The organism is Actinomadura kijaniata (assembly GCF_014138665.1).
In the GTDB taxonomy this organism is placed as follows: Bacteria; Actinomycetota; Actinomycetes; order Streptosporangiales; family Streptosporangiaceae; genus Spirillospora; species Spirillospora kijaniata.
Map to the genome: position 1 here is coordinate 1 of NZ_JACJIA010000012.1, position 113248 is coordinate 113248.

The window sequence follows — 113248 nt, forward strand, 5'->3', positions numbered from 1 at the left end:
CGGCGCCTCCATGGGCTCGCAGCTGTCCTCGATCATCGCCGGCGCCCTGGCCCCCATCATCGCCGTCGAACTCCTCAAGGACTACGACTCCGCCACCCCCGTCTCCCTCTACCTGTGCGTGGCCGCGATCGTCACCACGATCACGGTGGCGGTCGCGCGGGAGACGCGGGGCCGCGACCTGTCGGCGGTGCTGGCCGAACGGCCGCGCACCGCCAAGGCGCCGAGCCCGGAGATCGCCTGACCCGCCCGCGAGCCGCGGCGCGCCACCCGTCGCGAACGGGTCGCGCGCCGCGGCTCACCGCCTCCGGGATGCCAGCATGAGCAGCGTGGACGTGTCAGACAACCCCGCCGTGAACGCCCTGCGCGGGCTGCTGGACCTGCTCGCGGGCGACGCGCCCGCCGAGGACTTCGGCGGGCCCGCCGCCCGTGCCCGCGACGCCGGGGCCGACCCCGCCGTGCAGGCCGTCATCGCCGAGGCCACCCAGACCGCCCTGGACATCCGCCGCATCCTCCGGCAGAGCCGCCGCCGCGAGAAGGAGCTGGCCGCCCTCTTCGACACCGCCGGGGACCTGGCCGCCCTCCGCAACCTCGACGCCGTGCTGCGCGCCATCGTCCACCGCGCCCGCACCCTGCTGGGCACCGACGTCGCCTACCTGACCATGAACGACCCCGAGGCCGGCGACACGTTCATGCGGGTCACCGACGGGTCGGCGTCGGCGGCGTTCCAGCAGCTCCGGCTGGGCATGGGGGAGGGCCTCGGCGGGCTGGTCGCGCAGACCGCCCGCCCCTACGCCACCCGCGACTACCGGACCGACACCCGCTTCAAGCACACCCCGACCATCGACCACGGCGTGGGCGAGGAGGGCCTGCGCGGCATCCTCGGCGTCCCGCTGCGCCTCGGCCCCCGCGTGATCGGCGTGCTGTACGCCGCCGACCGGGCGCCCCGCGACTTCGGCCCCGACGCCGTCGCGCTGCTGTCGTCGCTGGCCGACCACGCCGCCGTCGCCATCGACAACGCCCGGCTGCTGGAGGAGACCCGCGCGACCCTCGTCGAGCTGAACGCCGCCACCGAGACCGCCCGCGCCCACAGCGAGGCCATGCGCCGCGCCGCCGAGGTCCACGACCGCCTCACCGAGCTGGTGCTGCGCGGCGGCGACGTCACCGAGGTCGCCACCGAGATCGCCGCGCTGCTGGACGGCGGCCTGGTCGTGCACGACGCCGACGGGCTGGAGCTGGCGCGGGTCGGCACCGACCCGGTCGCCCCGCCCGCGCAGGGCGTCGCCGCCTCCCGTGCCAGCGGCCAGGCCGTCCCGGTCGACGGGACGTGGATCTACGCCGTCCTCGCCGGTCCCGAGCTCCTCGGCAGCATGGCCCTCACCGGCCGCGCCGGCCTCGCCGACAGCGACCGCCGCCTGTTCGAGCGCGCGGGCCTGGTCACCGCGCTGCTGTTGCTGCTGCGCCGCAGCGTCGCCGAGGCCGAGGACCGGGTGCGCGGCGAGCTCCTCGGCGACCTGCTGACCGGCGGCAGCACCGACAGCCTCACGCTGCGCGCCCGCAGGCTCGGCATCAACCTCACCCGCCCGCACGCGGTGCTGGTGCTGTCCTGCGACGCCTCCCGCCGCCCCCGGCTGGTCGCCGAGGCGACCCGCCGCGCCCGCGCCCTCGGCGGCCTGGCCGGACCCCACCAGGGCAACGCCGTCCTGCTCGCCCCCACCGACACCCCCGGCGAGCTGGCCCGCGTCCTGTCGGCCGAGCTCGGCGCGGCCCTCGGCGCGCCCGTCACCACCGGCGCCGCCGGACCCACCACCGACCTCCCGGCCGCCTACGACGAGGCGGCGCGCTGCGTGCGGGCGCTGCGCACCCTCGGCCGCGCCGGGGAGGGCGCGGACCTGCCCGCGCTGGGGTTCCTGGGGGTGCTGCTGGGCGACCGTGCCGACATCCGCGGCTACGTGGAACGCGTCCTCGGCCCCGTCCTCGACTACGACCGCCGCCGGGGCACCGAACTGGTCCGCACGCTGGACGCCTACTACGCGCACGGCGCGAGCCTCGCCAAGGCCAAGGACGCCCTGCACGTCCACGTCAACACCGTCGTGCAGCGCCTGGACCGCGTTCAGCAACTGCTCGGCGACGACTGGAACACCCCCGCCCGAGCCCTGGAGAACCAGCTCGCGCTACGCCTGCACAAACTCCTCGGGGACTGAGAAGGATCCGCGACGCTGCGGGCGATCAGGAGTGTGCCCGCTCTCGCGCCGACCCCCCGAGGAGTTCCGATGACGACCGAACCCGCCCCGGCCCGGAACCGACCGACGCCGAGATCATCGCGGCGTCCCGGCACCCGCTGGGCCTACGAGACCGTCCGCAGCGCGGAGTGGACCAGGACGCCCGCCCAGCGGTTGCTGCCGACGATGGCGACGCCGCCCCCGGAACTGACGCCAACCAGATCGTTAACGGTTCGTGCTCGGCTCTGGCCTGCGGAGACGATAGGTGTTGGCCAGGCATTAACCTCCTCGAAAGGTGTCATTCATGGAACGTCGTCACTTCCTGGCCGGTGGAGCGACCCTGGCCGCCGGAGCCGCCCTGGGCTTGGGCGGACCGTTCCAGGGCGTGGCGGCGCACGCCGAGACCCGTCGCCGCCACCGCGGCTACGGCGGCCTGCGCCCGGTCCGGGACCTGCGCGACGGAAAGGTCCGCCTGCACCTGCCCGAGGGTTTCCGCTACCGCTCGTTCAACCCGGCGGGCTCCCCGCTCGGCGACGGCTCGACGACCCCCGGCAAGCACGACGGCATGGCCGCGTTCCGGGGGCCGCGCGGCTCGGTGGTCCTGGTCCGCAACCATGAGGTCAACGGGCCGGTGGGCGCGTTCGGCGACCGGTCCGCCGCCTACGACCCGATGGCGGGCGGCGGCACCTGCACGCTGCGCGTCACCCCGTGGGGCGAGGTGCTGGACGCCCGCGTGAGCCTCAACGGCACCCAGATGAACTGCTCCGGTGGCCCGATGCCGTGGGGAAGCTGGGTGACCTGCGAGGAGACCGTCAACGGCCCCGACGTCGGCAACGACTTCAGCGGCGCCGACAACACCAAGCTCACTCAGAAGCACGGCTACCTGTTCGAGGTTCCGGTCCACGGGAAGGGGGAGTCCGCGCCGATCCGGTCGGCGGGCCGCTTCGCCCACGAGTCGGCCGTCTGCGACCCCCGCACCGGCGCGATCTACCTGACCGAGGACTGCTTCGACGCCCCCTCGGGCTTCTACCGCTACCTGCCGCCGAAGAACCCGATGCGCACCGGCCGCCTGCTGGACGGCGGCCGCCTCCAGATGCTCGCGGTCAAGGGACGGCCGAACGCCGACCTGTCCCAGGGCCAGCCGAAGGGCGTCGTCTACGAGACGACCTGGGTGGACATCGACGACCCGGACCCGACCTGGACCGTCAAGCCCACCAACGCCGAGGCCCTCACCCACGTCAGTTCCCAGGGCCGCGCGCGGGGGGCGGCGCTGTTCTCCCGCCTCGAAGGCGCGGTCTTCGACCGCGGCGTCGTCCACTTCGTCTCCACGCAGGGCGGCGCGCCCGTGACCCAGCCCGTCCCCGCCGGTTTCGGCGACGGGCGCGGGCAGATCTGGGCGTACGACACGCGTTCGGGCCGCCTGCGCCTGGTCGTCGAGTCCCCGTCGGCCGACCTGCTGGACCTGCCGGACAACATCACGCACAGCCGCCGGGGCGCGCTGGTGCTGTGCGAGGACGGCGACGAGGCGAACTACCTGCGCGGCCTGACGACGCGGGGCTCGCTGTTCGACTTCGCCCGGATGGAGCCGGTCGCGGAGGACCCGGGCGCGGAGTTCGCGGGCTCGACGTTCTCCCCCGACGGCGGGACCCTCTTCGTCAACATCCAGTCGAAGGTGGGCATGACACTCGCGATCTGGGGCCCCTGGCACCGCGGCCCGTTCTAGGCCGTGTTTCGAAGCCCTGGCCTACGGCGCTCGCCCCGGGGGCTCGCACCTCACCAGGGCTTGGCGAGCGCGACATCGCTTCGCGATCTGGCCTGCGATCCCTCGCCTCCGGCGTCGGGCCCGCAGGCCAGGTAACGCGCTCGCGTGCGCGGCTGAGGCCCACTTTGGAACAGGCTCTAGGCGGCGTCCAGCTCCAGTGCGAACAGGTCCCCCAGCGCCTCCCGGCCCTGGGGGGTGAGCCGCAGGGCGCGGGGTGTCTCCCGGGGGGTCAGCCACTCCCGTTCGACGAAGCTCCGCAGCAGCGCCTGACCGGCGACGCCCGCCAGGTGCGGGCGTCGCTCGGTCCAGTCGAGGCAGGACCGGGACACCGGCCGGCGGCCGCGCGTCACCAGCTCCTCGCCGAGGAACCCGGCGAACCAGACCCGTCCCGCGTCGCTGACGGTCAACCCGTCCTCGTCGAGAACGCCCCGTTCCACGAGGCGGTCGGTGACCGCGACCCCGAGCGTTCCCGCCAGGTGGTCGTAGCACGTCCGGGCGAACGCCAGGGCCTTGGCCGTCCGGTGGGCGCGCAGGGAGTTCACCTTCGCCTCCGGCCGGGGGCCGAAGGCGGTGAGGATCTCCAGCAGCTCGGCGGCCCGGGGACCGGCCAGCCGGAGGTAACGGTGCCTGCCCTGCCGCGCCTCGACGAGAAGCCCGCCCTCGACCAGCCGCGACAGGTGCTCGGTGGCGGTCGACGGCGCCACGCCGACATGGCGGGCCAGTTCCCCGGCGGTGCGCGCCCGGCCGTCCATGAGCGCCAGGCACATCGCCGCGCGCGTGTCGTCCGCCAGGAGCTTCGCCACCGTGATCGTCATGTCCCCATCATCCGCCCGGAACGGTTCGGCGCGCACCGAAACCTCGCGCCCCTAGCGTTCCGGTCATGGTCGATCGATGCGCTCAGTTCAGGTCCCTCCACCACGCGGACACCCCGCTCCTGCTCCCGAACGCCTGGGACCACGCCTCCGCCTCGCTCCTGCTCGCAGCCGGTTTCGAGGCGGTGGGGACGACGAGCCTCGGCGTGGCGGCCGCGGCGGGCAAACCGGACGCGGAGTCCGCGACCCTGACCGAAACCCTGGCCCTGGCCGGAACCCTGGCGGCGCTCCCGTGCCCGGTCACGGTCGACATCGAGGGGGGTTTCGGACGCGTCGCCGACGTGGTCGGCAGGCTCGCCGCCCTGGGCGTCGCGGGCGTCAACATCGAGGACGGCCGCCCCGGCGGCACCCTCGCCGACCCCGCCGAGCTCCGCGACTCGATCCGCGTGATCAAGGAGACCGCGCCGGACCTGTTCGTCAACGCGCGCACCGACGCGTTCTGGCTGTACACGCCGGATCCCCTGGCCACCGCCCTGGGCCGCGCCGCGATCTACCGGGACGCCGGAGCGGACGGCGTCTTCGTCCCGGGCGTCGCCGAGGCGGCCGACATCGCGGAGCTCACCGCCCTCGGCGCCCCGGTGAACGTGCTCTTCCTGCCGGGCCGCCACACGGTGGCCGAGCTGGGCGACCTGGGAGTCAGGCGCGTCAGCATGGGTTCCCTGCTCTACCGGGCGGCCCTCGCCGCGGGCGTCGCGACGGCGAAGGCGGTCCGCGACAACGGGGAGATCCCCACCGGCATCCCGAGTTACGAGGATCTTCGGATCTGACGAAGCCCGGCGGAATGTCAGACCTTGATCATAAGCTCCGGTGAATGGACGTAGCGGCTCTTGAACAGAGACTGCGGGACCATCCCGGCGACCTGGACTCATGGAGTGCCTATGGCGACCGGCTCACCGAGAGGGGCGACGAGCGGGGAACGCTGATCCGCCTCGAACGACGGCGTGCGCGCGCCGGTGCCGCCGAACGCGCCGCCCTGGAACGCGAGTGCGCCGCGCTCGTGGAGGAGCACCGGCAGGGTTGGGACACGACGCTGCCGCCGGAGACGACCGTCCTCGAACGCCGGTACGGGTTCCCCACGAAGGTCGCCGTCGAGTGGTCCGACGACGCGCCCGTGCGGATCGAGCAGGCCCTGCGGGCCCCGTTCGTGACCGCGCTGCGGATCGCGCCGCCCCCTCAGAACGCGGAGGAGCTGGAGTGGGACTGGGAGGACGAGGTCGAGATCGAGAGCACCGACCCGTCCCCGGACATCGACACCGGCGCCCTCGCGACGCTCGATCTCGGTCGGCTCACCGAGCTCGACCTGTCGTACCTGCGCATCGGCGCGCTCGGCGCCGGCGCCCTCGCCGTCTCGACGTACCTGCGCCTTGAGGCGTCCGACGTCAGGAGTGCCGCTCCGGGGCGGATCGAGACGCTCGACCTGCGGTACACCCGCGTCGGCGACGACGGCCTGGCGGCCCTCGCGGAGTCCCCGAGCTTCGGCGGCGTGCGCCGTCTGCGCCTCCAGCGGAACGCGCTCACCGCGAAGGGCGTGTCCGCGCTCCACCGTTTCGGAAGGCTGACCGAGCTCGACCTGCGTTACAACAAGATCGGCGCGGAGGGGGTGCGGGCCCTGCTGGAGGCGCCGTTCGTCGGCTCGCTCACCCGACTGCACCTGTACCGCGCGGACGTCGAAGACGACGGCGCGGCGCTGCTCGCGCGCGCCCCCCAGCTCCCACCCGCGATGCGCAGCTACTGGAGAAGCGTATGAGCACCGAACTACGCGACCGTTTCTTCGCCCTCTCGACAGGCCCGGCCCCCGACGACGAGGTCGCCCGCTACCGCGCGCGGGTCGACGCGACCGACGCCGAACCGGCCGCGACGATCGACGGGCTCGCGGTCTCCTGGCACCCGACGGCGCGGTTCAAGGCGGTGCGCTTCGTCGACGCCGAACGCCTCGACGCCGGCGTGCGCGACCTGTTCGCCCGGCCCGTCGAGACCGCGCCGTACCTCGCCGCCGTCTTCGCCGACCCGCGCGAGATGTCGTTCCGGACGTTCGAGAACATCCTCCCGCTCGACCGGCTGTTCGAGGACGTGCCCCTGGAGTTCGAGCTGGCCGGGGGCGAGGAGTTCGCGAAGGACGCCCACACGTTCTCGCTGCGGCTCCCGGACGCCGCCCGCGCCCGCCTCGCGGACCTCGACGCGATGGGCCTCTACGTCCCGCCGCTCAACGCCTCCTCGCGGGGCGGCGAACGCTTCGTCTTCCACTCGGCGCTGCTCGCCGAAGCCCTCACCGCGGCGGTGACCAAGGCGCTGCCGGAGCCGCTGCTCGACGGCTTCTCGCACGTGAACCCCGTGTTCCGCTGCAACCGCTTCGAGCCCGACGACGCCAACTTCCACCGCCACCTCGACACGCCCTACTACGACTCCGCGCGCCGTCACGTCTCCCGCCACACCGTCCTGCTCTACCTCACCGGCGGCGAGGGCGAGCCCGTCCTCGACCTCGCCGGGGAGGCCGCGCTCACGACGATCGAGCCCTTCACCTGCGTCATCTTCGACCAGCGCTACGAGCACGAGGGCGCGCCCTACCGCGACGGCCGCAAGGTCTTCCTGCGCACCGAACTCGTCTTCACCGAGCCCGAGCTCGCCCACGACCCCGAGATCGGCGCGCTGTTCGGCAAGGCGTGCTACTGGACGGGGGAGAGCGTCTTCGCCCCCGAACTGGCCCGTCACGCCGACGCCTACTACAACCAGGTCGCCGCCGCGCACTGGAACGGCCTCGCCCCCGGCACCGACCACGAGCCCTTCGTCCACAAGCGGTTCCGCGGCGTGCACTACGTCGCGAACGGCTACGACTTCTGGTTCGCCAAGGGCGACGGCCTCTCCCCGGCCGAGTGCGCGGCGATCACGCTGCTGGACTACTTCAACTGCAAGATCGGCGACGCGCCGTTCCGGACCCTCTGCCACTCGGAGGTGATCGAGGCCGACGACACCGCGTGGATCCCCGGCTTCCTCAGGGACAGGGGCGGCGAGTCGGCCGTCGCGCCGTTCGACAAGTCCATGCTCTTCCCCGAGCCGGAGCAACCCGACGGCAGGGAGCTGCCCTGCTGCGCGTTCCATGGCTTGGACGGTTTCGAGACCACGCGCCAGGCCGACGTCATCGAGTGCTACACACACGCCCAGGACGAGGCGAAGGCGGAGATCACGCCCGCGCCGATCCTGATGCTCGGTGAGGACGTGCTCCTCGACCCGGACAGGTTCGTGGTCCAGGGCAACCTCATCCACGTCCTCGGCAGGGAGTCGCTCACGCCCGTGAACTTCGCCGCCTGCCAGGGGCCCGACATCTCTCCCGAACGCTTCGTCGAGACCGCGGCCACCGTCGAGGCGGCGCACTTCCTCGTTCCGCCGATCCTCTTCACCGAGCTCGCCGACTGCTACCACCTGCGGTTCGACTTCTTCCGCAACTCCTGGACGGTGAACCACGAGCAGGCCACGGTGTCCGTCCCCATGATCCGCCGGTACGACGAGAGCGACCTGGACTACGACGAGTACGAGGAGGACGAGGACTAGGACCGCGCCGCCTCCCGGTACCGGCCGAGGGCGGTCAGCCCCCGGCCGCGGCCAGCTCGGCCATCCGGGCCAGGGCGGTCACCCAGAAGCGCTGCCGTTCCGGGGTCTGCCCGACCAGGTAGGTGGCCCGCAGCTTCGGCGGCAGGTACGGCAGCAGCCGGGCCACGACGTCGAGGTGTCTCTCCAGCTGGGACACCTCGGCGTTGGAGAACACCTGGTGGACCAGGTCGGTGTCGTCGGTGCCCTCCGTGCTCGTCTCGGCGGCGGCCGCCAGCCGGGCCTCCCAGGCCGCGAGGTCCCGGGCGATCTCGACCAGGCCGACGCGTCGCTGTCCGGCCAGCCGCGCCTCCAGCCCGGACAGCGGCACCGGGGCGTACTCGCCGTCGCCGAGGTAGATCAGGGCCGGGCGCAGCGGCATGCCCGCCCCGTGCAGTTTGATCAGCCGTTCCAGGGTGCGTTTGGTGATCCAGTCCCGGCCCTCGTCGTCGATGTCGTTGTGCCACCACTCCAGGACCGTCACGGCCGTCTCGCCGTACGTCGAGATCAGCCACTCGTTGGCCGGGATGTCCTCCGGGCGCACCTCGTAGCTGACGGTGAACCGGCTGGCCTGGGCCACGTTGTTGGCGGAGACCAGCAGCTTGCGGCCCAGGTGGTACGGCGGGTTCTGCAACGCCACCTGGGCCCGCAGACCCGGGATCGGGCGCCCGGCGAGCGTCCACTCCTGGGTGATCTCCATCAGCTTGGCGAAGGCCGCCTTGTCCTTCGGCCGGTTGTACTCGTCCCAGACCAGCACCTTGGGCTCCGGGTCGAGCAGCGACCGGGTGAGCATGGCGTCCAGCGTCCCGTCCGGGGTGGGCACCGGCACGCACAGGTCCTCGACGTTGGTCACCGGCAGCGAGAAGTAGACCGGGTCGCGGCCGGTCTCCTCCCGGGCGATCTGCTTGGTGATCTCCGTCTTGCCGCACCCCGGCGGCCCCTGGAGCAGGACCGCCCAGCGGTGGGTCATCGCGGCCCGGAGGATGCGGCGGACCGGGTCGGCCACGGTGGCCGGGTTGTTCACCCCGACCGCCGCGGCGATGCCGTCGAGCACCTCCGCCGTACGGTCCCGGCCCGGCCCGCCGTCCCTTCCCGGCTCGACCAGCGCCAGCCGCCGACCGTTCAGCAGGGGCAGCCCCCAGGCCAGCGGGAAGCCCGCGCGGGCGCAGTCGAGCACGTGTTGCAGGGTGCGCGGGGAGAACAGGTGGCGCAGCTCCGGGCCGAGGGAGGCCCACTGCCGGAACACCTCGCGCAGGTTCCAGTCCGGGTAGCGCTCGGCCAGCGCCGACCGCCACGCGGTGTCGTTCGCGGTGAGCCGGATGGTGACCATCCGGTCCAGGACCGCCAGGTCGGACCGGGGCGCGCTGGTCTCGGCCAGCGACTCGTTGTCGGTGAGGAACACCCCGACGCAGCCCAGCGCGCGCAGGTCGTGCTCGCCCAGCGTCCAGTCGCAGGCGATCTGCATGAGCTGCGACTGCACCGTGCTGCCCGCCTGCAACGAGTCGTCGATGAGCAGGACGAACGGGGTGCCGGGGACGAGCTGCCGCATGACGAGCTGGCGGAGCGCCAGCTCCCCGCTGCGGTCGTCGCGCACCGGGGCGTTGACCAGCAGGTCGTCCGGGGTGAGGTTGGCCGCGGGGACGACCACCAGGGTGGTGCCGGGGTACCGCTTCGGGATGTACGACACGAACGTGGAGGTCTTGCCGATGCCGTGCTCGCCGAAGATCTGCCCGGTCTGGCCGGTGGCGATCATCGCGTCGACGAACTCCTCCAGCCTCGTGGCCGGGCCGTCCCCGGGCGGTTCCGGATAGGTGGCGGTGGCCGTCCACCGCCGCTGCCCGGGGAACTGCTTCGAAGCGGTCACTGCTGGGCTCTCCTCGGTCATCGTCCGGACGTGACCCGGTGACAGGCCATCGGGAGGTGGTGCCGGTCCGGCCAGTCGTCACCGCCGTCGGTGATCAGCCAGATCCACCGGTCGGGGTCGGCGGGCGTGACGGGCGGCGCGTACCCGTCGGTCACCATGATGATCGCGTCGGGTTCCGCCTCGAAGCGCCTGCCGTCCACTTCGAGCCTGCCCTCGGCGTAGTCGACGACGTTCTGGAAGTCGGTGCCGCCGCCGCCCAGCACCCGTTCCCCGGGGACGAACGGCCGCACGACGCCGTCGAAGCCGAGCCAGTGGCTCTCCACCCCGTCGGTCTGCCCGACCAGGGTGGTCAGCCAGTCGACCACGGAGTCGGGCATCGACCCCGACGTGTCGAACGCGACCAGCACGACCTTCCTCCGCTCCGGTCCGCGCCGGGTCAGCATCGGGTCGTGGCCCAGCGCCAGCAGGATCGCGCCGTGCTTCTTCGGATAGACCAGCCGGTCGCCCTCGGCCAGCTTCGAGGTGAGCACGTCGATCAGCCACCGCTGCCACCAGTCGACGCGGCGGGTCTTCGGGGTGACCCCGCGCAACTTGTCCAGACCCAGGCGGGCCCACAGCAGGTCCAGCCGCTCCCCGCCACCGGCCGCGCGGTCGGCCAGGGCGAGCAGCTCGTCGCGCGCCGCCGGGTTCCCGCGCAGCGCGGCCCGCATCACCTCGTCCAGCACCTCGTCGCCCAGCCGCTCCAGGGTCTCGGGGTCCAGCGGGACGCCACCGCCGTCGCCGGGGGAGCCGTGCAGATGGACGCAGTACCTCGACACGGGCTCGTCGAGCGCCTTCATCCGGCGCAGCTCGCCGTAGACCGTCAGGTCGGTGTCGACGAACTCGTCGTACGGCAGCGGGGACAGCCCCTGCCGCCGCAGGTCCTCCCGGTACGCCTCGTAGACCGCCCCGGGGTCGACGCCGACCGGCTCCCGCCGCCCGTCGCCGTCCGGGACCGTGGGCAGGCCGGGCCGTCGCAACCGGCGCAGGGCGACGTGGTTGATGGACACCTCGGCGGCCAGGGCGAACACCGGGTCGGTGCGCAGCTCCTCGTCCACGTACAGGTGCCGGTGCATCAGATGCCGGGCCTCGTGGAACAGCACGAACTTGACCCCGTCGAGGTCCAGCTCCACGAAGAAGTACGGGTTGTAGAGCAGGGCGCAGCCGCCGTCGCCGGTGACCACCACCGCGGCGGTGGGGACCGAGACCGTCGGGATGTGATGGTGGCACTTGGTGTACAGCCAGGACGCCACCACGCTCTGCCCGACCCCGAAGTCCAGCAGCGCGGACTCCTTGCGCCGCCGGGCCCGCTCCACGATCTCCGGATCGGCCGGCTCCTCCGCCAGCAGGCGGCGCAGGTCGGGCGGTCGGGACCCGGCGCCGATCGCATGGTGGTCAGCTTCCGGCACGCGGCCCCCGTCGTCGCTCGTCCCCTACCGCAGGGGACGATAGCGGGCGGATCCGACAGAACGCGCCGCGATCACCCATGATCATCGGTAGCGTGCCGGGATGAGCGATGCGATGCCCCGCCATGTCCTGTGCGTGCTCGGCTCCGGACTGGACCTCGCGGAGATGGAACGGACCGCCGCCGGGTTCGGCGGGTTCGTGCTCGACCGCGAGTACTCCGAGACCGGGCCCGACCCCCGGATGCCGGACGCGTTCGAGGCCGGCATGGCCGCGGCGTCGTTCGAGGAGGCCGACCGGGACGCGGTGGAGTCCCACGACACCGTCGGCTACCTGCTGTCCGCGCCGATGATGCGGGAGCTGTCGGTGGACACCTCGCGGCGGCTGCTGGCGGCGACGGCCGCCCTGCTGCGGTCCGGCGCCACCGCGGTGAAGAACGAGAGCAGCGGCATCGCGCACGGCCGGGACCGCTGGCTCGCGCTGGCCGCCGAGGCGGCCGGCGCCGAGGCCGAGGACCTGGCCGCCGCGCTCGTCGCCGCCTGGGTGAAGCGGCCGATCTACGACGGCCGGGTGCTCTACAGCTGCGGCATGCACCTGCTCGGCGCGCCCGAGGTGGAGATCGAGGCCGACGAGGGGCGGCTCGCCGGGGACGGCCTGTCCGACCTGGTCGTCCATCTGGACGCGCTGGCGATCTACCTGCTGACCGACCCGCGCGCGGAGGAGATCGAGGACGGCGCCGGCTTCCGGCTGACCGAGGACGCCCCGCGCCGGCTGCTGCGCACCGGCCCCTGCGACCGCTACGACGAGGACGACCTGTTCTTCAACCCGTACGGGTACGTCCGCCTCACCGGTCCTGAACAATGACCGGATGAACGAGAGCGCGCGTCCGGTCGTCCTCGGCGTCGACGACCTGCGTCCCCTGCCCCGGGCCACGCGGGTGGCCCGCACCAGCCGCGACGGCGTCCTGCTGCTCCGGGAGCACCGGGACCGCGTCATCGACGAACTCTGGCTCGACCACGACCTGGGCGGCGAGGACAGCATCATGCCCGTCGTGACCCTGCTGGAGGAGGCGGCCTTCGACGGCCGCCCGTTCCGGATCGGCATGATCTACGTCCACAGCGCCAACCCCGCCGGGGCCGAGACGGTCGTCCGCGCCCTCCGGCGCTGGCACTACCCGGTCCGGCGGGCCACCGCCTGAGACCCGGCCGCCGGTCAGGGCGTGGCGCGGTCGTTCGGCGCGCGCCCGGAGTGGAGGAAGACGGTGTAGGACGTGACGGACCGGGGGCGGACGTTGAGCTTCCCGGCGGTGCCGGTCAGGACCTCCTCGTACCCCAGCAGCCGTCCGGTGTCGGCGGCGAAGATGACCGTGTGGCGGGTGGGGAGCCCGGAGTAGGCGGAGTCGATGGAGAACGCGATCCCCTTCCGCCCGGCTCGGTCGGTCACGCCGCCCCGGTAGACGAGCGTCGGGGTGCCGGCGAGCACCTTGAGCACCGCCGACTGCAACGCCGGCGGGATCGGCTGCTCCCTGGCGAGGTCCGTGACGGCGACCAGGCGCTCGACGGGCCCGATGCCGGGCGGATGGCCCTTCTCCAGCTGCCGGGCGAGCCGGACGGGATCGGTGGACAGGCTGCCGGGCCGCCACATGGCGGAATCGGCCCGCCCGTCGGCGACGTGCGGGCCGCGCGGCACGTCGTCCTCCCACGCCTCGCGGCTCGCGGCGTCGGGGAAGACCGGCGGCAGGGTGGTGGTGCGGACGCGTCCGGTGCCGTCGGCGGCGATCCAGCGTTCGGACTGCTGGGGAAGGACGGCGGAGGTGACCGTGTCGTCACCCACCCGGCTGCCCAGGTACCAGCCCTGGGTGCGGACGTACCCGTAGGGTCCGCCGCCGGGCAGGGGAGGGGCGGTGCGGGCCCTGGCGGCCAGGCGCAGCAGCAGGGCGCGGGCCGGGGGAGCGGCGGGTTCGGGCTGGTAGGCCAGCTCGGGCGGGGTCGCCGCGTAGACGGGCGCGGGCGGCCGGAGCGTGTCGACGGCCACGGTGCCGCCGACGGCCAGCGCGGCGGCGACACCGGCGGCCGGCACCCAGCGGCGGGCGGGCATCCGGCGGCGGGCGGGGGCGTCGCGCGGGACGGCGAGGATCGCGGCCAGATCACCGCGGGCGCGCTCGTCCAGCCCCTCCGTCGCGGGGGCGGGGACGGGGTTGTGCGCGGCCAGCGTCCGGCGGACGTCACGGGCGGCGGTTTCCGAACGACGCATCAGGACACCTTCGAGCTCTCGGGGAACGTGGACGGGCGGGAGCCGGCGCGCTGGTCCAGCAGCGCGCGCAGCCGCCGGCGGGCCCGGTGCAGGCGCACCGCCAGCGTGGCCGGACGGCAGCCGAGGACCTTCGCCGCCTGGGCGGTGCTGAGGTCCTCCCAGGCCAGGAGCCGCAGCAGCTCGCGGTCGGCCTCCGGCAACGCGGTGAGGACGTCGTCGATGCCCCCGGTGACGCGGTCGGCGGTGTCGGGGCCGTGCTGGACGGGCTGGCGGGCGACCTTCCCGGCGAGCCGGTCGGCGCGGGCGGCCCGGCGGGTCTCGTTCGCCAGCACCCGGCGCGCCACGCCGTACAGCCACGGCAGCGGATCGTCGGGGACCTCCTCCATCCGGCGCCAGGCGACCAGGAAGGTCTCCGCGGTCACGTCCCGCGCGGTGTGCTCCTGCACGCGCCGCCGCGCGTAGGCCAGGACATGCCCGTACCACTGGGCATAGAGCCGCGTGAACCTGGCCGAGTCGTCGTCTTGGGTGCCCACACGCCAGCCTTCCTTCGCCGTTCGCTCTCTCCGTCACCCGGCTTGTGTCCAGCTGAAGGCGAAGTCTTACACCAAAGGGCCGCACGCCCGGCCAACGTGACCATCGGCGGGAACGGAACTCTCCGGAGCGACGACCGGGCGGGCGCGGCCGAATCGCCTTTGGAAAGGGGAGCGGACGCCGTTCCCCATCGCCCGGCGCCGCCCCCATCGCGGCGCGTTCGGGCTGTCTCGGCATTGGCGCGGGTCGGTGCCCGTTTCGGTGTAAACCGCATGTCATAGGGTGTGCGCGACGGCACCGAGAAGTTCACCTGACAGTCTGACAACACCGTTTCTCTTGTGAAGCGATGAGCGACCTGTGACGTTTGGATCGTCTTCGAGATCGCTCCCCGTTCGCAATCAGGAGAAACAATGAAATTGCCCGCATACGCCGCTGCTCTCGCGTCGTTCACCCTGCTCGTGTCCCTCACCGAGGCGCCCGGGATGACGGCGGCGCTGGCGGCCGATGCCAGGGCTCTTCCGAACGTGAACATGGAAGCCGTCGTCAAGGCGGCCCAGATCGACCCGCGCCGGACCGACCAGAAGCTGACCCCGGGAGCCAAGGCCGGCGTGCTCCTCGTCGAGCAGGCGTTGCGCGACCGGCGCCTGCTCGACAGGAAGTGGGTGGACGGGTACTTCGGCACCACGACGGTCGCCGCCTACGCGAGGTACCAGAGATCGCTCGGCTACACCGGCATCCAGGCCAACGGCCTGCCGGGCAGGACGTCGCTCGTCAGGCTCGGATCCGGGCGCTTCAAGGTCACCCGCGCCATCGAGCCGGGCGCCCGGGTGTCCACCGGCGGCTTCGTCGTCAACACCCGCACGCGGAACATGCTGGCCGAGGCGAAGCGGCTGCTCGGCCGGGGCCTGGTGCTGGAACAGGGGTCGTACAACCCCGGCGGCGACCCCACGTCCGCGGGCACCCACGACGGCGGCGGCGTCGTCGACATCGCGGTGAAGGGCATGAACGCCGCCACCCGCGAGGCGGCCGTCCGCGCGCTGCGCCGCGTCGGCTTCGCGGCCTGGGTGCGAAGCCCCCGGCAGGGCGACTGGCCATGGCACATCCACGCCACCGCCATCAACGACACCGACCTGTCCAGCCAGGCCCAGCACCAGGTCGGCGACTACTACCTCGGCCGGAACGGGCTCGCCGACCGCGGCCCCGACGACGGCCCGAAGGTCACCATCCGCACCTGGGAGGAGTACCAGGCGCGCTGACCCCTTCCGAACCCCACGCTCCCAGAGAGAAGGAGAACGGCATGAAAACGCTCAACAAGGTCCTCACCGCGGCGGCCGCCGCGATGGCGCTCGGCGGAACGGCGCTGGCGATGGCGTCGCCGGTTTCGGCGGCGGGTCGTAACGGTGTGTGTGAGAGCGGCGAGTTCTGTTACTACTTCAACAGCGACAACAAGGGTTCGGTCTCGGACTTCACCGGTTCGGTCGCCGACTATGGCGCCAAGCAGCCTTCGTGTTTCGACTTCAAGGGTGCGGGCGCGGGGAAGGGTGACTGCGTCAAGAACGCGGCCGCCTCGGTGTGGAACCGCAGCGGTAAGACCGTGCGGGTGTACTTCAACAGTGGTTACGGCGGCAGGTATCAGGACTTCAAGGCCGGTGCCAAGGGCAACCTGAACTCCGGCCTGAAGAACCAGAACGCCTCGCACCAGTTCTCGCCGTCCGCGCGCACGAACATGTCGCGCGGGCTGTACACGGCCAGCGGCGGCCGCATCACCTGCGGCTTCGACGGCTACACCACCACCCCCGGACGGCACGAGGGCATCGACATCGCCCGCGGCGTCGGCTCCGACGTCCGCGCCCTGACGAGCGGGAAGCTCGTCTCCGTCGTCCGCGGGCACACCGGGAGGTCCGGGCTCTCCACGATCGCCGTCTACAACGCCTCGCTGAACAAGACGGTGATCTACCTGCACGCCGCTCCGCGGTCCTCCCTGCGCGTGGGCCAGACGATCAGCCGCGGCCAGGTCATCGCCGACGAGTCGTGGCACGGGGTGTCGTCCAGCTCGTCCGCGCACACCCACGTCGAGATGCGCCTCGGCCGGCAGACGCGCGCCGCCAAGAGCGTCGGCGACCCGCACCTGGACAACCCGAACCCGACCCAGTTCTGGATCTCCCAGGGCTACAACGTCCGCTAGCGCGCCACGGCCCCTGAACGCAGCGGAGGACGACTGTGCCAACGCGAACTGCACGGCTCACCGCGGCGGCCGCCGCGACGGCGCTCGCCGGGACGGCGCTGGCGATGGCGTCGCCGGTTTCGGCGGCGGGTCGTAACGGTGTGTGTGAGAGCGGCGAGTTCTGTTACTACTTCAACAGCGACAACAAGGGTTCGGTCTCGGACTTCACCGGTTCGGTCGCCGACTATGGCGCCAAGCAGCCTTCGTGTTTCGACTTCAAGGGTGCGGGCGCGGGGAAGGGTGACTGCGTCAAGAACGCGGCCGCCTCGGTGTGGAACCGCAGCGGTAAGACCGTGCGGGTGTACTTCAACAGTGGTTACGGCGGCAGGTATCAGGACTTCAAGGCCGGTGCCAAGGGCAACCTGAACTCCGGCCTGAAGAACCAGAACGCCTCGCACCAGCTCCTGGGCTCCACCCCGCCGACCGGATGCAAGACCGACGGAACCCACAGCCGGCTTCCCACCACGATCCTCGTGTACCGGGTGTCCCTCAAGCGCGTGGACCGGGTGGCGTTCAAGACCTACGTCAAGAACGTCCTGCCCAACGAATGGGTGCCGAGCTGGCCGAGGGAGTCCCTCCGGGCCGGGGCGGTGGCCGTCAAGAACTACGGCTGGTACTGGGCGCTGCACTCGACGCGCAGGACGTCGTGGGGCGAGTGCTTCGACGTCTACGACACCACGTCGAGCCAGGTGTACCGGCCCGGCTCGGCGAAGGCGTCGACGAACGCCGCGGTGGACGCGACGTGGAGCACCCGGATGACCCGCGGCGGGAAGATCCTCCAGGCCCAGTACTGCGCCACCACGACGGCGTGCGGCGCGTGGGTCGACGGTGACTGGATGTCGCAGTACGGCTCCCGCGACAAGGCCAACGCGGGCTGGACCCACTCCAGGATCCTCACGGCCTACTACCGGGGGATCGTCCTCGGCTCCTGATCTCCGACGACCGTCCGGCCCCCGCCGTGTTCCGCACGGCGGGGGCCGGGGTCAGTTGACGATGATCTGGAAGTTGACCGGCCGGCTCCCGGGGAACGCGACCCTTCCCGCGTCGTTCATCAGCTTGAACCGCACGTAGCACAGGCCCGGATTCCGCGGCGTGGTGACGTCGATCCGGATGTCGACCGTCCCGCCCGGCCGCGTGTCGTCGATCGGGACCTGGGGTTCGGTCCGGCAGTGGTCGGCCCGCTGCGGCAGATCGAGGCGGAGCAGCGAGTACCCCTTCCACGGCACGGTCCCGGTGTTCCTGATCCGCCACACCTTGGTGACGGTCCTGCCGCCGCCGACACGCGTGCAGTCGGGCAGCGTGACGTCCGCGACGAACCTGGCCGCGTCGCCCGCGCGCGCCGGCGGGGCCGGCTCCGGCTGCTGGAGGGCCACCGGGCAGGCGGTCGGGGCCCCCGCGACCTTCGGCGAGGGGCCGGACGCGTTCGAACCGCGCCCGGAGTCGCGGTCGAGGAGGACCACACTGATGATCACCGCTCCCGCGGCGACCGTCGCGAGCGTCGCCCCGATCGGAAGGGTCAGCCGGAAACGCCCGCCGCCCTCCGGCGCGGGGACGTCGTCCGCGGTCCCGTCGGCCGGCCGCGGCTCCTGCGGCCCGATGACGACAGGGCTGAGCTCGGTGGCGGAGACCGCGAGCTCCCCGGACGACCGCGCCTCCGGGGCGCCCGCGAGGATCACCTGCTCCCCGGTGCCCGTCGCCCTGACCGCCAGGTTCGCCTGCTCCCAGCGTTCGCGGTACGCGTCCGGATCCGCGCCGCACGCCCTGACGAACTCGACGGTGGTCCCCCAGCTCGGAAGCCGGTTGCCCTTCGTGGCCTCGTGGAGCGTCGTGTGGGAGATCGCGCCGGACTTACCGGACATCTCCCGGAAAGAAGGATTGCCGACTGAGTTGCGGAGTTCCCGCAGAGCCGCCGCGAAGTCCGCGATGGCCTCCGTCCGTGCACGCCTATCGTCGTCCACCGGGCGAAGCTAACAGCGCCCACAGCCTTCACTCAAGACCCACGGCCTTCACCCCAAAACCGAACCGGTATCGGCGGTCGAATCAAGGGCATTCCAAAAATTCTTCCGCTAACTGTCCAGAAAACAGGGTTTATCCACCCGGATGGCCGGCCGCGACCGCCCGCCGCTCACGTTCCGTGCACGAGTGACTCATGACCCGCAGCTCTCAAGGTGCTCGTCGACCCAGCCCCGGAGTTCTTCCTCGGTGATGCCGTGGCCGCGCGCCACGAAGGACAGCGGCGTGCCGTTCTGAAGCACCTCGCGCACCGCCTGCGCCTTCCGCTTCGCATACCAGTCGCGCAGAATGTGCTCTATGCGATCCCGGAACCACGGATAGCGATCGGCGGCCCCCAGCATCTCGGCCTCCCATTCGCTCCTGCTCGCGAAGTGGACGCCGCCGTTGACCGCAAGGGCGGCCGACACCTCCACGGCCGTTCCCCGCCGCAGCCAGTCCTCGCAGACGCGCATCAACTCGGAGCCGTTGTCCTCGGTCCTCCAGACGAGCAGATCACACACCTCGAAGAGGTCGTCATCGTCCAGTCGTTCGCGCAGACCCCGCAGAATCGTCTCGAAGGACACCTGATAGGCCATGGGGTGCAGATCTTTCGACGGATCCGGGTTTCGACCTCATCGTAGATCTTCCCGGCTCCAACCCCGAAGGATTAACCAACCAACCCCAGACAAACCGGCCCCACCAACCACCCTAAGCCGGCCTGGCGCGTGACCCCTGGCCCCACCTCGGCCCGTTCGAACGACCACGCCGGCACGGACCACCGGGCGAACGTGAGCCAGCCACGTTCGCCCGGCCCAAGCATGGCGGATCCTGTGGGACGCGAACCGACCCACGGATCGAAAGTCAACAGCCACCGCCCGGCAAGATGTCGATCTTCACCCCGCCGGTGGACAGGACGAGATCGCTCTCGCCGTCGTTGAACCCTTGCAGGTGCCCGGTGGTCAGGCCGCCGGTGACGGTGATGGACCCGAAGGTGGGGTCACGCACCTGGACGATGGTGGTGAGCAGGTGCTTTCGTCCGGTGGCGGGTTTCCGGTCGCCCGGGATGGTGACCCCCACCTCCTTGCCGTCGGGCAGGCCGATCGCGTAGATCAGGCCGTCGGACGGCCACGGGGGTGAGGTGCCCCGAACACGGCACTGGGCGAACGCGGCATATTCGCGTTCGCCCAGTTCAAGCGTAGTGGGTCGTGTGGGACTCGAACCCACAACCTACGGATTAAAAGTCCGGAGCTCTGCCAATTGAGCTAACGACCCGGACCAAGACTACCGAGAGCCGGGCGGGGTTCGCGACGGAGATCTGGGTGGAGTGGGGAGAAGGTCGGCGAGGGGGGGTGGTCGGTGTCAGCGGGGCTTGGCCGGGGTGGGGGCGGGGAGGGTTGGGGCGTGGGTCAGGATCGCGTGTTCCAGGTGCTGGAGGGCGGGGCTCGGGTCGAGGCCCAGTTCGTCGGCGAGGCGCCGCCTTCCCTCGCGTCCGACCTCCAGGGCCTCGACGGTCCGTCCCATGGCGTGCAGTGCCCGCATGAGCTGGGCGCGCGGGCGTTCGCGGAACGGGTGGTCCGCCACGATCCCGTACAGCTCGCGGGCCACGTCGGCGTGCTGCCGCCGGGCGAGTTCGGCCTCGGCCCACTCCTCGGCCGCGGAGAGCCGGAGCTCGGTCAGCCGGAACGCCTCCGCCCCCGCCGGTTCGAGGTGGTCCTGCCCGTCGTAGGGGACTCCCCGCCACAGGGTGAGCGCCTCACGGATCAGCAGCGCGCCCCGCTCGGTCTCGCCGGCGGCGATGGCCTGGCGGCCCGACTGGATCCGTCCGGTGAAGCAGTCGGCGTCGAGTTCGCCAGACCGCGTGACGAGCGCGTACCCGGGCGGGTGGAACGTCAGCCGGTCGGGTCCCAGCGCCCTGCGCAGATGGTGGACGTAGCCCTGCAGCGTCTTGGCCGCCGTACGCGGCGGGACGCGGGGCCACAGCGCGTCGATCAGCCGGTCGGCCGAGACGGTCCGGCCGGAGTGGCACAGCAGGACCGCCAGCAGGTCCCTCAGTTTCGGTGACAGGGAAACGGGGGCGTCTCCCCTGCGGATCTCCAACGGTCCCAGTACGCGGAGCTTCACGGCCTGCCCTCATGTCTCGGTGTGCGTGTTGTGCCGGAGCGACCGGCTCCCTAAGGTCTAGGGCGTCTCGGAAATGTCCAAAATGGGTTCTCGACCTGCTCCGGACAACCGCCGGCAGGCGCTGGACAACGGGGGTGCGCAGTTGGGGCGGCCTGAACAACCGGTGGATCCGCTCGCCGGTCCGGTCGAGAGACTCGCCTGGGAGCTGCGCCGGCTCCGGGACCGGGCCGGGCGGCCGAGCTACCGGGAACTCGCCCAGCGCGCCCACTTCTCCCGGAGCACCCTGGCCGAGGCCGCCAACGGGATGCGGCTGCCGTCGCTGGAGGCGACCCTGGCGTACGCCGTCGCCTGCGGCGGTGACCGCGCCGAATGGGAACGGCGATGGCGCCAGGCCGCGGACGAACTCGAACGATCACAACGTCGCTGCCCCTACCCGGGCCCGCGGCCGTTCGGCGCGGACGAGGCGGATCTGTTCTTCGGCCGGGACCCGCTCGTCGAGGACCTGCGGAAGGCCGTTCAACGGTCACCGCTGACGGTGGTCCTCGGCGGCTCCGGCAGCGGCAAGTCGTCACTCCTCGGGGCGGGACTGCTCTCCGGGCTGACCGCCGACGCCCCGGACGCCGTTCTGATCACTCCGGGCGCGCATCCGGCCGGGAGGCTGCGTGATGCGCAGGTTCCTACGCCCGGCGTGATGGTCATCGATCAGTTCGAGGAGGTGTTCACGCTCTGCTCTGACGAGGACGAGCGCGCCGGGTTCCTCGACACCCTGGCCGGTCTGGTCACCGGCGCGCAGACCTCGCTGGTGATCGGGGTGCGCACCGACTTCCATGGGCGTTGCGCGGAGCATCCCGGCCTGGCCCCGCTGCTGCGCGACGCCGTTCGGCTGACGGTCGGGCCCGTCTCGGAGGCGGAGCTGGGCGCCATCGTCGGCGAGCCCGCGGCCAGGGTCGGGCTGGGGGTGGAAACCGACCTGGTGGCGGCCGTGGTGGCGGAGGCCGCCCAGCAGGTGGGAGCGCTCCCGTTCGTCGCGCACGCGCTGCGGGAGACCTGGAGCCGCCAGCGGGACGGCACCCTGCGGCTGGCCGACTACCAGGCGGCCGGGGGCGTGACCGGGATGGTCATGCGGACCGCCGACGAGCTGTACGACGAGATGGACGACGCTCAGCGGGACCTCCTGCGCGCCGTGCTGACGCGCCTCACCGCGCTCGGTGGCGGCGCGGAGCACACCCGCCGCAGGATCGAACGCGACGAACTGGCGGGCATCGGACCCGCCGGTGACGTGGACGCCGTACTCGACCGGCTCGTCGCGGCCCGGCTCGTCGTCGTGGACCACGACACGGTGGAGGTGGCGCACGAGGCGCTCATCCGCGACTGGCCCAGGTCGCGGGAGTGGCTGGACGACGACCGCGAGGCGCTCCTCCGGCGCCGGCGGCTCGCCGCCGACGCCGAGGAATGGGACCGGAACGGGCGCGGCGCGGAGTTCCTGTACCAGGGCGCCCGCCTGGCGGCCTGGGACGGGGACGAGAGCCCCTGGCTGAACGGGCGGGAGCGGTCCTTCCTGGCGGCCTCCCGCTCGGACGCGGCCGTCGAGCGGGCCCGGGCGCGTCGCAGGGCCCGTCTCGGCCTGGGCGGGCTCGGGGTCACGGCGGCGGTGGTCGCCGTGCTGGCCGTGCTCGCCCTCGTCCAGGCGGTCGACGCCGCCGCCGAACGCGACCGCGCCGCGTCGCGGCGGCTGGCGGTGGAGGCCCGCCGCCAGCTCTCGGCGGATCCGGAGCTGGCGCTGCTGCTGGCGACGGAGGCGTACGAGACCGAACCGACCCGGGAGGCCGATCTGGTGCTCCGGCAGGCCGTCCTCGGCTCCCGGCTGCGCGGCTCCCACCCCACCGCGCTGCGCCGTGCCGAGGGGATGGCGGCCACCGCGGACGGGCGGAGGTTCGCGGTCTGGGGGCCGGGCGCGGTCGCGGCGGAGCTGGAGGTCTGGAGCCTGGACGACGCCGGCAGCCCGCGCCGTGACCACCGGCTCCGGGCGGGCGCCCACCGGATCGTGAGCGCGGCGTTCGGTCCGGACGGGCGCGTGCTCGTCACCGGCGACGCGGCCGGGAAGGTGGAGGTGTGGGACCTCGCCGCCGCCGGTTCGCGCCGGGTCCTGGGAGAGGTCGACGGCGGCGTCGTCTCGGGAGTGAGCGTCGACGGGGACGGCCGGGTCGCGAGCGCGCACGCCGACGGGGTCCGGCTCTGGGATCCGGCGGGACGGAGGCCGCCGGCCGAGCTCAAGGTCCCCGGCGGCGCGGTCCGGGACGTCGCGTTCAGCCCGAGCGGTGACCTGCTCGCCACCGGAGGGGCCCGCTCTCCGCTGCGGATCTGGAACGTCACCGGGGACCGGCCCCGCCTGGAGCGGGAGGCGCGGGACGGCGGGCCCGAGCAGGTGGCGATCAGCCCTCGTGGACCGTGGGCCGCCGCCACCGACGGGGACGTCCCGCAGATCTGGGACATCTGGGAGGCGCCCGCCGGTGAGTGGCGGCCGCAGGTCGAACTCGCCCCCCACGCGCCGAAGCTGAACGGCCTGGCGTTCAGCCCGGCCGGGGAACGGGTGGCGACCTACGGGACGGACGGCGCGATCCGCGTCTGGACGACGGGCAGCACCTTCGACCCGCTGGTACTGCGCACCCACCGGGGGAACCCGCAGGGCGCGGCGTTCGGTCCCGACGGCAGGTCCCTGATCACCGTGGACGCCGACGGGTCCCTGCGGCGATGGGACGTCACGGCCGGGACCCCCGCGCTGGGCGGCTTTCCCGCCGACGGAGTGCCCAGGGCGCTGAGCGCCGACGGCGGCACCGTGGCGTCCGTCCCGGGGCGCGCGGCCTCGCTCCTGAAAGCGCAGGACATCCCCATCCGGGTGTGGGACGTCACCCGCGGCCGGGCGCTGCTCGACATCAGGGGACCGCACGACACCGCCTATCTCCTCGCGCTGAGCCCGGACGGGCGAAGGATGGCGGGCATCGGCGGCGCGGGCACGCTGACCCTGTGGGATCTGGGCAGGGGCGGAGCGGCGGTCACCGTGTCCGCCGCCTTCCGCGGTCGCCCGGTCAGCGTGGTCTTCAGCCCCGACGGCAAGCGGCTGGCGGTCGGCGGGTACGGCACGGAGACGCGGGTGTGGCAGCTCTCCCCGGCGGGCGGCCTGACGCGGCTCCAGGGCTGGGAGCGCGAGCCCACCGGCCGCCCCGAGGGACGGGTGGCCTTCAGCCCGGACGGTACCCGCCTGGCCGACGCGCGCTCCGACCACACCGTCGTCGTCTGGGATCTGACCGGCAGGGCGAAGCCCGAGATCCTGCGCGGCCATCGGGAGCAGATCACGGCGTTGGCCTACAGCCCTGACGGGCGGAGGCTGGCCGCCGCGGCGGTGGACGGCAGCATCCGGCTCTGGGAGGGCGGGGGCTCGGGCGCGCCGACGGCCATGTTGCGGGGCGCCGCGAACCGGGTCCGGAAGGTGGCGTTCAGCCCCGACGGCGCCTGGCTGGCCACGGACGAGCCCGAAGGAGGGCTGCGGCTGTGGCCGGCCACGGGCGCCGGCGAGCCGTTGGAGCTGGGCGGATGGGGCGCGAGCGGGAACCTCGTGGCGTTCGCCCCCGACGGGAGGCGGCTGGTCCGGGTGCTCAGCCGTCCGGTGTTCCTGGGCCGGCGGCTGGGCACCGGGCTCGGGTCGGACGTGGTCAGGACCTGGACCTGCGAGGTGTGCGATCGCGACAGGCGGCCGCTCGACCTGGCCAGGGCGAGCCGCACCCGCGAACTGACCCCGGAGGAACGCCGCGTCTTCCTCCGCCCGGACGACTGACCCCGCCGTGCGCCCGGACGGAGAGGGCGGCCCCGGGGACCGGGCGGGCCTCCGCCGATACCGCTCAGGCGATGAGGTCGCGTCCCCGGGGTTCCCCGTTGGTCAGTAGTAGAGGTAGAACGCGACCGCGCCGGCCCTGGACTTGGCCCACTGGAGCTTGAAGGGCACGCCGTCCCGCACGTTCCTGGTGAGCGCGACGGTCCTTCCGGGCCGGGCGTTGCGAGAGGGGACCGTGACCCAGGGGCCCATCGCCCTGCCACCGGGCGTGATCGCGCGCACCTTGACCAGCCGCTCGCGCTGACGCTTGACGATCTTGATGTAGATCTTGCTGTGGTGCCTGGTCGTCCGCAGCGCGGCCCCCCGGGGGTAGAGGACCGGGCGGACGGGCGCCAGCCGGACCGTGCGCACCGGGGGCCTCTTGGCCTCGGCGGCAGCGGCGCCGGCGGCCGCGGTGGTGGCCGAGGCGGCCGAGGCGGTGCCGGTGGCGGCGACGGCGGTGCCGGTGGCCAGGGTCGCCGCGGTCCCCAAGGCCACCACGACGCCGCCGGCTGAGGTCATCCGGCGCGCGAGCCGGGAACGTGCACTGCTCATCTGCTTCCCTCCTGGGACGTCTGGACTGACGATGCCGGCGACCGGAGCTGGGAACTTCCGGCCGCCGACGTGATCGATGTTCCGGGACGCCGGTTGGAGGACGGTTGGAGACCGGTTGTGGCGCGGCTCACCGGCACGTCCGGCGCCCGTTCGTCAGGCGCGCACGCCCCGCGTGGAAGGAGGACGGAGGGCGGTCAGTCGAGCATCCGGTCGATCAGCGCGTGCATGTGCTTGCGGAAGTCCCGTACGGCGGTCGGGTCGTCGACCCGGCGCAGGCCCCGCTCGGGAGCCAGCACGCCCGATCCCAGGAAACCGTGGATGCACCAGAGCATCGTGCTGAGCAGGTAGTGGACGTCCATGTCGGGCGGGATCCGATCGCCGAGGTTCCGGGCGACCAGCCGCAGCAGCGGACGGATGTACTCGTCCTCCAGACCGCTGATGTCGACCGCGTCCATCACCCACCGGTGCATCCAGAGGGCCCGGATGTGCGGGTGGTCGATCTGGAAGTCGAGGTAGACGTCGGCGACGTGGTGGAGGCATGCCTCCGGAGGGCAGCCGGCCAGCGCCTCCTGGAGCATCGCCCGCTGCTCCTCGAAGGCGTGCCGTGTCACGGCCAGGTACAGCTCGCGCTTGTCGCCGCCGACCGCCCGCACGTCCTGGACGCCGGTTCCCAGCGCGTCGGCGATGAGCTGCAGCGAGGTGCTGTCATAGCCGAGTTCGGCGAACAGCCGGGTGGCCACGCTCATCACCGCTGATCGCTCCATACCGCCACGCTAGGAGATGGCGTTTGAACTCCGTGCATCCGCGGCGCCATGGCGGATCAAAGCCGCGGGCGGCGGGGCCGGAGGGGTCAGGCCAGGGGGATCGGCCAGGTCTCCCGGCGGTGGGCGGCGTCCCAGAACATCCACTCGTAGCGGGCCGCGGTGGCGTAGTGGTGGAGCATCGCCGCGCGTTCGGCCGGGCCCAGGCCCTCCGCGTGGCGGTCGGTGACGGTCAGGACGTCGTCGACGATCTTCTGGAACCCGTCGCCGCCGTAGGTCGCGATCCAGCGGGCGTACAGGGGGTCGGGGGAGGAGCGGTCGACCAGGTCCGCGCCGACGCGGGCGTAGATCCAGTAGCAGGGCAGGACCGCCGCCAGGCCCTCGGCGAACGAGCCGGTGTGCGCGGTGGCCAGCAGGAAGTTCGTGTAGGCCACCGTGGTGGGGGAGGCGGGCTGGTCGACGCCGCCGAGTTCGTCGAGGAAGCCCGCGTGCAGGGCGCGTTCGACGGCGTTGGCGTTGGTGGCGTGCTCGCCGAACAGCGCCGTGCCCTCGGGGGTGGGGGCCTTGGCGGCGACGACGTTCAGGGCGCGGGCGTACTCGCGCAGGTAGTGGCTGTCCTGGGCGATGTAGTGGCGGAACGCCGCCCGGTCGAGATCGCCCGAGGTCAGGCCCTGGACGAACGGGTGGACGCGGATCCGCTCGTAGGTCGCGGCACCCGACTCCCACAGCTCGGACGTGAAGCCCATCGTTCCCCCTCCGGTCGCGTTGATCCTAGTCGAGGCGGATCGGGAGGTGTTTGAGGCCGTTCTGGAAGTTGGAGGCCATGCGGACCGGTTCGCCGGTGAGGGTGATGCCGCGGGGGAGCAGCTCGGTGAAGATCGCGCGCATCTGCGTGCGGGCCAGGTGCGCGCCGAGGCAGAAGTGCGGGCCGTGGCCGAACGAGACGTGGTCGTTGGGGGCGCGGGCCACGTCGAAGCGGTCGGGGTCGGGGAAGACGGCCGGGTCGCGGTTGGCGGAGGCGTGGTAGACGACGACCTTGTCGCCCGCGGAGATCTTCTGGTCGGCGAGGACGAGGTCGCGGGTGGCGGTGCGGCGGAAGTCCATCACCGGCGGCCAGTACCGCAGCATCTCCTCGACGGCGGTGGGGAGCAGGGACGGGTCGGCGCGCAGGCGGGCCAGCTCGGCGGGGTGTTCCAGGAGGGTGAGGAGGCCGCCGGGGACGCCGTTGCGGAGGGTCTCGTTCCCGGCCACGGCGAACAGGAAGAACATGTTCTCGAACTCGGCCGTCGTCAGCCCGCCCGACAGCATCCGGGACATGATGTCCTCGCCCGGGGCCCTCCTCTTCTCGGCGGCCAGGGCGTGCGCGTAGGCGAACATGTCGCGCAGGGCCGCGCGGGAACGCGGGTTCATCGGGCGGCCGTCGGGGCGGGTGAGCGACTTCGGCCGCCGGGCCACGGCCTCGCGGCCCATGGGCGTCAACGTCCCGGTGTCGGCGGTGGACAGGTCCGCGTAGTCGGCGTCCTGGTAGCCGATGATGCGGGAGGCCCAGTCGAACAGCAGGCGGCGGTCGGCGTCGGGCACGCCCATGATGTGCGCGAGCGTCCACACGGGCAGGTCGGCGGCCAGCTCGACGAAGTCCACCTCGCCGTGGGCGGCGGAGACCAGCGCGCGGGCGCGCGCCCGGATCGTCTCCTCCAGGGCGCGGACCGCGCGGGGGGTGAACGCCGCCGCCACGATCCGCCGCGGCCGGGAGTGGGAGGGCGGGTCCTGGTTGAGCATCATCGCCCGGACGAACTCCAGGTCCTCGGGGGTGTCGGGGTCCCGGATCTGCGTCGCCCCGAGGTGGGAGGAGAAGTCGGCGGGCGTGCGGAGGACGTGCCTGACGTCGGCGTGCCGGAGGACCGCCCAGTAGCCGGTGCCCGCGGGCCAGGGGCCGACCGGCGGCTCCGGGATCCACGCCACGGGAGTTTCCTCGCGAAGGCGGCGGAACATGGCGTACGGCACCCCGGCGGCGTAGGTCGCGGGCAGGAAGATCTCCTCACGCATGCCCCCAGCGTGCATGATGGCGGGGTGACGGTGAAGCCCGAAGACACGGTGAGGCCCGAAGACGGCGACAGGATCCTCCGGGACAACTTCGCGCCCTGGGTGCTCGACCTCGGCCTGACGGTCGAGGAGGTCGGGAACGGCACCGCGACGCTGCGGCTGCCCTGGTCGGACCGGCTGGCCCGGGAGGGCGGGGGCCTGTCCGGGCAGGCGATGATGGCGGCGGCCGACACCGCGACGGTGATCGCGGTGTGCGGGGCCCGGGGCGGGTTCGTGCCGATGACGACGGTGCAGCTCAACACCACGTTCCAGCGCCCGGTGAAGGACGCCGACGTGCTGGTTCACGTGGAGATCACCAAGCTGGGGCGGACGCTGGCGTTCGCCGAGGTGACGCTGACCGCCGAGGGAGGTTCCGCGCCCGTCGCGCGCGCCTCGACGGTTTACGCGATCCTGGGCTGATGCGCACCGAGCGAGTGGCCGTCACGGACGGCGAGTTCGACCTGCACGTGTGGACGCCCGAGGGCGGGCGGGGCCCCGGCCTGCTGCTGATCCAGGAGATCTTCGGGGTCGGGGCCTACATCCAGGACGTCGCCGAGGGGCTGGCCCGCGACGGGTTCGTCGTCGCGGCCCCGGACGTGTTCTGGCGGCTGGCGCCCGGCTGGGCCGTCGTCCACACGCCGGAGAAGGTCCAGCGGTCGCTGGAGCTGGCCGCGCGCTTCGACGAGGACAAGGGGCTGGCCGACCTGCGGGCGGCGCTGGCGCACCTGCGCCGGCTCCCCGAGGTGGACGGGCGCGCGGGGACGCTGGGCTTCTGCTTCGGCGGGACGATGGCCTACCGGCTCGCCGCCGCCGAACGGATGGACGCGGCGGTGTCGTTCTACGGGTCGGGCGTCCCCGCCATGCTGGACCTGCTGGACCGGATCGAGGCGCCGCTCCAGCTCCACTTCGGCGGGTCGGACCCCTACATCGCGCGGGACCGGGTCGCGGCGGTGGAGCGGGCCGTCGCGGGGCGTTCCCACGTGGAGATCCACGTTCAGGAGGACGGCGGGCACGCGTTCCACAACCACCGGGCGCCCATGTTCCACCAGCCCGGACCCGCCGCCCGCGCCTGGGAGCAGGCCGAACGCTTCCTCAGCCGGCACCTGCCCAGGTAGGCAGCGGCTCGCAGGCGGCGAGCCACGCGGCGGGCGGCTCGCCGACGATGCCGCCGACGATCGCGCAGACGGTGTCGACGTCACCGCCCGCCGCGGCCGCCGTCCAGAACGCCCTCACGTAGTCGTCCCGGTGGCGGGCGACGACCCACAGCGCGAACGGCACCGTGTCGTGCGCCGCGACCTGCCTGCCGTTGCCCAGCACCGAGGCGGCCACCGAGGGGTCGGCGATGGTGAGCAGCCGCCGGGCCTCCGCGATCCCGTCGCGGACCGTCCCGGCGGGCACGCGCTCCAGCACCGCGTCCAGGAACGGCCCCGGCGGCGACGGCGGCAGCGCGGCGGCCACGGCCACGGCGACCGCCCCCGCCACGGCCTCCGGGTGCGCGTGGGTGACCTCGGCGGACAGCGCCGCCTGCGCCACGAGCGTGTCGAGGTCGTCGGCGAACCAGGCCCCGAGCGGCGCGACCCGCATCGCGGCCCCGTTCCCCCACGAGCCGCGCCCGTCGAACGCCTCCCGCGCCAGCTCCCGCCAGTCCCCGCCCTCCCGGACGAGCCGCAGCATCCGGTTGGTGGACGGCCCGTAGCCCCGGTCGAAGTCGTGGTGCTCGGCGAACAGCGCGGCCAGCAGGTCCTGCTCGACCCGCCCGTACCGGTCCAGCACCGCGAACACCGAGCACGCCATCTCGGTGTCGTCGGTCCACTCCCAGGACCCCGGCGGCGTCTCCCGCCTCTCGAACGCGCCCCGGTTCTCCGGCACGAAGAACTGCGACCCGAGCGCGTCCCCCACCGCGAGCCCCCGCAGGGAGGCGAGCGCCCGGTCACGCCGTTCGGTGTCGGTCACCGGCTCCAGCTCCGTTTCGTCGATCAGGACCAGGCTGTCCTGGCCGACCGGAAAGACACCGTAGCGCCACGACCGCTCCCGTCCGTACGGGTCGGCGTCCCCGTACACGACGCCGCGCAGCCCGGCCACCTCCCACTCGCGGTTCCGCGGGGTGTCCGCGATGCGCACCGGGTCGCCGTCCCGGTAACGCGGCGTCCCGACCGGGTCGGCCTCGACGCCCGTCAGCCCGGCCCACTCGACGTCCGGGTGCAGGAACACCTCGCCGGGGTTGGCGTCACCGCGCGTCTAGACGGAGTCCCACCTTTCGAGGGTGTCGTCCCACCCGCCGGGCGCGAGGGCCCGCAACGCGTCCAGCACCGGCCCGACCCGCCCGCTCGGCGCGAGGCGGACCGTGAACTCCAGGTGCTCCGGGATCTTCCAGTACGGGCCGTGCTCGCGGACCGCCACCGCGCCGTACCGGCCCAGCGCCCCGCGCAGGACCGTCGCGACCTCCGCGCTCTCCGAGGCCGGGGCGTCGGGGAACCGCCGGACGGTGAAGACCCGCAGGTGCACGCTGCGGTAGGACGGCAGGCTCATCCGGCGGGCTCCGGCACCAGCTGCGACAGCTCCCTGCGCGACGAGATCCCCAGCTTCGGGTACGCCTTGTACAGGTGGTACTCCACCGTGCGCGGGCTCAGGAACAGCTGCGCGGCGATCTCCCGGCTGCTGATGCCCTCGGCCGCGAGCACCACGACCTGCCGCTCCTGGGGCGTCAGGCGGTCCAGCAGGTCGGCGGCCGTCGCGCGCTCGGCCGCCGGGGCGCCGCCCTGCTCCCCGGTCGCGCGCAGCTCGGTGCGCGCCCGCTCGGCCCACGGCGCGGCCCGCAGCCGCTCGAAGATCTCCAACGCGGACCGCAGCGGCCCCCGCGCGTCCGACCGCCGCCGGTGCCGCCGCAGCCACTCCCCGTACAGCAGCTCGGTCCGGGCCCGCTCGAACGGCCGGGTCGCCCGCTCGTGCCGCCGCACCGCCTCCGCGAACGGCTCCTCCGCGTCGGCCAGCAGCCCCTCGCACCGCGCCAGCACGCCCAGCGCCCACGCCTGCTCGCCCGCCCGCGCCCACGCGGCGAAGCGGTCCAGCGCGGGCCGGGCCCGGTCGGGCCGCCCGGCCCGCACGGCCGCCTCGACCAGGTCGGCCAGCGCCACCATCGCGATCATGGTGTGCCGCCGCGGCCCCTGCGCGATCTCCTCCAGCCGCCGCAGCGCCGCCTCGTGGCGGCCCCGCCCCAGCTCCAGCAGGGCGTGCGCGGCGTCGGCGTGCCCGCCGCCCGGCGCGGGCGCGTGCGCCGTCAGCTCCGCCAGCCGGTCCTCGTCGCCCTCGATGGCGGCGAGCCGGGCCAGCACCGCGTCCAGCCGCCGCGCCCGCCGCCCGAACCCGGTGTCGCGGGCCAGCGCGGCGGCCTCGGCGGCGGCGGCCCGGGCGTCGGCGTGCCGCCCGAACGCGATCAGCACCTGCGCCTGCGCCTGGAGCGCCATCGGCAGCGCGCCCACCTGCCCCTCGCGGCGCAGCCGCGCGACCTGCGCGGCGGCCAGGTCCCGGGCCGTCTCGTCCGCGCCGAGGATCACCGCGGCGTGCAGCGCGTGCGTGCGGTCCGCGTCCGCCACGGCCTTGGCCAGCAGCGGCATCCCGCCGCCGGGGTCGTCGTCGACCAGCAGCGCCAGGCCGCGCAGGAACCCGTCGTCCAGCAGCGCGGCGGCCTGCCGGACCGCGCCGGCCTCGCCGCCGGTCCAGGCGTACACGGCGGCGGTCCGCAGCATCGCCTGGGTGTCGCCGTCGGGGGCGTGGTCGATGAGCATGCGGGCGGCGGCACGCGGCTCGCCGCGCTCGTGCTCGACGGCGGCGCGGACCTCGGCGAGCCGGGCCCGCGCGGCGGGGTCGTCGGTGAGGCGTTCGGCGGCGGCGGCCATCTCCTCGGCGGCGGCGGCGTCGCCGGCCGTCAGCATCGCCTCGGCGGCCAGCAGCAGCCGGCGCCCGCGCGGCCCCCTGCCGGGCGTGAGCGCGGCGGCCTGCCGGTACAGGTACGCGGCGGTGGCGTACCCGGACTGGCGGCGCGCCAGGTCGCCGGCGCCCGCCAGCTCGGCGGCGACGTCCTCGTCCGGGGACGTCGTGGACGCCGCGCGGTGCCGCGCCCGGCAGGAGGGGTCGTCGGCGCTGTGGTAGAGGGCCTCGTGCACGGCGATCCGGCGGGCCACCGGAGCCGCCTGGTAGGCCGCGGACCGGATCAGCGGGTGCCGGAACGCGACCTCGGTGCCGGTCACCTCGACGAGCCGCGCCTGCTCGGCCGCCTCCAGGTCGGCCAGCCCCACCCCGAACCGCTCGGCCGCGCCCAGCACCGCGGGCATGTACCCGCGTCCCTCGGCCGCCAGGAGCAGCAGCATCAGCCGGGTCCGCTCGGGCAGCGCGGCGATCTGCCGCCGGAACGCCGCCAGCACCCGTTCGGTGACCGGCAGCGGCGCGTGGCCGCCGGCCGCCCGGGGCCCGGCCGCGCCGAACTCCTGGAGGGCGAGCGGGTTGCCCCTGGACTCGATGATCACGCGGCGGCGGGACGAGGGGGACAGGTCCAGGCCGGCCAGCAGCCGTTCGGCGTCGGCGCGTCCGAGCCGCTCCAGGTGCTCCTCGGGCAGCCCGGCCTCGGTGAACCCCTCCTCGCGGGTGGCGAACAGCACCACCACGCCCTCGGCCGACAGTCGCCGCGCCGCGAACAGCAGCGCCTCGGCCGAGGGCCGGTCGAGCCACTGCGCGTCGTCGACCAGGCACAGCACCGGCCCGTTCTCGGCCAGGTCCGCCAGCAGCGTCAGCACCGCCAGCCCGCTGGTGAACGGGTCACCGGGCTCGGCGCGGGTGCCGGGCACGCCGAGCGCGCCGCACAGCGCGTCCGCCTGCGGGCCGGGCAGCTCGGGCAGCCGGTCCCGGATCGGCCACAGCAACTGGGTGAGGCCGGCGAACGCGATCGCGGTCTCGGCCTCGAACCCGGTGGCCCGCAGCATCTCGCCCGCCCCGCCGAAGTACTCGGCGGCCCAGTCCAGCAGCGCGGATTTGCCGATCCCCGCCTCGCCGCGCAGCACCAGCGCACCACTGCGACTCCGGTCCCGCGCGTCGTCGATCAACGCCGCGATCCGGGTGCGTTGCGTATCCCGCCCGTAGAGCACGCTACAAACCTACGGTGCCAGGTCCCGAATACTTACGGATTCGGCCCGTAGCTGACCCTTCGTAGCTTCGTCACCAGTTGAGAACGAAGGGACAGAGAGCGATGAGCGAGCTTTTCGAGCCGGTGACCGTGGGCGCCCTGGAGCTGCCGAACCGCCTGGTGATGGCCCCGATGACCCGCAGCCGCGCGATGCGCGCGGGCGAGGTCGACGAGCTGACCGCCGAGTACTACGCGCAGCGCGCCTCCGCCGGGTTGATCGTCACCGAGGGGACCCAGCCGAACCAGGTGGGACAGGGGTACATCTGGACGCCGGGCCTGCACACCGAGGGCCAGGTGGCCGCGTGGCGCAAGGTGACCGACGCGGTGCACGCCGCCGGGGGACGTGTCTTCGTCCAGTTGCTGCACACCGGCCGGGTCGGGCACCCGTCGCTGCACGGCGAGACACCGCTGGCCCCGTCGCCGCTGCCGTCCGGGGAGCAGCTGTTCACCCCCGAGGGGATGCTGGACCACCCCGAGCCGCGGGAGATGACCCTTGACGACATCACGCGGACCATCGAGGACTTCACCACCGCCGCGCGCAACGCGATCGAGGCCGGTTTCGACGGCGTCGAGCTGCACGGCGCAAACGGCTACCTGATCCACCAGTTCCTCGCCGACGGCAGCAACCGGCGCACCGACGCCTACGGCGGTCCCGTCGAGAACCGCATCCGCTTCGCCGTGGAGCTGACCCGCTCGGTCGCCGACGCCATCGGCCCCGAGCGCGTCGGCCTGCGGATCTCGCCCGGGAACCCGTTCAACGGCATGAGCGAGAGCGACACCGACGAGCTCTACGTGGCGCTGGCGCGCGAGCTCGCCCCGCTGGGCCTGGCGTACGTGCACATCATGGAGAACGTCAACCGCGACACCACCCGCAAGATCCGCGCCGAGTGGCCCGGCACGCTGATCCTCAACCCGCACCCCACCCCCGAGTCCTACCCGGCCCACCCCGAGCACGGCGAGGAGGCGCTGCGCGAGGGCGTCGCGGACGCGATCGCGTTCGGCGAGCTGTGGCTGGCCAACCCGGACCTGCCGGAGCGGATCAGGGCGGGCGGCCCGTACAACGAGGCCGACCGGGCGACGTTCTACGGCGGCGGCGCCAAGGGGTACACCGACTACCCGGCCCTGGGCTGAGACGGACGAAGGCCCGGCCTCCCGCGGTGCGGGGGCCGGGCCTTCCGTGGGTCCGTGGATCAGAGACCGGGGCGGACGGCGCCGTTGTAGACGCGCTTGTAGTAGCTGTTCAGCTTGACCTTCTTGATCCGCTTGCCCGAGGACGGGGCGTGGATCATGTAGCCCTTGCCGACGTAGATGCCCATGTGGCTGCGGCCGGAGTAGAAGAAGACCAGGTCGCCGGGCTTGAGGCGCTTGCGCGAGACCTTGTGCCTCACGGCGCGGTAGATCTGGGTGGTGGTGCGCGGCAGCTTCACGCCCGCCTTGCGCCAGGAACCGCCCGCCAGTCCGGAGCAGTCCCACGAGCGCGGGCCGGTGCCGCCGTAACGGTACGGGTCGCCGATCTGCTTGTAGGCGTAGCGAACGGCGTAGTTCGCGCGCTTCTTCTGCCTGGCCGCCCGCTCCTTGGAGACGCGCGCCTGCGCGGCCGCCATGGGGGCGGCGGCCACGGTCGCCTGGGCCGGGGCGGCGGCCTGGGCCGGCGCCGCGGCGAGCAGGGAGGCTCCGAACACGGCCGCCGAGGCGAACGCGACGCCTCCGGCGATCGTCTTACGGGACAGGACGGACTTCGGGGGGGTGAGGGGGGTATACAGGACGACTCCTGGACTCGCTGGCGATGCCTACCGGGCAGGCCCGCGCGGGGGTTGCACCGCGGACGGGGGGATGCGCGCGGCCGGGGTTCCGGCGCATGGGAGGGCACCGGGGCGGCCGCTTCCGGCTCCGTGCTTCCTGACCGCACGGACGCGGCGTTCGACGGCGGGCTGTGGGCAGCGGGGGGCAAGGGGGCCACGCGCCGCTCGTCGTTCGAACTGTTCTGTTATCTCGGACGAACGCTGGGATGCGTCGCGCGGATCGGCAGGAACGTAGCCAGAGTCCGGGATATCTGGCAAATCTCGGGGACGTTATCGGGGCTCCCGGCGGCCGGCCGAGACCGTTCATTCCCCGTTCTGCCTGCGCCGATCCCCGAGGTTTCCGAGAGTTGTGATCTGGCTCACAGTTTGCCGGATTGGCGAGGAACGCGGGATCCGGTGGGGCGGCGAGGGCGGGCGGAAACCCCTTTAACGGCCCGCCCGCCATCACCGTCAGTAGCCGCTGGATCAGCGACCGGGGCGCACCGCACCGTTGAAGTTGCGCTTGTAGTAGCCGGAGAGCTTGACCTTCTTCACCCGCTTGCCCGAGGAGGGCGCGTGGATGAACCGGCCCTTGCCGACATAGATGCCCATGTGGCTGCGCCCCGAGTAGAAGAACACCAGGTCACCGGGGCGAAGGTTCTTGCGGGAGACCTTGGTCCGCACCTTGCGGTAGATCTGGGTGGTGGTGCGCGGCAGCTTCACGCCCGCCTTGCGCCAGGCGCCGGTGGCCAGGCCCGAGCAGTCCCAGGCGTTGGGGCCGTTGCCGCCCCACCGGTAGCGGTCGCCGATCTGCCGGTGCGCGAACCGCACCGCGACCGCCGCGCGACGCTTCTGCCTGCTGCTTCGCGACTCGGCGGCGGCCTTGGCGGGAGCCGCCGCGACGGTCGCCGCGGCGGGTGCCGCGCCGGGCGTCGCGGAGGCCGCCGCGGCGGGCGCGGCGGGCAGGGCCAGCGCCGTGGCGCCGGTCGCCAGGCCGATCGCCAGAAGGCGGGGGCTACGGGGGGACGGGGAGATACGGAGGCCGTTCAGGATTGCTCCTCACATCGCCGTTCATGCCTACCGGGGCAGCCGGGGAGCGGGGGAGTGGAAAGGCTCCGGCTGAGGAATCCGGACGCCTCGCGGGACCGGGGTCCCGGTGGCGTCCCGGCCCGGCTCCACGCCTCTGGTCTGCGTGGACTCGGCGGGACGGCCGCGTGCGCGCCGCCTTACCGGCGCGCGGCGCCCACCCGGGAAACCAGGGTCCCGGGGGTGGCCGTCCCTGTTCGGTCGTGGCCGCGGCTCCGATGCCGCTGGACGGCGACGAACGTAACCCGGTCAACTCGGAACGGCAACGGACGAACGGCATTCTTCCGGCATTTCGAAGATCAATCGGTGATTACCCTGTGTGATATTCGCTGGCGAAAGCCAATGGCGATTTATCCGTTTGTGATGCCAGCCACAATCGTCCTTCCGGGTCGTCCTATCGACCTCCGTGCGCCGGATGTCCGAATCGCTGAATCGCCTTCGGGGCCGGGGATCCGGCGAGAATCCGGTGTCCCCGGGGCAACGGAAAAGCGCCCGCCGGAGAGCGGGCGCGGGCGGTTTTCCGGTCCGGTCGTCGGCCCCTGTCGGCGCGTCCGATGGCCGGGGCCGGTCAGATCACGATTGTGTTATTCGAACGTCGCTCTTCGTGGTTCCCGTCAGCTCCACCGCCGACAGCGGGATCGCGGACGACAGAACGACTGGAGGTGGAAGGCGGTCGTCCCCTTGAGCTGGAGCAGTGCGTTCATGCGCCCACCGTGAGGCGCGTCACGCGCGTGCCTGAGTAGGAGAGCGGGGGAGCTACTCGGATCGCGCGGAGTACCCGGACGCCCGGCCGCGTGCCCGGAAGCGGCCATGCCGCGCGTGTCGACGGCCACCCCTCCCGCACCTGCCACCCCATACGTGTCCATGCTCGGAGGGAGCTTCCGTGTTCGGCCGGTTCCGTGTTCCGCGAACGTCCGCCCTCGCCCTGGCGGCCCTGCTGTCCGCCACCCTGTCGACCGTGGCCGCGCCACCCGCGGCGGCGGATCCCGGGCCTCCGGCGACGGTCCGGTTCCCCGCCGGGTTCCACTGGGGCGTGTCCATGTCCGACTTCCAGTCCGGCGGCTCGTTCCCCGACAGCAACTGGACGCGCTACGCGAAGCGCCGGGCGTTCGGGGTCAGGGACCCCTACGGGAACTCGGTCGACTTCCGGCACCGCTACCCCTCCGACCTGCGCCTGGCGAAGGAGCTGGGCGTCAACACGTTCCGGACCTCGATCGAGTGGGCGCGCGTCGAGCCGCGGCGCGGCGTCCGCGATCCGGAGGCCCTCGCCTACTACGACGACCTGGTCCGCCGCGTCCGGGCCGCCGGAATGCGCCCGATGCTCACCCTCGACCACTGGGTCTATCCCGGCTGGGTCGCCGACCAGGGGGCCTGGGACAACCCCGCGACCGCCCGCGCGTGGCTGGAGAACGCCCGCTTCGTCGTCCGGCGCTACCGGGGCCAGGGCGTCATCTGGATCACCTTCAACGAGGCCAGCCAGTACCTCTACCAGGAGCTGACGGCCCGCCCGATGAACCCCGTGCAGCTGGCCACCATGCGCGCGGCCCTGGTGCGGACGCACCGCGCCGCCTACGACATGATCCACGAGCTGGACCCCGGCGCGCCCGTCTCCAGCAACGTCGCCTACGGCGCGGCCCTCAACCCGGTCCTCGACGCCGCGCTGTTCAACGACGTCACCGACAAGATCGACTTCATCGGCCTCGACTACTACCACGGCGCCGGCCTCCAGAACGCCCTGGCCGGGAACGCCCTCGCCGGCGAGGTCTGGAAGGCCGCCCCCGAGCCCGAGGGCCTCTACCACGCCCTGCGGAGCTACCAGCGCCGCCTGCCGCACCTGCCGGTCTACATCGTCGAGAACGGCATGCCCACCGACGACGGCCGCCCCCGCCCCGACGGCTACACCCGCGCCGACCACCTGCGCGACCACCTGTACTGGGTGCAGCGCGCCATGGCCGAGGGCGTGAAGGTCATGGGCTACAACCACTGGAGCCTGACCGACAACTACGAGTGGGGCAGCTACCGGCCCCGCTTCGGGCTCTACACGGTGGACGTGCGGACCGACCCGACGCTGACCCGGCGCCCCACCGACGCGGTCCCCGCCTACCGCGCGGTCATCGCCGGGCGGGGCGTGCCGCGCGGGTACGTGCCCAGGCGCAGGCCGGGCTGGTGCTCGCTGGAGGACCCGGTCGCGACCTGCCTCGGCCGGACGCCGACCCCGCCCGCCGACCGGCGGCGCCCGGACGGCGGCTACTCGGCTCCCAGGCAGTAGACCGCGTACGCCTGCTGGATCACCGGCAGGGCGACGTTGCGGACCCGGACCCCGCCGGGGGTCACGCCCTTCTCGCTGCCCTTGTGCGCGTGGCCGTGGACCGCCAGGTCGCAGCCGGACGCGTCGATCGCCTCGGCGATCAGGTAGCTGCCCAGGAACGGGTAGATCTCCGGCGGCTCCCCGCTCAGCGTCTCCTCGACGGGGGAGTAGTGCGTCAGGCAGATCCGCGTGTCGCAGTCCAGCCCCAGCAGCGCCGTGCCGAGCCGTTCGGCGAACGCCTTGGTGTGCCCGACGAACGCCTTCATCTCCGGCTCGCCGAAGTCGCTGGCGCACCTGCCGGCGAACCCGCCGCCGAAGCCCTTGCCCCCGGCGATCCCGACGCACGTGCCGCCGCACTCGACGGTCGTGCCCTCGCCCTCCAGCACGGTGATCCCGGCGTCCTCCAGCACGCGCGTGATGTCGTCCTGCTGGTCGGAGTGGTAGTCGTGGTTGCCCAGCACGGTGATCACCGGGACGCCGAGGTCGTGCAGCTCCTCGGCGGCGACCTTGCCCTCCTCCACGGTGCCGTGCCGGGTCAGGTCCCCGGCGACCAGCAGCAGGTCGGCGTGGTCGGGCAGGCCGGTCAGCCGCTCCCGGTAGGCGCCGGCGACCTCCGGCCCCACGTGCAGGTCCCCCACGGCGGCGACGCGGATCATGAAAGCCTCTCCTCCCCGCCCGGCTCGCGCACCGGGACGACCGACACCTCGTTGCACACGCGCCGCCCCTCGGCGGCCACCCGCGCGGCCTCCTCGATCTGCTGGCACTGCTCGGCGCTGGCGACCTGCCCGTGCAGGTAGACCACGTCGTCGCGCACCTCCACCTTGATCCCCAGCTCGTGGGCCCGGGCGGCGAGCCGCTCCTGGATGTGGGCGGCCAGGTACTCGCTCACAGGAAGTCCCCCTCGATGACGCCGAGCCGGTGCAGCAGGGTCAGGAACGCGTAGGCGTACGGCGAGTCGGCGGTCTGCGCCGCCACGCGCGGCCAGTCCACCTGCTCCCGCAGCGACCGGCACACGTGCAGGAAGCCGGAGAAGTCGCAGGTCGTCTCGGTGAACGCCAGCAGCCGCATGATCACCAGGTCGTCGGCGCGCAGCACCGGCATCCGCACGGCCGCGACCGTCAGGACCTCGGCGCGCTTCAGCAGCTCGTCGTCGACCGTCCGGCCCGCCGGAGAGAAGATCAGGTCGATGAGCTGCTCGCCGTCATAGATCTTGGTCAGCCAGTTCTCCGGGCACTCCCGGTGCTCCATCCCGGCGGCCGTGAGCACCCGCACGGCCTCGGGAACGTCACTCTCGCGCAGCACGAAGTCCACATCATGGGTGGACTGCGCCGCGCCGCGCGCGTAGGCGGCGCATCCACCCGCCAGGGCGAAGTCCACGTCCGCCTCCTGCAGCACCGACGCGGCCCTCTTCAGGCTCAGCAACAGTCCCTCGGCGGCGGTCTGCGAGGGCGTCGCCGCCGCGGTGCCCGATTCACCCACCCGGTCCCCCTCACGTCTCACGGTCGCATGCCGGTCGTCTCGTTCTCCCGTCCCGGGATGCGGGCTGAGGTACCCGGGAACGCGCCAGTCATGCAGACCGGAGGCATGTGGGCCGGTTTGGGCGGGACTCTCCGATGATCAATGCTGGAACGATAATCGTTTTCATGTGAAGCTGGGGGCGTCACTTCCCCGTGAGAGGAGATCGGATGTCCCTGACCGTCGACGACCGCCTGCTGGAGCAGGCCCGCCGGGGCGAGGTGGACGACGCGGCGTTCGTCGCGTGCGTCCGCGAGTCGCTGCCCTACGCCTGGCAGGTCGTCAGCGAGGTGGTCGCCCGGATGCGGGCCACCGACACCGGATTCGCCGACAACCAGACCCCGCCGCCGGACGAGGCCGCGCGCGGCCAGTTGCTGCGCGCGCTGGCCTCCGACGCCATGCGGGGCGCGCTGGAACGCCACTTCGGCGTGCGGCTGGCGTTCCAGAACTGTCACCGCCTGGCGGCGTTCGAGCCGGGCGCGGCGGGCAGTGCCGAGCGGTACGCCACGTTCACCTCACCGAGGGCGCAGCTGCTGAACCAGTCGCCGGAGCTGGTGGACTGCTGACCCCTCACCCGGAGCGGAGGAGGCCGAGCACGGCCTCCTCCGCCGGGCCCTGGGTGGCCAGCTCGCCGGCCGCCACGTCCACGCCGAGCTCGGTCAGGGCCGGGGCGATCGTGCGGCCCTTCTCGTACAGCTCGATGACGCGCGGGTCGATGTAGGAGGCGCGGGCCACCGCCGGGGTGTTGCCGAGGTAGTCGGCGACCTCCTGGACGACGCGGGCCACCGCGCGCTTCCGCTTGGCCTCGGTGTCGGCGGCCCGGACCGAGACCGCGAGGCCGACGGCCGCCAGCACCGTGGCGTGCCAGGTGCGGAAGTCCTTGGCGGTGAAGTCGCCCTCGGTGATCTCGCGGATGTAGTCGTTGATGTCGGTGGTGGTGACGTCGTGCCAGCCGTCCGGGGTGCGGTACGCCAGCAGCTCGGGGCCGTCGTCCCGGCGGCGCTTGAGGCCGGTGACGACCTTGCAGACGTCCTCCTCGGCGATCGACTGGTGGCGCTCCTTGTTGCCCTTGGCCAGGTACTCGAACGCGATCCGGCCCCTGCTGCACGTCACGTGCTCGCGCAGCACCGTCGCCAGGCCGTAGGTGCCGTTCGCCTCGGCGTACTCCTCGCCGCCGATCCGGAAGAAGCCCAGGTCGATGAGGCGGACGGCGGCGGCGAGGACGCGTTCGCGGGTGTAGCCGCGTCCGGTCAGGTGCGCGGTGACCCGCTCGCGCACCCGGGGGAGCCGTTCGGCCAGGTCCAGCACGCGGTCGTGCTTCTCCCGGTCGCGCTGCTCGCGCCAGACCGGGTGGTAGAGGTACTGCCGGCGGCCCGCCGTGTCGGTGCCCACGGCCTGGATGTGGCCGTCGGGGGAGGGGCAGATCCACACGTCGGTCCAGGCGGGCGGGATGACCAGAGCCTTGACGCGTCCGATCTCGTCGGGGTCGCGCAGCGGCTGCCCGTCGGGCCCGAGGTAGCGGAAACCCCTCCCGCAGCGGCGCCGGCCGTAGCCGGGCTCGGCCGGGTCGCTGCGGGTGAGTTCCACGTCCACGCTCATCCGGGATGGATCTCCCCTCCGGCCGGGACCAGGTTCTGGCCGGTGTAGTAGGACGACAGCCGGTCCGCGGCGAAGAACACGTACGACGGCGCGATCTCGTCGGGCTGCGCGGCGCGGCCCATCGGGGCCTGCTTGCCGAAGTCCTCCACCTTCTCCTCGTCGAAGGTCGCCGGGATCAGCGGCGTCCACACCGGGCCCGGCGAGACGCAGTTCACCCGGATGCCCTTCTCCATGAGGTTCTGCGCGAGAGACTGGCCGAGGACCACGGCGGCGGCCTTGCTGGCCGAGTAGTCGATCAGCGTCTTGTTGCCGCGCAGGGCGTTGATGGAGCCGGTGATGACGATGGAGGAGCCCTCGGACAGGTGGTCCAGCGCCTCCTGGACCGTCCAGAACAGCGAGAAGACGTTCACCTGGAAGGTGCGCGTGAGCTGCTCGGTGTCGATCTGCCGGACGTCGTCGACCGGCTCCTGCGTGCCGTGGTGCAGCACCAGCACGTCCAGGCCGCCCAGGTCGCGCGCCGCGTTGCCCACGACCTCGCGGGCGTGCCGCTCCTCGGCCAGGTCACCGCCGTAGGTGACGCACCGGCGGCCCTCCGCCTCGACGAGCTTGGCGGTGTGCCGGGCGTCGGCGTCCTCCTCCAGATAGGTGATCGCGACGTCCGCGCCCTCCTTGGCGAACGCCACCGCCACCGCGCGGCCGATGCCGGAGTCGCCGCCCGTGACCAGCGCCCGTTTCCCCGCCAGCAGTCCGCTGCCGGTGTAGTCGCGCATCTCGTCCTGCGGCTCGGGTTCCATGTCGCCGGTGCGACCCGGGTACGGCTGGCTCTGCGCTGGGCGTTCACTCATGAGTCCCCCTCTTCACGGTGTCGGCGGGGCGATGCCCGGCCAGCGCCCGGGCAAACCCGGCACCCGGGCGACCCCGGGTAACCCCGCGCTTTCGCTGCCGCGGGGGTGCTGGCAGAGTGTGTTCTGACCTGTGGGTAACATCACCCCGAATGGCATTCGGTTTCTGACGTAAGGTGCTGCTTATGGACCTGAACGGAGTTTCCGCCGTCGTCTCCGGTGGCGCGAGCGGCCTCGGCGAGGCCACCGTGCGCGCCCTGGCCGAGGCGGGCGTCAAGGTAGTGGTGGCCGACCTCAACGAGGAGAAGGGCAAGGCCCTCGCCGACGAGGTCGGCGGCGTGTTCGTCAAGACCGACGTCTCCGACGAGGGGCAGGTGCAGGCGGCCGTCGACGCGGCCGTCGCCACCGGCGCCCCGCTGCGCGTCATCGTCAACAGCGCGGGCATCGGCTGGGCCACCCGCACCGTCAACCGCGACGGCTCCCCGCACGACCTGGCCTCCTTCCAGAAGGTCATCCAGGTCAACCTGATCGGCACCTTCAACCTGATGCGCATCGGCGCGGCGGCCATCGCCAAGACCGAGCCCGCCGACGCCGACGGCCTGCGCGGCGTCGTGATCAACACCGCCTCCATCGCGGCGCTGGAGGGCCAGACCGGCCAGGTCGCCTACTCCGCCTCCAAGGGCGGCATCGTCGGCATGACCCTGCCCGCCGCCCGCGACCTGGCCGCGGTCGGCGTGCGCGTCAACACCATCTGCCCGGGGATCATCGACACCCCCATCTACGGCGAGGGCGAGGCCGCCGAGGCGTTCAAGGCCAAGCTGGCCGCGCCGGTGCCCTTCCCCAAGCGCATGGGCCGCCCCTCGGAGTTCGCGCACCTGCTGCGGTCGCTCGTCGAGAACGACTACATGAACGGCGAGGTCGTCCGGTTCGACGGCGGCATCCGCTTCCAGCCGAAGTAAGGACGGGTCACTGATGTCCGAAGCTGTTCTCACCGAGGAAGACGGCGCGGTCCTCGTCATCACGATCAACCGGCCCGAGGCGCGCAACGCGGTCAACGGCGCGGTCGCGCAGGGCATCGCGGCGGCCCTGGAGGAGCTGGACTCCCGCAAGGACCTGTCGATCGGCGTGCTGACCGGCGCGGGCGGCACGTTCTGCGCGGGCATGGACCTCAAGGGCTTCCTGACCGGGGACAACCCGATCGTGGAGGGCCGCGGGTTCGCCGGGATCGTCGAGCGGCCCCCGGCCAAGCCGCTGATCGCGGCCGTCGAGGGCTACGCGCTGGCGGGCGGCTGCGAGATCGCCCTGTCCTGCGACATGATCGTGGCGTCGCGGGAGGCGCAGTTCGGCCTGCCCGAGCCCAAGCGCGGCCTGGTGGCGGCGGCCGGCGGCCTGCTGCGGCTGCCGCAGCGCATCCCGTTCCACATCGCCATGGAGATCGCGCTCACCGGTGACAAGTACCCGGCCGAGCGGATGGCGGAGCTGGGCTTCGTCAACCGCCTGACCGAGTCCGGCGGCGCGCTCGCCGCGGCCAAGGAGCTGGCGCTGAAGGTCGCCGAGAACGCCCCGCTGGCGCTCGCGGCCACCAAGAAGATCATCGTCGAGTCCGCCGAGTGGTCGGCCGAGGAGGCGTGGAAGAAGCAGGGCGAGATCGTCATGCCCGTCTTCACCTCCAAGGACGCCCAGGAGGGCCCGGCGGCGTTCGCCGAGAAGCGCAAGCCCGTCTGGAAGGGCGAGTAGGACCCTGCTGGACGCCCGGCGGCCCGCGTGCCGCCGGGCGTCCGCGCGTCCTGATCCGGCCGTTCCCCCGCCCGCCGGTAAGCGTTCCCGTACGCTGATCTCCGCTTGGCGATCTTGGGAGGACGAGCGTGCGACGGAACGCGGCCCTGCTGACGGCCCCGCTGGCGGCACTGACCTGCGGCGCCGGACTCGTCCTGGCGGCCCCCGCGCACGCCGCGTCCTGGAGGAACGTGGCCAGCGGCGCGCTGGCGTACGACGGCGCCCTGGACCGCGTCGACTTCGCCGACAGGAACACCGGCTGGGCGGTCGGCTCCGAGGGGAACCTGCTCGGCGCCAAGGCCCGCATCCTCCGCTGGACCGGCAAGGGCTGGTCGCGCCAGACGAGCCCGGTCGGCTTCACCCCCACCGACGTCGCCGTCGCCAACGCCAAGCGCGCCTGGATCGTCGGTTTCTCCCCGCTGCCCGTCTCCCTCCACTGGAACGGGAGCGGGTGGACCAAGGCCGCCTACCCCGGCTTCGCGCTCCCGTCCCAGGTCGCCGCCGCCCCCGACGGCACCGCCTACTCGCTGGCGAGCGTGAACGCCAACGCGGGCGGCATCGGCCGGGTGATGCGCTGGACCGGGTCGGCCTGGGCCGACGCGAAGGTCCCGCTGCCGCCGCCCTCGGCCGTCACCGCCGTGGACGTCCGGTCGCGGAAGGACGTCTGGCTCGCCGGGACGACCTCCACCGGCACGGCCGTCACCGGCTTCGCCCTCCACTACAACGGCTCCGCCTGGAAGAGGATGGCGCTGCCCGGCTCCATGGGCACCACCGCCTACCAGGCCGTCCCGCACCGGATCGTGGCGCTCTCCGCCAGGAACGTCTACGTCCTGCGCAACCGCCAGAACGCCCAGGTCTCCAACGCCCTGCTGCACTGGAACGGCTCCGCCTGGCGCACGGTCGCCACCCCGTCGAACGCGGCGGGCATCGGCCTGTCCTCCGACGGGAGGGGCGGCGTGGTGATGCTGCCCGTCACCACCGGCGGCCGGACCCGGTACATGCACTACAACGGCGCGAAGTGGACGACGGTGAACGGCCCGTCCCGCACCGGCCAGGCGCAGGCGGGCGACCTCGACCACCGCCCCGGCACCGCGGGGATCGTCAGCGTCGGCACCGCCAGCGCCTCGGCTAAGCGCCACCCGTTCATCGAGTACTTCGGCTGACCGGCGCACTCCGGCCGACCGAAACCCGAATCCGGTTCATGAAGGGTCTGGCCGCCGTGGTTACCAGGTGGTAGAAATCACCTGTCTCGATCATCTCCCCCGCCGGAGCGCCCCATGTCACGCAGGCTGCTGGCCACCCTGTCCGCCTCCACCCTCGCGCTCGGCCTCGTCGCCGCGGCCCCGGCGGCCCACGCCGCGACGGGGAAGGCCCGCACGACCAAGGTCCGGTCGTTCGACGGCGTGTCGATCGTGACGCACTTCTTCCCCGCCCACGGGGCGGCCGACGGACGGCGCGCCCCCACCGTCCTGCTGGGGCACGGCTGGGGAGGCCGGGGCGAGACCGACACGGCCAAGGGCATGCTGGGCGCCCTGCTGTCAGCCGGGTACAACGTGGTGACCTGGAACGCCCGCGGCTTCGGCTCCGGCGGCGAGGCCAACGTCGACTACCACGCGTTCGAGGGCCGTGACGTCCGCGCCCTCATCGACTGGACCGCCCGCCAGCCCGAGGTTCGGCTGGACCGCCCCGGAGACCCCCGGCTCGGCATGGCGGGCGGCAGCTACGGCGGCGCGATCCAGCTCGTCACCGCGGGCATCGACCGCCGCGTGGACGTCATCGTCCCGCTGGTCGCCTACAACGACCTGCGGCGCACCCTCTACCGCGACCGGGTGCTGCGCGCGGGCTGGGTGGTCAACCTGTGCCTGGGCGGGATGACCAACGGCAACCGGATCGCGCCCAAGGTCCGGCGGGCGTGCTTCGACGGCGTCCGGACCGGGCGGCTCGAACCGGACCTGGAGCGCTGGTTCGCCGACCACGGCCCCAGCAACCTGATCGGTCGGCTGCGGATCCCGACGCTCGTCGTCCAGGGCACGGTGGACACGCTGTTCCCGCTGCGCGAGGGCATCGCGACCTACCGCACGGTCAGGGCCAACGGCGGCCCGGCGAAGATGATCTGGTTCTGCGGCGGGCACGGGCAGTGCAACGCCAAGGCCGGCCCCGCCGACCACGTCACCAGGGCCACCCTCGCCTGGTTCGCCCGCCACCTGCGGGGCGACCGGTCCGTGGACACCGGGCCGGAGTTCGAGTACATCGACCAGAACGGCGTCTACCGGGGCGCCGCGGCCTACCCGCCGCCCGCGCTCGGCCCGCTCCGCGCCAGGGGAACCGGCCGGATGACGTTCACCCAGCTCGACAACACCGGCTCCGCCACCGCCGCCGCGCCCGCCCGCAAGGGCAGGGCCATCGAGGTGCCGATCCCGGCCTCGCCCACCACCGCGCGGGCCGTCGGCTCGCCCCGCGTCACGCTCACCTACCGGGGCCACGCCCTGCGGCCCGGAACGGCGCTGTTCGCCCAGATCGTCGACCGCGAGACGGGCGTGGTCGTCGGCAACCAGGCCACCCCGCTGCCGGTGACCCTCGACGGCCGCGAGCGCACCGTCACCCGGGACCTGGAGGCGATCGCCTGGGAGGTCGGCCCCGCCAGCCGCCTGACCCTCCAGATCATCCCCGGCACCGGGCTGTTCACCTGGCAGCGGTCGGCGGGCCGGGTGGAGGCGAACGTCTCGGTCAGCGTGCCGCGCGCGCGCTGAGCCCGGCGGGGTTTCCGGGCGCCCGGCGCAGGGAATCTCGTGCGGACGTTCAGGGGATATTCAGGTTGGAGTGCGATCCTCTGCGGCGAATCGCGGAGGTGGCATTGACTGAGAGGGCAGCGGAGCGTACGCCGGAGGCGACGCTCCTGGTGGTCGAGGACGAGCCGAACATCCGGGAGCTGCTGGCCGGGAGCCTGCGGTTCACCGGGTTCGAGGTCGTCACCGCCGACAACGGGGCCGACGCCGTGCAGGCCGCGCGCCGCCACCGGCCCGACCTGATCGTGCTCGACGTCATGCTGCCCGACATCGACGGGTTCGACGTGGCCCGGCGGCTGCGCTCCGGCGGCGACCACACCCCGGTGCTGTTCCTGACCGCGCGCGACGCCGTCCAGGACCGCATCAAGGGCCTGACGATCGGCGGCGACGACTACGTCACCAAGCCGTTCTCGCTGGAGGAGGTCGTCGCCCGCATCCGGGCGGTGCTGCGGCGCGTGCGCGGCGGCGCCGCCGAACCCCCGGCGCGCATGGTGTTCGCCGACATCGAGCTGGACGAGGACAGCCACGAGGTGTGGCGCGGCGGGCGGCCGATCCAGCTCTCGCCGACCGAGTTCAAGCTGCTGCGGTACTTCATGGCCAACGCCGGGCGCGTGCTGTCCAAGGCGCAGATCCTCGACCACGTGTGGAACTACGACTTCCGCGGCGACGCCGGGATCGTCGAGTCCTACGTGTCGGCGCTGCGCCGCAAGGTCGACAACATCGAGCCGCGCCTGATCCACACGTTGCGCGGCGTCGGGTACGTGCTGCGCCAGCCACCGGGCTGATGCGGCCGCGGGAGCTGGCCGCCCGCACGCCGCTGCGGATCAGGCTGATCGCGGGAACGCTGGTGCTGGTCGTGCTGGCGCTGACCGCGATGAGCGCCGCCGGGGTGTGGGTGCTCAAGGGCTACCTGGTCGAACGCGCCGACGGCCAGCTCCGCACCTCCATCGCTTGGGCGACCAACCAGGTCGAACGCCAGCTGCGCCACGGCAACAAGATCCAGCCGCGCGTGCCCAGCGAGATGTACATCCAGGTGCGGGACCCCGAGGGCACGCAGGTCTACGAGGAGGCGCCGCTCGGCGGGCCCGGCGAGCCGCGGCTGTCGGCCGACCTGGACGTCGCGCTGGACCGGCCGTTCACCACCGGCAACGCCCCCGAGCGGGGCCCCGCCTGGCGGGTGCTGGTCGAGGCGCTGCCGAGCGGCGGGCGGATCGTGCTCGGGCTCAGCCTGGCGGAGATCGAGCGCACCGTCGGCCGCCTGGTCCTCATCGACGTGATCGTCGGGGTGCTGGTGCTGGCCGGGCTGACCGGGCTGGGCGTCCAGGCGGTGCGGCTCAGCCTGCGCCCGCTGGAGGACATCGAGCGCACCGCCGGGGCCATCGCGGCGGGCGACCTGTCCCGGCGGGTGCCCGCCGCCGACCCGCGCACCGAGGTGGGGCGGCTCGGGATGTCGTTCAACGCGATGATCGCGCAGATCGAGGCGGCGTTCGGGGCGCGCGCCGAGTCCGAGGCCACGGCGCGGCGCTCGGAGGAGCGGATGCGGCGGTTCGTCGCCGACGCCAGCCACGAGCTGCGCACGCCGCTCACCGCGATCCGCGGGTTCGCCGAGTTCTACCGGCAGGGCGCGGCCCGCACGCCCGCGGAGATCGACCGGCTGATCGGCCGGATCGAGCAGGCCGCCGGCCGGATGGGGCTGCTGGTGGAGGACCTGCTGCTGCTGGCCCGGCTGGACCGGCAGCGGCCGGTGGAGCGCCGCCCGGTGGACCTGCTCGCCGTCGCCGCCGACTCGGTCCAGGAGGCCCGGGTCGTCGCGCCCGACCGCGCCGTCGAGCTGACGGTCTCCAGCGGCATCGCCTACCAGGTGCTCGGCGACGAGCCGCGGCTGCGGCAGGTGCTCGGCAACCTGCTGTCCAACGCCGTCGCGCACACCCCGGAGGGCTCCCCGGTCGAGGTGCGGCTGGCGTCCGGCTCCCTGGACGGCATCCCCGCCGCCGTCGTCGAGGTCGCCGACCACGGCCCCGGCCTCACCCCCGAACAGGCCGAACGCGTCTTCGAGCGCTTCTACCGCGCCGACCAGTCCCGCAGCCGCGAGGACGGCGGCACCGGCCTCGGCCTGGCGATCGTCGCCGCGCTGGTCGCCGCGCACGACGGGAAGGTCGAGGTCGACGCGGAACCGGACGGGGGAGCGGTGTTCCGCGTGGTGCTGCCGCTCGCCGACTGACCGCCCCGCCGGGCGCCTTCAGCGGACTTTCAGCTTCACGCCAGGGTCGCTTCAGGAGACGTCGGCATATTCGTCAGTGCAAGGAGAGCTCATCGCTGCGAGCCCGTCCGGGCAGGTTCTGGGGGGAACGGGCGGACGGACGGCGCAGTCGGTGATCTGGGCCGCACGGACCCGGGCCGGGGTCCGGACGGCCCCGCATGGGAGAGCACGGCCGCGTGACCCGCCCCCGGGGCACGCGGCCGTGTCATGTTCCCGCCGGAAAACGGGACGACATGATCCGCGTTCACCGGGGATAATCACCCCATGCCCGACCAGATCCCCGTCCGTGGCTCGTTCTCCGTTCCGGAGTCCGAGCTCAGCTGGCGTTTCTCCCGCTCCTCGGGGCCGGGCGGGCAGCACGTCAACACCAGCGCGACGGCCGCCGAGCTGTCGTTCGACGTCGCCGGCTCCCCGTCGATCCCCGAGCCGCTCCGCGACCGCGCCCTGCACCGCCTGGCGCACCGCCTGGTCCGGGGCGTGCTGACGATCCGCGCCGAGGAGTACCGCTCCCAGCAGCGCAACCGCGACGCCGCCCGCGCCCGCCTGGCCGCCCTGCTGGCCGAGGCGACGGCCCCGCCCCCCAAGAAGCGCGTCCCGAAGAAGATCCCCCGCGGTATCAACGAGCGCCGCCTCCAGAACAAGAAGCGCCGTTCCGAGGTGAAGAAGCAGCGCTCGGCGCGCTGGGACTGATTTCTCATCCGGCTCTCACGTTCGTCTCAGTGACGCCTCACCGCGCCCGCTCAGCCTGAGGGGGACGCGAAGGGGGACCGCCGATGACGAACCGGCATCCGGAACACGAGCCGTACACCCAGCCCTCCTGGACCCCGCCCACGCCCGCGTTCGGGCCTCGGCCCGAGCCCGCCCCGGCGAAGACCGGATGGTCGTTGCGGCGCCGCGCCGCGGCCGTGGCGGCCGCCGCCGCGCTGGCGGTCGGGGCCGGGGGAGCGGGCGCGGCGATCGGGGTCGCGGCGGCGGGACCGGGCGCCGCCCGGCCGGTCGCGGTGACCGGGGCGTCCACCGGGAGCGGCACGACCGCGCGGGTCGCCGCCGCCGTGCAGCCCAGCGTGGTGTCCATCGACACCGGCTCGGGCAGCGGATCGGGCGTGGTGCTGCGCGCCGACGGCACGATCCTGACGAACGCGCACGTCGTGTCCGGGGCCGACCAGGTGACGGTGAAGTTCAGCGACGGGCGGACCGCGCGGGCGCGGGTGCTGGGGACCGACGCCGCCCGCGACATCGCGGTGATCAAGGCGGCGGGCGTGTCCGGGCTCACCCCGGTCACGTTCGGGGACAGCGACGCGGTGCGGGTGGGGGACCCGGTGCTGGCCATCGGCAGCCCGCTCGGGCTGGACGGGTCGGTGACGTCCGGGATCGTCAGCGCGCTCGGCCGCAGCATCCAGGAGGGCGACTCCGGGGGGAACGAGAGCCTCCCGCCGTTCCTGCGCGACCGCACCACCCGCCGGCAGCAGGCCGTGATCGAGGACGCCATCCAGACCGACGCGGCGATCAACCCCGGCAACTCCGGCGGGGCGCTGGTGGACGGCGCGGGACGGCTCATCGGGATCAACACCGCCATCGCCACGTCCGGCGGCGGCTCGGGCAGCATCGGCGTCGGCTTCGCCATCCCGGCCAATGACGCCAGGAAGGTCGCCGAGCAGATCATCGCCCGCGCGGGCACCTAGCCCCGGTGGCCGGGACGCCCCGCCACGTATCAAGTTTCGGAGCATTTCCTAGTTCTCTGGCACTAATGACGAATAGTGCCCTGCGTTCTGGTTGATGGCGACAGCCCCTTCCTAGGGTTCTTGATGGTTCGAGAAGCTCAGCAAATCGGAAAGGGTGGAAATTTGTCGAACGTCAAGGCAAGGGTCGCCGGAGCCGTCGTCGCCGGCGGCATGGCGCTGGCCCTCGCTCCCGCCGCTCCCGCACTCGCCACGCCCTCCGCCGCCCCGGTCGCGGCGAAGACCGCGGCCGTCGAGGCCGGCGGCTCCGTCAGCGCCAAGGGCAGCAGCAGCATCAAGTGCGGCGCCGGCTACGGCGGCAACGCCAAGGTGAACTTCAGCTGGAGCCGCGGCACTTCGACCACCAAGATCTACTTCAACAACCACTGCAAGAAGGGCAAGAAGATCACCGCCACCGTGGTGCAGCGGCGGGCGGAGGTCAGCGCCAGCGGCAAGACCTACAAGTACTGGTGCCGCAAGTTCGACACGAACGGCAAGACCAAGGGCAACAAGAAGTTCGGCACCGACTACTACTACGTGTGGAAGGTCGTGCGCGGCCACACGGTGAAGAACCTGCCCTACAAGGGCAGCAGGAAGACCTCCTGCAAGGCGCGCTGACCCACCGTCCTCGAGGCCGACTCATCGCCCGCCGCGATGGCCGCGCATCGAGCCGGCCGGGCCGGCCGACAGGAGGGCGGCCGGCCAGGGCGGAAGCGTTGAGGCCTCCGACCCGCGGTCGGGGGCCTCAACGCATGGCGAGAACCGCCGGGTCGAGCGATGCGGAAACAAGCTGAGAGTATTCGAACGAGAGTGACGCCGGATTCGGTGGGGTAATTTCCTGCCGGGCTCGGGAAAAGCCCTCGGTGACCTGATTTCGAGAGCACGCGGAATCCTTGCAAGACGCCTCACCGCGGAGCCGGGCCGCCGGCGCCGCGATGGTCTCCGGCGTCGGCGATCACGACACCGCCGCACATCGGACTTCCCGACGCTCCCTAGTCGCGCCGCTCGCGGATCGCGCGCATCGCGGCACGGCGGGCCTCGCCGTCCAGGACGTCGATGTAGACCTGCCCCTTCAGGTGGCCGCACTCGTGCTGGAGGCAGCGGGCGAAGTAGCCGGTGCCCTCGACGGTGATCGGCTTGCCCCTGGCGGTGAAGCCCTCGACGACCGCGTGCGCGTGGCGGGGCGTGTCGAAGCGCAGGCCCGGCACCGACAGGCAGCCCTCGGACGCGGTCAGGACCTCGCCGTCGGCGGCGACCAGCCGGGGGTTGACGACGTGGCCGACGTGGCGGCGGCCCTTGTCGTCCTCGCAGTCGTAGGTGAAGACCTGGAGGCCGACGCCGATCTGGTTGGCGGCCAGGCCCGCGCCGTTGGCCTCGTACATCGAGGCGAACATGTCGTCGACCAGGCGTTCCAGCTCGGCGTCGAAGGCGCGCACCGGATCGCATCCGGTCCGCAGCACGGGGTCGCCCAGGCGGCGGATCGGGCGGATGGTCCCCTGGCCGGTCTTCGTCTTCGCCATGTTCAAGATCTTACAAAGCGGGGCGGGCCCGGGTGCGGCCCCGCCGGGGATCCCGGCGGGGCCGCACCGCGAGACCGTCGGTGCCCCGTGCCCGTCTCCGGGCCCGGGCTCAGCCCGGCTCGCCCGGACGGTGCGGCGACGGAAGGTCGTCGGTGGCGTCCAGCTTGATCATCGGGGTCGGCTTGGTCTGCGGCGGGACCTGCGGGACCGGGGTGTCCACCACGGTCGGCTCCGGCTCGTGCGGCACGGGCGGGGCGGGGCGCTCGGCGATCGGCTTGGGCGCGGCCGGCGCCGGGGCGGCCGGGGGCTTGGGCGCGGCGGGGGCCTGGGCGGGCCGGGGCGCGGGCTGGGCGGCCTTGGGCGCGGCGGGCTGCTTGCGCGGCGGGGCCTGCTTGACCGCGTCCTCGACCATCTTCTCCAGCGGGCCCGCCTCGTTCTCGGCGGTCAGCAGCCGGTGCAGCGTCTCGGAGATCTCGGTGAGCCGCTGGAGGGCCTGGGTGTGGTTGCGGGTGAGGTGGTTCAGGCGCTGGGTGGCGCCCTCGTTGATCACATTGGCCCGGCGCTCGGCCGCCGTCAGGGTCCGCTCGGCCTCCAGCCGCGCGGAGGTGACGGTCTGCTCGGCCTCCTGCTTGGCGGTCGACAGCACGCTGTCGGCCTCCTTCTTGGCGGAGGCCAGCACGTGGTCGGCCTTCTCCTGGGCCTGGGCGATGTCGCGGTCGGCGTCGCCGCGGGCCGCCTCGATGATCCGCTTGGACTCCTGCTCGGCGTCCTTGCGGATCTGCTGGCCCTGCTCCTCGGCGGCGGCCAGCTTCTCCTTGGCCTCGTCCTCGGCCAGGTTGATGATCTGCCGGAGCCGGTCCGACAGGTCGTCGCCGGTGGGCTTGCGCGCCTCCCGGACCTCGGCCATCTCGCGGCGGGTGCGCTCGACGTCGTCGAGGGCGCGGGCCAGCCGGGCCTCCAGCTCGCGGATCTGGTTCTGGCTGCGGGCGATGAACTCGTCGACCTGGCGGCGGTTGTAGCCGCGCATGACGATCTCGAAGGATTCCTCCCGGAGGAGGTTCGGCAGGATTTCCGCTTCGTTGCTCATGGTGCCTTGGGGGTCGTTGGCGGGGGGTTGATCACCCCGTCAGGGTCGGAGACGGCGCTGAGGGTACGTCGGGTGGTCAGCCTCTGGTCAGCCTCGACTCTTGCCCGGTCCGCCCCATTCGCGCAACCGGAACGCCGTTCTCGCTGCCGTTTCTTAACCTGCGCGGGTCGACAAACTCTCCAATTATGGGAAATTTCGCGTGCGTTGGCGCCGACTGGGCAACCTGCCCCGGTGCGTCCAGCGTCCTTTTCTACAGGGACCCGTCGTACGTCGCCGACGGCACCCCCGGCACCGCGCCGGACCGTCCTCACCGCACCCTGTCCACGGGGACCACCGGAGCTTCGCCGGAGGGCGCCGCACCACACGGCGCGCGGCGGGTCCTACCATCCCGCCTATGAACTCCGCCATGAACTACGTGGGCTCGCTGGGCGAGGACGGACCCGACATCCACCCCGAGGCGTGGGTCGCGCCCGGCGCCGTCGTGGTCGGGAAGGTGCGGCTGGGCGCGCGGGCCAACGTCTGGTACGGCTCGGTGCTGCGCGGCGACGACGAGGAGATCGTCGTCGGCGACGAGGTCAACATCCAGGACCTGTGCTGCCTGCACGCCGACCCCGGCGTGCCCGCCGTGCTGGAGGACCGGGTCAGCCTGGGCCACAAGGCGATGGTGCACGGCGCGCACGTGGAGACCGGCGCGCTGATCGGCATCGGCGCGATCGTGCTGAACGGCGCCCGGATCGGCGCGCACACCCTGATCGCGGCGGGCGCGCTGGTGCCGCCCGGCAAGACGATCCCGTCCGGGGTGCTGGTCGCCGGGACGCCCGGAAAGATCGTTCGTGAGCTGAACGACGACGACCGCCTCGTCCTGGAGCACACCCCCGACGTCTACATCCAGAAGGCGCGCCGCCACGCGGACGCCACCTGGCGTTAGGCCGGCCACGACGGTCCGCCGGGGACGTCCTGGGCGGATTTGACTACGATGACGGCGTGGCGTGGGGACCTGGATTCGGCGGAGCGGGGTACGGAGGTGCCCAGACGGCCGGGCGGGACCCGTTCGCCCTCGCCGAGCGCGACATACGGGAGATGGTCGGGGCGGGCTGGTGGCAGTCGGCCCCGCCGCAGCAGCGCCAGCACGCGATCGCCGGGCGGATGCTGGTGCTGCCCGACGGCACGTGGTGGCTGTTCGGGGCGTGGGCGCGCTGGTACCGGCTGGACCCCCGGGACGGGCAGTGGTACCTGTGCCCGCCGCCGCAGTCGCCCGCGACGCGGATGTCGGCCCAGCCCGCCCAGCAGGTCGGCGGGCGGGCCCCGGCGCTGCCGCCGCACGTCGTGCCCGCCGGACCCGACTACGAGTACGCCCCGGTCGGGCTGCGGCCGTTCGTGGGGCGCGGGTTCGACCCCGGCCTGACGGCGCGGGTGCGCTCGACCGTCGACTCGGCCGCCGCGCTGCCCGCCGGGGAGTACCCGCACTGGTGGTCGCAGTTCACGTCGGAGACGCCGTCCACGGTGGCGGTGGCGTGGGGCGTGATGCTGTGGTGCGCGAGCGCCCCGGTGTTCGACGCGCGGCTGGACGCGCAGATGCTCGACCTGTGGCAGCCCTACCGCGCCAAGCCGCTGCCCCGGACCGACGGGCCGCGCTGGCTGACCCCGCCGCCGCTGGAGACGCTGGTCGGCCTGTACGCCGAACGGCTGCGCTCGGGCCGCGTGGACGCCGCCGTGGTCGTGCTGCGGACGATGTGGGCCGTGGCGAGCGCGCTGCGGGAGGACGTCCGCTTCCAGACGCGCGCGGACGCGCTGCTGGCCATGCTGGGGGCCACGCTCAGCAACCCGACCGTGGACTACGGGGCGCTGCCGTACGGCGACCAGGCGATCGTTCAGCAGTGGCTGACGCGGTGCCCGCCCCACCTGGTCCCCGCGCTGCGCAACGAGAGCTCGCCCGGCGACAACTTCCGGCACGCGTTCTACGGCTTCGCCGAACGCGTCGCCGAGCACGCGGGGGACCCGAACAGCCCCGCCTACGTCGAACCCCGCCTGGTCGCCGCCGCGCTGCTGGCCGCCGACCTGGCCGTGGTGCGCGGCGAGATGGCGGCGGGCATCGTGCCCTGGCTCGACCCGGAGATCCGCTACACGGTGCAGGCGGTGCTGGACCAGGCCGGGCACCCGCTGCGGCGGATGTGGCCCGACGACCTGCGGCTGGCCGGGCCGCTGGGGTCGGCCCCCGGCCTGACCGGCGACGCGGCCGAGACGCTGGTGGCCTCCGCCTACGAACTGGACCTGGCCTGGTGCCGTCTCGGCGGGATGCCCGCCCGGCCGCGCGGCTTCCCCGTGCCGACGGCGATCCTGGCCGGGATCATGGGCGCGGACCGGGTCCGCGCCACCGCCAAGGCCCCGACGATCGTGCCGCCGGGCCCGGGCCTGGGGACCGGGGCGCAGCCGTCGCCGTTCGGCGCGCAGCAGCAGCCGGGGATGCCGCCGGGGGCCGTTCCGCAGCCCTCCAGCAGGAAGCCGGGCGCGTTCGTGCAGCCGCCCGCCCACCCGGGCGGGGACGAGGGCCGGCTCCAGCCGCCCGCGCCGCTCGCGGCGTCGGGGGAGGAGCCGGAGGGCAGCGCCGCGCCGCCGTACACGCAGCTCGGGTTCCAGCCGGTGGGCGGGCCGCAGCCGGGCGCGTTCGGGCAGCAGGACGCGTTCGAGCAGCCGGGTGCGTTCGAGCCACCGGGAGGGGGCGGGCAGCGGCCGTTCGGGCAGCCGGAGGAGGAGCCCGAGGGGAACGTCATGCCGCCCTACACGCAGCTCGGGTTCCAGAGCCCGGGGGAGGCGGCGTCCCACTCGGAGTCGCCCTACTCGGACATGAGCTACCAGCGTCACGGAGGGCCGCCCGGTCCGCCGCCGCAGGAGCCCGTCGACGCCTACGGGACGCGCGTGGACGACGCGGCGGCCGCCGTCTACCAGCAGGCCGCCTACCAGCAGCCCGCGCAGCCTCAGCAGCCCCCACAGCCGCCTGCGCAGCCGCCTGCGCAGCCGCAGGATCCGCCGCGCACCCGCATGCTGGGGCCCGAGGACGTCGACCAGGCGGGCGTGTACGACCAGCCCGCCCCCGAACGGCCGCCGGGCGGCGCCGCGGAGGGCCCGGGGACGCGGATCATGTCCGAGACCCTCATCGGGAACTTCGACTACCTGGACGACACCCCCTCGCCCGAACGCCCCGTCCACGAGATCCCCCCACCCGCCGAACGCACCGAGCGCCGCGTCCTGGAGCGCTACGGCATCGGCTTCGTGTCCGGCGAGCTCGACGCCGGGGAGCTGCTGGACGAGCTGCGCGCCCGGGTCGAGGCGTGGAACGCCCCGCTCGGCCCGCACGACGACGCCACCCGCGTGGACGGCGCGCCCCTCCCGGCCGCCCCTCCGGCCACCATGCTGGACGGCGCGCCGCCGTTCGAGGCGACCCGGGTGGACGGGACCCCCGACGCGCCCCGCCCCGGGCTGTCCGGCGGGCTGCCCAGCGTGCTGCTGGTCGGCAACCCGCACACCGGGCAGCGCCGCCTGGCCCGGCTGATCGCGCTGACGCTGGCCGACGCCGGGGTCGGCGACGGGGCGCTGCGCGCCCACGACGCCGACGACGTCCGCGACGCGCCCGCCGAGCGGCTGGAGGCGATCCTCACGCGCCCCGGCCCGGCGATCCTGTTCGAACGCCTGGACGTCGCGATCACCTCGGCCGCCGACCCGGTGGCGGCCGCCGCCACGGTCCGCCGGGCGCGCCGCAACCCGGCCGTGCCCGCCCCGCTGATCGCCACCTGCGAGCCGCGCGCCTACAAGCGGCTGCTCCAGGAGCACCCCAAGCTCGTGCAGACGTTCCGCGTGTACCGGCTGCCGGACCTGTCCGACCTGGACCACCGGATGACGCTGCTGCACCTGCTGGCCGACGAGCGCCGCGTCACGGTCGGCGCCGCCGCCCTGGAGGCCGCCCAGGCCGACCTGGAGCGCCTGCGCGGCCCCGGCGACCTGGTCAACGCCCGGCTCGTCGAGGCGTACCTGGACCAGGCCAGCCAGCGCGCCATGACCCGCGCCGGGGCCTCCCGCGACCGGCTGGTGCTGACCCCCGCCGACCTGGAGGGCGTCGCCGAGCAGATCGAGCCGTCGCTGCGCCCGGCCGGCGACATCGACGGCTACCTGCGCCAGCTCGACCAGCTCATGGGGCTGGAGGACGTCAAGCGGGCCGTGCGGGAGCTGGCCGACAGCGCCGAGACGGCCGCCGGGCGCGTCCGGCACGGCGTTCCCGACCCCGACTCCCGCCACCTGATCCTCACCGGGTCGCCGGGCACCGGCAAGACCACCGTCGCGGGCCTGATCGGCGGGATCTACGGCGCCTACGGGCTGCTGCGGTCGGGGCACGTGGTGGCCTGCCGCCCCGTCCACCTGGCCGGACGCGACCCCGCCGACACCGAGGGCCGGGTCGTCGGGATGGTCGAGCAGGCGCTCGGCGGGGTGCTGCTGGTGCAGGAGGCGCACCTGCTGGACCGGGTCCCGACCGTCGTGCGCCGCCTCCAGCACGAGATGCGGCGGCGTTCGGGGCAGTTCGTCGTGGTGCTGTCCGGGGCGGCGGCCGAGATGGAGGGGTTCCTGGCGGGCAACCCCGGCTTCCGGGCCGAGTTCGGCTCGGTCCTGGAGTTCACCGGCATGTCGAGCCGCGAGCTGGTCCGGCTGTTCCAGAGCTACGCCGAACGCGATCTCTACGTGCTGGACGAGGAGCTGCGCGTGGAGCTGCTGGCGCGGTTCGACGGGATGCGGGAGGACCCGGCGTTCGCCTACGCGCGCACGGCGCGGGAGATGTTCGAGCAGACGGTGGCGCGGCAGGCGGCGCGGCTGGCGGGGGCGGACGTGAACGCCTCCATCGTGGCCCGGCTGACCGCCCGCGATCTGCCCGAGTCCTCGCTGGAGCAGATGCTGGGGGACTTCCACCGCGGCCGCTGAGCCGGCGACGGCCGGTCCGGGGGCGTCCCCCGGGGACGAGGGGGCCATCCGGCCAGGCCAGGCGATCACCGTCGCGGGTGGCCCCCCGAATGGCCCTCTTGGGTCATGCGCGCGGCGGGACCATGCGCGTAGCCTTGACGTGGGCAGTGGGTGCAGCGGTGAAGGGTGCTGCTCGCCCCGCGCGTGCGCGGGGCGCCGCGGGTGCCGGCGGCCGCGTGGCGCTCGCCGTCACGGGCGGGCGAGGGAACGCAAGGAGGTGGACGCGATGCGCCAGAAGCTCGATCTGCGCGTCCAGGACCGCGTCGCGTTGGACGAGATCGAACTCTACGCCGAGATTCTCAGCGCCGTGGCCGCCGCGGAGCAGCCGCTGACGCTGGCGGAGATCGACTCGGTGCTCGGCGTGCGCTCCGTGGAGCAGGGACGACGGGAACTGACGCGCCGGGACTGAGCACGACACGGGGCTCGGACGGGCCGCGGAGCGACGATCCGCGGGCCGTGACCTGCCGGGGACGCCACGGGGCGGCCCCGGCATCGTCGTTTCCGGGCCCGCGCCGCCGGGGCGGCCGGCCGCGCGTTCAGGCGATCTCGTACCCGGCCTCGTCGATGGCGGCGCGCAGGGCGGCGTCGTCCAGTTCCTCGCCACGGACCGTGACCGTCTTGGCGTCCACGTCGACGACGACCTCGGCGACTCCCGGGACCTGCCTCACCTCGCCGCCGATGGCGTTCACGCAGTGCTGGCAGCTGATCTCTGGAACGTTGTAACGAATCTCACTCATGCCGGTTTCTCACTCTCCGCATCGAGGCCGTCCCCGCCGAGGGTAAAGCCTCCAGGCCGTGGCGGGACCGCGTGTCGCGCGCCGGGCGAGGGGGGTGTGCAACCCATGATCTAGGGCACCCTTGTAGGTGAGAGGACGGAAGACGGCAGCCGAACCGCAGGCGAAGGTTCTTTTTACGGCCGGTTGCGCCTACGATCCTCAGCGGACTGTTCCGGCACTTCAGGAGAACGACGTGCGTTTGCGTCTCACGCCGCGTGAGGACAGCTTCTACGACATGTTCGCCGACTCGGCGAACAACCTGGTCACCGGCGCCAGGCTGCTCGTGGAGCTCATCAGCGACGGCACTGATCGGGAAGCGATCGCGGAGAAGATGCGTGCCTGCGAGCACGCGGGCGACGAGGCGACTCACGCGATCATGCGCCGGCTCAACGAAACCTTCATCACGCCCTTCGACCGCGAGGACATCTACCGCCTCGCGTCGTCGATCGACGACGTGATGGACGAGATGGAGGAGGCAGCCGACCTCGTCGTCCTCTACCAGATCGAGGAGTTCCCCAAGGGGATCGTCCACATGGTGGAGGTACTGGAGCGAGCCGCCGAGCTGACCGCCGAGGCCATGCCGAGGCTGCGCTCGATGAAGGAGCTCAACGAGTACTGGATCGAGATCAACCGGCTGGAGAACCAGGGCGACCAGGTCTACCGCAAGCTGCTGGCGCAGCTGTTCAGCGGTGAGTACGACGCCCTGACGGTGATGAAGCTCCAGCAGGTCATCGACCGGCTGGAGGACGCGGCCGACGCGTTCGAGCACGTGGCGAACACGGTCGAGACCATCGCGGTCAAGGAGTCGTGAGCGTGTCCGGTAAGAATCCGGGCGGCACGCTCACCAAGGAGCCTCCGGGCCCCGCCGATCCGACGCTGGCCGAACAGGCGCGGCGCGGGCCCAGCAAGTTCTGGCTGCTGCTGCCGCTCAGCATCCTGCTGGTGATGGCGATGGGGGCCATCGGGCTGCGCACCGACGCCCAGATGGCGGTGCTGGTGCTGGTCATCGTCGTGGCGCTGGTGTTCGACTACACCAACGGCTTCCACGACGCGGCCAACGCCATCGCGACATCGGTGTCCACCAGGGCGCTCACCCCGCGGGCGGCGCTGCTGATGGCCGCCGTGATGAACATGATCGGCGCGCTGCTCGGCGTGCAGGTCGCCAAGACGGTCAGCGAGACGATCTCCCCGCCGAGCGGGCTGCACGGCCTGACGGTGGTGGCGGCGGGCGTGCTCGGCGCCATCGCCTGGAACATGATCACCTGGTACTTCGGGCTGCCCTCCTCGTCCTCGCACGCCCTCATCGGCGGCGTGGTCGGCGCGGGTCTGGCCTCGGCGTCCGGCGTGAACTGGTCCAAGGTCGTCGACAAGGTCGCCATCCCGATGGTGATCTCCCCGGTCGTCGGCTTCTTCCTGGCCTACTTCTTCATGGTCGCGCTGCTGTGGACCTTCCGCCGGGCGCACCCGGGCCGGGTCGGCCGCCGCTTCCGCATCGCGCAGACCCTCTCGGCCGCCTCCATGGCCCTCGGCCACGGCCTCCAGGACGCCCAGAAGACGATGGGCATCATCGTGCTGGCCCTGGTGACCACCGGCCACTCCGACGGCGAGACGGTGCCGCTGTGGGTCATCCTGGCCTGCGCCGGGGCCCTGTCGCTGGGCACCTACGCGGGCGGCTGGCGCATCATGCGCACGCTGGGCCGCAAGGTGATCGAGCTGGACCCGCCCAAGGGCTTCGCCGCCGAGGCCACCGCCTCGGTCGTGCTGTACTGCGCGGCCTACATCTGGCACGCCCCGATCTCCACCACCCACACGATCACCTCGGCGATCATGGGGGTGGGCGCGACCAAGCGCCTGTCGGCCGTCCGCTGGGGCGTCGCGGGCAACATCGTGGCCGCCTGGGTGCTGACGATGCCGATGGCCGCGCTGGTCGCCGCCGTCGTCTACTGGCTGGTGCACCTGTTCGGAGCCTGACACCCCCTCCGACGACAGGGAACGGGGCCGCCTCCCACCGGGAGGCGGCCCCGTTCGCGTCGTTTCGGGGGTGTGGGGGTTACCGGCCGGAGATGCGGTTCAGCGGGGGCGGGGCGATCGGGGAGTGCTCGCCGAAGTAGGCGATCAGCGCGTCCAGGTCGATCGGGCCCAGCTTGGCGTCCTTGCCCTGCGTGAAGACCGTGAAGCCGTCACCGCCGCCGAGCAGGAAGTTGTTGGCCGAGACCTTGTAGGTGGCGGCCGGGTCGACCGGCGTGCCGTCCACGGTGATGTTCGAGACGCGGTCGCCGACCTGCCGGGAGCGGTCGATGGTGAAGCGGAAGTTGGCCGAGGGCTGGAGGACGCGCTCGTACTTCTGGCCCTCCCACTGCTGCTCCAGCAGCTTGTCGAGCTGCTCGCCGGTCAGGGAGACGACGCCGGTGACGTTGTTGAACGGCTGCACGGCGAACGCCTCGCCGTAGGTCACCACGCCGTCACCCTCGGAGCCGGAGGCCTTGTAGGTGAAGTCGGTGCGGATGCCGCCGGGGTTGGTGACGGCGACCTGCGCGCCGAGGTCCCTGGTGGCCTCCAGGTGCGCGTCGGCGATCACGTTGCCGAGGGTGGTCTCACCGGCGGGCGAGGGCGTGCGGTCCAGGTCCGCGGTGATCTTTCCGATCGGCTTGTTGGAGATCGGCGCGACCCGCTCCTTCCACTTGGCCACGAACCGCTCGGTGGCCGGGTCGGAGATGTCGCGGGTGACGACGTGGTTGTCGGCCTTCATGGTGGAACGCACGATGTCGCCGGTGCGCTTGTTCACCTTGAAGTCGACCTGGGTGATGACGCGGCCGAACGAGGAGCCCGACGAGTACAGGCGCGGCCTGCCCTTCGGGTCGGGCACCGTGCAGACGTACTGCTGGTGGGTGTGGCCCGCCAGCACCATGTCGATCTCGGGGTCGGCGGACTGGGCGATCCGGGTGCCCGCGCCCGGCACGGTGCCGCACGCGTCCGGACGGTTGCCCGCCTGGACCTGGTCGCCCTCGTGCACCAGCAGCACGATCGAGCGCACGCCCCGCCGCTTGAGGTCGCGGGCGGCCCGGTTGGCGGCCTTGACCTCGTCCTCGAACGTCAGGCCCTTGATGCCCTCGGCGGTGACGATGGTCGGGGTGGTCTTGGTGACGACGCCGATGAAGCCGACGCGCACGCCGTTGATCCGGCGGACCGTCCACGGCTTGAGGGCGGGCCTGTTCTTCTTGCCCTTCAGCACGTTGGCGCCGAGGAAGTCGAACTTCGCGCCGCGCCACTCGCCCTCGGGGGAGCAGCCGTCGGTGGGGTGGCAGCCGCCGTTCTGGATGCGCAGCAGCTCCTGGTAGCCCTCGTCGAACTCGTGGTTGCCCACGGCCGAGGCGGTGACGCCCATGTCGCCGAGGAACTGCACCGACGGCTCGTCGTGGTAGGCCGCCGAGATCAGCGGCGAGCCGCCGATCATGTCGCCCTGGGCGACCTTCAGGGTGTTGCGGTCGGACAGGCGCTTGAGGTGCGCGGCCATGTGCGCCGCGCCGCCCGCCGGGACGGTGTGGCCGTGCTCGTCGACGGCGTTGCCCGAGTTGCCGGTCGGGGGTTCCAGGTTGCCGTGGAAGTCGTTGAGCGACAGCAGGCGCACGTCCGCGGTGGGCGCGGGGCGCGCCGCGGCGGGCTGGGCGGCCAGCGCGACGACGGAGACCCCGGCCGTCGCGGCGGTCAGCAGGAGGCGTCTGGGGTTCATGCACGCGAGACTAGAGGCTGCCGGAGGGCGGAATTATGCCGATAAATGACGGTTCTGTGTCGATTTGGTCTGGCCGGGTGGGGGCGTAGGCTGGCGATCATGGATGACACGCGCGGGGACGTCGTGCTCGCGGCCGCCGAGGCCGCCCCGGTCATGGCGGTGGTGGAGGCGGCGACCGCCGCCGACGGCGTGGGACCGCTGTCCGAGCACGCGATCCTGGCCCTGCGCGCCGGGAGGCCCGCGTTCACCGTGGTCGACTCCGGCGCGACCGTCGCCTACGGCCATCTGGACCCGGCCACCGGCCAGGAGGGTGCCGCCGCCGAGCTGGTCGTCCACCCCGCGCACCGCCGCCGGGGCCACGGGCGGGCGCTGCTGCGCGCGCTGCTGGCCGAGGCGGGCGGTCCCCTCCGCGTCTGGGCGCACGGCGACCTGCCGGCCGCCGCCGCGCTCGCGGAATCGGAGGGCATGGAACGCGTCCGCGCCCTGTTCCAGATGCGCCGCCCCGCCGCCGACCCGCTGCCCGAGGCGAAGGTCGCCGACGGGGTGCGGCTGCGCGCGTTCGAGCCGGGACGCGACGAGGAGGCGTGGCTGCGGGTGAACGCCCGCGCGTTCGCCGCCCACCCCGAGCAGGGGGCGTGGACCATCGAGGACGTGCGCGCCCGCGAGGCCGAGCCGTGGTTCGACCCGGCGGGCCTGTTCCTGGCCGAACGCGGCGGCGAGGTCGTCGGCTTCCACTGGACCAAGATCCACCCGGACGGCCTCGGCGAGGTCTACGTCGTCGGCGTGGACCCGTCCGCCCAGGGCCTCGGCCTCGGCCGCACCCTGACCCTGGCGGGCCTGCACCACCTGCGCGACCGGGGCGTCCCCCAGATCCTGCTGTACGTGGACGAGTCCAACACCGCCGCCGTGGGCCTCTACGAGTCCCTGGGCTTCACCCGCTATGCCGTGGACGTCATGTACGGCACCTCCGCCTGACCACTACCGGCGCCTGGCCACTCCGGCGGGTCGGCGGCGGTCCTGATGTGGCGCAGGACGGTCCGCAGCTCCCGGACGCGCTGGTACTCGGCGGGGTCCGCCGGGTCGCCGAGGCGTTCGGCCAGTACGGCCAGTTCCGCCAGGTCGGCCGGGGCCAGGCGCCCTTCGGCGGCCAGCGTCGCGTCCAGGAGGCGGACCGTCGCGTGCGCGTCCCCGGCGAGCGGCGTCCCGGCCGCGCCGAGCAACCGCGCCGAGCGGCCGCGGCGCCAGAAGCGCAGCGCGTGCAGGGCCGCCTCGCGGGGCGCGCCGTACCAGTGGGCCGGTCCGGCCGCCGGTGAGACCTCCGCGGGACGCGGAACGCGGCGCCCCCGGCGCTTGGCCGCGCGGCGGCGGGCGTCGTAGCGGCGGACGTCCTCGTGCCAGAGGGCGCGGCTGGCCTCCAGCAGCTCCAGCGCCCGCAGCAGGGCCCCCTCGTCGCGCAGGAGCGGACCGGCCTTCGCGTTCAGGTAGTCGAGCGTCGGGTGGTAGCCGATCGGCCGGTAGAGCTGCACGCACGAGCCGAGCGCCGAGGCCCGCCGCCGGTGCGGAAGCGACGGGTCGCGGGCCTTGCGGGCGAAGTTTCCGAAGCTCACCCGGCGAGCGTAGCCAGGGGGCGCGCACCCCGCCGGAAAGGCCCGATATCGCGGCGGTTTGGGCCGTGTGACCTGGGGTGTTAACCCCCTGGACATAACTAATCGAGGCACTTTTTCAGGTTCTGCCCGGCTCAGTTCACCTTTCGTTCACCTGGATCGGGGTGGCCGTACACCTCGGCTGCCTAGCTTCGCTTGCGACGGTGGCCCGCTACCTGGACAAACGGTCCAGCTCCCGGTCGGTCCGCCGCCCCCACGGAAACTAAGAGGAGACCCTCCGGTGAAGAACGGTTCTCGGCTGGCCGCCCTGGGTGGCGTGGTCGTCGCGGGTGCGCTTGCCCTGAGTGCGTGCGGCAGCGACAACAACACCGGCGCGTCCGGCGGCAACGCTCCCGCCGGTGACATCGACTGCGCCAAGGCCACGGTGAACGCGGCCGGTTCCAGCGCCCAGAAGAACGCCATCGAGGAGTGGACCAAGATCTACGCGCAGAAGTGCGCGGGTGCCAACCTCAACTACAACGCCTCCGGCTCGGGTGCGGGCATCCAGGCGTTCACTTCCGGCCAGGTGGCGTTCGCCGGCTCCGACTCGGCCCTCAAGCCCGAGGAGACCGGCCCGGCCAAGCAGCGCTGCCAGGGGAGCAACGCCCTGAACCTGCCGATGGTGGTCGGCCCGGTCGCGGTCGTCTACAACCTGCAGGGCGCCGACGGTCTCCAGCTGTCCCCCGCGACCATCGCCAAGATCTTCGCGGGCCAGGTCAAGACCTGGAACGACCCGGCCATCGCCGCCGAGAACTCCGGCGCCAAGCTGCCGTCCTCCCCGATCAAGGTGGTCTACCGCGCCGACGAGTCGGGCACCACCGACAACTTCACCAAGTACCTGAAGGCCACCGCCCCCGACGTGTGGAAGTGGGAGCCCGCCAAGAAGTGGGCCGCCACCGCCGGTGAGGGCGCGCAGAAGTCCGACGGCGTCACCACCCAGGTCAAGAGCACCGCCGGCGCGATCTCCTACGTGGAGATGTCCTACGCCGAGAACAACAAGCTGCAGACCGCCAAGATCAAGAACGGCGCGGGCGAGTACGTCGCGCTGAGCGCCGACAGCGCCTCCAAGGGCATCGCGGGCGCCAAGGTCGTCGGTACCGGCAACGACGTCGCCCTGAAGATCGACTACACCACCAAGGAGCCGGGCGCCTACCCGATCAACCTGGTGACCTACGAGATCGTCTGCGAGAAGGGCCTGCCCGCCGAGCAGACGAAGTTCGTGAAGTCCTTCCTGACCTACACGGCCAGCGCGGACGGCCAGAAGGTGCTGACCCAGCTCGGCTACGCGCCGCTGCCGGAGAGCGTCCTGACCAAGGTCCAGGCGTCCGTCAAGGCCCTGGCCTGAGCGTCGAGGCCCTGTCCTGAGTCCTGACCCCCAGCCTCGTCACCCCGTCGCCACCCGGTACCAACGGCGACGGGGTGCAGGCGGGTCCGGCCGCAGCCACCCCCGAGGAGGACCCCCGTGACCAGCCAGTCCGGCATCGAAGCGCATGTCGGCACCCCCGCCCGCCCCATCGGCGGCGCCGTCGGCACCGGCCGGGCCGGTGACAGGATCTTCGCCGCCGCGGCGCGCGGCTCGGGGATCCTCGTGCTCGCCATCATGGCCGCGATCGCCGTGTTCCTGATCTGGAAGGCGATCCCGGCGCTGCAGAAGAACGAGGCCAACTTCCTCACCTCCGAGGACTGGAACCCCAACGCCGTCCCGCCCCAGTTCGGCATCGCGCAGCTGGCGTTCGGCACGCTGATGTCGTCGCTGCTGGCGCTGCTGATGGCGACGCCGGTCGCGATCGGGATCGCGCTGTTCATCGCGTTCTACTCGCCGCGCCGCCTGGCCAACGGCCTGGGCTACGTCGTCGACCTGCTCGCCGCCGTGCCCAGCATCGTCTACGGCCTGTGGGGCCTGCTGGTGCTGGTGCCGCACATGGAGGGCGTCAGCAAGCTGCTGAACGCGACGTTCGGCTGGATCCCGGTCTTCGGCGGCGACAACCCCGGCAAGAGCTCGATCTTCACCGCGGGCGTGGTGCTCGCCATCATGATCCTGCCGATCATCTCCTCGATCTCCCGCGAGGTCTTCCTCCAGGTCCCGCGCGCGCACGTGGAGGCGGCGCTGGCGCTGGGCGCCACCCGCTGGGAGATGATCCGCATGTCGGTGCTGCCCTACGGCCGGTCCGGCATGGTCGGTGCCTCGATGCTGGGCCTCGGCCGCGCGATGGGCGAGACCATCGCCGTCGCGCTGGTGCTGACCTACGTCCCCGGCATCAACTGGCACCTGCTGGAGAACGGCGGCTCGACGTTCGCCGCCAACATCGCCAAGAACTTCGGCGAGGCGGGCGAGATCGGCCGGGGCGCGCTGATCGCCTCCGGTCTGGTGCTGTTCGTGATCACCCTGGTCGTCAACATGGCCGCGCGGGCCGTGGTGGCGCGTCGTAAGGAGTTCGTGTGACCGCCGTCTCCAAGTCCGCCCCCGGGCCGGGCCGGTCCGCCAAGGGTTCCAGCCTCGCGCCGGTCTCCTCCTCCCGGAAGATCAAGGACCGGCTGGTCCAGGGCCTGGTGTACGCGGCGTTCGCGCTGGCGATCATCCCGCTGCTGTCGGTGCTGTGGACCGTGATCACCAACGGGCTGGCCCGGCTGGACGCCGACTTCTTCGCGTTCTCCATGAACGGCGTGACCGCCCGCGACGGCGGTGGCGGCGCCTACCACGCCATCATCGGCACCCTGGAGCAGGTCGCCATCGCCACGGTGATCTCGGTCCCGGTCGCCGTGCTCACCGCGGTCTACCTGATCGAGTACGGCGCGGGCAGCCGGCTGGCCAAGGCGATCAGCTTCTTCGTGGACGTCATGACCGGCATCCCGTCGATCGTCGCCGGCCTGTTCGTGCTGGCGATGTGGATGCTGACCCTGCAGATCGCCCCGGAGGGGTCGGGCTTCGCCGGGGCGCTGGCGCTGTCGATCCTGATGATGCCGACGGTGGTGCGGGCGACCGAGGAGATGCTCAAGCTCGTCCCGGGCGACCTGCGCGAGGCGTCCTACGCGCTGGGCGTGCCGCGCTGGCGGACGATCTGCTTCGTGGTGCTGCCGACCGCGCTCACCGGCATCCTCACCGGCATCATGCTGGCCGTCGCCCGCGTCATGGGCGAGACCGCGCCGCTGCTGCTGACGATCTTCTTCACCAAGGCGATCAACCTCAATCCGTTCGACGGGCCGCAGGGCTCGCTGCCCACGTTCATCTGGGACCAGGTCAGCAACCCGCAGCAGACCTCGCTGGACCGCGCCTGGACCGGCGCGCTGGTCCTGATCCTGCTGATCATGCTGCTCAACCTCGGCGCGCGCCTGGTCGCCCGCCGCTTCAAGCCCGCCGCCGGACGCTGACCCGTCCCCGAAAGACCCTCGTTAGGAGCACCACCCCCATGGCCAAGCGGATCGAAGTCTCCGGACTGCACGCCTACTACGGCGGCGTCCACGCCATCGACGACATCTCGATGACGATCGAGCCGCGTTCGGTGACCGCGTTCATCGGCCCCTCCGGCTGCGGCAAGTCGACGTTCCTGCGGACCCTCAACCGGATGCACGAGGTCATCCCCGGCGCCCGGGTCGAGGGCAAGGTCATGCTGGACGACGAGGACCTGTACGCGACGGGCGTCGACCCGGTGGCGGTGCGCCGCTCGGTCGGGATGGTGTTCCAGCGGCCCAACCCGTTCCCCACCATGTCGATCTACGACAACGTGGCGGCGGGCCTGAAGCTCAACGGCGTCCGCCGCAAGGGCCAGCTCGACGAGATCGTCGAGGGGTCGCTGCGCGGCGCCAACCTGTGGAACGAGGTCAAGGACCGTCTGGGCAAGCCCGGCGCGGGACTGTCGGGCGGGCAGCAGCAGCGCCTGTGCATCGCCCGCGCCATCGCCGTCCAGCCGCAGGTCCTGCTGATGGACGAGCCGTGCTCGGCCCTGGACCCGATCTCGACCCTCGCCATCGAGGACCTGATCGCCAAGCTGAAGGACCAGTACACGATCGTCATCGTGACCCACAACATGCAGCAGGCGGCCCGGGTCAGCGACCGCACGGCGTTCTTCAACATCGCCGGAACGGGCAAGCCCGGCAAGCTCATCGAGATCGACGACACCTCGAAGATCTTCACCAACCCCGAGCAGAAGGCCACCGAGGACTACATCACCGGCCGCTTCGGCTGACCGGCCCGGGGCCCGCAGGGGCCTGGAACGGCCCCGGCCCGCGCCGGAAGGGCGCGGGCCGGGGCCGTCGTGCTCAGAGCCGTGCTCAGGGTCGTGCTCGGGGCCGTGCTCAGGAGGGGACGGGGGCCTTCGCGTCCTCCTGGTCGCCGGGGCGGTGGTCGGGGACGAAGCGGTAGCCGACGTTCCGGACCGTTCCGATGAGGGACTCGTACTCGGCGCCCAGCTTCGCGCGCAGGCGGCGGACGTGGACGTCGACCGTGCGCGTGCCGCCGAAGTAGTCGTAGCCCCAGACCTCCTGGAGGAGCTGGGCGCGGGTGAAGACCCGGCCGGGGTGCTGCGCCAGGTACTTCAGCAGCTCGAACTCCTTGAACGTCAGGTCCAGCACGCGGCCCCGCAGCCGGGCGGTGTAGGTCGCCTCGTCGATCGTCAGCTCGCCACTCCTGATCTCGCCGGGGACGTCGTCGGCGTCCGTCGCGGCGGCGGCCCGGCCGACCGCCAGCCGCAGCCGCGCCTCCACCTCGGCGGGGCCCGCGGTCTGGATCAGGACGTCGTCCAGCCCCCACTCGGGGGACAGCGCGGCGAGCCCGCCCTCGGTCACGATCGCCAGCAGCGGGCAGTCGAGACCCGTGGTGCGCAGCAGGCGGCACAGGGACTTGGCCTGCACCAGGTCGCGGCGCGCGTCCACCAGCACCACGTCCGCGGGCGGCGCGTCGATCAGCGCCGAGCCCTCGGCGGGGGCCACCCGCACCGAGTGCAGCAGCAGCCCGAGCGCGGGCAGGACCTCATCGGACGGTTCCAACGCGTTGGTCAGCAGGAGCAAGCTGCTCAAGTGCCGCCTCCTCGCCCATAAAGACGTCGAGGACCCAGGCGGTTCGTCCCTCGCACCCACGACACGTCGCGCGAGGCGAGGCGACCATGAAGGTGTGAAGAACGAACTCCATGGCCTCGTCGCCCGGATCCCTCAACCCCGAGCATATCCGAGCGGGTGTCGCGGGCAACGGGTGGCGGGGATGAGACGCTTGCGGCATGGCTAAGGGAACGATTCGTTACTGGGCCGCGGCGAAGGCCGCCGCGGGCACCGCCGAGGAGACGTTCGAGGCGGCGACGCTCGCCGAGGCGATCGGCGCCGCGACCCTGCGCACGGGGCGCGGGGAGGAGTTCCGGCGGGTCGTGGCGCGCTCCTCCTTCCTGGTCAACGAGCAGCCCGTGGGCGCCCGCCCGCACGAGGGCGTGGCGCTGTCGGAGGGGGACGTGGTCGAGGTGCTGCCGCCGTTCGCGGGTGGTTGATCTCACAGCGGGCGTCACCCCGCGTGGTCACCGGGACGCGGGCGAAGTCATCCCGTGGCGCGACCCGGGAACGGGCGCCGCCACGCTAACGTGGCGTTTCCAGGTGGACGGCGGGCAATAGGGGAGTCATGCGCAAAGTACTTGTCGTACTGCTGATCCTGCTGGTCGGCGGTGCCGTCGCGGCGGACCGGCTGATCCTGAGGGGCGCCGAGGACGAGATCGGCCGGCAGGTGGCGACCCAGTACCAGTTGCAGCGCGACCCCGAGGTGAAGATCCACGGGTTCCCGTTCCTGACCCAGGCGTTCGCCGGGCGGTACGAGCGGATCGACGTGGCGATCGGCGACTGGCGGGAGCGGGACGTCACCGTCCACGACGTCCGGGTCGAGATGCGCGGGGTGAACGCGCCGCTGTCCGACATCGCCGCCGGGAGGAGCGACAACGTCACCGCCGACACCGCGACCGCCTCCGCCGTGATCCCCTACGCGGCCATCCAGCGGCGGGCCCCGCAGGGCGTCAAGCGCATCGCGCCCCGGGGCGACAACCTGGAGATCGAGGCGTCGCTGGTGGTGCTGGGCCGCCAGTTCAACGGCACCGGCGAGGTGTCGCTGAAGCCGACCGCGGAGGGCATCGCGATCTCCCCGGTCTCGGTCGGGGGCTTCCCGGCGGGCGCGCTGGCGGCGCTGCGCTGGACCGTCCCGGTCGCGGACCTGCCGGTCGGGGCCCGCATCAGCAGGATCCAGCCGACCCCCGAGGGGCTGCGCGTCTCCGCCACCTCCAACAACGTCAAGCTGAACAACCTGCGCAACCGTTCCTGAAAGTCCGTGATCCGGGTCTTGTGAACCGGACGGGACCGGCGTACGTGATGGAGATGTGGGTCCCACCGCCGACGAGGGGCTGCTCCGCGCCCTGTACCGCGAGCACGGCGGTCCCCTCCTCGGCTACGTGCTGCGGCTGACCGGAGGGGACCGGCCCCAGGCCGAGGACGTCGTCCAGGAGACGCTGCTGCGCGCCTGGCGGCACCCGGAGGCGCTGGCCGGGCGGCCCGCGCGGCCCTGGCTGTTCACCGTCGCCCGCAACCTGGTGGTCGACGCGCACCGGGCGCGCCGGGCCCGGCCGCCGGAGACCGGCATCGACGAGCAGGTCGTGATGACCGCCGCCGGGTCCGACGACATCGACCGGGCGCTGGAGTCGTGGACGGTCGCCGAGGCGCTGGCCGAGCTCAGCCCGCAGCACCGCGCGGTCCTGGTCCACACCTACTATCGCGGGCTGTCGGTCGCCGAGGCCGCCAAGGCGCTGGGGGTGCCGCCGGGAACGGTGAAGTCACGGACGTACTACGCGTTGCGGGCGCTCAGACTCGCCCTGGAGGAGCGGGGGTTGGCGCCGTGAACGGGTGCGCGTGGGCGCGGAACGCGCTGGGCGTCTACGTGCTGGGGGCGATCGACCCGGCGGAGCGCTCCCGCGTCGAGGCCCATCTGGCGGGGTGCCCGGCCTGCCGGGACGAGGTGGCGGCGCTGGCGGCGCTGCCCGCGCTGCTGGGCCGCGTCGACGAGCGCCAGATCGAGGAGATGGCCGGGCCGCCCCCCGAGCTGCTGGAGTCGTTGCTGGCCGAGGCCGCCGCCGAGGAGCGCCGCCGGCGCCGCGCCCTGCCGTGGATCCCGCTGGCCGTCGCGGCGTGCGTGCTGCTGGTGGTCGGCGCGCTGTTCGGCGGGTTCGTCCTCCAGGGAGGCCAGCGCGAGGCCGCGCCGCCGTCGACCACGGCCGCGCCGCCCACCGCCACCGCCTCCCCCGAGCCCACCGGCGACGGTCATGGGCAGCCCCGGCCGGAGCGGGTCGCCGCCGCCAACCCCAGGACCGGCGTGCGGGGGTACGCGCTGCTCCACCGGAAGAAGTCGGGGACCGCCGTCGAGCTGTACCTGTCGGGCGCGCCGGTGGGGGAGAACTGCCGGTTCCGCGTCGTGGCGCGCAACGGCCAGGACGACGTCCTGGGGAGCTGGTACGTCGCCCAGAAGGGGACGGGCGAGTACTACGGCTACACCCGGTTCCCGCGCGAGACGCTGTACTCGCTGGAGATCAGCACGCTGGACGGGCGGCCGCTGCTGATGATCCCCGCCTGAGGGGAAGAAGCGCGGCGGGAGCGGGGTTGACACCGGTGATGGAGGGCGCGGTGGTCGCGGCCGCGGTGTTGCTGGCCGCGACGGTTTTCGGGCTGGTGCGCAGACGCCGTGACGGCGTGCTGCGCGAGAACGGCGTGCGCGGACGGAGGGGACGGGACGTGACCGAGCGGCTCGCCGAGGCCGACCTGGGGACGCCGCTGGGCGAGCGGGCGACGCTGCTCCAGTTCTCCAGCGCGTTCTGCGCCCCCTGCCGCGCCACGCGCCGCGTCCTCGCCGACGTCGCCGGGATGGTCGACGGCGTCGCGCACGTGGAGCTGGACGCCGAGGCGCACCTGGACCTGGTGCGGCGGCTGAACGTCGTGCGGACGCCCACCGTGCTCGTCCTGGACGCCTCCGGCGCGGTGGTGCGGCGCGCCGCCGGGCTGCCCCGCAAGGCCGACGTGATCGCCGCGCTGGGCACCGCCATTTCCTAATACTCCGGGCTCTGACCTGCGCGAAGACGGATGTCACCGTCTCGCGGACCGAGACGGATGTGACAGCGCGGCGTTTGTCGGTTTAGCATCAGGGCGTGCGTTACTGGACAGAGCAGCTGCTCACGAAGCGTCGCGCGGTCGACTTCTGCCGCGTGGCCGCCTCGCTGTGTCGCATGGCCTGAGGCATCGAGCCCGCCAGTCCCCGAGCGCTTTCCGTAGAGATCCCTCCCCGCCGTCCACGGCGGGTTGACGATCACAGCAGGCTCGCACGCACCCTTCCGCCAGGAGCACCTCGATGCAGGTCGATCCGCGTGGGCAACGCTTCGCAGCCGTCGTCACGACGGTCGTCCTGCTCGTGGTCCTGATCACCGGAAGCTGGCCGCTGCTGGCCGCCCAGACCGTCGTGTTCGCCCTCGCGGTGTTCCTCGGCCTGAGGTCCGCTCCCTACGGACTGCTCTACGCCACGCTCGTCCGGCCCCGCCTCTCCCCGCCCACGGAGCTCGAAGACCCCGCCCCGCCCCGGTTCGCCCAGGGTGTCGGCCTGGTCTTCGCGCTGGTGGGGACGGTCGGGTACGCGACGGGGACCACCTGGCTCGGCATCGGTGCCACCGCCTTCGCGCTGGGCGCGGCCTTCCTGAACGCGGTGTTCGGGTTCTGCCTCGGCTGCGAGATGTATCTGCTGATCCGCCGAATCGCCCCTCGCCGAGGGACGACCTGACAGCTCTACAACAAACAGGGAGGTTCCCGTCATGAGCCGCTCCGACGTGCTGGTGGACGCCGACTGGGTGGAGGCCCACCTGGACGACCCGGGCCTGGTGCTGGTCGAGGTGGACGAGGACGTGTCCGCCTACGACAAGGGACACATCCGCGGTGCCGTGAAGATCGACTGGAAGACCGAGCTCCAGGATCCGGTCCGCCGTGACTTCGTGGACCGCGAGGGCTTCGAGCAGCTGCTGTCCGCCAAGGGCATCGCCAACGACGACCAGGTGATCCTGTACGGCGGCAACAACAACTGGTTCGCCGCCTACGCCTACTGGTACTTCAAGCTCTACGGCCACGAGAAGGTGCGCCTGCTCGACGGCGGCCGCAAGAAGTGGGAGCTGGACTCCCGCGAGCTGGTCACCGACGTTCCCGAGCGCCCGGCCACCGAGTACAGGGCCAAGGAGCAGGACGCCGCGATCCGCGCGTTCCGCGAGGAGGTCGTCGACGCCATCGGCAAGAAGAACCTCATCGACGTGCGCTCGCCCGACGAGTTCAGCGGCAAGCTGCTCGCCCCGGCGCACCTTCCGCAGGAGCAGGCGCAGCGCGCCGGCCACGTGCCGACCGCGCGCAGCATCCCCTGGTCCAAGGCCGCCAACGACGACGGCACGTTCAAGTCCGACGAGGAGCTCCGCGAGCTCTACACCGAGGCCGGCGTGGACCTGAACAAGCCGACGATCGCCTACTGCCGCATCGGCGAGCGGTCCTCGCACACCTGGTTCGCGCTGCACGAGCTGCTCGGCCTGCCCGACGTCAAGAACTACGACGGCTCCTGGACCGAGTACGGCTCGCTCGTGGGCGTGCCGATCGAGCTCGGCGAGGCCAAGTAACCAGGCCGGAGCGATCCGGCCGACGGAGACTTTCCCGGCATCATCCCCGCCGCGCCCGGCGGAGAAGGAGGAACCCCGATGACCCAGGGCTGCGCAGCGCCCGCGCAGACGGCGCACCTTCCGGCGACCGTCGACCTGACCAACGAGGCCGTCATCCAGGGCACCGTCACCCGCGACGGCCAGCCCGTGTCCAGCGCCTACGCCCGCCTGCTCGACTCCTCCGGCGAGTTCACCGCCGAGGTCGTGACCGGTGACGAGGGCGTGTTCCGGTTCTTCGCCGCCGACGGCGACTGGACGGTGCGCGTGCTGGCCGCCGGCGGCGTGAGCGTCGACAGCGAGGTGACCGCCCGCGTCGGCGAGGTCGCCGCGCTGGAAGTCGCCATCTAGGCGCCGTTTCCGAACGGCCCACACCGTGGACCCCGCTCCCTCGGCACGAGGTGGCGGGGTCCACGCCGTTCCTCTGTAGCATCTGCGGAATGCTCGGTCTGTCGGCGAAGTCACCCTTGGTCCTGCCGTGGGCGACACTGCGGCTCGCGGGACGGTACGCGCTGCCGCTCGCGCTGTGGTTCACCGTGGGTGAGGCCCTGCGGTACGCCGTGCTGTACGGCGGCTACCACCTCGGCGGGCGGAAGGGCCTGGCGGCCTCGGTGGTGCCGATGGCCTCGGTCAGCCTGCTGGTGATGATCTCGCTCACGGTGACCGTCCTGATGATCCACTGCGTGCGCGAGGGCCTGGCCGTCGTGCACGCGCGCGAACCCGACGGGGACCTCACCCCGTGGGCCGTCGGCAACGACGAGTCGGTGCTGGGCGCGATGGGACGGGCCGTGGTGCCGTTCGTCGTGTTCTACCTGGGCTGGGGCATCCACGAGGCGGACGTCCGCGAGTTCGCCGTCGAGGCGTCGGCGCGCGGCCTCACCGAGCAGGGCTTCGAGGGCCAGATCGCCGGCCTGCGCCTGCTGCTGTCGCTGGAGAGGCATCTTCCGCTGGCGGTGGTGCTGACGGTGGCGGCGTTCGCGCTGCGGACGCTGCTGGAGTGGAAGGCCGAGGACCGGCTGCCCCGCCTGTCCGGGCTGCTCATCGCCTTCTTCGAGGTCAACTTCGCGCTGTTCGCGGTCTTCACCCTGGAGCAGCTGCGGCGGGGCGCCGAGGACTGGATCACCTCGCGGCGGGCGTGGGAGTGGCTCGACGGCGCGCTCGGCGGGGTGCTGGAGCTGTGGAAGCCGTTCCAGCACGCCGTGCTGGGCGGGCTGATCTGGATCGTCATCGCCGGTGTGGTGCTGGGGCTGGACTCCCGCGACCACGCCGTGGTGCTGGGGCGGAGCCGTGCGGGACGGCGGCTCGCCAAGATCACCGGAGCGGCGGACCAGGGCACCCTTCGCGAGTACCTGCTGCGCGGGCTGCGGGAGCTGTGGCTGCCCGCCTGGTACGGGCTGCGGCTGGTGCGGCGGTCGGGGATCGTGCCGTTCGGGGTGTTCTGCCTGCTGTTCATGGCGCTGGACGTCGCCGAGCCGCTGCTGCGGCGCCAGGTCTACGAGCTGCTCGGGCCGCATCCCGTCGAGTGGTGGATGCCCCGGCTCCCGCTGGTCGGGTTCGGCGTCGGCCTGGTGGTCCAGATGCTGAAGGTGTGCCTGCTGGCGGCGGCGTTCAACCTGGTGATGGCCCGTGTCACGGAGCAAACCGCAGCGAAGGCAGCGGCCCCTTCGCCGTCGCCTCCCGCCGCTGGACCTCCAGCGTCAACGACCGGAGCGTGGGACGCGGCACCACCGCGCGCACCGTGACCCGCAGCGGGACACCGGGCCGGGCGGGCGCCGCCAGGCCGGTCGCCGACCAGGTGTGGCCCGCGCCGTCGTGGAACTCGTAGCGCGTGCCGAACCCGGTCGCCGTCCTGGCGGCGGCCGGGTCGCCCGCCTCCACGGCCAGCACGAACCGCACCTCGGCGGTGTCGGGCGCGCCGCCGGGCGGCGGCCGGGTGCCGGCCAGGCGCTGCACGACCCGCCACCGCGCGCCCGCCAGGTCGCCGGTGCCGCCGCGCGGCACGACGGTCGGCCTCTCCGGCGGGACGAGCCGGGCGGCGTTGTGGGTCTCGTCGGTCCACTGGACGGCCAGCAGCGCCGGGGCGAGCACCCCCAGCGCCGCGAGCTGGAGCAGGCGGCGGTCGCCGGGCCGCAGCCGGGACCGCCGCTCCTCCGGCGCCTCGACGGGGTCGGGCCGGGTGGTCTCCAGCGGGTCGCGGGGAACGCTCATGAGCGGTCCGTCCTGGGGTCGTAGCGTTCGGCCGCGGTGCGCACCAGCTCGGCGGCGCGCGGCCCGGTGATCCCCAGATCGATCTCGGCCGCCGCCGACAGCTGGGGCAGCAGCCCGCCGGTCCCGGCCACCAGCCGCGCCCCGGCCAGCCGGTCGCGCGGCACCTCGAACAGGAACACCGAGCGGGACCAGATCAGCGGCTGGAGCTCGGGATTGGTCACCGACGCCGCGTCCGGCCGCGTGGCCTGGTTGAACGTCAGCCCGCCGGAGGTCTCCAGCTTCACCGACCGCAGCGGCGCGGGCTCGCGTTCGGACCGGCCCTGCGCGCGGACCACCAGGAAGACGCCGTCGGTGCGGACCGGCGGCCGGTTCCCGAACGACAGCGACGGGGCCAGCGACCGCGCGACCACGACCCGGTCCACCCGCAGCGCGAACACCCGGTTGGCGACCGTCTCGCCGACCTTCCCCGTGGACCGGATCGGGGCCATGTTCCCGGCCTCGGCCTCGGGTTTGACGTCGTACAGCCACATGGCGGCGGCCAGCAGCAGCGTCCCGGCGACCCCGGCGCCGCCCCGGACCAGGAGCCGTCCCGCGTTCACGACCCGGTCACCGCCAGCGTCACGCGCGCCGCCAGCCGGCCGTCCTCGGTGTCGGCGCGCCACCGGATGTCGGTGTCGGTGAACCCCGGCCCGTGCTCCCACTCCCGCAGCCCGAGGACGAACCGCCGCGGCGCGTCCGCCGGGCCCATCCTCCACTTGGCGGTCGCCTCCACCGGCAGGCCCGGATGCACCTCGTAGATCTTGCTCCCGGCGGCGACGGCCTCGACGTCGTCGGGGTTGACCCACTTGCCGTCCCGGGTCCGCCCGACCAGCCCGAAGCGCAGCCCGCCGGCGCCGAGCGCGGCGGACTCGCGGCCCTTGTTGACCACGCGCATCCGCACGGCCAGGAACCGCTGGTTCCGGTCGAGCCGGTCCGTCATGACCAGCGTGTCCCGGACGGTGACCTCGAACGCCCCCACGTCGATGGGCTTGCCGGCGGGCTTGTCGGGCTGCGGCGGCGTCCCGGAGCACCCGCCCGCGAGCCCCACCCCGGCGACCCCCAGGACGAGGGCGCCCAGCACGAGCCCGGGAACGAGCCTGCGCGGCCGGTTCCGGGCGGGGGAGGAGGAGGAGGCGTGCATCGGCTCGATGGTAGCCGGATCGGGGGGAACCGAGAGGCGCGCGGCGTTCTGTGGTGATCGCCACCGAGTCGTGACCGGGACCCGCCTACGATGTCGGGACGGAGACCACGAACGGGAGGATCGATGGCGGACCCGGCACCCCTCACGCCGGGCGACCCTCGGCGGCTGGGGCCCTACACGCTGACCGGCCGGATCGGCGAGGGCGGCCAGGGCGTCGTCTACCTGGGCCGGTCGCCCGACGGGCGGCAGGTCGCCGTCAAGCTGCTGCACGCCCGGTTCGGCGCGGACGCCGAGGCCCGCGCCCGGTTCGCCCGCGAGCTGGCGACGATCGAGCGCGTCGCCGGGTTCTGCACCGCGCAGGTGCTGGCCTCCGACATCGCGGGCGACCAGCCCTACATCGTCAGCGAGTACGTGCCCGGCCCGTCCCTCCAGCAACTGGTCCGCGAGCGGGGCCCGCGCATCGGCACCGACCTGGACCGCCTGGCGATCGGCACCGCGACCGCGCTGACCGCCATCCACCGCGCCGGGATCGTCCACCGCGACTTCAAGCCGCCGAACGTGCTGATGGCCCCCGACGGCCCCCGCGTGATCGACTTCGGGATCGCCCGCGCCCTGGACACCCACACCGCGACCTCCAGCGGGCTGATCGGCACGCCCGCGTTCATGGCCCCCGAGCAGGTCGCCGGGGCGCCGGTCGACAAGCCGGTGGACATCTTCGCCTGGGGCGCGACGATGGTGTACGCGGCGACCGGGCACTCCCCGTACGGGCACGACACCGTTCCGGCCGTGTTCAACCGCATCCTCAACCACGAGCCGGACCTGGCGGCGCTCCCGCCGCACCTGCGCGAGATCATCGCGAGCTGCCTGGCGAAGGACCCGGCCCGCCGCCCCACCGCCCAGCAGCTCCTGTTGCGCCTGCTCGGCGAGGAGACCGGCGCGGACCAGGCGATGGCGCAGGGCCGCTCGATGGCCCAGCAGGGGTGGGCGGCCCCGCTGCCGCCGCCGCAGCCGATCCCGTTCACGCCCCTGGCCGGGCCCCCGCACGGCACGTTCCAGCCGCCGATCCCGCACACCGTCCCGCCTCCGCCGCAGCGCCGCCGCACCGGCCTGGCCGTCCTGGCCGCCGCCGCGGCGTTCGTCCTGCTGGCCGGGGGCGGTCTCGGCGTGTGGGCGCTGACCAGCGAGGACGGCAAGACCCACGGCACCGCGACGACCACCGACACGGTGGACCCGCCGCCCCGGGCCCGGCAGCTCCAGGCCCAGGCCGCCCCGGCCCTGCGGAACCTGCTGGAGTTCAGCAACCCGACGCTGGACGCCGACATCGCCCGCGCCAACACCCAGCTCACCCAGCGCGCCCAGTCGCGCTACGCGCAGTGGCTGAACTCGGCCCGCCGGGAGTTCCCCGACCCCTCCGACAAGGTCGTCGCGGACGTCAGGGACACCGCCGTGATCGCCGCCTCCGACGACCGGGTCTCCCTGCTGTCCCTGGTCAAGCGGGTCCGCACCGGCAACCGCCCGACCACCGGCCTGGAGCAGGTCCGCTTCACGATGGTCCCGCAGGGCGCCACGTGGCTGGTCGACGAGTTCGACATCATGACCCCCGACGTCGCGCCCTGGTCCCTCGGCGCGGTCCCCTGGCCCGGCCTGGCGGCCAGGGCCCCGATGGACGCCGCCCGCGCGTGCCTGAAGGAGATCCAGACGTTCGACCACCAGGTCTTCGACAGGGACATGGCGGAGATCCTCACCTGCTCCACCGGCAACTACAAGGCCCAGACCGAGCGGGAAAGCCAGCAGATCAAGACCCGCATCAAGAAGGGACGGGTGGTCTCCACGGGCACCCCGCTGGAGGCCGCGGTCAAGCCCGGAGCCACCGCCGACCAGGCGACCGTCCTGCTATCGGTGGCGGTCAACGCCCAGGGTGCCGACGGGGGCCGCAGGGTCTACGGCTACTGGGCCGACATGCGCCGCGAGGGCGGCCGCTGGCTCCTGGCCAAGCTCGACTGGCTCCAGTGACGGAGGACTCACTCGTTGCTGTTCTGTGGGGATATGTCGGTAGTGTGCTGTTGCCGATGAGGCGGACGCCGTTCACAGGAGGGTGACCTTGCGCGGAGCGAGACTGTCGGCGGGCGTGGCGGCCGTCGCACTGGGGACGCTGGCCGTCCTCCCGGCACCCGTGGCGCAGGCGGCCCCGGCCAAGGGCAAGTGCCAGAACCCGCTGGAGTCGACGGGCTACCAGAAGTCCGCGCTGCCCAAGCAGCTCTGGGGCCAGGAGCGGATGAACTTCACCGAGGCCTGGGAGCTGAGCCGCGGCAAGGGCGTCAAGATCGCCATCGTCGACAGCGGCGTCGACGTCAACCACCCCCAGCTGCGCGGCCGGGTGGCGGCCTACGACGTCACCGGCACCGGCCTGACCGACTGCGTGGGCCACGGCACCCACCTGGCGGGCATCATCGGCGCCAAGGACCTGCGCGGGCAGGGGGTCCCCCTGGTCGGGGTCGCGCCCGAAGCGCAGCTCATCTCGGTCAAGGCGGCGACCGGCGGGCAGGTCGGCGACCCCGGCTGGTTCCCCAAGGCGATCCGCAAGGCCACCGACCTCGGCGCGAAGGTCATCAACCTGTCGGTCCAGTCCACCGACTACGCGGCCCTCAGGGCGGCGGTGGAGTACGCCCAGTCGCGCAACGTGCTCATCGTCGCGGCGGCCGGCAACATCCGCGAGGACCGCTCGAACAGCCAGCGCCCGGCCTACCCCGCCAGCTACCCCGGCGTGCTCGCGGTGGGCGCGCTGAACCAGGACGGCTCGCTGACGACGTTCTCCAACCGGAACTCCACCGTCGCCGTCACCGCCCCCGGCCAGCAGATCGTCAGCACCTGGCCCGGCGGCGCCTACTACGTCAAGGACGGCACCAGCCAGGCCGCCCCGTTCGCCGCCGGAGCCGCCGCGCTGGTCCGCGCCTACCACCCCCGGTGGACCTACCAGCAGGTCAAGCAGCAGATCGAGCGAACCGCCGACGGCGCGACCACCCAGGGCACCGGCTCGGGCGTCATCAACATCCAGCGCGCCGTGACCACCGTCAACGTCGGCAAGCAGGCCCCGGTCGCCTCGGCCCCCCAGAAGGTCGCCCTGATGCGGCCGCCCAAGGAGGACAGGGTGGGCAAGATCCTTGCGTTCTCGATCGCCGGAGTGACCCTCGTCGCCGCGGCCGGCGTGGGCGTGGGAGCCCTGGTCATCCCGGCCGCCCGCCGCCGCGCCGCGCGGTGACCGCCGGACGGCCGCGCGCCGCCCGGCGACGGCGCACACCGCGCCGAACGCGACCGCCACGGCCGGCGCGCGGACGATGCCGCCCGGGAACGTTCCGTGGGGCAGCAGCCGAACGTCCCCGCCAGGGTGTCCCGGTCGGAACATGTCAGGCGGGCGGCTGCTTGTCGGGGACGACGTAGACCGACGGCGCCCTGTAGCCGATCTCGACCTGCCTGGAGTCCTCGCGGCGATGGCGGTCGTGGCGACCCTGCGGTCGCGGGAGCGGATCGGGAGAGGCGGCGGGCATCGCGCCGCGGTTCACCGTCCCTTTCCCGGAGAGGGGCGGGACGGCGAACCGCGCCGGACGCGGACTACTGGTCGTCGCCGCGGTAGGCGGTCTGGATCAGGCGGGTGCCGGTGCGGCGGTCGACGTGGTAGCCGCGGCCGACGGGCAGCTTGTGCGGCTTGACGTTGCCGATCAGCATGCCCTCGTCCTTGTCGCCCGACATCAGCAGGCCCGGCGACGCCATCTCCTTGACCTTGGTGATGACCGGGTCGTACATGCCGCGTCCCGCACCGCCCATCGCGCGGGCCAGGATGATGTGCAGGCCGATGTCGCGGGCCTGCGGCAGCAGCTCCACCAGCGGGCGCAGCGGGTTGTCCGACGTGGCGATCATCTCGTAGTCGTCCATGATCAGGAACAGTTCCGCGCCCGTCCACCAGGACCGCGAACGCAGCTGGTCCGGGGTCAGGTCGGCCGGGGGCAGACGCTCCATCATCGCGCCGCGGATGTCGTTGACCAGCGACGCCGCCGCCGGGGCGGAGGCCGCGTAGCCGATCTGGTGCTCGGTGTTGGCCACGTCCAGCAGCGAACGGCCGTAGTCGATGAAGATGATCCGGGCCTGCTCGGGCGTGTACCGGCTGGTGATGCCGGTGGTGATGTGCCGCAGCAGGTTGGACTTGCCGCACTCGGCGTCGCCGATCGCCAGGAAGTGCGGGTCGGTGGTGAAGTCCAGGTAGACCGGGCTGAGGGTGTCCTCGTCGATGCCGATCGGGATGCGCATGCCGGTCTCGGCCGGGGTCGGCAGCTGCGTGGCGGGCAGGACGTCCGGCAGCATCCGCACCTGCGGGGCCCGGGGGCCCTTCCAGTTCTCGGCGATCATCCGGCACATCTTCTGGATGCCGTCGTTGAGCGAGTCGCCGGCGCCGCCGCCGTCGATGCGCGGCAGCGCGGTCAGGAAGTGGAACCCGTCGCGCGACACGCCGCGGCCCGGACGGTTCTCCGGGACGTTGTCGGCGAGCTTGCGGTCGATCTCCGACTCGTAGGGGTCGCCGAGCCGCAGCTCCAGCTTGGTGCCGAGCAGGTCGCGGATGTTGGTGCGGAACTCGGTCCACTTGTTGGAGGCGGCCATGATGTGGATGCCGTAGCTCAGCCCGCGCGCGGCGAGCTGGGTGATCGTGTCCTCCATCTGCTCGTAGTCCTGGCGCAGCGTCAGCCAGTTGTCCACGACCAGGAACACGTCGCCGTAGCCGTCACCGTGGTACTCGCCGGAGGCGCGCAGGCGGCGGTAGGTGGCCATGCCGTCGATGCCGCGCTCGGCGAACTCGCGTTCGCGGTTCTCCAGCAGGGTGGAGACCTCGGCGACGGTGCGGCGGACGCGGTCGGCGTCCAGGCGGTTGGCGATGCCGCCGACGTGCGGCAGCCCGGCCATCGCCGCCAGCGCGCCACCACCGAAGTCCAGGCAGTAGAACTGCACCTCCTGCGGGGTGTGGGTGAGCGCCAGCGACGCCATCAGCGTGCGGATCGCGGTGGACTTGCCGCTCTGCGGGCCGCCCGCGATGCCGATGTGGCCGCTACCGCCCGACAGCTCCAGCCAGTACGGGTCGCGCCGCTGGTGGAACGGCTTGTCGACGATCCCGGCCATCGCGTACAGCTTGCCGCGGCCCTCCCATCCGGCGGTGGTGAGACCGTGCTCGGGGGTGACCGACAGCGGCGGCAGCATCTCGTTCAGCGGCGGGGCCTCGTCCAGCGGCGGCAGCCAGATCTGGTGCGCGGGCGCGCCGTGCGCGGCGAGCTGGCCCACCACGACGTCGAACAGCGACGCCCGGTTCTTGTTCTCCTCCGGAGTGGGCTCCGGCGCCTTCGGCTCCTCGACGATCTGCGGCCGGATGTAGCCCGACATGTAGGGCACGACCTGCATCGCCATCTGGGCGTTCTGCTTGCCGGGGCTCTGCTGCTGGGGCCTCTCGTCCACCGGGCCGGACACGTAGGCGGCCTTGAACCGCACCATCGGCTCGGTCGCGAACTTCAGGTAGCCGTTACCGGGCTGGGGCGGCAGCTCGTAGGCGTCGGGAACGCCCAGCACGACCCGCGACTCCATCGCCGAGAACGTCCGCAGGCCGATCCGGTACGACAGGTGCGTGTCCAGACCCCGCAGCTTGCCCTCCTCAAGGCGCTGCGAGGCCAGCAGCAGGTGCACGCCCAGCGAACGCCCCAGCCGTCCGATCATCACGAACAGCTCGGCGAAGTCCGGCTTGGCCGACAGCAGTTCGGAGAACTCGTCCAGCACCAGGAACAGCGTCGGCATCGGCGGCAGGTCCGCGCCGTCGAGGCGGGCCTTCTCGTAGTCGCGCAGCGAGGCGTAGTTGCCCATCTGCCGCAGGTACTCCTGCCGCCGCACCATCTCGCCGTGCAGCGCGTCGTACATGCGGTCGACCAGGGGGAGCTCGTCCTCCAGGTTGGTGATGATGGCCGAGACGTGCTGGAGGCCCTCCATCCCCAGGAACGTCGCGCCGCCCTTGAAATCCACCAGGACGAAGTTCAGGATGTCCGGCGAGTGCGTCATCGCCAGGCCCAGCACCAGCGTGCGCAGCAGCTCCGACTTGCCGGAACCGGTCGCGCCGATGCACAGGCCGTGCGGGCCCATGCCGCCCTGCGCGGACTCCTTGATGTCCAGCTCGATCGGGCGGCCCTCGGAGTCCAGGCCGATCGGTACCCGGAAGCGGTTGCGCTGGGCCCGCGGCCGCCACACCTGCGCGGGGTCGACGTGGTAGACGTCGTCGACGCCCAGCAGCGACGTCAGCGTCATGTTCGCCGCCAGCAGGTCGACCTCGTCGGAGGTCTCCTGGGTGCTGGTGCGGAACGGCGAGAGCTGCCGGGCCAGCGCCTCGGCCTGCGGGACCGCCACCCGGTCGGGCTTGCCGATCGACGTCGGGACGTCCTTGCCGGTGCGGTCCTTCTTGAGCATGTGGACCTTCTCCGGCGTGACGTTCAGCCGGAGGGTGCCCGCCTCGCTGGTGGTGTTCACCGTCTGTCCGAGGTCGATGACGCACACGCCCTCGATGCCGTCGGCGGCGATCTGCGAGTCGTAGGACGCCATGCCGCCGTCCATGACGATCAGGTGCAGCGGCAGCTCACCCGGCGGCCGTCCGGCCACGAAGCGGGCGCGGTCCTTGACCTCCTGGCCGAGCAGCGCCTCCAGCTCGGTCATCGTCGGCGTGATCAGCCGGACCTGGCCGGCGGCGTCGTACTCGGTCGGGTGCAGGGTGTGCGGCAGCCACTTCATCCAGTCCCAGTGGGCGAGCTGCTCCTGCGAGGTGCACACGCTGATCCGCAGGTCGTCGGGGGAGTGGAACGCCGCCGCCTGCATCAGCAGGGCCCGCACCATCGCGCGGGAGGCGTTGCCGTCGCCGGACAGGAAGATCCGGGAGAACGACCGCAGGTTGATCGCCACCGGCAGCGCCGGGACCGTCGAGTGGGTCCGCATGAACCGGCGCAGCGCGCCCGCGCTCATCGGCTCCAGGTCCTCCACCGGCTTGGTCTCCGGCGCGATCAGCTGCACCGCGAGCTTCTGCGGGCCGGCGCCGATCCGCACCTGCCCGAAGTCGCCGTCCTCGGGACGCCGCTCCCACAGCCGGGAGCTCATCGCGATCGACCACAGCCGCGACGGGTCGGGGTTGTACCACTCCAGGGCCTCGCGCTGCTGGGAGGCGGCCTTGCGGACCTTGGTCCGGACCTGCCCGAGGTAACGCAGGTAGTCGCGGCGTTCGGAGTTCAGCTTGGACTTGCGCTCACCGCTGCGCTGGCCCATCTGGCTGAACATCATGCCGAACATCGACAGGCCCATCATCCCGCCCGCGACCATCTGCAGCGGGTTGGAGTTGGGGTTGAGGAACATGAACGCCATCGAGCCCGTGCCGGCCGCCATCGGCAGCATGGTCAGCACGTTCCGGAACCCGTCGCTGACCACCTCGGGCAGCTCCGGCGGAGACTCCAGCAGGATCTCACCGCGCGGCATCTCCGGTGGCCTGCGGCGTTCCTTCCGCCGAACCAGGATGGTGCTCACTGGAACGGGCTCCCCTCGGGTGGGCGTCACGAATTCGCAGTGCGCCATCTTACGGACAAGAAGGATCAATTACCCGCGTTGTGGGTGTTATCACGCTCAGTGACCGATCTCCCGTCGTCGCAGGTCGACCGGCGGCAGCGGGAGGGCGCGGAACGCGGGCCGGGCCCGCGGCCCGTCAGGCGCGGCCCGTCAGACGCGGTCCTCGAAGGCGGCGGCGACGATCGGGGTCCAGCCGCTGGCGGTGAAGCAGGCGACCAGGCCCTTGGCGAGCGCCACCTGGTCGTCCTCGGTGATCCCGTCGGCCATGGGGGTGACCTCCACGCGCCAGCGGAAGTAGAGGAAGGCGTCCTCGTCGTCGCCGTCGGCGGCCAGGCGCGGGTCGTGGTCCTCGTTGGTCCAGGCCTCCAGCCAGTTCCCGCGCAGGTCGCAGGAGTTCGACTTCACCGGGGTCGCGTCGGGGAACGCCTGCCGCACCGCGTCCAGGATCCGGCGTTCGTCGGTGGGGCCGTCCAGCATCACCAGAAACTGAAGGGCGCGCTCCACTTGTTGCTCCTACTGGATGGGAAGTGATGGACCGTTGTCGAGCTTACCACCCTTCAACAGCACCGAGAATTGCACCTTCACCGGCGAATTCGAGTCGAGGAGTTCGCGGCGGAGTTTTTGGAAATCGGAGCCCAGGTCGAAGGACGCGATCTGGCCGTTCTCGTTGAACCGGCGCAGCATGCTCTTCCGCAGCCGGGTGCCCAGCGGGGCTCTGGCCAGGGCGCGTTCGGCCAGGTTGAAGAAGTCCCTCCTGTCGACGCGCAGCGCGATATCGATGTCGGAGTTCGTGCGCGCAGTTCCCTTGATACGGCTGCCGTGCAGGATGAGGTCGCCCTTGGGAAGCCCCGCCTGGCGCTGTAGCTGTCGAATGTTCCGGGCGAACTTGCGGAATTCCCGATCGGTGAACCCCTGGGGGACGCGCCGGACGGGGTGCCGGTCGGCGGGCATTTTCTTCAGCCAGTTGGCAATGGGGCGGAAAAGGCCCATGTTCCCGCCTCTCCCGCCCGCTCCCCTGCTTCTGCTCCTGACCAACGCTCTCCGTCCGCGGTCGGTTCGGTGGGGTGGTGGCCGTCAGCCGTTGAGGATCGACTCGACGGTCATGTCGATGAGCTGGTCGATGACGACCGAGGCGATGAACTTCGCGATCGGGATCCAGGACAGCGAGGCGCCGAACGTCGGCCCGGCCCAGGCGATGGCCTGGATGATCTGGAACAGCAGCAGGACGAGCTGGATGATCACATAGATCTTCAGCATGAGGACCACGACCGCGCAGATGGTCAGCCCGGCCCCGATGAGCATCGCGGCGGTGCCCGCGTCCGTGAGGGCCTCGGCGGGGGCGTCCTCGCCGGTCCACTTGCGGCGGAACGCCTCCAGGCCCTCGCCCTTCTGGCTCCACACCTTGGCGGCGTGGTCCTGCGCCTCGCCCACGGGCGCGCCCAGGCGCCCGGCGAAGCCGAACCAGGACCCGGCCATCCCGAACAGCTTCTCCTCGTCGGTCTCGGGCCAGTCGTAACCGAGCATCCCGAGCACGGAGACCAGTTCCCCGGACAGTTTCAGTCCCATCGGGTCACCCCAGCATCTGCCGGACGCGGTTGACCTCGACCGTGGAGCCGTCCTCGGCCTGGAAGTACACCGAGGCCATCTCCACGGTGCCGTCGGCGTAGTCCTTGAGCCCGTCGATGTTGCTCTCGATGCACTCCACGGCCGCCTCGTAGATCGCGCCGTAGCAGCCGCCGATCAGCATGCCGATCATGTCGCCGCCCCAGGGCTCGCCGTGCCCCTGGAGCTCGCCCTGGAACGCCTGCCACTCGGAGCGCAGGCGCTGGGCGGCGGAGTGGATGCCCTCACCGCCCCGCTTGATCACCTTCGGGTCGACGTCCAGTTCAGGAGCCATGGGACGGTCCCTTTCTAGGAGCGCTTCTCGACGCCGTTCATCAGCGACGTGAGGGAGCGGGTGAAGGAGGAGAACTGCTCCAGGCTCTGGTCCTGGATGCGGCGGACCTGCTCGGCCATCTCGTGGGGGCCGAGCGCGGCGGTGGCGTCGAGGGCGTTCGCGCGCGCCTCGGCCAGGGCCGCGTTCCCGGCGGTGACCACGTGCGCGGCCAGGGCGTGCGACCCCTGCCGCACGGCGCGTTCGGTGAGCTCGACCGCCTCGACGAGGCCGCCGCCGGAGACGGTGACCCGGACCTCGCCGTCGGCGGCGGTGCCGACGGCCGGGGCGCGGCCGCCGCTCGGGCCCGCCGGACCGGCCAGCCGCCCCACCTGCCCGACCAGCCCCTCCAGGTCGGGGAGCGGGGCGTGGTCGCCGACGTGGGCGCGGTCCTGGATCCCGGCCAGCGCCTCGTCGAGGCCGCGCATCATGACGCCGAGCCGGCGCAGCCCCTCGTTCTGGACCTCGCCGAGCCGTCGCAGCAGCGTGGCGGGGTCGACCGCGCTGTCGGCGGGATCGCTGGTGACCTTGCCGCGCACGTCGTCCAGCGCGGCGTTCACGGCGGCGGCGATGCAGGCGCCGATCTCGCCGGGCGGGAGCCGGAGCACGCGCGGGTCGAGTTCGAGCGACTCCAGGCGGCCGCCGCTGACGGCCACGGCGCGCACCCGTCCCTCGGCGGCCTCGCCCTCGCCGCGCACCGGAGGGGTCTCCGAGCGCGCGGTCACGGGTTCGCGGGCGGTGAGGGCGTCGCCCAGCTCCCGGCGCGCCTCGGCCAGCCGCTGCTCGAACGGGACGTCGTCACCGTCGTCCGGTTCGTCGTCCTTCCACATCCCTGCTCCCCGAGTCGGTCGCCAGGCGGGAGGAACTGTATCGAACCGTGCAGGAAACGCGTGATCAATGGATTCAGGGCGTTCCCCGCGGGTAGACAGACCGGTTCGGCTCCCCGCCGGGTGTGCTTGCCGGTGACTCTGACTCGCGGGAGGGCCCGGTGGTTCCAGCGCCGTCCGATTCAGGGGGCGCGGGCCGTGCCGCGCGCGCATACCGCGGGTGGGAGGGCGTGACCAGGGCGTGTGGAGCGTCACAGCTTGTTACCCACGACTTGACTGAACGTCTATGTTGTTACGGTTTCCTCCCGTGATGGGACGGTCCTTGGGACCACAGGTGTACTTGTGAGGGAGAACTGTGGCAACAGTCACCGGGGCAGAGCTGTGCCGGGTCACGGTGGTGGCTCCCAAGCGCCGCATCGACATCTCGCTTCCCGCTCACGTGCCGTTCGCCCAGCTCTTCCCGGCGATCCTGCACTACTCGGGCAACCAGATGGCCGACGCCGGACTCGCGCACGGCGGATGGGTGCTGCAACGGCTCGACGAGGCCCCCTTCGACGGGGCGACGACCCCCGCGCAGGCCGGGCTCCGCGACGGCGAGATGCTCTACCTGCGCCCCGGGATGTCGCAGCTTCCGGAGCTGGCGTTCGACGACGTCGCCGACGTGGTCGCCACCGCCGTCAACGACCGCCGCGACCGCTGGCGGCCCGAGTGGACCCGCAACTTCGCGCTCTCGGTCGCGGCCGGGTCGTCCGCCTTCGCCGCCCTCGTGCTGCTGCTGTCCGGGCCGTCGTGGATCGTCCCGGCGGTGTGCGCCGGCGTCGTCGCCCTGCTGCTGATGATCGCCTCGGTGTCGGTGTCCCGCGCGTCCGGGGACCGGCAGGCCGGAACGGTGCTCGCCTTCTCGGCGTTCCCGCACGCGTTCCTGGCCGGGCTGCTGGCCCCGGCGCGCGGCACCGCGCTGGCCGACCTCGGCCCGCTGCACGCGCTGGCCGGGTTCGGCGCGGTCGTGCTCGTCGCGATGATCGCCCTGGTCGGGATCAAGGAAGGCGCGACGATCTTCTGGGGCACGGTCGTGGGCGGCGCGCTCGGCGCCGCCGGGTCCGGCGTCGCGCTGCTGTTCGACGACCTGTCGCCGACCGGCATCGCCACCGTCGCGGTGGCCGTGGCGATGATGCTGACGCCGCTCACCCCGACGCTGGCGTTCCGGTTCTCCAAGGTCACGCTGCCGCCGGTGCCGCAGAGCGCCGAGGACCTCCGCCGCGACACGATCATGGTGGACGGCAGGCAGGTGCTCACCCGCACCGGCCTGGCCGACCGGTTCATCACCGGGTTCACCGTGGGGCTCGGCATCGTCGGGTTCCTCGGGCTGCTGCCCGCCGCGTTCGCCGACGGCTGGCTCGGCCCCGTCACCGCCGGGGTCATCTCGACGCTGATGCTGCTGCGCTCCCGGCTGTTCCGCGGCCGGATCCAGCGGCTGGCGCTGCTGGTGCCGGGCGTGCTCGGCCTCGGCATCCTCGCCCTGGGCCTGGCCGCGGGCGGCTCGCAGATCATGATGGTCGTCGGCGCGCTGCTGCCGGTCCTGGCGATCGGCGGGACGTTCCTGGGCGTCGGCCTGTGGCTGCCGGGCAACCGGCCCTCGCCGTTCTGGGGCCGCGCGGCCGACATCCTCGAAATGCTGCTGATGGTGGCGCTGGTGCCGCTGGCCCTCGGGCTGTGCGGCCTGTTCGGCTTCATGCGCGGCCTGGCCGGTTAGGGGGAGAGGCCAGTGCAGACACGCAAGGACCTGCTCCAGGCGCACCGGCTGATGACCCAGCGCGCCTCGCTCGCGCTGATCTCCGGGGAGCCCGACAACCCCGAACTGCCGCTGCGCCGGATGAACATCGCCGGGTTCAGCGGCGTCATGATCGCCATCCTGGTCTGCGCGGCGTGCGGGATCTTCGGCATCATCCGGCCCGGCGGGGCCAAGGGCCTGGAGAAGGCCGGCATGCTGATCGTGGAGAAGGAGACCGGCGCCCGCTACGTGTGGTGCCAGGACGGCAAGCTCTGCCCGGTCACCAACTACGTGTCGGCCCGGCTGGTCGCCGGCGCCGACACCAAGAGCCGGCGCACCGTCTCCACCAACTCGCTGTCGAAGTACGAACGCGGCCCGATGATCGGCATCCCGGGCGCGCCGAACACGCTGCCCGACCGCAAGAAGCTCACCCGCGGCCCGTGGTCGGTGTGCGTGCGCGCCGTCGACGGCACCTCGACGGGCCGCCAGTCGCTGGTGACGCTGATGGCGGGCCGCGGCGTCGGCGGCACCCGGATGCGCGACGACCAGGCGGTCGTCGTGCAGGCCGACGGCCAGAACTGGCTGATCTGGCGCAACCAGCGGATGCTCATGTCGCAGTCGGCGCTCATCACGCTCGGCGCGACACCCGTCCAGATCTCCGGCAAGTGGCTGGACTCGGTCACCCAGGGCCCCAACTTCGCCCCGCCGGAGATCCCCGACCTCGGCCAGCCCGCCGCGGGCCCCAACGGCAAGGCCCAGGTCGGCCGGGTCTTCGAGGTGAAGACCTCGTCCGGCGGCCAGACCGCGTACGTGCTGCGCAAGGACGGCCTCGCCCCGCTCACCCCGATCCAGCGGGACCTGATGCTGGCCGACCGCGGCACCTGGAAGGCGTACGGCAACCAGCGTCCCGTGCCCGTTCAGATCGACACCAGCCAGGTCGGCCAGCTGGGGCAGTCCACGCAGCAGGTCCGCGACCAGCGCCTGGACGGCAAGGCCCCGTCGCTGGCCACCTACAAGGAGAACAGCCCGCTGTGCGCCGTCTACGACGACCCCACGGGCAACTCCGACGCCAAGCTGACGATCGGCGGGACGCTGCCGACCCCGCCGCCCGGCCCGCAGCCGACCGGCGCGGACCAGCTCGTGTTCCCGCCCGGCAGCGCGTCGGTCGCGGGCCGCGTCCCCAGCCCCGGCAAGGCCGACAAGGTGGACACCTACTACCTGGTGGCCGAGGGCAAGCGGTTCCCGATCAAGAACCCGGAGACCGCCGGGAAGCTCGGCTACACCCTTCCCGGCGACGCCGCCAAGGTGCCCGCCGGGGTTCTGGACCTCATCGCACAAGGGCAGCCGCTGGACCCCGACAAGGTCTCGATCAACCTGCCCCTGACCACCCAGGCGGGGAGCTGAAAAATCGATCGAAAAGGGCTGAACCAGGGTGAATGCTGATGCGTCTGATACGCCAGGGAATCGATGGACACCTTGCGACCAGGCCCTTTAGTGTGATGGGACCCTGCGGCGCGACCCCCCGCCCACTCGGCCACAGGGGTCCTCGTGCCGCCGGACCGGGGGCTTGGCGTGAAAGACCCGGCGCCTCTGCCCAGATCGTTTCCCGCGGGTCATGGCACGACGAGTCACTGGAGGTGACGGATGACGCAGCAGTCCGCCGTCGACAGAGCGGCAATGAAGCAGGCCGCGGAGGACATTGACGCTTCCGCGAACATCATCAAGGGCCTGCAGACCCAGCTCGATGGGCACAAGCAGCAGGTCCGCTCGGCCTGGGAGGGCAACGCCTCCATGGCCTTCGAGACGGTGTTCAACCGTTTCAACGAGGACTTCACCAAGGTGCTGCGGGCTCTGGAGGGCATGCACCAGAGCCTGGTCCAGACCAAGATCACCTACGAGTCCAAGGAAGAGATGTCCGAGCAGGCCGTGAACAAGGTTCAGGCCCTGCTCAACGGCCGCACCTGACCCGGCCGCCTTCCGACGACCCGGTGAACCAGGCTGGACAAAGGAGAGACACATGAGCTACATGAGGGCAAACTTCGGCGGTCTGACCGAGGGGGAGGCCCAGTTCACCCAGGCCGCGCGCGCGCTCATGGACGAGCTGAGCGACCTTGAGGGCAAGCTCAAGACCAAGCTGAACCAGTGGGAGGGCGGTGCGCAGGAGGCGTACTGGCGTTTCCAGAAGGAGTGGGACACCGCCGCCAAGGACATGCAGAACGTCGTGGCGCAGCTCGGTGTCGCCATCCGCGACGCCCACGACAACTACCAGGCGGCTGAGCGCGCCAACACCGGCATCTGGGGCTGACGCCCCTTTCCAGGGTGCTGGAGGTAGCGGAACGGGCCTTGGTCGGCGCTGACCGACCGGGGCCCGTTCCACTCGACGGTCCCGCATCCCGGATCCGGTCGTCACCGTGCCGTCTCGTCTTCTCGGACGGCCGAACAGTTGTTGAGTCGGCATCGGCCGACAGGAGGTTGAGCAGACATGGCACCCCCCGAGCGTCCCCGTAGCCTGCCCGACGCGGGCAAGGAGATCAAGGTTGACCACGACAAGCTGAAGGACCTGGCCGACCAGCTCCAGAAGGACCTGGACGACCTGCGCAACCAGAAGCTGGTCGAGGCGTTGGAGGACAACGCCAAGCCGGGCCAGAAGGCGATCGGCAACTACAGCGCCGGCCAGGGCCTGAACATGACGGTCAACACCGCGCAGAACGCCATTGGCAACACCTACGACCAGTTCCTCCAGTCGTACCAGAAGGTCATCGACGCGCTGCGCCGGTCGAACCAGACCCACCGCGACGCCGACGACAACGCCAAGAAGGCCGCCAACAACGTCGGCGGCAAGCGTTACGCGACCTGACGGGCACGGAGAACTTGAGAGGGGTGCGCTAGGTGACCACGGGTCAGAGCAACAACGTCACGATCCGCAACGGCCAGATCCACGGCGACAACCAGGGCATCGGCGGCTGGAACTCGCTGAAGATCTGGGAGGACCAGTTCGCGAAGCTCCAGCAGATCGTCGACGGCATGGAGCCGGACAGGGTCCGCACGGCGGGTAACACGTACGGCAACCTGTCGCGGCGTATCAACACCACGGCCGACCTGCTGTACAAGAAGGCCTACCAGATCATCGAGGTCTGGGGCGGCGAGGACGCCCAGGCCGCGATGAAGGAGATGAACACGGCCTACCGGCAGGCCAACGAGATCTACAACAAGAGCTACAAGACCAGCCAGGCGCTGACCAGCCACGCCTCCCAGCAGGAGGGCTGGAAGCAGGCGTGGGGTTCGCAGAGCTCCACCGCCAAGTGGGTGCAGGAGGTCGTGGACTGGTCCAAGCTCGTCCCCCCGGCGGCGGTGGGCTCGTTCCTCGGCCGCAACATGGGCGCGGGCGACGCCATGGAGCGGATCAACAACGGCACCACGGCGACCAACGACAACTTCCCCGACGACATCCGTCAGCAGATGCCGAACCCGAGCATTCAGGATCCTGATCTGCCGGGTCCGACAGACCCGGGCGGGAAGCCCCCCGGTTCGCCGAAGATGCCGGGTGGGGGCGCTCCTCCCGGTGGCCCGCCTGGCGGCCCGAACGGTCCGGGTGGCACTCCGGAGCCCCCGAAGATGCCCGACCCCAACGGTCCGAACGGGCCTAACGGTCCCAACGGCCCGAACGACCCGCCCAAGTTCCCGAACGACCCGAACGGCCCCGGCGGCCCGAACGGACCTGGTGGTCCCAACGGCCCGAACATGCCCAAGGGCCCGGGCGGCGACCTGTCGAGCATGCCTCCGGGCGGCCCCGGCGGTGGCCCCCCCAGTGGTGGCCCCGGCGGCATGCCTCCGGGCGGCCCCGGTGGTATGCCGGGCATGCCTCCGGGCGGCCCCGGCGGCGGCTTCGGTGCCTTCCCGGGTGCCGCCGGGTTCGGCAAGAACGGCGGGGCCGGCATGGGCATGGGCATGGGAATGCCCATGGGCGCGGGCGCCGGTGGCCCCGGCGGCCAGGAGAACGAGCACGAGCGTTCCACCTGGCTGACCGAGGACGAGGACGTCTGGGGCGGTAACGACGAAACCGCGCCCCCGGTCATCGGCTGACGCCGGATCCGGTGACGCGGGAACGGTACGGACGGGTCAGGGATACCCTGACCCGTCCGTACCGTGAGCGAGGTTTGTCGCGATGAGCGAGGAGTGTCGGATGCGACGGTGGAGCCGGACGGTCGTTCGATCGACTTTGGCCCTGGCCGTTCTGGGGGCGGTGGTTTCACCGGGTGCCGCTGCGGCGGACGCCAAACCGCTTGCCGGGCAGTGGTGGTTCTCCACCTGGGGTGTGAACGACAAGCTCTGGCCGAAGTCCAAGGGCCAAGGGGTCACTGTCGCGCTCAGCGACACCGGTGTCCAGGCCGGCCTCCCCGACTTCACGGGCAGGATCACCCCGGGGACCGACTTCGAGACCGGAAGCGGCAACGGAACCACGGACGACAACTCCGCCTTCGGTTCGCCCGGCCACGGCACGTACATGGCCTCGTTGATCGTCGGGCAGGGCGGCAGGTCCGGGTTCCTGGGGGTCGCGCCGGAGGCGAAGGTCCTGCCGGTCGTCGCTCAGACCAGCGTCTCCATCGCAAAAGGTATTCGTTACGCCGCCGACCACGGCGCGAAGGTGATCAACCTGTCGCAGGCACTTCCCGGTGCGTGCCCGATCGACATGCAGCAAGCGGTTCACCACGCCCTGAGCAAGGACGCGGTGGTCGTCGCGGGTGCGGGTAACGACGGGAACGGCTCGAACCAGTCCATGCATCCGGCGAACTGCAGGGGCGTGCTTTCCGTCGGATCTGTGGACCCGCAGTTCCGGCCATGGGAGAAGACCCAGCGGCAGTCCTATGTGAAGGTCGCCGCTCCGGGTGTCCGAGCGGGCGGTGTCGGACCCGACGGCAAGCACAACCCGTACTTCAGCGGCACCAGCCAGGCGTCGGCGTTGACCGCCGGCATGGTGGCGCTCATCCGGTCCAGGTACCCGGAGATGAGGAACCGCGAGGTCGTCCGCCAGCTCGTCGCCTCCGCGCTGGACATCGACGCCAAGGGCAGGGACGACCGGACCGGCTACGGCATCATCCGTCCCAACCGGATCTTCATCGGCGACGTGCCGAAGACCTCGGCGAACCCGGTGTTCGACGAGTACGACCGGTGGGCCGCGAACCACGGGCCGGACGCCGAGAAGCCGTTGAAGGAGATCGAGACCCCGATCGCCTGGGACGCCGTCGCCTACCTGGGCGGCCTCGGCGGCGCGGCCGTGGTCGCCGTGGCCGTCGTCGGATTCATGGCGATGCGCAAGAAGCGCCAGGGGCCGCGGCCCGCCACCGGGCCAGGTCAGGGGATGCCCCCGGCCGGTTTCGGCGGTGCTCCCCATCCTCCGCAGGGCGGGCAGCAGTACCCGCCGCAGCCGGGGCGGTTCCCGCAGCAGCCGCAGGGCGCGCCACAGGCCCCTCCGCCCGGACGGCCGCAGTTCCATCCGCCGCAGGACCGGTGACCAACGGAGCGGCCTGGGAGAAGGACGTCCGGTAGGCCGCCGGCAGCGGGCCGAGGTCATCGTTGTGGTCGCCGCCACCGGCCTCAGCGGTCAGGCGGAGGCGGGCGGGCGTCGGGGTGTGGCCAAAGCGGTCCGGCGGGTCCCTGAGAATGTTTCATCGTGATACGTGCTGGTGAGGAGTTGACCGTCGTCCGGCGGAAGCAGCCCTGGGGATACGAACTGCTGGACGGCGGGCAGCGGAGGGTCGCCTCCTGCGTGCCGACCGAGGGCGGGCGGCGGAGCCTGTGGCAGAAGGTCATGAGCGGCCATGACGGGCCTCCCTACGGGGACCCGACCGTGCCGCGCGACACCGCGCGGGTCGTGCTGGAGGTCCGGGACGGCGAGGGGCGGCCGATGTTCTCTTTGGAACGTGCCGAAGCCCGGCCCAAGGCCGATCCCCGGTCGGTCATGCCGGGCCAGCATCCCGCCCAGGCCGCGAACGACCCGCTGGAGTGGGACCGGTTCGCCGTCGTCACCGGCGCGAACGGGGAGCGGCTCGGCGCGGTGGAGCGCACGGACGCCCCGCTCTTCCCCGGCGGCCCCGCTCCCACGCTCACGCTGACCAGCAGGCGGACCTACGAGATGGTCGGGCAGGGCGGACGCGTCGTCGCCCGGGCCGCCGCCGAGCCCGTCGAGGCGGGCGTGAACGTGCGGGGCGGCCGCTTCTTCGAGATCGTGAACCCCGTCGGCGCGCGGATCGCGCTGCTGGAGGGCACGGTCGCCGGTTACCTGGACCGGCGCGCGAAGCTCGTGTTCGAGCTGGACGTCCGTCCGGAGACGGCGCCGCTCGTCCTCGCGTTCCCGTTCGCGCTCAAGCTGGTCTGACCGGGGCGTCGGCGCGGATCGCGGCGATCGTCACCGTCGTGTAGTCCATCGTGAAGCCGCCGCCCGCCGCGTCGATGACCTCGCCGGCGCCCGCCAGGATCTCCCGCAGCCTCTCGGTGCCGAGCCGTCCGGCGAAGCCGCTCGTGGGGATCTGGTCCAGCCACTCGTCGCGGGTGTAGGAACGCCGCCAGCCGGACTCCCACCGCTCCGGGGCGCCGAACGCGTTCGTCCGCCGGATCCCGTCGGCCGCCTTGTCCAGCAGCGCCGTGTACGCCTGCGCGGACGCGGCCGTCTGCTGGAGCATCGGCAGCTCGGGCACCACCCGGCGCGCGACCTCGGCGAAGCCCTCCGCGATCTCCGGGGAGGGGACGCCCACGTTCCAGAACGCCGCCAGCAGGCCGCCCGGCCGCAGCGCGCGTGCCGCCCGGGCCGCGCCCGCCGCCGGGTCGATCCAGTGCCAGGTCTGGCCGGAGACGACCGCGTCGAACGTCCGGCCGGCGGGGTCCCAGGACTCGAACGCCGCGACCTCCACCTCCAGCCCGTCCCGGCGCGCCCGGTCCGCCATGCGCGGGTCGACCTCGACGCCGAGCACCCGGCAGCCGGCCGCCCGGAGCTGCCGGGCGACGATGCCGGTGCCGCATCCGACGTCGAGCACGTCGGGTCCGGGGGCGGTGGCGACGAGCCGTTCCAGCAGGGCGTCGGGGTAGCGGGGGCGGGCGCGGTCGTAGCGCTCGGGGTCCGAGCCGAACGACTCCGCCCACTGCCGGGCCTGGTGCGGTTCGGGGGGCAGGGAGTCTCCCGATCGTGAAGTGGGCATGCGCCCACTCTAGTGGGCAACCGCCCACTCGTCGATAGTGGAGGTGTACGGAATGCGAGGGGGAGTGCGGTGCCGACAGGGGTGGCCATCCGGGACGTGCGTCAGCGGCTGTTCGCCGCGGCCGAACGCGTTCTGCTCCGGGACGGTCCGAGCGGGCTGACCAGCCGGGCGGTCACGACCGAGGCGGGCTGCGCCAAGGGCGTCCTGCACCGGCACTTCGCCGACTTCGACGCCTTCCTGGCCGAACTCGTGCTGGACCGCATCGCCCGCGTCGAGGACCGGGCCGCGTTCCTGCGCGCCACCGCCGGGACCGGAACGGTCGTCGACAACCTCACCGGGGCGCTCACCGAGCTGTTCGGGTCGGTCGTCGTGGCGGTCGTCGGGCTCGTCATCTCCCGGGACGGCCTGCGCGCCCGGCTGCGCGAGGTCCGGCCGGCCGGCATCCCGCTGGTGACGGAGGCCGCCGGGATGATCGCCTCCTACCTCGTCCGGGAACGCGAGCTGGGCCGCATCGCCGCCGACGCCGACATCGACGTGCTGGCCCCCACGCTGATCGGGGGCGGGCACCTGATGTTCGCCGACCGGACGGGCGAGCCGCCGGAACCCGATGCCGTGCGCAGGGCCGTGCACGCGGTCCTCGCCGGCGTCCTGCGCGAGCCGCGCGCCTGAACGGCGAAGGCCCCGGCCGGGACGGCCGGGGCCCTGGAGGGGAAGGGGATCAGCCCTTCCAGACCATCACGTTGGCGATCTCGCGGCCGAGCTCGCCCGCGGTCGTGAAGACCAGGCCGGTCCGGCTGCCGGGGTCGGTGCCGTTGGCGTTGTAGCCCTGGGCGTAGACCACGTACTGGCCCTGCGCCCAGCTGCGGTTCCAGACGCTCGGCTGGCGGGGCAGCGCGGGCAGGCCGCTGCCGGTCGGAGGCAGCAGGACCGTGGGGTTCGCGCCGCGGCTGGTGGCGTTGTTGACCGAGACGGCGGTGGTCGAGTCGGTGAACTTCAGCACCGACACCACCACGACGATCGTGCGCGAGGAGTTGGTGTAGAGGGCCGACGACATGTCGTCCACGCAGGAGTTGCCGCGCAGCGCCGTCACCAGGTCGGAGTCGGCGCGGCTGATGCAGCTGCCGGTGCGGATCGTTCCCGCGCGCGTGAACGTGCTGCCCGCCGCCGTGCTGACGATCGGCTTGAGCACCGAGTCCATCGTGGTCGTGGAGGTGCTCGGGCTGTAGGAGGGGGTGGTCAGCGGCGGCGGCAGCACCCGGCGGCGCTCACCGTCGTCGCCGCCGATCACGACGAACGCGCCGATCGCGACCAGCGCCAGCACCACCACCGCGCCGACGAGCAGCAACGGGACCAGCGGACCGCTGCCGCTGGGCGGTGGGGGCGGCGGCGGGAAACCGGGCTGGCCGGGGGGCGGGCCATACGGCTGCCCCGGCGGGGGCGGGAAACCGGGCTGACCAGGGGGCGGGTTCTGGCCCGGCCACTGAGGAGGGTTCATGGCTTCTCCAGGCCGTGATGGGGGCTTTTGTGGGACAGGTCTGGAAAGGGTAGCGGCGTCACGACGGTGAGGGATGACACTGGTGTGCGATAGGTGAGACGCGGCGGAGCCGCCCGGCGTTCTGCCGAACGACCGGAATTTTGCTCGATGTCACGGTTGGGTGCGAGAGCGGCCGACGGTGCGCGAGTTCCCCGGAGTCTCGTAGGCTGGCGGAGGAGAGGGGAGGCAGGTGACCGACTCGGGTTGGCAGCAGGGCGTGCTGCGTGATCTCGGTGTTTCCCAACGCGGGTTCGCGGCCCTCAGCACCATGGCGGCGGCCCCGGCGCAGGGCGCATGGGGAGCGGAAGCCGCGCCGCCTCCACCGCCTCCACCCCCGCCGTTCGCCGGAGTCACGGGGGCTGCGCCCGTTCCGGAGGCACCGCGGCATGCCGAGCCCCCGGCTCCGCCCGCGATGCCGGACTTCTCCGGCCCGCAGCCGCCCGCGCCCCCGCCGATGCCCGAACCCGTCGCGCTGACGCCGGACGCGTCCGGACCGTTCGCGCCCCCCGCGCCCCCGATGCCGGACACGTCCGCCGCCCAGGGAACGGACACGTCCGGCCCGCAGTTCCCGCCTCCGCCGCCGATGCCGGGCACGGAGGCCGCCGCGCAGGACGCCTCGGGCCCGCAGGCCCCGGTGCCGCCGCCCATGCTCGCGATACCGGACCCGCAGGACGCCCCGGCTCCACACTTCGCGGAACCGCCCGCCCCGCCGCCGATGCCGGGCATGGAGCCCGAGCAGGACGCTTCAGGGCCACAGTTCCCGGGCCCGCCCGCGCCGCCGCCCATGCCTGGGTTGCCGGATGCGCAGGAGCCTTCGGGCTCTCAGTTCGCGGAGCCGCCCGCGCCTCCTCCCATGCCGGGCATGGAACCCGCCCAGCAGGACGCCAACGCTTCGGGCCCGCAGTTTCCAGGCCCGCCCGCGCCGCCCATGCCCGCGATGCCGGGCACCGAGGCGGCTCAGCAGCAGGACGCTTCGGGCTCTCGGTTCGCGGAGCCGCCCGCGCCTCCGTCCATGCCGGGCATGGAGTCCGTTCCCCAGCAGGGCGGGGACGCTTTCGGGGCGCAGTTCGCCGTGCCGATGGCCGATCCGCCCGCCACGGGGGCGTTCGGGGCGTCGCTCGCGTTCGGGACGATCATCGGCACGGAGGACGACGGGGCCGGTGCCGAGCAGGCCGCGCACCAGCAGTCGCAGCAGGCCGCGCCCCAGCACCCGCAGGGGCACGTGCACGCGCAGGAGCTCATGCGCCGGGACCAGCACGGCGATCCGCTGATGCGGAGGGTCGGGCGCGGGGTGCGCAAGGCCGTCGGCGGGTCGTCGGCGGACCTGAAGCTGGAGAGCGACTTCGCCGACCTCATGGCGCGGCCCGTGTCGGGGTACCGGCAGATCGCCGTCGCCAGCGTGCGGGGCGGCGCGGGCAAGACGACCATGTCCGCGTTGATCGCGACCGAGCTGGCGCGGGCGCGCGGCGACCGGGTGCTGGCCGCCGACGCCGACGCCGAGCTGGGGTCGCTTCCGCTGCGGCTGGGCGTGCTGCCGGAACGCTCGCTGTTCGACCTGGCCGAGTACAACCCCCGGTCGTTCGAGGAGGCCGCGCAGTTCCTGTCGCGGACCCCCGACGGGCTGTGGGTGCTGTCGTCCACGCGCGGCGGGCGGATCGCCGGGGAGTTCGCGCTGGACACGTTCCAGAACGCGCTCGGCAAGGTCACCCGGTACGTGTCGTCGGTCATCGTGGACTGCGGCGCGGGCATCCTCACCGAGGTCAACCGCGGCGTCCTCACCCACTCGCACGGGCTGGTGCTGGTCACCCCCGCGACCGTGGACGGGGCGCTGAGCGCCAAGGGCGCGCTGGAGTGGTTCGCCGCCAACCAGCAGCAGGCGCTGATCACGCGGACCGTCGTCGCGATGGTCGCGCACGCCCCGCAGGTCGGCGCGGACCTGGACAAGGCCCAGCAGATGCTGACCGCCTGGGGCGTGCCGGTGGTCCTGGTGCCCTACGACCGGCACGCCGGCACCGGCGGCCCGCTGGACATGGCCAAGATCGGGGTGGCCACCCGGACGGCGGTCATCCGGATCGTCCACGAGGTCTTCGCGCGTTCGCTGGGAGCGGGCCGATGAGCTGTGATTTCGTCGCCCTGGTGCGGCGGCGCCCCGACGTGCACGCCGTCGCCGACGGACTGATCGCGATGGGCGAGCAGCTCGGGCTGCGCGGAGGCGAGCCCGGTCCGTCGCTGCTGTACGACGCGCAGGGGCGGCTGCTGGTGGCGATCGAGCCGCCGGTGCAGGTGTCGGTGCAGAGCGAGATCGGGCGGCTGCTGGGCCCGGAGTTCGCGGCGCGGGTCGCCGTCCCGGTGTGGTGGGTGGACGTCCGCGCCATCGCCGACCTGCCCGACGCCGAACGGGTGGCGCGCCGCTTCGCCGAGGCGCTCGCGCACTGGACGGGCGGCACGTTCTACCCCGACGGCGCGCCCGACGTCCCGGCACTGAGTTGGAAGGCCGCCGAGACGGCCGAACCGGAGGCCGAACCCTCCGGGTTCCCCGGCGGCGTCATCGGCGGCTGAACGCCCGATGTGATGTGCGTCTCGTCAGGAATGAGAAGGCCTGTCCCGGGTAAAGGGCGCGCGGGGTCGGATATGGAGAAAGGGCCCGTCCCGGGGGAGTGCGGGACGGGCCCTGTCCGTCGCACCGGTCCGTCGCCGATAGGTTGTTGCCCGTCCACCTGGGGTCACCCGCCGACAGCGGACTCCGCGGTCCACGCGGCGCGGAACGCCCATTGGCTGTGAGTCGGAGGAGAGAACGGTGCGGACGGTTCAGCGGCACGAGATCGACGCGGAGTTCGCCGCCCGGCAGGCCGAGGAACTCCACGACACGGTCGTGAACTGGGCGCTGATCGATCTGGACAAGGCCCCCGCGCAGATGAACGAGGCCCAGTACCTCACCCGCTCGGTGTGGGGGTACCGGCTGGCCGGGGACGCCCCGGCGGCCCTGGCGGAGACGTGGCGGAGCACGGTGCTGGCCATGCAGGCCGGGACGGCGGCGTTCCGGGCGGCGACCCGGCCCGCGGGCACGGTCGTGGAGTGCCGCTTCGGCACCGAGACGCTGCCGGTGCGGTCGGAGGGGCCGAGCTTCTGGACGACCGGCGGCGAGTGGCTGAACGCGTGCTACCTGGCGCTGGTGTGCCGGGAGAAGGAACGCCTCGACTTCCTGAACTCGGTGTCGCCGGACTTCCTGCGGGACTCGGCCGCGGGCGGGAGCGCGGCGCCGTACCTGTACCCGTGGATCCAGGCGTTGCAGGCGTTGTGGCGCGGCCGGGAGGACTGCCAGGAGCACCTGTACGCGGCCGTGGAGGCGATCGACCCGCAGGGCGGGCGGGATCGGGCGAACCTGATCGCCTTCCCGGCGATGCGGGTGTTCGAGGCGGTGATCGCCGAGGACGGCGCGGCGTTCAACGACGCCCTGTTCGAGGGGCTGGAGTGGCACCGCGAGCACTGGACGCGGGACGCCGAACGGCGCCGGTCCCCCGAGGGGTTCGTGGCGTTGCCGCTGCTGGCGCTCGCCTGCCTGGCGACGGACCTGGGGATTCCGGTCGAGGTGGAGTCGGAGTATCTGCCCGGGCACCTGGTGAGGGGCGAATGGGTGGGCGAGTTCCCCACCTGAGGCGCGGACCGCGCCCGACGGCCTCACCGCGCACGCGGTGAGGCCGTCGCCGTTCAGGAGGCGGCGATGGAGCGGAGGACGCTCAGGGTGGAGGCGGTGGAGCGGGGGCCCGGGACCACGCGGCCGTAGTGCGAGGCGTCGGGGTCCAGCGGCAGGGGGGTGCGGGCGAAGAAGTCCAGCAGCTCCCCGGCGGGGACGCCCCGGGCGCGGGCGGCGCGCAGGTCCCGGACCCAGGCGACCGACTCGTTGGCCGCGTGGTCGCCGCCGTCGGCGCGGCGGACGAACCCGGCGGCGTCCCGGGTGGAGGAGGCCCACAGGTAGCCCAGCGGGCCGTGCCGGTCGGAGACGACCTCCAGGTAGTCCACCGGCCCCTCGGCGTCGGAGGGGTAGGACTCGATCGCGGGGCCGGCCAGCCGGAAGTGGACGTCCTCGTCGGCGCGGGCGGCGGGCTGTGGCTCGGTGCTCATGGGTTCCCTGGTCAGACGGGTGGATGGCGGAGGACGCCGTGCATGGTCAGCGTCGTGAGCGCCCAGGGGACCGCCTCCCCGGCCGCGGGCGGGACCCGGTGGCCGTTGGCGCGGATGTGCTCCAGGAGCCCGGGCTCGGGGGTGATGCCGTGGTGCTGGAGGTGGTGGGCGACCGCCTCGGACCAGATCCAGACGCCGTCGGTGCGGTGGACGTCCGGGACGCGTTCGGGGCGGTCCGGCGCGAACGCGTCGGGGGCGAAACCGCCGTCGAAGACGACCGGCGCGCCGCGCAGGTAGCGCAGTACCGCGTCGCGTTCCTCCGGCGACAGCCGGGGACGCCGCCATGCCTCCAGGTCGTCCGGGCGCGGGGGGCGGGCCAGCGGCATCGACTGCTGGTACCGCCCGGCCCAGTCGGTCAGCGCGCGCAGGCTCGGCGCCTGCTCGACGGCCGGCAGCGGCGTTCCGGCCTGGGAGTCCTCCGGCATGGCCGCGCAGCGTTCCAGGGCCTCGGCCGGGGGGACGCCCTGCTCGAACAGCTCCCGCAGGCGCAGCCGCCAGGCCCCCCGGGCGACCTGCCCGGCCAGGGCGGCGTCGGCGCGCTCCACGAACGACGCGGCGTCCTCCGAAGCCCACACGTATCCCAGGTGCAGGTCGCCCTGGACGGCGGTGAGGTAGCGGACCGGGCCGTCGCCGGCGGTCTCGGGGTAGCCGGGCGGCAGCCGCATCTCCAGCGGGCCCCAGCCGTGCGAGCGGTCCACCGGCGTTCCGTCGGGGAACTCGCCGTCCAGGGGCAGCATCGCGTCCAGGACCGGGTCGACCAGGGACGGGTCGACCGACTCCCACAGCTCGGTCGTGCTCGACGCGTACCGCTCGACGGCGTCGGCCGGGACCGCCCCGCCCTCGGGGTGCTCGGGCGCGCCGATCCAGGACCGGATCGCCTGGAGGGCGGGGACGCCGCGTCCGGCGGAGCCGGCGAGCCGGTCGCTCCACGTCTCGGGGGCCTTCAGGGCGTGGTCCACCGCGTCGGGGAACCGCACGAAACCCGCCGCTTCGGTGATCACGCCCGCCCACAGGTAGCCGATGTGCCGTTCGCGCAGCACCACCGGCAGGTAGGCGACCGGTTTGCGGGTGGCGTACGCGTAGGACGGCCGGCGCCCGCCCTCCTCCCCACCCTCGTCGCCGGGCGGCGGGAAGGGCGGCGCGAACTCCTCACCGCCGTCGTCGGGGAGCGGCGGCACGCCACCGGACGGGGGTGGGGGAGGCGGGGTCTGGTTCATGCACGGGCCTCAGGAGAAGTCGGGTGAGGAGGTGATGGCGGCGACGGCGGCCCGGCGCGCGTCCTCGCCGACCTCCGGGAGCCGGAAGGCGTTGCGGCCGATGTGGTTGACCAGCTCGGGTTCGGGCGGGACGCCGTGCGCGGACAGGTAGTAGGAGACCGCGCCGGGCCAGATCCAGGCGCCGTCGGTGTGGAAGGTCAGCGGCACGCGGGGGGCGCGCTCGGGGTCGAGGACGTCCTCGTCGTAGCTGCGGGCGGCCAGCACGATCGGCGCCTCGTCCAGGTAGCGCAGGACCGCCTCCCGGAACTCCTCGGGCACCCGCGGCCGCTGCACGGCGGGAGACCCGTCGGGGTCCACCGCGTCGAACAGCCGGGCCATGCGCAGGCCGCTGCCGTCGCCGGAGGGAGACTGTGTCATGACGGATTTCTCTCCTTCTCTCGCCTCGCGGGAGTCTAGTGGCGGCCCGACCCCGTGATTGACCAGGTTATTGAGGTATCGCCGGTGGCCGGTCCCCACGACGGCCGAGCCCGGCGCGCTCGCGGAGCCGGTCGGACGGGACGTCCCCGGACGGCTCCCCGCGGGCCGTCCCGGCGTCGCACGGCTGAACGCGGGGAAGCCGCTCGCCCGTGGCTGGGGACGTAGGGGCGTCAGGGGCGGTTGCCGCGCGGTAGCCGCAGGCGAGGGAGTTCGAGGGGGGAGTTCCCCTGCCGTTCGTTCCAGGCGTCGTAGGCCCAGGGGCTCTGTCCGCTCGCCCCGTAGCCGTCCCGGAGCGCGGTCACGACCATCTCCGCCAGCTCCCGGTACCGGTCCGGCGGCGAGGGCCACGGAAGCGAGTACCACCAGATGTCGTGCCCCTCCCGGACCTCCGGCGCGCGCCACCCGGCCCGCCTGATCAGCTCCTCGCCGTCGGGGGTCGCCCGCACCTCCGGGACCAGGAACCCGTTGGTGACGATCTCGGCGCTCAGCCGGTCCTCGTCCTGGGCGAACTGGGCGAACCGGAAGCGCCCGGTCTCCTTGCCGGCCTCGTAGACGACCACCAGCGCCCCGGCGGGAAGGTCGGCGAGTTCCTCCGCCAGGGCGGCGGAGAGATGCGCCCAGTCCATCAGTGCCCGCCCTCTCCCCGACGGTCGTCCTCGTCCAGGTAGTCGTTGCGCGCCATGAACAGCTTGAGGTTGACCGTGGTCCGGGTGAGCCCGATCGTGTACTCCCCGCCGCGCCAGCGCACCTGGGGAGAGGAACCCGGGCGTTTCAGGGTCGGTTCGCCGAGGGCCCGCGTCATCACCCCGAGAACGTGCGCGAAGCGGTCGCGAAGCCACGCGCGATCGGGCTCCGAGTTCCGGTCGACACGCGATGTCACCGACAACCTGAGGGCGTCGACGACGCCGTTCCCGTCGGCGTCGATGAGCCCCGAACCCGGGCCGAGGCCGGTGTCCAGTTCGACGACCGTTTCGCTCTGGTATTCCACGGTCCATTCGAAACGGCCCGGCAGTTCCGTGGCGCTGTCCATTGGCAGTGGCCACTCCAGGGCGCGGAGCCCGGCCAACAGATCAAGGATTTCCTGGTCGTCGAGAACCCGCCTGGTCATGCCGTCATCCTACACGTTGATTCCCGCGATCTCCGTAAAGCGGATCGGGGTCCCGTCCCGGTCGAGATGGAATCTGGCCCAATTGACTTCGCCCTGGTCGTTGACATGAACGTAGTAACTGCGGACCCGAAGATTCTCTTTCTCCAGTTCTTCCTTGAGCCTTTTCTGGAGTTCCGGCCGGGCGTCCAGGGCCGCCTTGAGGTCGATATCGCGCTTGAGGATGAAGCGGCTGTACTCGGGAGCTCCCTGCGCGGCCCGTTTCATGTCCTCCACCAGCCTGCTTCCCAGTTGGGAGCCCACGCCCTTGGCCTCGACGGTGTAGAGGACGGCGGTCTCCCCGTCCCTCCCGCGTTCGAAGGCCACGGCCGTGACATCGGCGGTGGTCGGTTTGCCCGGAGCGAGGCTCTGCGGAGTGAGAAGGGTCACCCCGTACCTGCCGTCCAGGAAGTCCTTGGCCGCCACCATGCCCATCTGCTCGCTGATCCGGGACATGGCGCTGCCGGCCGCGTTGTATCTCCTGGCGACCTCGTACAGGCTGCGCAGGTCGTCTCGGACCCCGCGCCTCTCCTCCGGGGAGAGGTCCCCGCTCTCCATTTCCGCGAGGATCTCTTCCCGCTTCTCGGCCAGCTTCTCGTCGCTGTTGACATCCTCTTTCCTGATGCCGAATCTCGCGACGAGCCGCTTGAGCTCCTTGTTGTCCTCCTGGCGGGACGCGTCGATCTCTGACCGGCGTTCCACGAGGGCGTCCATCTCCCCGCGGGCGGAGGAGGACAGGGCGAACGGGACCTTCCTGGTCCGCCTCTCCTCGTAGGTGACGTCCTTGCTCCGGTCGGCCAGGGGATCGTCGATGAAGCGCGCGCCGCGCTTCAGCCTGTACGACTTCTCCGTCCGGTAGGTGCCGGGCTCGTCCTCGGGGTGGTGGAGCCGGTGGCTCCCCAGGTCCCGGATGTACGGCTGGGGATCACTCGCGAGGCGGTAGTGGCCCTCCGGGACCGGGCGAACATTGCCGTCGTCGGCGATGTAGGAGTCGCTTCTTCCGGGCTGGGCGTTCGATGACCCGCTGCCGTTGCCCGGGGGAGGGTCGGTGGAGGCGCCACGGGAACGGCCGTCGAGGGGCGGGCCTTTCGGGAGGTCCTGGCGAGGGTGGCCGGGGGCGAAGCCGTCGCGGCCGGACGGCGTTCTCGTGCCGTCGGGGCGGTGGGTGGTCCAGCCGCCGTCCGGGGGCCAGGTCGGGCGCGGGCGGTTGTCGGGGCCGCGGGTCTCGGACGACGCGTAGACGTTGCCGTCGGTGTCGGACCAGGCCCTGCCCTGCGGGGCGGTGACGGGGACGCCGAGGCGCTGGGCGAGGCGCCGGGCGAAGTCGCCGTCTCCCGTGTGGCAGGAGAGCAGCATGACCTCGCGGCCGTTCCAGTTCGGGTCATTGCGGATGAGGTCGGCGACCTCGTCCACGCCGAGGCGGCGGCCACCCGCGTTCACGCTGTCGGGATCGCCGTGGCCGTCGAGGATGTAGCGGTTCGGGTCGGCGGGGACGCGCCGGGCCAGGTCCCGCATCTGGGGATCGTCGTGCAGGGAGCGCCCGGCGGGGGTCTCGTCGCTGTTGCGCCAGACGTCGCGCAGGCTCTCGGGCAGCCCCTCCGGGACCGACCGCGAGTCGCCGGTGTCGGACTCCTCCCGGTGGAACGGGTCGGCGTGCCCGTCGGCGGGAGCACGCGTGCCGGACGGGCCGTGGGCGGTGTCCGCGCCGCTGTGGGGACGCGAGGGCCCGTGGGCGGGTGAGGGCGTCTCCGCGGACGGCGGCCGAGGGGACGGATCCGCGTGCGGGGAAGGACCCGGCCCTGGGGTCGGGGCGGCACGATGCGCGGCCGGTGAGGGAGGACCACCGTGCGTTGAGGGTGGCCAGCCGTGCGACGCGGGAGGCCCGGCGTGCGACGAGGACGGCCCACCATGCGGGGAAGGCGATGCGTCGTGCGCCCCGGGTGACGCAACGTGCGACAAGGACGGCCCGACATGTGGTGAAGGCGACCCACCGTGCGCCGGGGGTGGCCCGGTGTGCGCCGGGGGCGGCCCGGCGTGCGCTGGGGGCGACCCGGTATGCGACGCGGGCGACCCACTGTGTGCCGAGGGCGGCCCGGCGTGTGAGGAGGGCGGTCCGGTGTGTGCCGGAGGTGATCCGGCATGTGCCGAGTGCGGCCCGCTGTGTGCTGAGGGCGGTCCGCCATGCGCTGGGGGCGATCCGGCGTGTGAGGAGGGCGGCCCGGTGTGTGCCGGGGGCGATCCGGTGTGCGGCAGGGACGGTCCGGCGTGTGACGAGGGCGGCCCGCCGTGCGGCGAGGGCGATCCAATGTGTGCCGAGGGTGGCCCGGCATGTGCCGAATGCGGCCCGCTGTGTGCTGAGGGCGGTTCGGCGTGCGCCGGGGGCGACCCGCCATGCGCCGAGGACGGTCCGCCATGCGAGGAGGGCGGTCCGGTGTGCGGCGAGGGCGATTCAGTGTGTGCCGGGGGTGGCCCGGCATGTGCCGAGTGCGGTCCGCTGTGTGGTGAGGGCGACCCGCTGTGCGCCGGGGACGGTCCAGCGTGCGCCGGGGGCGGTCCGCCGTGCGCCGGGGGCGGTCCGCTGTGCGCCGGGGGCGGTCCGGTCGGTGGTGTGGAGGTCGGGGGTACGGGGCCGTAGCCGGGGAGGGGCGGGGTCGGGGCCGGGATCACGCTTGCCCAGATCGTGTAGGCGGGCCTGCCGTACGCGTCCACGTAGCCGTTGGGCTGGACCGCGTCGATCCGGTACTGCACGCCTCGGGGCAGGATCAGCTCACGCTGGTCGGAGTAGGCGCTCTGCGACCCCATCCACAGACCGGGGAAGCCTTCGGGGACCCGGATGTGGAGACGGTGGGGGAACGGGGTCTGGTCGACCTCGGCGGGAGTCGAGCCGAGCGAGGTCGACATCGGCGCGTGTTCCGTCTGCACCGTGCCGACCAGCAGCGACGGGTCCAGCCGGGAGCCCAGCGGGTGGCCGTCGGCTCCGACGAGGAAGCTCAGGTCGTGCAGGCCGCGTTCGACCTGGACGGACTCGGGGAGCGGGTGGCTCAGCGCGCGGTCGAGCTCGGCGATCCTGCGCTGGAACGCCTCCACGGGAGGCTCGCCGAAGTAGCGGATCTGGTGGTCGAGCTCGGCGGAGGCGGTCTGCAGACGCCCGAGGTGGGCGTCCGCGCTGCCGGACCGGTAGAAGTCGAACGCGAGCCTGCGCACGTCGGGATGGACGGTCGGCGCCTGGGAGATCCGGTACAGGTCCCCGGCGGTCGGGACCCTCCCGTTGTTGGCGTAGATCAGCGCGTGCAACTGGTTGCGCTGGGCGATCAGGCCGTTGATGAACGCCCCGTAGTCACCGCCCGGCCGCAGGAACCGGTTCGGCTCCGACCGCACCGTGTACTGGTACACGGCCTGCTGCTGCTCGGGCGGCAGGTTGCGGTAGGTCTCGGAGAGGTGGGTCTCGCCGTAGTGGGAGCCGTCGAGGTCGGTGGCGAAGCGCCGGACGCCGTCGGGGCCGACCTCGCCGGGACGGTGGGACGGGTCGTGCCCGCCCGGCGGGACCGCCAGCGGGTTCACGGAAGGAACGCGTGGCGGGCGCCGGTCGGCGGGTGGCTCGTGGATGGACCAGCTCGGGGAGATCACCCCGCCGTTCGGGTCCACGGCGATGGGGCCGTTGGGCGTCACCACGCGGGTGCCGAGGCGCTGGGCGAGTTCCCGCGCGAACGGGGAGCCGTTCGGCTGCTGGCTCAGCAGGACGACCTGGCGGCCCGCGGCGTTGGGGTCGCTGCGGATGAGGGCGGCGATCTCCTCCGCGTTGAGGCGGCGGCCGTTGAACGTGATGCCGTCCGGGGCCGCGCCGCGTCCGTCGACGACGTAGCTGCCGGGGGACGGCGCGACGCGGTGCGCGCGGCCGGCGATGTCGGCGTCGTGCGGGGAGTGGAAGCTGCGGCCCGCCGGGGTCGGGGTGCTGCCGCGCCAGGCGTCGTGCAGGTGCGGGGGGAGGTTCCGCGGAACGGGGCCGTGCGGTGCCGGCGCGGCGTTCCGGGGCGGACCGCCCGGAGATGTGGAGGAGTGCGGCCGGGCCGGTCCGCCGGCGCTGGACGGGGTGCGCGGCGGCGTGCCGGACGGGTTGCCGCCGTTGTGCGGCGTGGACGGGTGCGGCGCGGGGGCCGGGCGGTTGGGCCCCGCGTGAGGCGGTGTTCCCGGCGCGGCGGGGTTGTTGAACCGGATATGCGGGAACACGGGCCCGTTGGGGCCGGGCGTGGACGTACGCGGCGGCGTCCCGGCGGGGTGGGGCGCCGGGGCCGGATTCGTGTTCGGGCGCGTCGCGGGTGCCGGCCCGCTGTCGGCGGGACGGCTGAACGCGATGCGTGGGTCGACGGGCGCGTTGGGGTTCCGGCCCGCGGCGGGGGTCGTGCCGGGGCCGTTCGGGGTGGGGTTCGGCGTGGAGGCCGGTCCGTTGGGCCTGGCAGGGGACGTGGCCCACGGTGGCGCGCCGGGCGGTGTGGGCCGCGTGACGGGGCCGGACGGCGCGGCGGGCGAGGCCGCCGGGGTCACGGGCGGGGTGGACCGTGGCGGTGTTCCGGCGGGGGTGCCGTTGTTGTTCGGGCGGGGTGCCGTGCCGGGGTGCGGCGCGGACGGGTTGGATGCGGACGCCGGGGCGTTGGGCCTGGCAGGGGGTGCGCCCCACGGTGAGGCGGCCGGTGTGGACGGGGTCGGCGCGTGGGGGCGGGGGGGCGACGGCGCGCCGGAGGCCGGGGGAGCGCCCGGCGTCGAAGCTGTCCGCGGCGTTCCGCCGGGGACCGGTCCGGCCCACGGAGGCGTGGCGAAGGGCGCGTTCGGGTTGGGACCGGACGCGGGGTCGTTGGACCTCGGCGGGGTGGGCGCTGGGGGCGCGGTCGAGCTCGGGTTGGGCGCGGCCGGGCCGGACGGTGGGGTGTCGTTCGGCGGGGTGGTGGGCGCCGGAGTCGCCCATGAGGGGGTCGCGGGTGGCGTGGGGTCCGGCGTCGTTCCGGATGCCGGAGGCGTGGCGGAGGGCGTGTTCGGGGGCGCGACCGGCGGCGCGGTGGTCGTCGGCGTAGCCCACGGCGGGGTCGCGGGCGGTGTGGGGCCCGGCGTCGCGCCGGGCGCCGGGGGTGTGGCGAAGGGCGTGTTCGGAGTCGGAGTTGGCGGCGTGGTCGGGCTGGACGGCGGGGTGCCGTTCGGGGATGCGGCTGGCGGCGTGGAGCCCGGCGTTGCGCTGGATACCGGCGAGGGTCCGGACGCCGGAGGTGCGGCGGAGGGTGTGTTCGGAGTCGGCGGTGTGGCTGGACCGGACGGCGGGGTGTCGTTCGGCGGGGTGGGGGGTGCTGGGGCCGCCCATGAGGGGGTCGCGGGTGGCGTGGGGCCCGACGTCGGGATCGTGTGTGGTGTTCCGCTGGGGGTCGGGGCGGTCCACGGGGTGGGTGGCGAGGAGGGGCCGGTTGCCGGAGGGGTGGCGAAAGGCGTGTTCGGGGCCGGCGGATTCGGTGGGGTGCCGTTCGGGGCCGGAGCGGGGGGTGCGGCGGGTGCCCACGGCGGGGTCGCGGGTGGCGTGGAACTCGGCGTCGCGCCGGACGTCGGGGGTGTGGCGAAGGGGGTGTTCAGGTTCGGCGGGGTGGCGGGTGCCGGGTTCGCCCACGAGGGGGTCGCGGGCGGTACGGGGGTCGGGGTCGCGTCGGCGGTCGCGGGGTGGGGCGCCGGGCTGGGGGTCGGGGCGGTCCACGGGGTGGGCGGCGAGGAGGGGCCGGTCGCCGGAGGCGCGGCGAAGGGCGGGTTCGGGGTCGGCGGTGTGGGCGTCGGGGCGGGGGCCGTCGCGGGAGCGCGGTCGGTGGAGGCCGTGACCGGGGTGTCCGCCGGGACGACGCTGGCGTAGACCTGCCACTTGCCGTCGATCCGGACGACCTCGTCGACGCGGAACTTCAGGCCGCGCGGCAGGATCAGCTCCCGTTCGCCCGCGCCCATCTCGGAGAGCTTCTCGACCCACAGGGCCGGGGTGCCTTCGGGGACGCGCATGTGGATGACCGCGTTCTTGAAGGCGGCGGCGCCGGCGGGCGGTCCGAGGGAGGTGGACAGGAAGCCCGGGTCCTGGAACGTGTGGCCCACCATCGACTCGGGCGGCATGTTCAGGTAGCTCAGGCTGGTGCCACGGGTGACGACGATGGGCTCGGGCGTGGGGTGGGCGTTCAGCGCGCGGTCGAGCGCGTCGATGTGCCGTTGGACCTCGGGGGACGGCGTGGTGCCGTCGCGCAGCGCGCCGTTGATCTCCTTGTAGGTGGGATGGTCGGCGGGCGGCTCGTCGGTGTAGTTCCGGACCGCGTCCTTCTGGTCCTGCGGCAGGTTCTCCGCGGACTCGTTCCAGTGCCGCGCGCCGTAGTCGTAGGCGGAGTCGCGATCGGGGAAGGTGACCGCGTCGCGGGCGATCCTCTCCTCGGCGTCGCGGGCGCGCTGGTCGGGGCTCCGGTCGTCCCGCGGCGGGGGCGCGTCGTCGTCCGTGCCGCGCGCCATCGCGCCGGACGGGGGCTCCTGGGGCGGGCGGGAGGGGGTGTCGTCCGCCGAACGCGACCGGGGGTCGGGCGACGGGTTCTCGGTGCCGTCGACGAACCGTTTCGCCGCGCGGTCGTAGTCGCGCCGGCTGTCCAGGTCGAACTGCTGGCGGTCGTAGCCACCGTAGACGGGGTTCTCCCTGGTCCCGATGTGCTTGTGCTTCGAATGGGGATCGCCGGGGTCCTCCTTCTCCCCGGCGGCGATCCGGCCCTGGCCGGTCGTGCCGTCGTCGATCAGCGCCCGGACGACGTGGTACTCGACGGAGGAGTCCGGTGTTCTCCCGTTCAGGGCGTTGAGGATCTCAAGGGCGACCTTCTTGTCCTCGCCGCCCTTCTCGATCATCACCTTCAGGATGTCGCGGAAGTACTTGGGGTGGCCCTGCTGGTAGTCGACGTCGTCGATCTCGCGCTTGCCCAGGGGGGCGGTCGGGCCCTTGGCCTCGACGACGAAGTAGTGCGTGTGCCCGTCGACCGTCACCTTGTAGACGCGGTCGTACTCGCCGCGGCCGGGGCTCTCCGACTGGGTCCCGACGTGCTCGTCGGGGACGTCGAACGGATCGTTGAACGGGTACAGGCGCTCGATCTCCGGGTTCCCGTCCCCGAACCGGTCCCTGATCAGGTCGTCGAACGCCTGGTCGGCGGCGCGCTCGCCCAGCCGCTCACCGAGGTTCCGCTGCGCGGTGAACGCGTCGGTCCGCACCTTCTTGTTCTCGGGCGTCGGGTCGCCGGTGTACTCCTTCTCCGCCCTGGCGACCTCGTTGATGGCGTCCCGGCGCCTCTCCATGAGCCGCTCGTGCTGCTGGCGTTGCGCGTCGTCGGAACGGACCTTGGGCAGTTTCGGCTTGATGTGGTCGGCGATGACGAGCGGCCGGTTGGTGGCCGGTTCCCAGCGGCCCGTGTCCTTGTTCCACTGCAGATGCGGGTGACCGTCGTTGACGTTGTTGCGGTGTGCCGACCCGTCGTTCAGGTGGTAGTGCTCCGAGAGCGGGGTG

Annotated in this window: 106 protein-coding genes, 1 tRNA gene and 1 pseudogene (1 of these 108 cut by a window edge); 60 read left to right on the forward strand and 48 right to left on the reverse strand. The window is 72.8% G+C overall.

What is annotated here, in order from left to right; translation table 11 throughout:
* From HNR61_RS35060 to HNR61_RS35070, 3 genes and pseudogenes are all read left to right on the forward strand, one after another.
* Positions 1 to 241: pseudogene (locus HNR61_RS35060) on the forward strand (MFS transporter); the annotation flags it as partial.
* Between the two features lie 76 nt (positions 242 to 317).
* On the forward strand, positions 318 to 2201 hold the full coding sequence (locus tag HNR61_RS35065; protein WP_182847456.1) for a helix-turn-helix domain-containing protein: 1884 nt from the start codon (positions 318 to 320) through the stop codon (positions 2199 to 2201).
* 322 nt (positions 2202 to 2523) lie between these two features.
* Positions 2524 to 3942: an alkaline phosphatase PhoX gene (locus HNR61_RS35070; protein WP_182847457.1), complete on the forward strand. Its 1419-nt coding sequence runs from the start codon at positions 2524 to 2526 to the stop codon at positions 3940 to 3942.
* 176 nt (positions 3943 to 4118) lie between these two features.
* On the opposite strand, the gene HNR61_RS35075 is transcribed toward HNR61_RS35070, so the two are convergent.
* Complete coding sequence (locus HNR61_RS35075) at positions 4119 to 4796, reverse strand: ArsR/SmtB family transcription factor (RefSeq protein ID WP_182847458.1); 678 nt, start codon at positions 4794 to 4796, stop codon at positions 4119 to 4121.
* 65 nt (positions 4797 to 4861) lie between these two features.
* On the opposite strand from HNR61_RS35075, the gene HNR61_RS35080 reads away from it, so the two are divergent.
* Genes HNR61_RS35080 through HNR61_RS35090 form a run of 3 tightly spaced genes read left to right on the forward strand, consistent with a single transcriptional unit; the run spans position 4862 to position 8399 of the window.
* On the forward strand, positions 4862 to 5620 hold the full coding sequence (locus HNR61_RS35080) for an isocitrate lyase/PEP mutase family protein (protein WP_182847459.1): 759 nt from the start codon (positions 4862 to 4864) through the stop codon (positions 5618 to 5620).
* Between the two features lie 44 nt (positions 5621 to 5664).
* Positions 5665 to 6600 (forward strand): leucine-rich repeat domain-containing protein, encoded by a 936-nt coding sequence (locus HNR61_RS35085; RefSeq protein WP_182847460.1) that lies wholly within the window; start codon positions 5665 to 5667, stop codon positions 6598 to 6600.
* On the forward strand, positions 6597 to 8399 hold the full coding sequence (locus HNR61_RS35090; RefSeq protein WP_182847461.1) for a hypothetical protein: 1803 nt from the start codon (positions 6597 to 6599) through the stop codon (positions 8397 to 8399). The genes HNR61_RS35085 and HNR61_RS35090 overlap by 4 nt, the downstream gene beginning before the upstream one ends.
* A gap of 34 nt (positions 8400 to 8433) precedes the next feature.
* Here the strand turns inward: HNR61_RS35090 and HNR61_RS50190 are convergent, their stop codons facing one another.
* Together HNR61_RS50190 and HNR61_RS35100 are read right to left on the reverse strand one after the other, a co-directional pair.
* Complete coding sequence (locus HNR61_RS50190; protein WP_312898255.1) at positions 8434 to 10299, reverse strand: ATP-binding protein; 1866 nt, start codon at positions 10297 to 10299, stop codon at positions 8434 to 8436.
* A 17-nt stretch (positions 10300 to 10316) separates the two neighbouring features.
* Positions 10317 to 11747 carry a DUF2201 family putative metallopeptidase gene (locus tag HNR61_RS35100; RefSeq protein ID WP_312898256.1) on the reverse strand — a complete coding sequence of 477 codons (1431 nt, stop codon included), beginning with the start codon at positions 11745 to 11747 and terminating at the stop codon, positions 10317 to 10319.
* Positions 11748 to 11847: 100 nt separating this feature from the next.
* On the opposite strand from HNR61_RS35100, the gene HNR61_RS35105 reads away from it, so the two are divergent.
* Positions 11848 to 12606, forward strand: a complete 759-nt coding sequence (locus HNR61_RS35105) for a hypothetical protein (RefSeq protein WP_182847463.1) — start codon at positions 11848 to 11850, stop codon at positions 12604 to 12606.
* 4 nt (positions 12607 to 12610) lie between these two features.
* Entirely contained in the window at positions 12611 to 12940 is a 330-nt protein-coding gene (locus HNR61_RS35110; protein WP_182847464.1) for a cyclic-phosphate processing receiver domain-containing protein, read from the forward strand.
* A 14-nt stretch (positions 12941 to 12954) separates the two neighbouring features.
* Here the strand turns inward: HNR61_RS35110 and HNR61_RS35115 are convergent, their stop codons facing one another.
* Positions 12955 to 13995, reverse strand: a complete 1041-nt coding sequence (locus HNR61_RS35115; RefSeq protein WP_182847465.1) for a CU044_5270 family protein — start codon at positions 13993 to 13995, stop codon at positions 12955 to 12957.
* Complete coding sequence (locus tag HNR61_RS35120; RefSeq protein ID WP_182847466.1) at positions 13995 to 14528, reverse strand: RNA polymerase sigma factor; 534 nt, start codon at positions 14526 to 14528, stop codon at positions 13995 to 13997. Before HNR61_RS35120 ends, HNR61_RS35115 begins: the two co-directional genes overlap by 1 nt.
* 408 nt (positions 14529 to 14936) lie before the next feature.
* Between HNR61_RS35120 and HNR61_RS35125 the strand changes: the two genes are divergently transcribed.
* The 3 genes from HNR61_RS35125 to HNR61_RS35135 are packed head-to-tail and all read left to right on the forward strand — an operon-like array spanning position 14937 to position 17682.
* On the forward strand, positions 14937 to 15782 hold the full coding sequence (locus tag HNR61_RS35125) for a peptidoglycan-binding protein (RefSeq protein ID WP_182847467.1): 846 nt from the start codon (positions 14937 to 14939) through the stop codon (positions 15780 to 15782).
* A gap of 41 nt (positions 15783 to 15823) precedes the next feature.
* Complete coding sequence (locus HNR61_RS35130; protein WP_182847468.1) at positions 15824 to 16711, forward strand: peptidase inhibitor family I36 protein; 888 nt, start codon at positions 15824 to 15826, stop codon at positions 16709 to 16711.
* Positions 16712 to 16746: 35 nt separating this feature from the next.
* Positions 16747 to 17682, forward strand: a complete 936-nt coding sequence (locus tag HNR61_RS35135) for a SpoIID/LytB domain-containing protein (protein ID WP_182847469.1) — start codon at positions 16747 to 16749, stop codon at positions 17680 to 17682.
* Between the two features lie 51 nt (positions 17683 to 17733).
* Here the strand turns inward: HNR61_RS35135 and HNR61_RS35140 are convergent, their stop codons facing one another.
* The 5 genes from HNR61_RS35140 to HNR61_RS35160 form a co-directional block, all read right to left on the reverse strand.
* Entirely contained in the window at positions 17734 to 18609 is an 876-nt protein-coding gene (locus HNR61_RS35140) for an NBR1-Ig-like domain-containing protein (RefSeq protein ID WP_182847470.1), read from the reverse strand.
* 288 nt (positions 18610 to 18897) lie between these two features.
* Positions 18898 to 19338, reverse strand: a complete 441-nt coding sequence (locus HNR61_RS35145; RefSeq protein ID WP_182847471.1) for a transposase — start codon at positions 19336 to 19338, stop codon at positions 18898 to 18900.
* Between the two features lie 265 nt (positions 19339 to 19603).
* The gene (locus tag HNR61_RS35150) at positions 19604 to 19966 is read right to left on the reverse strand and encodes a hypothetical protein (protein WP_182847472.1); all 363 of its coding nucleotides are present in this window, start codon (positions 19964 to 19966) and stop codon (positions 19604 to 19606) included.
* Positions 19942 to 20014, reverse strand: a tRNA-Lys gene (locus HNR61_RS35155). Before HNR61_RS35155 ends, HNR61_RS35150 begins: the two co-directional genes overlap by 25 nt.
* An 87-nt stretch (positions 20015 to 20101) precedes the next feature.
* The gene (locus HNR61_RS35160) at positions 20102 to 20863 is read right to left on the reverse strand and encodes an AfsR/SARP family transcriptional regulator (RefSeq protein WP_182847473.1); all 762 of its coding nucleotides are present in this window, start codon (positions 20861 to 20863) and stop codon (positions 20102 to 20104) included.
* Positions 20864 to 21026: 163 nt separating this feature from the next.
* On the opposite strand from HNR61_RS35160, the gene HNR61_RS50195 reads away from it, so the two are divergent.
* Positions 21027 to 24695 (forward strand): nSTAND1 domain-containing NTPase, encoded by a 3669-nt coding sequence (locus HNR61_RS50195; RefSeq protein WP_182847474.1) that lies wholly within the window; start codon positions 21027 to 21029, stop codon positions 24693 to 24695.
* A gap of 102 nt (positions 24696 to 24797) precedes the next feature.
* Here the strand turns inward: HNR61_RS50195 and HNR61_RS35170 are convergent, their stop codons facing one another.
* The 4 genes from HNR61_RS35170 to HNR61_RS35185 all read right to left on the reverse strand — a co-directional run bounded on the left by HNR61_RS35170 (position 24798) and on the right by HNR61_RS35185 (position 28093).
* Complete coding sequence (locus HNR61_RS35170; RefSeq protein ID WP_182847475.1) at positions 24798 to 25286, reverse strand: hypothetical protein; 489 nt, start codon at positions 25284 to 25286, stop codon at positions 24798 to 24800.
* A 194-nt stretch (positions 25287 to 25480) separates the two neighbouring features.
* Entirely contained in the window at positions 25481 to 26050 is a 570-nt protein-coding gene (locus tag HNR61_RS35175; RefSeq protein WP_182847476.1) for a TetR/AcrR family transcriptional regulator, read from the reverse strand.
* Between the two features lie 86 nt (positions 26051 to 26136).
* Positions 26137 to 26793: a thiaminase II gene (tenA, locus tag HNR61_RS35180; RefSeq protein WP_182847477.1), complete on the reverse strand. Its 657-nt coding sequence runs from the start codon at positions 26791 to 26793 to the stop codon at positions 26137 to 26139.
* A gap of 25 nt (positions 26794 to 26818) precedes the next feature.
* Positions 26819 to 28093, reverse strand: a complete 1275-nt coding sequence (locus HNR61_RS35185) for a cytochrome P450 (RefSeq protein ID WP_182847478.1) — start codon at positions 28091 to 28093, stop codon at positions 26819 to 26821.
* Positions 28094 to 28117: 24 nt separating this feature from the next.
* Here HNR61_RS35185 and HNR61_RS50200 point away from each other — a divergent pair, with 24 nt between their 5' ends.
* Complete coding sequence (locus HNR61_RS50200; protein WP_220510195.1) at positions 28118 to 28549, forward strand: PaaI family thioesterase; 432 nt, start codon at positions 28118 to 28120, stop codon at positions 28547 to 28549.
* On the forward strand, positions 28549 to 29244 hold the full coding sequence (locus tag HNR61_RS35195) for a dienelactone hydrolase family protein (protein ID WP_182847479.1): 696 nt from the start codon (positions 28549 to 28551) through the stop codon (positions 29242 to 29244). The genes HNR61_RS50200 and HNR61_RS35195 overlap by 1 nt, the downstream gene beginning before the upstream one ends.
* On the opposite strand, the gene HNR61_RS35200 is transcribed toward HNR61_RS35195, so the two are convergent.
* From HNR61_RS35200 to HNR61_RS50205, 3 genes are read right to left on the reverse strand one after another with little or no spacing between them, the layout of a single operon-like run.
* Complete coding sequence (locus HNR61_RS35200; protein WP_312898257.1) at positions 29222 to 30340, reverse strand: ADP-ribosylglycohydrolase family protein; 1119 nt, start codon at positions 30338 to 30340, stop codon at positions 29222 to 29224. The genes HNR61_RS35195 and HNR61_RS35200 overlap by 23 nt on opposite strands.
* Before the next feature lie 27 nt (positions 30341 to 30367).
* The gene (locus HNR61_RS35205) at positions 30368 to 30658 is read right to left on the reverse strand and encodes a hypothetical protein (protein WP_182847480.1); all 291 of its coding nucleotides are present in this window, start codon (positions 30656 to 30658) and stop codon (positions 30368 to 30370) included.
* Positions 30655 to 33267 (reverse strand): helix-turn-helix transcriptional regulator, encoded by a 2613-nt coding sequence (locus tag HNR61_RS50205; RefSeq protein ID WP_182847481.1) that lies wholly within the window; start codon positions 33265 to 33267, stop codon positions 30655 to 30657. Before HNR61_RS50205 ends, HNR61_RS35205 begins: the two co-directional genes overlap by 4 nt.
* A 101-nt stretch (positions 33268 to 33368) precedes the next feature.
* Between HNR61_RS50205 and HNR61_RS35215 the strand changes: the two genes are divergently transcribed.
* Positions 33369 to 34436, forward strand: coding sequence for an alkene reductase (locus HNR61_RS35215; protein ID WP_182847482.1), 1068 nt, complete (start codon positions 33369 to 33371; stop codon positions 34434 to 34436).
* Positions 34437 to 34495: 59 nt separating this feature from the next.
* On the opposite strand, the gene HNR61_RS35220 is transcribed toward HNR61_RS35215, so the two are convergent.
* Positions 34496 to 34987 carry a C40 family peptidase gene (locus tag HNR61_RS35220; RefSeq protein WP_312898258.1) on the reverse strand — a complete coding sequence of 164 codons (492 nt, stop codon included), beginning with the start codon at positions 34985 to 34987 and terminating at the stop codon, positions 34496 to 34498.
* Positions 34988 to 35572: 585 nt separating this feature from the next.
* Positions 35573 to 35917 carry a C40 family peptidase gene (locus tag HNR61_RS49550; RefSeq protein WP_312898259.1) on the reverse strand — a complete coding sequence of 115 codons (345 nt, stop codon included), beginning with the start codon at positions 35915 to 35917 and terminating at the stop codon, positions 35573 to 35575.
* A 1138-nt stretch (positions 35918 to 37055) separates the two neighbouring features.
* On the opposite strand from HNR61_RS49550, the gene HNR61_RS35230 reads away from it, so the two are divergent.
* Positions 37056 to 38441, forward strand: coding sequence for a glycoside hydrolase family 1 protein (locus HNR61_RS35230; protein ID WP_182847483.1), 1386 nt, complete (start codon positions 37056 to 37058; stop codon positions 38439 to 38441).
* On the opposite strand, the gene HNR61_RS35235 is transcribed toward HNR61_RS35230, so the two are convergent.
* The 3 genes from HNR61_RS35235 to HNR61_RS35245 are packed head-to-tail and all read right to left on the reverse strand — an operon-like array spanning position 38420 to position 39959.
* Positions 38420 to 39136: a metallophosphoesterase family protein gene (locus tag HNR61_RS35235; RefSeq protein ID WP_067831423.1), complete on the reverse strand. Its 717-nt coding sequence runs from the start codon at positions 39134 to 39136 to the stop codon at positions 38420 to 38422. The two genes, HNR61_RS35230 and HNR61_RS35235, sit on opposite strands and share 22 nt — an antisense overlap.
* The gene (locus HNR61_RS35240) at positions 39133 to 39369 is read right to left on the reverse strand and encodes a BON domain-containing protein (protein ID WP_182847484.1); all 237 of its coding nucleotides are present in this window, start codon (positions 39367 to 39369) and stop codon (positions 39133 to 39135) included. The genes HNR61_RS35235 and HNR61_RS35240 overlap by 4 nt, the downstream gene beginning before the upstream one ends.
* Positions 39366 to 39959: a nucleotidyltransferase gene (locus HNR61_RS35245; protein WP_182847485.1), complete on the reverse strand. Its 594-nt coding sequence runs from the start codon at positions 39957 to 39959 to the stop codon at positions 39366 to 39368. The genes HNR61_RS35240 and HNR61_RS35245 overlap by 4 nt, the downstream gene beginning before the upstream one ends.
* Before the next feature lie 206 nt (positions 39960 to 40165).
* Between HNR61_RS35245 and HNR61_RS35250 the strand changes: the two genes are divergently transcribed.
* Complete coding sequence (locus HNR61_RS35250) at positions 40166 to 40561, forward strand: SCO5389 family protein (RefSeq protein ID WP_067831428.1); 396 nt, start codon at positions 40166 to 40168, stop codon at positions 40559 to 40561.
* Positions 40562 to 40565: 4 nt separating this feature from the next.
* Here the strand turns inward: HNR61_RS35250 and HNR61_RS35255 are convergent, their stop codons facing one another.
* On the reverse strand, positions 40566 to 41594 hold the full coding sequence (locus HNR61_RS35255) for a DNA topoisomerase IB (protein WP_220510196.1): 1029 nt from the start codon (positions 41592 to 41594) through the stop codon (positions 40566 to 40568).
* Positions 41591 to 42439 (reverse strand): SDR family oxidoreductase, encoded by an 849-nt coding sequence (locus tag HNR61_RS35260; RefSeq protein WP_182847486.1) that lies wholly within the window; start codon positions 42437 to 42439, stop codon positions 41591 to 41593. The genes HNR61_RS35255 and HNR61_RS35260 overlap by 4 nt, the downstream gene beginning before the upstream one ends.
* A gap of 182 nt (positions 42440 to 42621) precedes the next feature.
* On the opposite strand from HNR61_RS35260, the gene HNR61_RS35265 reads away from it, so the two are divergent.
* From HNR61_RS35265 to HNR61_RS35305, 9 genes are all read left to right on the forward strand, one after another.
* Positions 42622 to 43395: an SDR family oxidoreductase gene (locus HNR61_RS35265; protein WP_182847487.1), complete on the forward strand. Its 774-nt coding sequence runs from the start codon at positions 42622 to 42624 to the stop codon at positions 43393 to 43395.
* A gap of 13 nt (positions 43396 to 43408) precedes the next feature.
* On the forward strand, positions 43409 to 44173 hold the full coding sequence (locus tag HNR61_RS35270) for a crotonase/enoyl-CoA hydratase family protein (RefSeq protein ID WP_182847488.1): 765 nt from the start codon (positions 43409 to 43411) through the stop codon (positions 44171 to 44173).
* A 128-nt stretch (positions 44174 to 44301) separates the two neighbouring features.
* On the forward strand, positions 44302 to 45375 hold the full coding sequence (locus HNR61_RS35275) for a beta propeller repeat protein (protein WP_182847489.1): 1074 nt from the start codon (positions 44302 to 44304) through the stop codon (positions 45373 to 45375).
* A 114-nt stretch (positions 45376 to 45489) separates the two neighbouring features.
* Positions 45490 to 46962, forward strand: coding sequence for an alpha/beta hydrolase family protein (locus tag HNR61_RS35280; protein WP_182847490.1), 1473 nt, complete (start codon positions 45490 to 45492; stop codon positions 46960 to 46962).
* Between the two features lie 104 nt (positions 46963 to 47066).
* Positions 47067 to 47783, forward strand: a complete 717-nt coding sequence (locus HNR61_RS35285; RefSeq protein ID WP_067831442.1) for a response regulator transcription factor — start codon at positions 47067 to 47069, stop codon at positions 47781 to 47783.
* On the forward strand, positions 47783 to 49219 hold the full coding sequence (locus HNR61_RS35290) for a sensor histidine kinase (RefSeq protein ID WP_182847491.1): 1437 nt from the start codon (positions 47783 to 47785) through the stop codon (positions 49217 to 49219). Before HNR61_RS35285 ends, HNR61_RS35290 begins: the two co-directional genes overlap by 1 nt.
* 303 nt (positions 49220 to 49522) lie before the next feature.
* On the forward strand, positions 49523 to 49948 hold the full coding sequence (gene arfB, locus HNR61_RS35295) for an alternative ribosome rescue aminoacyl-tRNA hydrolase ArfB (protein WP_182847492.1): 426 nt from the start codon (positions 49523 to 49525) through the stop codon (positions 49946 to 49948).
* A gap of 83 nt (positions 49949 to 50031) precedes the next feature.
* Positions 50032 to 50940 carry a S1C family serine protease gene (locus tag HNR61_RS35300; RefSeq protein ID WP_182847493.1) on the forward strand — a complete coding sequence of 303 codons (909 nt, stop codon included), beginning with the start codon at positions 50032 to 50034 and terminating at the stop codon, positions 50938 to 50940.
* A 162-nt stretch (positions 50941 to 51102) separates the two neighbouring features.
* The gene (locus HNR61_RS35305; protein WP_182847494.1) at positions 51103 to 51594 is read left to right on the forward strand and encodes a hypothetical protein; all 492 of its coding nucleotides are present in this window, start codon (positions 51103 to 51105) and stop codon (positions 51592 to 51594) included.
* Positions 51595 to 51968: 374 nt separating this feature from the next.
* On the opposite strand, the gene def is transcribed toward HNR61_RS35305, so the two are convergent.
* Both def and HNR61_RS35315 read right to left on the reverse strand, forming a co-directional pair.
* Complete coding sequence (def, locus tag HNR61_RS35310) at positions 51969 to 52496, reverse strand: peptide deformylase (RefSeq protein WP_182847495.1); 528 nt, start codon at positions 52494 to 52496, stop codon at positions 51969 to 51971.
* Positions 52497 to 52605: 109 nt separating this feature from the next.
* Positions 52606 to 53583, reverse strand: coding sequence for a DivIVA domain-containing protein (locus tag HNR61_RS35315; protein WP_182847496.1), 978 nt, complete (start codon positions 53581 to 53583; stop codon positions 52606 to 52608).
* 394 nt (positions 53584 to 53977) lie between these two features.
* Here HNR61_RS35315 and HNR61_RS35320 point away from each other — a divergent pair, with 394 nt between their 5' ends.
* The 3 genes from HNR61_RS35320 (at position 53978) to HNR61_RS35330 (ending at position 58996) form a co-directional block, all read left to right on the forward strand.
* Complete coding sequence (locus HNR61_RS35320) at positions 53978 to 54511, forward strand: gamma carbonic anhydrase family protein (RefSeq protein ID WP_182847497.1); 534 nt, start codon at positions 53978 to 53980, stop codon at positions 54509 to 54511.
* A gap of 56 nt (positions 54512 to 54567) precedes the next feature.
* The gene (locus HNR61_RS50210) at positions 54568 to 58548 is read left to right on the forward strand and encodes a hypothetical protein (RefSeq protein ID WP_182847498.1); all 3981 of its coding nucleotides are present in this window, start codon (positions 54568 to 54570) and stop codon (positions 58546 to 58548) included.
* Positions 58549 to 58813: 265 nt separating this feature from the next.
* Entirely contained in the window at positions 58814 to 58996 is a 183-nt protein-coding gene (locus tag HNR61_RS35330; protein ID WP_067813589.1) for a hypothetical protein, read from the forward strand.
* A 127-nt stretch (positions 58997 to 59123) separates the two neighbouring features.
* On the opposite strand, the gene HNR61_RS35335 is transcribed toward HNR61_RS35330, so the two are convergent.
* Positions 59124 to 59324 carry a heavy-metal-associated domain-containing protein gene (locus HNR61_RS35335; protein WP_182847499.1) on the reverse strand — a complete coding sequence of 67 codons (201 nt, stop codon included), beginning with the start codon at positions 59322 to 59324 and terminating at the stop codon, positions 59124 to 59126.
* Positions 59325 to 59556: 232 nt separating this feature from the next.
* Here HNR61_RS35335 and HNR61_RS35340 point away from each other — a divergent pair, with 232 nt between their 5' ends.
* Together HNR61_RS35340 and HNR61_RS35345 are read left to right on the forward strand one after the other, a co-directional pair.
* Positions 59557 to 60174: a DUF47 domain-containing protein gene (locus HNR61_RS35340; RefSeq protein ID WP_067813555.1), complete on the forward strand. Its 618-nt coding sequence runs from the start codon at positions 59557 to 59559 to the stop codon at positions 60172 to 60174.
* The gene (locus HNR61_RS35345; protein ID WP_425544509.1) at positions 60171 to 61334 is read left to right on the forward strand and encodes an inorganic phosphate transporter; all 1164 of its coding nucleotides are present in this window, start codon (positions 60171 to 60173) and stop codon (positions 61332 to 61334) included. Before HNR61_RS35340 ends, HNR61_RS35345 begins: the two co-directional genes overlap by 4 nt.
* 79 nt (positions 61335 to 61413) lie before the next feature.
* Here the strand turns inward: HNR61_RS35345 and HNR61_RS35350 are convergent, their stop codons facing one another.
* Positions 61414 to 63093 carry a bifunctional metallophosphatase/5'-nucleotidase gene (locus tag HNR61_RS35350; protein ID WP_182847500.1) on the reverse strand — a complete coding sequence of 560 codons (1680 nt, stop codon included), beginning with the start codon at positions 63091 to 63093 and terminating at the stop codon, positions 61414 to 61416.
* Between the two features lie 99 nt (positions 63094 to 63192).
* On the opposite strand from HNR61_RS35350, the gene mshD reads away from it, so the two are divergent.
* A complete protein-coding gene (gene mshD, locus HNR61_RS35355; RefSeq protein WP_182847501.1) occupies positions 63193 to 64068 on the forward strand; it encodes a mycothiol synthase in 876 nt (291 codons plus the stop codon).
* On the opposite strand, the gene HNR61_RS35360 is transcribed toward mshD, so the two are convergent.
* On the reverse strand, positions 64032 to 64700 hold the full coding sequence (locus HNR61_RS35360) for a hypothetical protein (protein WP_182847502.1): 669 nt from the start codon (positions 64698 to 64700) through the stop codon (positions 64032 to 64034). The two genes, mshD and HNR61_RS35360, sit on opposite strands and share 37 nt — an antisense overlap.
* A gap of 277 nt (positions 64701 to 64977) precedes the next feature.
* On the opposite strand from HNR61_RS35360, the gene pstS reads away from it, so the two are divergent.
* The 4 genes from pstS (at position 64978) to pstB (ending at position 68920) form a co-directional block, all read left to right on the forward strand.
* A complete protein-coding gene (pstS, locus tag HNR61_RS35365; RefSeq protein ID WP_182847503.1) occupies positions 64978 to 66081 on the forward strand; it encodes a phosphate ABC transporter substrate-binding protein PstS in 1104 nt (367 codons plus the stop codon).
* Between the two features lie 168 nt (positions 66082 to 66249).
* Positions 66250 to 67179, forward strand: a complete 930-nt coding sequence (gene pstC / locus HNR61_RS35370) for a phosphate ABC transporter permease subunit PstC (protein ID WP_312898271.1) — start codon at positions 66250 to 66252, stop codon at positions 67177 to 67179.
* The gene (pstA, locus tag HNR61_RS35375) at positions 67176 to 68105 is read left to right on the forward strand and encodes a phosphate ABC transporter permease PstA (protein WP_182847505.1); all 930 of its coding nucleotides are present in this window, start codon (positions 67176 to 67178) and stop codon (positions 68103 to 68105) included. The genes pstC and pstA overlap by 4 nt, the downstream gene beginning before the upstream one ends.
* Positions 68106 to 68143: 38 nt before the next feature.
* Positions 68144 to 68920 (forward strand): phosphate ABC transporter ATP-binding protein PstB, encoded by a 777-nt coding sequence (gene pstB, locus HNR61_RS35380; protein WP_067813545.1) that lies wholly within the window; start codon positions 68144 to 68146, stop codon positions 68918 to 68920.
* 109 nt (positions 68921 to 69029) lie between these two features.
* Here the strand turns inward: pstB and HNR61_RS35385 are convergent, their stop codons facing one another.
* Positions 69030 to 69749: a winged helix-turn-helix transcriptional regulator gene (locus HNR61_RS35385; protein WP_182847506.1), complete on the reverse strand. Its 720-nt coding sequence runs from the start codon at positions 69747 to 69749 to the stop codon at positions 69030 to 69032.
* 197 nt (positions 69750 to 69946) lie between these two features.
* Here HNR61_RS35385 and HNR61_RS35390 point away from each other — a divergent pair, with 197 nt between their 5' ends.
* From HNR61_RS35390 to HNR61_RS35430, 10 genes are all read left to right on the forward strand, one after another.
* On the forward strand, positions 69947 to 70207 hold the full coding sequence (locus HNR61_RS35390) for a MoaD/ThiS family protein (protein WP_182847507.1): 261 nt from the start codon (positions 69947 to 69949) through the stop codon (positions 70205 to 70207).
* Between the two features lie 128 nt (positions 70208 to 70335).
* The gene (locus tag HNR61_RS35395; protein ID WP_182847508.1) at positions 70336 to 71022 is read left to right on the forward strand and encodes an LmeA family phospholipid-binding protein; all 687 of its coding nucleotides are present in this window, start codon (positions 70336 to 70338) and stop codon (positions 71020 to 71022) included.
* A gap of 55 nt (positions 71023 to 71077) precedes the next feature.
* On the forward strand, positions 71078 to 71593 hold the full coding sequence (locus HNR61_RS35400) for a sigma-70 family RNA polymerase sigma factor (protein WP_067813537.1): 516 nt from the start codon (positions 71078 to 71080) through the stop codon (positions 71591 to 71593).
* Complete coding sequence (locus tag HNR61_RS48580) at positions 71590 to 72321, forward strand: zf-HC2 domain-containing protein (protein ID WP_182847509.1); 732 nt, start codon at positions 71590 to 71592, stop codon at positions 72319 to 72321. Before HNR61_RS35400 ends, HNR61_RS48580 begins: the two co-directional genes overlap by 4 nt.
* A 35-nt stretch (positions 72322 to 72356) precedes the next feature.
* Positions 72357 to 72794: a thioredoxin family protein gene (locus HNR61_RS35410; protein WP_312898272.1), complete on the forward strand. Its 438-nt coding sequence runs from the start codon at positions 72357 to 72359 to the stop codon at positions 72792 to 72794.
* 95 nt (positions 72795 to 72889) lie between these two features.
* The gene (locus HNR61_RS50565; RefSeq protein ID WP_369688708.1) at positions 72890 to 72976 is read left to right on the forward strand and encodes an Ms5788A family Cys-rich leader peptide; all 87 of its coding nucleotides are present in this window, start codon (positions 72890 to 72892) and stop codon (positions 72974 to 72976) included.
* 113 nt (positions 72977 to 73089) lie between these two features.
* The gene (locus HNR61_RS35415) at positions 73090 to 73512 is read left to right on the forward strand and encodes a DUF4395 domain-containing protein (protein ID WP_182847510.1); all 423 of its coding nucleotides are present in this window, start codon (positions 73090 to 73092) and stop codon (positions 73510 to 73512) included.
* A gap of 31 nt (positions 73513 to 73543) precedes the next feature.
* Complete coding sequence (locus HNR61_RS35420) at positions 73544 to 74383, forward strand: sulfurtransferase (protein WP_182847511.1); 840 nt, start codon at positions 73544 to 73546, stop codon at positions 74381 to 74383.
* A gap of 78 nt (positions 74384 to 74461) precedes the next feature.
* Positions 74462 to 74770 carry a DUF1416 domain-containing protein gene (locus tag HNR61_RS35425; RefSeq protein ID WP_182847512.1) on the forward strand — a complete coding sequence of 103 codons (309 nt, stop codon included), beginning with the start codon at positions 74462 to 74464 and terminating at the stop codon, positions 74768 to 74770.
* An 89-nt stretch (positions 74771 to 74859) separates the two neighbouring features.
* The gene (locus HNR61_RS35430; protein WP_182847513.1) at positions 74860 to 76161 is read left to right on the forward strand and encodes a hypothetical protein; all 1302 of its coding nucleotides are present in this window, start codon (positions 74860 to 74862) and stop codon (positions 76159 to 76161) included.
* On the opposite strand, the gene HNR61_RS35435 is transcribed toward HNR61_RS35430, so the two are convergent.
* From HNR61_RS35435 to HNR61_RS35445, 3 genes are read right to left on the reverse strand one after another with little or no spacing between them, the layout of a single operon-like run.
* Entirely contained in the window at positions 76049 to 76627 is a 579-nt protein-coding gene (locus HNR61_RS35435) for a hypothetical protein (RefSeq protein ID WP_182847514.1), read from the reverse strand. The genes HNR61_RS35430 and HNR61_RS35435 overlap by 113 nt on opposite strands.
* On the reverse strand, positions 76624 to 77226 hold the full coding sequence (locus HNR61_RS35440; RefSeq protein WP_182847515.1) for a hypothetical protein: 603 nt from the start codon (positions 77224 to 77226) through the stop codon (positions 76624 to 76626). Before HNR61_RS35440 ends, HNR61_RS35435 begins: the two co-directional genes overlap by 4 nt.
* A complete protein-coding gene (locus HNR61_RS35445) occupies positions 77223 to 77807 on the reverse strand; it encodes a hypothetical protein (RefSeq protein ID WP_182847516.1) in 585 nt (194 codons plus the stop codon). The genes HNR61_RS35440 and HNR61_RS35445 overlap by 4 nt, the downstream gene beginning before the upstream one ends.
* A gap of 123 nt (positions 77808 to 77930) precedes the next feature.
* Here HNR61_RS35445 and HNR61_RS47005 point away from each other — a divergent pair, with 123 nt between their 5' ends.
* Both HNR61_RS47005 and HNR61_RS35455 read left to right on the forward strand, forming a co-directional pair.
* Entirely contained in the window at positions 77931 to 79820 is a 1890-nt protein-coding gene (locus HNR61_RS47005) for a serine/threonine-protein kinase (protein ID WP_220510197.1), read from the forward strand.
* 88 nt (positions 79821 to 79908) lie between these two features.
* The gene (locus tag HNR61_RS35455) at positions 79909 to 81066 is read left to right on the forward strand and encodes a S8 family serine peptidase (protein ID WP_182847517.1); all 1158 of its coding nucleotides are present in this window, start codon (positions 79909 to 79911) and stop codon (positions 81064 to 81066) included.
* Between the two features lie 145 nt (positions 81067 to 81211).
* On the opposite strand, the gene HNR61_RS35460 is transcribed toward HNR61_RS35455, so the two are convergent.
* From HNR61_RS35460 to HNR61_RS35490, 7 genes are all read right to left on the reverse strand, one after another.
* Positions 81212 to 81367, reverse strand: a complete 156-nt coding sequence (locus tag HNR61_RS35460; protein ID WP_182847518.1) for a hypothetical protein — start codon at positions 81365 to 81367, stop codon at positions 81212 to 81214.
* A 49-nt stretch (positions 81368 to 81416) separates the two neighbouring features.
* Positions 81417 to 85391 (reverse strand): type VII secretion protein EccCa, encoded by a 3975-nt coding sequence (gene eccCa, locus HNR61_RS35465; protein ID WP_182847519.1) that lies wholly within the window; start codon positions 85389 to 85391, stop codon positions 81417 to 81419.
* Between the two features lie 189 nt (positions 85392 to 85580).
* Positions 85581 to 85934, reverse strand: a complete 354-nt coding sequence (locus HNR61_RS35470; protein ID WP_182847520.1) for a hypothetical protein — start codon at positions 85932 to 85934, stop codon at positions 85581 to 85583.
* A 9-nt stretch (positions 85935 to 85943) separates the two neighbouring features.
* Positions 85944 to 86420, reverse strand: a complete 477-nt coding sequence (locus HNR61_RS35475) for a nucleotidyltransferase domain-containing protein (RefSeq protein ID WP_182847521.1) — start codon at positions 86418 to 86420, stop codon at positions 85944 to 85946.
* Positions 86421 to 86504: 84 nt separating this feature from the next.
* Complete coding sequence (locus HNR61_RS35480; protein WP_182847522.1) at positions 86505 to 86996, reverse strand: WXG100-like domain-containing protein; 492 nt, start codon at positions 86994 to 86996, stop codon at positions 86505 to 86507.
* Positions 86997 to 87000: 4 nt separating this feature from the next.
* Positions 87001 to 87327, reverse strand: a complete 327-nt coding sequence (locus tag HNR61_RS35485) for a hypothetical protein (RefSeq protein WP_182847523.1) — start codon at positions 87325 to 87327, stop codon at positions 87001 to 87003.
* 14 nt (positions 87328 to 87341) lie between these two features.
* Positions 87342 to 88193, reverse strand: coding sequence for a YbaB/EbfC family nucleoid-associated protein (locus HNR61_RS35490; protein ID WP_182847524.1), 852 nt, complete (start codon positions 88191 to 88193; stop codon positions 87342 to 87344).
* A gap of 352 nt (positions 88194 to 88545) precedes the next feature.
* Here HNR61_RS35490 and eccD point away from each other — a divergent pair, with 352 nt between their 5' ends.
* The 8 genes from eccD to HNR61_RS35530 all read left to right on the forward strand — a co-directional run bounded on the left by eccD (position 88546) and on the right by HNR61_RS35530 (position 96337).
* Entirely contained in the window at positions 88546 to 89943 is a 1398-nt protein-coding gene (gene eccD, locus HNR61_RS35495; protein WP_182847525.1) for a type VII secretion integral membrane protein EccD, read from the forward strand.
* Positions 89944 to 89955: 12 nt separating this feature from the next.
* On the forward strand, positions 89956 to 91365 hold the full coding sequence (gene eccB, locus HNR61_RS35500; RefSeq protein WP_182847526.1) for a type VII secretion protein EccB: 1410 nt from the start codon (positions 89956 to 89958) through the stop codon (positions 91363 to 91365).
* A 240-nt stretch (positions 91366 to 91605) separates the two neighbouring features.
* Entirely contained in the window at positions 91606 to 91926 is a 321-nt protein-coding gene (locus HNR61_RS35505; RefSeq protein WP_182847527.1) for a WXG100 family type VII secretion target, read from the forward strand.
* 52 nt (positions 91927 to 91978) lie between these two features.
* Positions 91979 to 92266: a WXG100 family type VII secretion target gene (locus tag HNR61_RS35510; RefSeq protein WP_182847528.1), complete on the forward strand. Its 288-nt coding sequence runs from the start codon at positions 91979 to 91981 to the stop codon at positions 92264 to 92266.
* Between the two features lie 177 nt (positions 92267 to 92443).
* Entirely contained in the window at positions 92444 to 92818 is a 375-nt protein-coding gene (locus HNR61_RS35515) for a hypothetical protein (RefSeq protein WP_182847529.1), read from the forward strand.
* Positions 92819 to 92850: 32 nt separating this feature from the next.
* Positions 92851 to 94044 (forward strand): hypothetical protein, encoded by a 1194-nt coding sequence (locus tag HNR61_RS35520; RefSeq protein WP_182847530.1) that lies wholly within the window; start codon positions 92851 to 92853, stop codon positions 94042 to 94044.
* Positions 94045 to 94144: 100 nt separating this feature from the next.
* Entirely contained in the window at positions 94145 to 95473 is a 1329-nt protein-coding gene (locus tag HNR61_RS35525) for a S8 family serine peptidase (protein WP_182847531.1), read from the forward strand.
* Positions 95474 to 95632: 159 nt separating this feature from the next.
* A complete protein-coding gene (locus tag HNR61_RS35530) occupies positions 95633 to 96337 on the forward strand; it encodes a hypothetical protein (RefSeq protein WP_220510198.1) in 705 nt (234 codons plus the stop codon).
* On the opposite strand, the gene HNR61_RS35535 is transcribed toward HNR61_RS35530, so the two are convergent.
* Positions 96324 to 97154, reverse strand: a complete 831-nt coding sequence (locus HNR61_RS35535; RefSeq protein ID WP_182847533.1) for a class I SAM-dependent methyltransferase — start codon at positions 97152 to 97154, stop codon at positions 96324 to 96326. The genes HNR61_RS35530 and HNR61_RS35535 overlap by 14 nt on opposite strands.
* 69 nt (positions 97155 to 97223) lie before the next feature.
* On the opposite strand from HNR61_RS35535, the gene HNR61_RS35540 reads away from it, so the two are divergent.
* A complete protein-coding gene (locus HNR61_RS35540; protein ID WP_182847534.1) occupies positions 97224 to 97823 on the forward strand; it encodes a TetR/AcrR family transcriptional regulator in 600 nt (199 codons plus the stop codon).
* Positions 97824 to 97872: 49 nt separating this feature from the next.
* Here HNR61_RS35540 and HNR61_RS35545 read toward each other — a convergent pair whose 3' ends face one another.
* Positions 97873 to 98649: a hypothetical protein gene (locus HNR61_RS35545; RefSeq protein WP_182847535.1), complete on the reverse strand. Its 777-nt coding sequence runs from the start codon at positions 98647 to 98649 to the stop codon at positions 97873 to 97875.
* A gap of 1060 nt (positions 98650 to 99709) precedes the next feature.
* Here HNR61_RS35545 and HNR61_RS48585 point away from each other — a divergent pair.
* The 3 genes from HNR61_RS48585 (at position 99710) to HNR61_RS35560 (ending at position 102343) form a co-directional block, all read left to right on the forward strand.
* Positions 99710 to 100804, forward strand: coding sequence for a MinD/ParA family ATP-binding protein (locus HNR61_RS48585; RefSeq protein ID WP_246444495.1), 1095 nt, complete (start codon positions 99710 to 99712; stop codon positions 100802 to 100804).
* Positions 100801 to 101247: a hypothetical protein gene (locus HNR61_RS35555; RefSeq protein WP_182847536.1), complete on the forward strand. Its 447-nt coding sequence runs from the start codon at positions 100801 to 100803 to the stop codon at positions 101245 to 101247. The genes HNR61_RS48585 and HNR61_RS35555 overlap by 4 nt, the downstream gene beginning before the upstream one ends.
* A 238-nt stretch (positions 101248 to 101485) precedes the next feature.
* Positions 101486 to 102343, forward strand: coding sequence for an immunity 49 family protein (locus tag HNR61_RS35560; protein ID WP_182847537.1), 858 nt, complete (start codon positions 101486 to 101488; stop codon positions 102341 to 102343).
* Between the two features lie 53 nt (positions 102344 to 102396).
* Here HNR61_RS35560 and HNR61_RS35565 read toward each other — a convergent pair whose 3' ends face one another.
* From HNR61_RS35565 to HNR61_RS50215, 6 genes are all read right to left on the reverse strand, one after another.
* Positions 102397 to 102810, reverse strand: a complete 414-nt coding sequence (locus HNR61_RS35565; RefSeq protein WP_182847538.1) for a hypothetical protein — start codon at positions 102808 to 102810, stop codon at positions 102397 to 102399.
* 11 nt (positions 102811 to 102821) lie between these two features.
* Positions 102822 to 104087, reverse strand: a complete 1266-nt coding sequence (locus HNR61_RS35570) for a hypothetical protein (RefSeq protein WP_182847539.1) — start codon at positions 104085 to 104087, stop codon at positions 102822 to 102824.
* 9 nt (positions 104088 to 104096) lie between these two features.
* Entirely contained in the window at positions 104097 to 104504 is a 408-nt protein-coding gene (locus HNR61_RS35575) for a hypothetical protein (protein ID WP_182847540.1), read from the reverse strand.
* 230 nt (positions 104505 to 104734) lie between these two features.
* Positions 104735 to 105190: a TY-Chap domain-containing protein gene (locus HNR61_RS35580; protein WP_182847541.1), complete on the reverse strand. Its 456-nt coding sequence runs from the start codon at positions 105188 to 105190 to the stop codon at positions 104735 to 104737.
* Entirely contained in the window at positions 105190 to 105672 is a 483-nt protein-coding gene (locus tag HNR61_RS35585) for a DUF6301 family protein (protein ID WP_182847542.1), read from the reverse strand. Before HNR61_RS35585 ends, HNR61_RS35580 begins: the two co-directional genes overlap by 1 nt.
* Positions 105673 to 105681: 9 nt before the next feature.
* Positions 105682 to 113248 carry the 3' portion of a DUF8616 domain-containing protein gene (locus HNR61_RS50215; protein ID WP_182847543.1) on the reverse strand. It continues 3062 nt past the right edge of the window, so 7567 of the gene's 10629 nt are visible here — the last part of the coding sequence; its start codon lies off the right edge, out of view; the stop codon is at positions 105682 to 105684.

Coding starts and splice junctions, on each gene's coding strand:
- HNR61_RS35065 (WP_182847456.1), top strand. CDS start 318: ATGAGCAGCGTGGACGTGTCAGACAACCCCGCCGTGAACGCCCTGCGC.
- HNR61_RS35070 (WP_182847457.1), top strand. CDS start 2,524: ATGGAACGTCGTCACTTCCTGGCCGGTGGAGCGACCCTGGCCGCCGGA.
- HNR61_RS35075 (WP_182847458.1), bottom strand. CDS start 4,796: ATGACGATCACGGTGGCGAAGCTCCTGGCGGACGACACGCGCGCGGCG.
- HNR61_RS35080 (WP_182847459.1), top strand. CDS start 4,862: ATGGTCGATCGATGCGCTCAGTTCAGGTCCCTCCACCACGCGGACACC.
- HNR61_RS35085 (WP_182847460.1), top strand. CDS start 5,665: ATGGACGTAGCGGCTCTTGAACAGAGACTGCGGGACCATCCCGGCGAC.
- HNR61_RS35090 (WP_182847461.1), top strand. CDS start 6,597: ATGAGCACCGAACTACGCGACCGTTTCTTCGCCCTCTCGACAGGCCCG.
- HNR61_RS35105 (WP_182847463.1), top strand. CDS start 11,848: ATGAGCGATGCGATGCCCCGCCATGTCCTGTGCGTGCTCGGCTCCGGA.
- HNR61_RS35110 (WP_182847464.1), top strand. CDS start 12,611: ATGAACGAGAGCGCGCGTCCGGTCGTCCTCGGCGTCGACGACCTGCGT.
- HNR61_RS35115 (WP_182847465.1), bottom strand. CDS start 13,995: ATGCGTCGTTCGGAAACCGCCGCCCGTGACGTCCGCCGGACGCTGGCC.
- HNR61_RS35125 (WP_182847467.1), top strand. CDS start 14,937: ATGAAATTGCCCGCATACGCCGCTGCTCTCGCGTCGTTCACCCTGCTC.
- HNR61_RS35130 (WP_182847468.1), top strand. CDS start 15,824: ATGAAAACGCTCAACAAGGTCCTCACCGCGGCGGCCGCCGCGATGGCG.
- HNR61_RS35140 (WP_182847470.1), bottom strand. CDS start 18,609: ATGTCCGGTAAGTCCGGCGCGATCTCCCACACGACGCTCCACGAGGCC.
- HNR61_RS35145 (WP_182847471.1), bottom strand. CDS start 19,338: ATGGCCTATCAGGTGTCCTTCGAGACGATTCTGCGGGGTCTGCGCGAA.
- HNR61_RS35170 (WP_182847475.1), bottom strand. CDS start 25,286: ATGAGCAGTGCACGTTCCCGGCTCGCGCGCCGGATGACCTCAGCCGGC.
- HNR61_RS35175 (WP_182847476.1), bottom strand. CDS start 26,050: ATGGAGCGATCAGCGGTGATGAGCGTGGCCACCCGGCTGTTCGCCGAA.
- tenA (WP_182847477.1), bottom strand. CDS start 26,793: ATGGGCTTCACGTCCGAGCTGTGGGAGTCGGGTGCCGCGACCTACGAG.
- HNR61_RS35185 (WP_182847478.1), bottom strand. CDS start 28,093: ATGCGTGAGGAGATCTTCCTGCCCGCGACCTACGCCGCCGGGGTGCCG.
- HNR61_RS35195 (WP_182847479.1), top strand. CDS start 28,549: ATGCGCACCGAGCGAGTGGCCGTCACGGACGGCGAGTTCGACCTGCAC.
- HNR61_RS35205 (WP_182847480.1), bottom strand. CDS start 30,658: ATGAGCCTGCCGTCCTACCGCAGCGTGCACCTGCGGGTCTTCACCGTC.
- HNR61_RS35215 (WP_182847482.1), top strand. CDS start 33,369: ATGAGCGAGCTTTTCGAGCCGGTGACCGTGGGCGCCCTGGAGCTGCCG.
- HNR61_RS35235 (WP_067831423.1), bottom strand. CDS start 39,136: ATGATCCGCGTCGCCGCCGTGGGGGACCTGCACGTGGGGCCGGAGGTC.
- HNR61_RS35250 (WP_067831428.1), top strand. CDS start 40,166: ATGTCCCTGACCGTCGACGACCGCCTGCTGGAGCAGGCCCGCCGGGGC.
- HNR61_RS35255 (WP_220510196.1), bottom strand. CDS start 41,594: ATGAGCGTGGACGTGGAACTCACCCGCAGCGACCCGGCCGAGCCCGGC.
- HNR61_RS35260 (WP_182847486.1), bottom strand. CDS start 42,439: ATGAGTGAACGCCCAGCGCAGAGCCAGCCGTACCCGGGTCGCACCGGC.
- HNR61_RS35265 (WP_182847487.1), top strand. CDS start 42,622: ATGGACCTGAACGGAGTTTCCGCCGTCGTCTCCGGTGGCGCGAGCGGC.
- HNR61_RS35270 (WP_182847488.1), top strand. CDS start 43,409: ATGTCCGAAGCTGTTCTCACCGAGGAAGACGGCGCGGTCCTCGTCATC.
- HNR61_RS35280 (WP_182847490.1), top strand. CDS start 45,490: ATGTCACGCAGGCTGCTGGCCACCCTGTCCGCCTCCACCCTCGCGCTC.
- HNR61_RS35290 (WP_182847491.1), top strand. CDS start 47,783: ATGCGGCCGCGGGAGCTGGCCGCCCGCACGCCGCTGCGGATCAGGCTG.
- arfB (WP_182847492.1), top strand. CDS start 49,523: ATGCCCGACCAGATCCCCGTCCGTGGCTCGTTCTCCGTTCCGGAGTCC.
- HNR61_RS35300 (WP_182847493.1), top strand. CDS start 50,032: ATGACGAACCGGCATCCGGAACACGAGCCGTACACCCAGCCCTCCTGG.
- def (WP_182847495.1), bottom strand. CDS start 52,496: ATGGCGAAGACGAAGACCGGCCAGGGGACCATCCGCCCGATCCGCCGC.
- HNR61_RS35315 (WP_182847496.1), bottom strand. CDS start 53,583: ATGAGCAACGAAGCGGAAATCCTGCCGAACCTCCTCCGGGAGGAATCC.
- HNR61_RS35320 (WP_182847497.1), top strand. CDS start 53,978: ATGAACTCCGCCATGAACTACGTGGGCTCGCTGGGCGAGGACGGACCC.
- HNR61_RS35330 (WP_067813589.1), top strand. CDS start 58,814: ATGCGCCAGAAGCTCGATCTGCGCGTCCAGGACCGCGTCGCGTTGGAC.
- HNR61_RS35335 (WP_182847499.1), bottom strand. CDS start 59,324: ATGAGTGAGATTCGTTACAACGTTCCAGAGATCAGCTGCCAGCACTGC.
- HNR61_RS35350 (WP_182847500.1), bottom strand. CDS start 63,093: ATGAACCCCAGACGCCTCCTGCTGACCGCCGCGACGGCCGGGGTCTCC.
- mshD (WP_182847501.1), top strand. CDS start 63,193: ATGGATGACACGCGCGGGGACGTCGTGCTCGCGGCCGCCGAGGCCGCC.
- pstB (WP_067813545.1), top strand. CDS start 68,144: ATGGCCAAGCGGATCGAAGTCTCCGGACTGCACGCCTACTACGGCGGC.
- HNR61_RS35390 (WP_182847507.1), top strand. CDS start 69,947: ATGGCTAAGGGAACGATTCGTTACTGGGCCGCGGCGAAGGCCGCCGCG.
- HNR61_RS35395 (WP_182847508.1), top strand. CDS start 70,336: ATGCGCAAAGTACTTGTCGTACTGCTGATCCTGCTGGTCGGCGGTGCC.
- HNR61_RS35415 (WP_182847510.1), top strand. CDS start 73,090: ATGCAGGTCGATCCGCGTGGGCAACGCTTCGCAGCCGTCGTCACGACG.
- HNR61_RS35420 (WP_182847511.1), top strand. CDS start 73,544: ATGAGCCGCTCCGACGTGCTGGTGGACGCCGACTGGGTGGAGGCCCAC.
- HNR61_RS35425 (WP_182847512.1), top strand. CDS start 74,462: ATGACCCAGGGCTGCGCAGCGCCCGCGCAGACGGCGCACCTTCCGGCG.
- HNR61_RS35430 (WP_182847513.1), top strand. CDS start 74,860: ATGCTCGGTCTGTCGGCGAAGTCACCCTTGGTCCTGCCGTGGGCGACA.
- HNR61_RS35435 (WP_182847514.1), bottom strand. CDS start 76,627: ATGAGCGTTCCCCGCGACCCGCTGGAGACCACCCGGCCCGACCCCGTC.
- HNR61_RS35445 (WP_182847516.1), bottom strand. CDS start 77,807: ATGCACGCCTCCTCCTCCTCCCCCGCCCGGAACCGGCCGCGCAGGCTC.
- HNR61_RS47005 (WP_220510197.1), top strand. CDS start 77,931: ATGGCGGACCCGGCACCCCTCACGCCGGGCGACCCTCGGCGGCTGGGG.
- HNR61_RS35475 (WP_182847521.1), bottom strand. CDS start 86,420: ATGGGCCTTTTCCGCCCCATTGCCAACTGGCTGAAGAAAATGCCCGCC.
- HNR61_RS35480 (WP_182847522.1), bottom strand. CDS start 86,996: ATGGGACTGAAACTGTCCGGGGAACTGGTCTCCGTGCTCGGGATGCTC.
- HNR61_RS35485 (WP_182847523.1), bottom strand. CDS start 87,327: ATGGCTCCTGAACTGGACGTCGACCCGAAGGTGATCAAGCGGGGCGGT.
- HNR61_RS35490 (WP_182847524.1), bottom strand. CDS start 88,193: ATGTGGAAGGACGACGAACCGGACGACGGTGACGACGTCCCGTTCGAG.
- HNR61_RS35505 (WP_182847527.1), top strand. CDS start 91,606: ATGACGCAGCAGTCCGCCGTCGACAGAGCGGCAATGAAGCAGGCCGCG.
- HNR61_RS35510 (WP_182847528.1), top strand. CDS start 91,979: ATGAGCTACATGAGGGCAAACTTCGGCGGTCTGACCGAGGGGGAGGCC.
- HNR61_RS35515 (WP_182847529.1), top strand. CDS start 92,444: ATGGCACCCCCCGAGCGTCCCCGTAGCCTGCCCGACGCGGGCAAGGAG.
- HNR61_RS35525 (WP_182847531.1), top strand. CDS start 94,145: ATGCGACGGTGGAGCCGGACGGTCGTTCGATCGACTTTGGCCCTGGCC.
- HNR61_RS35535 (WP_182847533.1), bottom strand. CDS start 97,154: ATGCCCACTTCACGATCGGGAGACTCCCTGCCCCCCGAACCGCACCAG.
- HNR61_RS35545 (WP_182847535.1), bottom strand. CDS start 98,649: ATGAACCCTCCTCAGTGGCCGGGCCAGAACCCGCCCCCTGGTCAGCCC.
- HNR61_RS48585 (WP_246444495.1), top strand. CDS start 99,710: ATGGAGTCCGTTCCCCAGCAGGGCGGGGACGCTTTCGGGGCGCAGTTC.
- HNR61_RS35555 (WP_182847536.1), top strand. CDS start 100,801: ATGAGCTGTGATTTCGTCGCCCTGGTGCGGCGGCGCCCCGACGTGCAC.
- HNR61_RS35565 (WP_182847538.1), bottom strand. CDS start 102,810: ATGAGCACCGAGCCACAGCCCGCCGCCCGCGCCGACGAGGACGTCCAC.
- HNR61_RS35570 (WP_182847539.1), bottom strand. CDS start 104,087: ATGAACCAGACCCCGCCTCCCCCACCCCCGTCCGGTGGCGTGCCGCCG.
- HNR61_RS35575 (WP_182847540.1), bottom strand. CDS start 104,504: ATGACACAGTCTCCCTCCGGCGACGGCAGCGGCCTGCGCATGGCCCGG.
- HNR61_RS35580 (WP_182847541.1), bottom strand. CDS start 105,190: ATGGACTGGGCGCATCTCTCCGCCGCCCTGGCGGAGGAACTCGCCGAC.
- HNR61_RS35585 (WP_182847542.1), bottom strand. CDS start 105,672: ATGACCAGGCGGGTTCTCGACGACCAGGAAATCCTTGATCTGTTGGCC.